Below are 107,292 nucleotides of genomic sequence, written 5' to 3' on the forward strand. Positions count from 1 at the left end.
AGGTCGAACGCGGCCTCCGACACCGCGCCGCCCGTGGTCTCCAGGACCACCCGCACGCTGCCGCCCGCCGCATCGCGTACGTGTCGGTCCCAGTCCGGCGCGGTGTAGTCGATCACTGTGTGTGCGCCGAGCCGCTTGGCCGCGGCCAGTTTCCTCTCACCCCGGGCGACGCCGATCACAGTGGCGCCGGCACGCCTGGCCAACTGCACCAGGAGGCTGCCGACGCCGCCCGCGGCGGCTTCGACCAGTACGGTGTCGCCCGCTCGCAGTGCGGCGGCCCGCACCACTCCGACCGCGGTCGAACCCTGACCCAGCAGGGCCAGAGCCTGGTGGTCGTCGAGGGCGTCGGGGCAGGGCAGGGCCGCGGCGGCGGACACCACCGCCATCTCGGCGTAACCGCCACCGGAAGTGGCGCTCACCACCCGCCTGCCGACCATCGCGGGATCGACGCCGGGCCCGACCTCCGCCACCGTGCCCGCCACCTCGAAGCCGGGCGAGAACGGCATCGGCAGGTCGGGAAGAGCGGTCTGCCGCATCAGCCCCGCCCGTATCTGGACATCGGCGAACCCGATGCCCGCGGCGGTGACCCGGACCAGCAGGTGCCCGGCACCCGCCCGCGGAACGGGTACGTCGTCGACGCGTAGTACGGCGGGTGATCCGTAGTCATGGAATCGGACAGCACGCATGTTTCCCTCGCATCAATGGTCCGGAGAGGCAGCGGACGATTGCGCCGCCGACGCGAAGGTAGGGCAGGACATAATCGTTACTTCAAAGGTATCTGGCTACCTCGGGGGTACTGGTGCGACCGCTCGATCCCGACATGTTCCATCCGGCCTGTCCGAGCAGAGCAATGCCGATCCGGGTCGGCGACAAATGGTCCGCCATGGTGATCCTGTGTCTGGAGCAGGGGCCACGACGCTTCTCCGAGCTGCGGGTCCCCCTGCGTGCCGCCACTCCGAAGGTGCTCACGCAGACCCTGCGAGCGCTGGAACGCGACGGGCTGCTCACCCGTACCGTCTACGCCGAGGTCCCCGCGCGAGTGGAGTACGAACTGACCGCGCTGGGCCGCACCCTGCTCGAAGTCATCGCGGCCGGCCGACGCTGGGCGGAGGACCACATGCCCGACCTGCTGGCAGCCCGCGAAGCGTACGAGAACCACCACTCCGGCACGGGCTGACAGAACTCGCGGGCCACGGCACGACGGCGGTGCGCCGGCCGACCGGCATCCGCTTCAGCTCATCGGCTCAGCGGTACGTCGAGGCGGGCGCGGCGGTGGCTGAACGTGGCGATCGAGTGCGGGCCGTGGTAGTTGCCCATGCCGCTCTCGCCGACGCCGCCGAACGGCAGCTCGGGCACGCGGAGATGGGCCATCGGGAGGCCGAAGCCGAGCCCGCCCGAGGAGGTCTCCGAGACGAGGCGCTGACGGGTGGTCTCGTTCTCGGTGAAGCCGTAGAGGGCCAGCGGCTTGTCACGGTCGTTGATGAAGGCGATGGCCTCGTCCAGGTCCGCGACCTCCACGATGGGCAGGACCGGGCCGAAGATCTCCTCCCGCATCACGGGGTCGTCGCCCTTGACCCCGGTCAGTACGGTCGGCGCGATGTACACGTCGTCGCGGTCGGTCTGCCCGCCGAACGCGGTGGTCCCGGAGTCGAGCAGTGCGGCGACGCGATCGAAGTGGCGCTGGTTCACCATGCGTCCGTACGCGGGCGAGGACTGCGGGTCCGGGCCGAACAGGTTCCGCACCGCCTCCGCGAGGGCGCTCGCCAGGGCGCGGGCGGTGGCCGGGTCGGTGAGGACGTAATCGGGCGCCACGCAGGTCTGCCCGGAGTTGCGGAACTTGGTGTCGGCGAGGCGGGCGGCCACCGCGGCGACGTCCGTGTCCCGGTCCACGAACACGGGCGACTTGCCGCCCAGTTCCAGCGTGACGGGCGTGAGGTGCTCGGCGGCGGCCCGCATCACGATGCGGCCGACCGTGCCGTTGCCGGTGTAGAAGATGTGGTCGAAGCGCTGGGCGAGCAGCTCGGTGGTGCGCGGCACGTCGCCCTCGACGACGGCGACCGCCTCCTGGTCGAGGTACTGCGGCAGAAGGCGGGCCATCAGCGCCGACGTGGCCGGGGCGACCTCGCTCGGCTTGAGGACGACGGCGTTGCCCGCCGCGAGCGCGCCCGCGACCGGCACGAGGGAGAGCTGGACGGGGTAGTTCCAGGGGGCGATGACCAGGACGGTGCCCAGCGGCTCGTACAGGGTGGCGGCCGTGGACCCCTCGGGCAGTCCGGCCAGCGCGGCCTTGTCCAGGGGCTGCGGCTCCAGCCACGTCTTGAGGTGGGCCAGCGTGTGGTCGATCTCCCGCACGGGGAAGTCGACCTCGGCGGCGGATGCCTCGGGGCGGGGCTTGCGCAGATCGCTGTAGAGCGCGTCCGTGACGGCGTCGCGGTTCTCGGTGAGCAGCGCGCGCAGCCGGGTGAGCTGCTCCTCGCGCCAGGCCAGCGGCCGGGTACGGCCGGTGGCGAACGTGGCGCGAAGTCGGGCGACGAGCCCCGGAATGTCCTCGGTGGGGTTGATGGGATTGGTGGTGACGGTGGTGCTCATCGGGCTGTTCCTTCGATGGTGGGGGGTGCGGGTGGGGCGGTGCGGCCGGTGCCGAGCAGACCCGCGGCGAGGGCGGTGGTGGCCGGGCGCAGCAGTGCGCGGGCGCCGGGCACGGACTCGAGGCCGACGACGAGTGCGACGCAGATGTCCGCGGCCTGCCGCGGCTCCACGCCCTCGACGGTGCCCTCCGCGGCGAACAGGGCCGTCAGAAGGTCTCGCAGGTCGGTGGTGAACGACGTACAGATGGTGCCGAAGAGGCGGGCTCTGGCGTCGAGGAGTTCGGCGGCGTGCGGGGAGTCCTGGCTGAGGCGCAGGACCAGGTCGAGCTTGGCGGCCAGGATGCCGTACAGCCGTACCTCGGCGGGTGCGTCGGCCTCGGCCGCCGCCCCGGCCCGGCGGAGCGCCTGCTCATGCAGGCGTCCGGCGAGCCGGCGGAACGCGTCGTCCTTGTTGCGGACGTACTGGTAGACCGCTGACCGGGACACGCCCATGGACGCGGCGATGTCGTCCATCGTGGTGCGCCGTACGCCGTACCGCCTCAGGCAGTCGTACGCGGCGTCGAGGACCTCGTCGAGCCGGTCGGTGGCCATCGCTCAGGCCAGCTTCTTCAGCAGCTCGGCGGCGAGCGGGGCGGAGGACGCGGGGTTCTGGCCGGTGACGAGGTTGCGGTCGACGACCACCTTCGGCGCCCAGGGCTCGCCCTCCTGGAAGTCGGCGCCGATCTCGACGAGGCGGTCCTGGAGCAGCCACTTGGCCTTGTCGGCGAGGCCCGCCTGCGTCTCCTCGGCGTTGGTGAAGCCGGTCAGGCGGTAGCCGGTGAAGGCGTTGGAGCCGTCGTCCTTGGTGGCGGCGAGCAGGGCGGCCGGGGCGTGGCAGACGACACCGAGCGGCATGCCGCTCTCCAGGGCCGTGGTGAGGAGCTTGCCGGAGTCGGCGTCGACGGCGAGGTCCTCCATGGGGCCGTGTCCGCCGGGGTAGAAGACGGCGACGTAGTCGGCGAGGTCCACCTCGGCGAGGTCGAGGGGGTGCTTGAGCTCGGTGAAGGCGTCGAGTGCGGCGGCCACCTCGTCGGCGGCTTCCTGCCCGCCGTTCGCCTCGGGGGCGAGCGAGCCGCGGTCGACGGTGGGCACCACGCCGCCGGGGGTGGCGACGACGATCTCGTGGCCCGCGGCCTTGAACGCCTTGTACGGGGCGACGGCCTCCTCGGCCCAGAAGCCGGTCGGGTGCTTGCTGCCGTCCGCCAGCGTCCACTGGTCGGCGCCGGTGACTACGAAAAGGATCTTCGACATGTGTGCTCTCCGATGAGACCGATAGGCGGAATGTGGGCGAGGGGGGTGATCCCTCGCCTTCTACTCCCCGGCTTTCTGACGTTCCGCGCACAGAATGTCAGTGCGGAGATATCACGAGTGTAGACCCATCGGACATAGGTATCCAATGGGGCCAGGGATGGGATACGGGTATCCATCGGCTGCGCCCAACTGATGACCCACGGGCCCCAGAGCAGGCCGAGAATCAGGGACGGCAACGCGACGGCGGCAACAAACGTCCCGGTGAAGCTGCGGCGCAGGGACTCATGCGGGGCGGGGAGTACCGCCTCGGGATCGGGCGCAGGGGGCCGCCTCGGCGCTTCCGACCCGCGCCAGGCCACGCACATCGAGGATCACCGGCGTGGTGACGCACAGCGCCACGCCGCCTCGACCACCGTTATCAGCCGATGGTGTACGTACCGGACCACGGCTTCCCCGTTCGCCCGGTGTGCGCGGAACCGTGACCTCAACCGACGTGGAGCAGGTGTGCCATCGAGGCTCCTACGACGGTAGGCGGCCGGGCGCCCGGCGCCGAGGTGCCGCAGCCAGGCATACCCACCCCAACACCGCCCCCACCCCGTACCAAAAGAGGTCGGGCGCGTTGAAGGTGGCCCCGAGGAGCGGTTGCAGCGTCCTCGGGATTCCCGCGATCTGGAGGAGTTCGACGGCCCAACTGAAAACCGACGCGATACCCGCGACGGCGACGGGCCGCAGCCGCGGGGCCATCACGGCGACGACAGCGCACACCAACACCGTGTAGAGGGCGTCCCCGGCGTACTTGGCGAAGGCGCCGTCGGACGACGACCGTATGCCGAGACCTGCCGCGACGGTCACCACCGCCATACCTGTAGCCCAGCCCCGTCCACTCATCACCGTCACCTTACGTGTGACCGATGCCGGGCTTCCGGGCCGCGGTTGTCCGTGAATCATCCCGGAATTGTCCGTGATCGGTAACGGACGCATCCCGTGGCGCATATGGCTCGTCAGTACGGGTGGTCGCGAGGTGACCGGGGATCGGCGAGCAACTGCGCGAATGGGGTGGACATGGCACGGCACAGCGGTGGGGCGGGCTGGTACGGCAAGGTCGTCGGGGCGGCGCTCGGGGTGACATTGCTCGCGACGGGTGCCTCGGTGTGGACTGCGCAGGCCGGAGCCGTGAACAGTTCGTCCCCCAAGGCCGGCGCGCCGACCGCGCACAACAGTGACGTCAAGCGGGTCGCGGCGACCATCGCCCACGCCTCGCAGGCAGGGGCACGCGGCATCAACCTCACCATCGACGACGGCCCGGACCCGGTGTGGACCCCCCAAGTGCTGGACGTTTTGCGGGAGTTCGGGGTGAAGGCCACGTTCTGCATGGTGGGGACGCAGGCGCAGGCACACTCGGACCTCGTGAAGAAGGTGGTCGCGGCCGGGCACCGGTTGTGCGACCACTCGGTGTCGCACGACACCGCCATGGACAAGGCCTCGGAGACCTACCAGTCGAAGCAGATACTCGACGCCGAACGCATGATCACCAAAGCGTCCGGCGGTGTGCGCCCGATGTACTACCGCGCGCCCGGCGGGGCCTTCACCCCCTACAGCCGCAACCTCGCCGCCTCCCGTGGGATGCGCCCGCTCGGCTGGAACGTGGACACCAAGGACTTCGAACGCCCCGGTACGGACGCCATCGTCACCACCGTCGAGCAGGAACTGCCCAACGGGCCGACGCTCTTGTTCCACGACGCGGGCGGGGACCGTACCCAGACCGTCGAGGCGTTGCGCCGGCTCCTTCCCCGGCTCAAGGAGCAGGGGTACACCTTCGGTTTCCCGGTGCGCTGAGCCGGGCCCCGCTCCGGTACGTCGCCCTCGGTCCTCCCCGCCTGACGGGGCGCCTCATGAGCGCTCCGCACCGCCCCTGGGGTGCTGGTTCAGTACGGCCGTGAACGCCGCCATCGCCGCTGCGGCCAGCGCGAAGCAGCCGCAGACGAAGCTCGCGGAGTCCACCCATGGGGTGGTCTCGCCGAACAGCGTGACCGAGAACCGGCACCCGGCGCCGAAGGCACCCGAGCCCGCGGCGAGCAGCCACGTACCCGGGGTGAAGGCCCTCCAGGCGGCGCCCTCGGCCACCGACCGCGCGATACGCAGGACGACACGCACGGCGAGCACCACACACACGACGGGAGAGACGACGGCCACGCCCAGCGCGAGCAGCACGGGCACGAGCCAGAGGCCGACGTCTTCAGAGGAAAGGATCATGGCGGCATGACTACTCGCGCCCGGAAAAGGTTGCCCGTGTCCGACCGGTGATCCGGGATGAGATCCCTCCAGCGGATACTCCGCACGCTCACTCTTCCCCCGCGATCGTGAACCGCCCCGGCGGCCGGCGCCTCGCACACCGTCAAGTCCGTGGTCGCGCCCACTGCCAGGCCCGACCCGCACAGCCGGTCGCCTTGTTGGCGCAGGTCGAGGGAGAAGTGCGTGGTGTCGCCCTCTTGTTTGAGGCGATCGGGGTCGTCGGCGGTGTCTCGCCCGGGGCCAGGCTCATCTTGTCCACCGGACGTCCGGTCGGCCGTCGGTTCGTCCTCAATACGAGGACGTGGCGGTGGCGGTGGCGTCGAGGCAGCGCTTCAACTGAACGTGCGTCGGTATGTCCGCGGGCTGACCCCGGTGGTGCGTTTGAAGCGGTCCCGGAAGGCGGTGGGTGAGCCGAAGCCGACCTGGCTGCCGATGCGTTCGACGGAGTGCCCCGTGGTTTCGAGGAGGTGCTGGGCCTGGCGGATGCGGGCTCGGTGGAGCCATTGGAGCGGGGTGGTGCCGGTCTGGTCGCTGAAGCGCCGGATCAGGGTTCGGGTGCTGGTCCCGGCCTGCTTCGCGATGTCGGCGAGGGTGAGGTCGCGGGCCAGGTTCTCCCGTAGCCAGTCGAGCAGCGTCTCCAGCTCACGGCCGTGCGGTGTGGGGGCATGGTCGTAGACGATGAACTGCGCCTGACCGCCCTCCCGTTCGAGGGGCATCACCGACAGGCGGGCGGCGTCGGCGGCGACGGCCGAGCCGTAGTCGCGGCGGATCATGTGGAGGCACAGGTCCAGGCCCGCGGCCGCACCGGCGGAGGTGAGGAACTGGCCGTTGTCGACGTAGAGGACATCCGGGTCGACGTCGATGTCTGGGTAGGTGGCGGCGAGCAGCCCGGCCGCGCTCCAGTGGGTCGTGGCGCGCAGTCCGTCGAGGAGTCTGGTTGCGGCCAGGGGGAAGGTGCCCGCGCAGATGGAGGCGATGCGGGTGCCGTCGGCAGCGGCCGACCGCAGGGCGCCACGCACGGCGGGAGGGAGCGGGGCGGTGACGTCGGCGACGCCCGGCACGATGATCGTGTCCGCGTCCGGCAGGCTCTCAAGCCCCCAGGGGGCGCGCAGGGTGAAGGCTCCGGCGTCGATCTCGTCGCGCTCGGCGCACACGCGGACCTGGTAGCCGGGCCGGCCGTCGGGCAGGCGGGTCCGGGAGAAGACCTCGATCGGGGTGGACAGGTCGAACGGGATCACCTGGTCCAGTGCGAGAACGGCGACGGTGTGCATGGCCAGAATCTACCTCTCCACCGCTCCGATGCTCAGCCCCGGGATTTCGTCCGGCGTGCTGTCGCCGCAGGCCCGAGGCTTCCGACGGGCCTTGGCGTTATCCCGTTGAAAGCTGGCACTAGTGCCACTGGGCGATCTTGGTGGGAGCCGGTTGACTGCGGAGTGTCCGTTGGAGAGCGCCCGCCCACGAAGGAACACCCATGCACATCCAGGTTGTCCTGTTCGACGGCTTCGACCCGCTCGATGCCGTCGCTCCTTATGAGGTCCTGTACGCCGGCGGCTCGGCGTCGGGCGGTGCGGTGAGCGTCGAGCTGGTCTCCGCGGAGGGCCCGCGCGACGTGCCCAGCGGGACCGGCGGAATGACACTGCGTGCCACCGGCGCTGTCGACCTGGAACGCGCCGACGTGCTTCTGCTCCCCGGCGCCTCCGGCCGCGTGGGCGGACCCGACGACGTTCCGGAGGAAGGGGTCGGTCCCGGCGCGGGGCAGCGGGACGAGTCCGTACCGGTGTTGCTGGGCCGCACACTGACCACCCGGCTCCCCGCACTCCTGGAACAGGCGATGAACGACCCGGGCATCACGGTCGCCACCGTCTGCGGGGGCTCGCTCGTCCTGGCCATGGCGGGCCTGCTGGAAGGACGCCACGCCACCACCCACCACCTGGGCCTCGCCATGCTGGACGCCACCGGCGCCCACGTGGTCCGCGCCCGCGTCGTGGACGACGGGGACCTGATCACGGGCGCCGCCGTCACCTCCGGACTGGACGTGGGCCTGTATCTGCTGGAACGCGAAGTGGGTCCCCGTGTCGCGCACGCCGTCGAGGAACTCTTCGCCCACGAGCGGCGCGGCACCGTCTGGCGCGCCCAAGGTCCGACGCCCACCGCCCTCTGAACCCGCGGCCCTTCGCGGGCCTGTGGCTCACCACCCCTCCTTGCACAGTCAGGAAATACATCAGCATGTCCGTCGAAGGCACCTGGAACCTGTCCGTCTCCACCCCCATCGGCACGACCGAGGCCGTGGTCGAACTCCGCGAGCGGCACGGCAATCTGACCGGCACCGCCCACGGGGCCGGTGAGGTCGTTCCCCTCAGCGACATCGTCCTCAACGGTGACCGGCTCACCTGGAAGCAGGCCATCACCAAGCCCGTACGGCTGAACCTGGCGTTCGACGTGACGGTCGACGGCGACACCCTCCGGGGCACCTCCAAGGCCGGCCGCCTTCCGGCCTCGAAGGTCACCGGCGAGCGCCGGGCCGCCGCGGAGCGCCGGGCATGACCAAGGTGCTTCTGTCCCTCCACGTCCTGGCCGCCATCATCGCCGTCGGCCCGGTCACCGTCGCCGCGAGCATGTTCCCCGCGACACTGCGCCGCGCCCTCGGTGCCGACCACAGCGACGGCGACGCCCGAACGACCCTGCGGACACTGCACCGCATCTGCCGGGTCTACGCGGGCGTCGGCATCGCCGTTCCCCTCTTCGGCCTCGCCACGGCCGGCAGCCTCGGCGTCCTCGGCGATACCTGGCTGATCCTCTCGATCCTGCTGACTGCGACCGCCGCCGGTGTCCTTGCCCTGCTGATCCTGCCCGCTCAGGACCGTGCGCTGACCGCGGCGGCGGGCCCCGTCGCGCCGTCGCCTGCGCCGTCTCCCCCACCGGGGCGTCTCGCCATGCTGACCGGCGTCTTCAACCTGCTGTGGGCCACGGTCACCGTCCTCATGATCATCCGTCCCGGCTCCACCACGGGGGTGTGACCGTGCGTCCACGACCGCCGCGCCTTCTGCGTACCGCCGCTCACGCCGAGCTGATCTCGCTGATCGTCCTGCTGGCCAACCTGTTCACCGTCCACCTCAAGCCCGTCTCCTCCCTGATGGGCCCGACCCACGGTTGTGCCTACCTGTTCGTCGTCGTCGCGACCTGGCGGCTTCAGGGGGCCACCGCCGTCGCCAAAGCCCTGTCCGTCGTCCCGGGAGCCGGCGGGCTGCTCGCGCTGCGGCGGCTCGACCCGGCTGCCGTAGTACGTTCAACGCCCGTCCGGAAGCAGGAAGGTGCGGCGCTCCTGGGCGGTGAGTTCCCGGAAGACTCCTCTGCGGGCGCGGCCGAGCAGGCTCTGGACGTCATGATCGGCCAGCGTCCACACGCGGACCGTCCGGTCGTGGGAGGCGGTGGCCAGGCGGGTGCCGTCCGGGTGCCAGGCCAGGCCGTTCACCCAGTCGGCGTGGAAGCCGAGTACGGCGGCCTGGACACCGGTGCCGGGGTCCCAGAGCCGCACCGTGTGGTCCCGGGAGACGGACGCGATCCTGGTCCCGTCGGGTGACCAGGCCAGGTTCTGGACCCGGTCCTCGTGACCGGTCAGGACAGCGAGTTCGGCGCCCTCCAACGGGTTCCACAGGCGGATCGTGCGGTCACGGGAGCAGGTGGCGAGGCGTCGGCCGTCGGGCGACCAGTGGACCTTCCACACATAGTCCAGGTGCCCGCGCAGAGTGGTGACGGCGGTGCCGTCGGTGGTGTCCCAGACGACGGCGGTGCGGTCGGTGCTGGATGTCGCGAGGTAGCGGCTCTCCGGTGACCAGGCCGTACCGGCGACCCAGTCCCGGTGCCCCCGCAGGAGGTGGACGGTCGCACCGGTGACGGCGTCCCAGACGCGGGCCGTGCCGTCGCGGGAGCCAGTGGCTATGCGTGTGCCGTCGGGGGACCACGAGACGTGGGACAGTTCCTCCGTGTGTCCCGTCAGGGCGAGGGTGTCGCCGCCGTCCGTCCGCCGCACCACCGCGGTCCCGTCGCGCAGGGCGATGACCAGGCGGTCGCCGTCAGGGGACCAGGCCACGTCGGTCACTCCGTCGGCGGGCCAACCGCCGGTCGTGCGGCCGGTGGTGACGTTCCGGATGCGCACGGAACCGTCCTCGGAGGCGGTCGCGACGTGCGTCCCGTCGGGCGACCAGACCACGCGGAGGACGGCGGCGTCGTGGACGGCGAGGACATGGGTGGGTTCGGTGACGTCCCAGACCGCGGCCGTGCGGTCGCGGGAGGCTGTGGCCACCTGCCGGCCGTCGGGGGACCAGGAGATGCTGTAGAGGGTGTCGACATGGCCGATGAGCCGGATCTCGCCCTCTGGTCTGGCTGACCCGCCTCCCGTGTCCGCCAGATTCCACACGTGGGCCGTGCGGTCCGCGTCGCCACCGGCGAGACGTGTGCTGTCCGGGGACCAGGCGAGGGAGTTGATGACCTCCGCACGGTGTTCCCAGACCGTCTCCCAGTTGCCGGTGTCCCGGACACGTAGAGTCCCGTCGTCGCAGGCCGAGGCGAGCCGATGACCGTCCGGGGACCACTGGACCGACTCGATGTTGCCCTGCTGGTCGGTGAGTTCGGCGACGACGGCTCCGGTGGCCACCGACCAGACCCGGACCACGCCGTCCTCACCGCCGGCGGCCACGTGTGACCCGTCGGGCGACCAGGTGACGCTCCAGACCATGCGCCGGTGCCCGCGCAGCACCGCGCACGCGGCGTAGGTGTCGGCGTCCCAGAGCCGCACGGCGCAGTCGCTGCCGGTGGACGCGAGGTGTCTGCCGTCGGGTGACCAGGCCACGGCGCCGACGCCTTCCTCGCGCCCGCCGGTCGCCGCATCGTGGCGAAGGACAGCCGACTCGGTCCAGGTGTCCGTGGACCGGACGCGGACCGTGCCGTCCCGGCAGGCAGCCGCCAGTTCGCGGCCGTCGGGCGACCAGGCCACGCCGTACATCTCCGCGCCGTCTCCGGTGAGCACGGTCGGCCGGTCGTCACGGTCCGGCCGCCACACGCGGACGGTGCCGTCGTCGCTCGACACCGCGAGTTGCCGCCCGTCCGGTGACCAGGCCACCCCTGAGGTCCCTCTTTCGAAGCCGCGCAGCACCGCTCGCAGGCGCACCGCCCCCAGGGCCGTGTGCAGAGCCTGGACCGCTCCGGAGGTGGCCGCGCACTCCTCGACCGCCGCCAGAACGGCGAGGACCGCGGCTTCCGGCTCCCTGTCGAGACGTTCGAGGGCCCGGACGGCGACCGCGTCCGCGACACGTCGCAGCGTGGTGCGGTCGGCCCGCAGCGAGCGGTCCACGAACGCGTCGATCAGGGGCGTCGTGCCGATCGTCCGGGCGGACTCCGCCCTCCACCGCCGGGCGACGGACAGCCGCTCACCGGCGAGGAGATACCCGTCCTGACGCCCCGCCCGGTCCCAGTCCTGAGCCCAGCGCTCCACCTCGGTACGGCGTCGCAACTCCTCGGCGCGGGCGACGACGGCTTGGCGCAGCGGAGCCCACTGGCGGAACAACGCTTCGTGGGCCACGTCCAGGATGTCGCCGTCGCTGGTGAGCAGGCGTCCGGCGACGAAGGCGTCGGCGATCTCCCGCTCCTGCGCGGTGAGGTCGCCGCGGTGGACCCGCCGGCGGGTGGCCTCGTTGTGCTCGACGGTGACGAACCGCAACAGTGTCTCGATCACGGGCGCCGACGCGAGCTCGGCGGTGATCCGGTCGGCTTGTTCGGTCAGGGCTCCGGCGACACCGCCGAGCGTGCGGTACGCCTCCTCGCTCACGGTCCCGCCGCTTCCTCCGGCGCGCCGGTACAGCTCTTGGAGGGTGTAGGCGAGCAGCGGCAACGCGTCGCCCCCGCCGCACTCGTCGACCATGCGGGCCACGACGCCCGGCGCGAAGGTCAGCCCGGCCTGCTCGGCGGGCCGTTCGATGACCTCGTGCAGCGCGTCCCGGCCGAGCGCGCCGACGAGGGTCGGCTCGCGCACCAACTCGGCGAACCCGGACTCCAGGAAGTCGGTGAGGAAGTCGGAGCGCAAGGTGGCCACCATCCACAGCCGCGGCTCGCGGCGCAGTGCGTCGCGTACGGCGTCCAGGAACGCCTCGCGCTCCTGGCGGCCGCACAGCGTGAACAGCTCCTCCAGTTGGTCGACCACCACCAGGGCCGGTCCTTCGCCGGGCAGGGCGGACAGCCGCTGCCCGAGGGTGCCGACCGGATCGGTGCCGGGCGAGAACGGCGCCGCGACCGTCCAGCGGCTCCGGCGCCGGGCCAGCGCCGGCAGCAGTCCGGCGCGTACCAGTGACGACTTGCCGCTGCCCGAGGGCCCGACCACGGTGACGAACCGCCGTGCCCGCCCCGGCACGGCCGGGTGGAGCCGCCCGACCAGCTCGGCGATCTCCTGGTCCCGGCCGAAGAAGACGGCCGCGTCGTCCTCCCCGAACGCTTCGAGCCCCGGGTAGGGCGGTTGGGCCCGGTTCCACTCGCGACGTACCGGAGTCGGCCGGTCGAGGAAGTGCAACGCGATCTGGCCTCCGACGAGCAGCACCAGGGCGACACCGACCAGCGGCACCGACCAGTCCCGCAACAGCCGCAGCACCAGCGGCGCGTGGTCCGTCCCGGTCGCGTAGTTGGTGGCAATACCCAGCAGGGCGCCGACAAGCATGAGTGATACGTCGGCCACGAGCTTCAGCGGGCGTCGATCCATGGATCGACAACCTATCCGGCGGAGTCGGCCGGCCCCACCCGGTTTCGTCACCAGGTCGACAAGGCCTGGAGCCCGGCATGTAGTGCGTGGGCACCAGGACTTCCACGCGGCTGGTCCGGGTGCACCAGCGGAAGACGGCTGCGGTGGACGATGCCCGGCGGGGCGCCGGGGGGAAGTGTGGGAGGTGCGCACATCGACCCCGCGCACGCATCCGTTCACGCAACATCCCCTCCCGCAACGGCGTCTGGAGTGATCAACAGGTGGCGACTCTCTACCGGATCAGATGGTGGGCGTTTCGGCGCCGTCGCCTCGCGTGCGGCCCGGGGCCGGGGGCCCTGGTGTCGGCCGTCACCGCTGCCGCTCTATGGCCGGGCGTCCTGGCGCTCCTCCACCGACGGGCCTGGTGGCTGCCCCGTATCCTGAACCGCGTGCTGCCGAAGGCCGAAGGTGGATATCGAGGGTGCGGCCCTGAACGGGCCTGCTCCGCCCTCCATGACCGCGCCGGACGCAGCGGCGCGACGCCTTCCCGCCGGACGGGATCGAGCCGGTCATGACGAACACGGGTACCGCCGACCTCCGGTCACGCCGCTGGTGGTGGCGTGAGGCAGCGATCACCGCGACGGCGTTCGCGCTCTGCCTGCTGGGCGGTGTGGTGCAGGTCGACGACACCTTCTCGCCGCCTCCCCCGGCCGCCTACGTCATCGCCGTGGTGTCCTGCGCCGTGCTGCCGGTGCGGCGCCGGACCCCCCTGGCCGCCCTGGTGGCCACGACCGCGAGCGGCGTACTGGTGCAGCCGGTAGGGCTCCTGCTCAGTCCACTCATCGTGGCCCCCGCCGTGATCGCCGCCTACTCCTGCTCCCGTGGCGCCCGTTCCGAACGGCTTGCGGCGGGCGCGGTGGCGGTCGCCTCCGCGGTGCTGCTGGTCGCCGCCGTCCCTACGTCCGGGGGGCTGTCGTGGCAGGACGCGAGCAGGATGGGAGCGGTGGCGGCGTTCCCGCTGATGGCGGGCGTGCTGGGGCACTCGGTGCGGAACCGGCGGGCCTACCTCGCGGCGGTGGAGGAGCGGGCCCGGCGGGCCGAGACCAGTCGGGACAGTGAGGCGCGGAGGAGGGTGGCGGAGGAACGGGTGCGTATCGCACGGGAGTTGCACGACCTGGTGGCCCACCAGATCACCCTGGCCAACGCACAGGCCACGGTCGCCGCGCATCTCTTCGACACCCGCCCGGAGCAGGCCCGCACGAGTCTGCGAGAGCTGGTCGAGACAACCGGTCACGCACTCGACGAACTGCGGGCCACGGTCGGCCTGTTGCGTCAGAGCGGCGACGCGGCCACGTCCGCGGAACCGGCACCCGGCCTCTCACGGCTTCCCGCGCTGCTCGACTCCTTCCACCGCGCGGGCCTGGATGTGACGATTCATCAGGAAGGCACGTCCCGGCCGCTGCCCCCGGGTGTCGACCTCACCGCCTACCGCATCGTCCAGGAGGCGTTGACCAACGTGACCAAGCACGCCGCTGCCGGAAGCGCCCTGGTGCGCCTCGTCTGGAACCGCGATCGCGTGACCATCACCGTCGCCGACGACGGAAGGGGCGACCGGACGGGAGTGGACGCTTCCCAGGCGCCGGGCAGGCCACCGGGATACGGACTGATCGGCATGCGTGAACGTGCCTCCGCCGTCGGGGGACGCCTCGACGCGGGCAACCGTCCGCAAGGCGGCTTCCAGGTCTCCGCGCAACTGCCCCTCCCACCGGCCAAGGAAAAGCCGCGAGGGGATGACGGCGCAGCAGGTGTCGAGGCCCGGACACCGGGCGGTACGCCGACGCGTGACACGGAAGGCGGGGATGCGCGGTGACGCTCCGGGTACTGCTCGCGGACGACCAAGCGCTGCTGCGCGGTGCCTTCCGCATGCTTCTCGAATCCGCCGACGACATCACCGTGGTCGGCGAGGCAGGCGACGGCAGGGAGGCGGTACGCCTCACCCGGGAGCTGCGCCCGGACGTGGTGATCATGGACATCCGGATGCCCGAGGTGGACGGCCTCACCGCCACGTCGGAGATCTGCGCGGACCCGGACCTGCGCGCCAGCCGCATCCTGATCCTCACCACGTACGAGACCGACGAGTACGTCGCCCAAGCGCTGCGCGCGGGGGCCGGGGGCTTCATCGGCAAGGGCATCGGGGCCGAGGAGCTGCTGGGCGCCGTGCGGACGATCGCCGACGGCGACACCCTGCTGTCCCCCGCCGCGACGCGTTCCCTGGTCGCCCGCTTCCTGGCCACACCGGATGTCGCCCCGCCGCACCACTCCGAACGGCTCGCGCTGCTCACCCCGCGCGAACGCGAGATGGTGGCGTTGGTCGCGACCGGCCTGTCCAACCAGGAGATCGCCGCGCACATGTTTCTCAGCCCCTTCACCGTCCGCGCCCATGTGCAGCGCGCCATGACGAAGCTGGAGGCCCGCGACCGGGCGCAACTCGTCGTCATCGCCTACCGGACGGGGCTCGCCCGAGCCGCCGCACCCGACAGCGGCACCGATCGTCCGTAGCGCGTTCCTCACTCACACCTGAACCGGCGGTCGACGCGCCCCTGTCACCGCGTCGGCCGAGCTGAGGCCCTTCGAGGTGCGCGACATCGAAGCGCGCGACCCACACCTGTGAACGAGCCACATCGCTGAAACACGTCCGCGCACGAACGTGTGACCAGAGACGACGTACCCAAAGACGAAAGGACGTCCATGTCCGCACCTGTAGTGTCCCCTGTCCGTATCGGGAGACTGTCGATCGGCGCCCTCGGCTTCCTGGCGCTCTCCCTCGGCACCCTCCAATCAGTGGTGGAGCCCGCATTACCTTTGCTGCAAAGCGAGTTGGGCGTCAGTCGCGGCGAGGGGGCGCTCATCGGCAATGCTCTCCTCGTCGCCGGTGCGGTCGTCGCACCCGTCGCGGGCACACTCGGCGACCGCTACGGCGGAAAGCGGGTGCTGGTCCGGCTGATGGCCCTGGTCGCGGCCGGCGGTCTGCTGGCCGCCCTGGCGCCGAACTTCCCCGTTCTGCTGCTCGGTCAGGTGGTCCAGGGCCTCATGGTGGGCGCGCTGCCCCTCTCCTTCATCCTGGTACGAAAGAACCTCCCGCCCAGGGAGTCACGGCTGGCGATAGGGCTGGTCATGGCGCTGTTCACGGGCGGCGGCATGGTGGGAACACTGTTCGCCGGGCCGATCGAGGAAGCACTGTCGTGGCGGTGGATGTTCGCGCTGCCGACCATCGTGATCATCGCGATGACGTCGGTCGTGACGCGGTTGCTGCCCCACGACCCGCCGATCCCGTCGGCCACGAGGATCGACTGGCCCGGCGCCCTTCTGCTGAGCGGCACACTGCTCGTGTTCATGCTCGGGCTCGTGCGGGTGACGGGCGCCGGCCTGCCGCCGTTCGCGATCGGTGCCCTCGTGACGGTCCTGGCCGTCCTCGTCGCCGGATGGGTCGCCGTCGAACGCCGGGCCGTCTCGCCGATGGTCGATCTGCGCATGCTGGCGAAGCCCGCGCTCTGGCACTCGTGCGTCCTCACCTTCGTCATCGTCACCAGCTTCGGGATGGTGGGCTTCCTGCTCCCGCAGATGTTCGCGATACCGGGCGCCGGACACGGCTTCGGACTCGACACCACCGACATCGGCCTGTTCCTGCTGCCGGGCGCCGTCGCGGGAGCCGCGAGCGATGCGGTCGGCGGCGTCGTGGCGCGGCGTCTCGGCCTGCGTGCCGTGCTCGTCGTGGGCGCCGTCGTCACCGTGACCACGATGATCGTCCTGGTGTCGCTGCACACCGCCGCATGGCAGCTCGCCCTCGCGAAGGTGCCGGCCGCGATCGCCGCGGGTGTCGCCGCGACGGCGCTGCTCACCCGCACCGCCGACGCCGTGGAGAGCGGCGACATCGGCATCGCCACCAGCCTGCTCGTGGTGACCCGCGTGATCGGCGTCGCCGTCGGCGCCCAAATCGCCGCCGCGATCCTCGACTCCGGAACCGACCCGGCGACGGGCCTGCCCAGCGAATCGGCCTTCGTCACGGGTTTCGCCGTCGCCGGTCTCGTCGCCGCCCTGTCCCTGCTCGTCGTCCGCTCCACGAAGAAGGGAATCCAGGCATGACACCTGTCGAACCGTTGAGGAACGTACGCACTCCCGAGAAGCGCAGGGTGCTGATCTCCGGAGCGGGCATCTCCGGTCCCGCGCTGGCGTATTGGCTGCATCGATCCGGATGGGCGGTCACTGTCGTGGAGAAGGCAGGCGCCCCGCGCGACGGCGGCTACCCGATCGACATCCGCGGCACCGCGGTCGAGGTGGTCCGGCGCATGGGAATCCTGCCGCGACTGCGGGAGGCGCACATCGACTCGCGTCGCTGCACGTTCCTCGACGCCGATGGCAGCGTCCTGGCCGCGGTCAGCCCGAGCGCTGTCGCCGGCAGCGTCGAGGGGCATGACCTGGAGGTGCGGCGCGGGGATCTGACCGCGTCCCTCTACGCGACGGTCCGCGACGACGTGGAATTCCTCTTCGACGACTGCGTCGACACCCTCGACCAGTCCGGACGAGGAGTCGACATCACGTTCCGCAGCGGCCGACAACGCACGTTCGACGTGGTGGTCGGCGCCGACGGCATGCACTCCGCCACCCGGGACCGGTCGTTCGGCCCCGAGAAGCAGTTCCACCGTCACCTCGGCTACTGCTTCGCCATCTTCACCATGCCCAACACCCTGGGGCTCTCCCGCGAACTCATGATGTGGAACACCCCGGGGAGGGCCGCGGCCCTCTACGCCGTCGGTGACACCGACGAGCTGCACGCCTTCCTGACCTTCCACCGGCCGACACCGCCGTTCGACACCCTGCGCACACCCGACGCCCAGCGGGATGTGGTCGCGACGACCTTCGCGGACGCGGGATGGGAGGTCCCCGGCATGATCGACGCCATGCACGACGCCGATGACCTGTTCTTCGACACCGCGGGTCAGATCCGCATGCCCCGCTGGTCCGACGGCCGCGTCGCGCTCGTCGGCGACGCCGCGTACGCACCCTCGTTCCTCACCGGGCAGGGATCGAGCCTGGCCCTCGTCGGCGGCTACATGCTCGCCCACGCCCTCGCCACGCACCGGGACCACACGACGGCCTTCACCGCCTACGAGCACGATGTCCGCCCATTCGTGTCCATGAACCAGGCACTGGTCGACAACGGTGCGGCCACGCTCTTCCCCGTCACGGCGCGAGCCCTGGAACAACGCGACACCATGCTGCGTACGTTGGTCACGATGCCCACCGCTCCGGCCCGGCCGGCGCACTCGGCACTCACCCTGCCCACCCCCGACCCGCTCCCATGACCGACGCCGAAGGAACCCCGGCCGCCGTACGGCCGGGGTTCCTCGACGCGGCAGGCCTCGGTCAGCAGACGCGAGCGTCTGTGCCGCGCATCGGCCGGGTCAGCGTTGCAGGGTCAGCAGACCCGGCCGCCACGGCAGTTTGTTGTAGTCGCCGCCCGCGTTGGGGTTCTTGCCCTGGTAGAGGAACTGGAGGTTGCAGGGGTCGATGGTCATGGTCTGGTCGGGGTTGTTGCGGACCAGGTCACCGTGGCTGATGTCGTTGGTCCAGGTGGCGCCGCTGTTGGCCTTGCCCGCGAAGGGGTTGCTCTCGCTGGTGGCCTGCGGGGTCCAGGTGCCGCTGAGGCTGGAGGCCGTGAAGGAGCGGAAGTAGCGCCCGCTCGCGCCCATCGCCTCGACGATCATGAGGTACTGGTTCTGGCCCTGCACCTTGTAGACCTGCACGGCCTCGAAGAGGTTGGCCTTCGTGTCGCTCATGACGGTCGTGTAGGACGAGCCGAAGTTGCCCGGGAAGTTCCCGATCGGCATGCTCGCGCGGTAGATCTTGCCGTTGTCACCCGCGAAGAACAGATACATGTTCTGGCCGTCGGCGATCAGGGTCTGGTCGATGGGACCGGTGTCCGAGCCGGAGATGCTTCCGGTGAACAGCGGCTGCGGAGAGGACCAGCCGTTGGGGTTGGTGGGGTCGCTCGACGTGCGGTAGACGAAGGGCGACGCACCCCACTGGTAGGCCAGCACCCAGATGTTCTTGGGCGCGAAGTAGAACAGCGTGGGCGCCACCGCGGCCTGACTCATCCCCGTCTGGCCGGTCGACGCCATGTCCGACCAGTTGGTGAAGGGACCGAACATCATCGAGCCGTACGACGATCCGGACACGTTCGACGCGTAGACCAGGTGTTTGCCGTTGTGGGTCACGGTGGTGAAGTCCTTCACGGCGGCCCACCCGTTCGCCGGCTGTGCCAGCACACCTGACGACGACCAGCGGTAGGTCGACGGGAGGGCACACGTGCCGCCCGTCGGCGGCGTCACGGAGAGGCCGGTCCACTTCTGGTTGCTGCCGCCGTTGCATGTCCAGAGTTGCACCGCTGTGCCGTTGGCCGTACCGGCTCCCGCGGCTTCCAGGCACAGCCCGGACTCGACACCGACGATCGTCCCGTCGGAGTTCAGCCGCCACTGCTGGTTCGCACCGCCGGAACAGGTCCAGATCTGCACCCGGGTGCCGGCCGTGGTGGCGTGGCCGGGAACATCCAGGCACTTGGTGCCGTACACGGTCAACTGGTTGCTGTCCGTCGCCGTCCACTGCTGATTGGTGCCGCCGCTCCAACAGTCGTGGAGCTGGAGGTACGTACCGTCGGCCTCACTGGCGCCGAGCACGTCGAGGCACCGGTTCGAACCGACACCGCGCAGGGGCCCGCTGCTGGCCGCCTGGGCCGGCTGGGCGACGAGCATCGCCGCCAGAGCGGCCAAGGCGGCGAGCGCGGCGACGAGCATCACAGACAGATGCCTGCGGCTGAAACTTTCCCTGTGGATGGGACTTCCACTGTGCATGGGTCTCCTTCGGGTGTGAGGGGACGGTTGCGGCCGACCTCACCGAGCGGGAATGACGGGTGCATGACAGAAGAAAGAATCGTTCGAAATAGCGAACAAAGGTCGGAGTATCGAGCAACTTGATGATAGGGACGCGGTGAACGGCGTCAATACTTCTCACAAGTCTCGCGCCCTACGCCGAAACTTTTCGCGGCGCCGCATCGCGAGACGGAAGCCGACGGGCCGTCAAAGGCCCAGCTCACAGCGCCCGTCGACGTCAGGTCAGGGCGCTTTCGCGTCCCTGCCGGTCCCCGCTCGTCCAGCTCTCCGGCGTCCAGGACGCACTGATCTTTCCGGTCGGCATCAGAAACTTCCGCCCTCTGCCGGGGTTTCAGGCCGTCCGGCGGGGCAGCCTGTGCAGTGCCACCTCGGTCAGCCGCCCGCCCTCCACGTCGGCCGTCATGTACGTGCAGTACGGCTGGCGGCGCCGGTCGGTCGGCGATCCCGGGTTCAGCAACCGCGGCCCGCCCGGAGCCGTCGTGTCCCAGGGAATGTGGCTGTGCCCGAACACCAGGACGTCGAGGTCCGGAAACCGTTCGGCGCAGCGGCGCTCCCGCCCCTGGGCCGCGCCCGTCTCGTGGACGACCCCGAGGCGCAGCCCGTCGAGCTCCGCCCGGGCCACTTCCGGCAGCCGCGCCCGCAGCTCGGGCCCGTCGTTGTTGCCGTGGACGCCGATCAGCCGCCGGGAGCGGGACTCCAGCAGATCCAGGGTGGCGGTGTCCACCCAGTCGCCCGCGTGCACGACCACATCGGCGAGCGGCAGCCGCTCCATCAGCTCCGCGGGCAGTTCCTTCGCGCGCTTCGGCAGATGGGTGTCCGAGATCAGCAGCAGACGCATGGGTTCCACTATCGCGCACCGCCTCGTCCCCCGTCGGCAGGATGCGACCTGGGTGTCCGTGATCGTTTTGGGGGGAATAGGCACACCCGTGCGTGAAGCAACTGATCCACTTCTCAGTCTCGTCAAGCGTGGCAAGGAACCGGCCGTGGTGCAGACGGTGCGCTCCACCGCCGCGGCCGTCATCTCCTACGTCGTCGCCCTCAGACTCAGCAGCGAGCCCGTCCCCCTGACGGCCCCGCTGACCGCCCTTCTCGTCGTCCAGGTCACCCTGTACGCGACCATCCGGACCGGCATCAGCCGGGTGAACGCCGTCGTGGCCGGCGTGCTCATCGCCATCGGCTTCAGTGCGCTGGTCGGGCTCACCTGGTGGAGCCTCGGTCTGATCATCCTGGCCGCGCTCACCATCGGACGGTTCGTCAAAGCGGGTGACTTTCTCGTCGAAGTCGCGATCAGCGCCATGCTCGTCCTCGGCGTCACCCAGGCGGCGGGGGCGGCCTGGGACAGAGTGCTGGAGACGCTGATCGGCGCGATCGTCGGTCTGCTCTTCAACACGTTGTTCGTGCCCCCGGTGTGGGTGTCGTCGGCGAGCGAGTCGCTGCTCGACCTGTCCACCCGGATGTGCCGCCTGACGGGCCGTATGCACGACCAGCTCCCCGAGCCCGTCTCGGTCGAGGAGGCCGCGACGAAACTGTACGAGGCACGCCGTCTCGACAACGACATCGCCGACGTCGACGCCGCGCTGCGGCAGGCAGAGGACAGCCTGCGGCTCAATCCCCGGGTCAAGGAGGGACTGCTCTCCCGGGTCGTGCTGCGCACCGGTCTCGACACGCTGGAGATCTGTTCCGTCGTACTGCGGGTGTCCTCCAGGACCCTCACCGACCTCGCCAAGGCGCGGGCGGGCGAACCGCTCTTCCCCGCGCACATCGCCTCCGCGCTCCAGGAGATGTACACGCACATCGGCGGTGCCTTCCAGGCGTTCGCCGTGCTGATCACCTCGCAGGTCAGCGCCAACGCGGAGGACGCCGAGTCCCGGCTCACCGAGGAGCTGGCCGCCGGACGCAAGAGCCGCGACCAGGTCGCCGCCATGCTGCTCGACCTGGTGCGGGACAACCCTGACCAGTGGCAACTGCACGGGGCGCTGCTCGCGGAGGCGGACCGGATCCTGGACGAGATGGACGTCGAGAAGCGGTCCGCGCGCCTGGTGGAGGAACTGGACCTGCGCTCCCGGGAGATGCAGGACAAGTATCCCCGGCTGACGGCGCTCAAGCGGTGGCTGCGAGGGGTGTCCCGGCGTCGGCGTCGCCGCTGAGCTGCGGCGTCGCGACTACACCGCCGAGAGCGGGAGTTCGCCGAGCCCGTCCGCCTCGACGCCGCCCGTGGACGCACCCGCTCCCGCCACCTCGACCCCCGCGGCGGACGGCTCGGGCCCGGCCACGTCCAGCGCCCCCGCCGCGCCCGCCACCACGTCGAACGTCCCGGCAGCCGACGGCGACCTGGCCCAGACGGGTGGTGGCAACGCGACCGCGATCGCCGGTGCTGCCGCCGCTCTGCCGGCCGTCGGCGGCGGCGTCCTGGTGGCGGTGCGCCGCCGCAACGCGAACAACCGCGTTTGACCGCTGACCCCGGCGCAGGAAGCGCCGCTCGCCCCGTCGAGGACCCCGCCCCCGCCCTCCGCGCGTCGGACCTCCCCGGGGCGGGCGAGCATCGACGGACTCACACAGCCGGCACGGCTGCTCGGGGCCCGCTGAACAGAGCTTCGTGCCGCTCCGGGTCATTCGGCGCCAGGTCGGCGCCTCTCCCACTGCTCCCCGGTGATCTCGTACCGCACGCCGCCGAGTTCCGAGCCCTCGACCATCCGCATGTCGTCGGGGACCGGGACGGACTGCCTGAGCGTCATGTCGAGCTTCTCCATGACGTGGCGCGAACTGCGGTTCACGGACATCGTCTCGGCCCACACCATCCGTAGCCCGAACTCCGTGAACGCCTTGGCGAGCAACGCCCGCGAGCCCTCGGTGGCGTAGCCCTTCCCCCAGGCCGCCTGCCGCAGGCGGTAACCGAGTTCGGCCTCGTCCAGCGGACCCTCCGACTCGGGGCGCAGGAGGAACCAGCCGATGAACGCGCCGCCGTTCCTCTCGTACGCGGCGAACACGCCGAGCCGGCCGCCCCACTTCTCGTAACCGGCGAGGATGCTCGGCAGATCGCGTTTGCGGACGTCCTCCGGCGCGGTCGGCTCGCCGCCGCTGAGGAAGCGCATGACCGCCGGATCGCTGTCCAGCTCGATCAACAGGTCCGCGTCGGCGGCGGTGAAGCGGCGCAGGACGAGACGCTCGGTCTCCAGGAAGGTGTCCACCGGTTGATCATGCCCGAGGCGGGTCCGACAGCCCAACGGTTTTCCTGGACGGTTCGCAGGCCGGGCCGGCGCTCTCGGCGCGTGGTCGCGCGGTCGGCTGGCGGGCCCCGCTGCACACCGCTCCCATGCCCGCGGTGGTGACCAACGCGGAGCCCAACGCCTGGACCCACGAGGGCTGTTCGGCCAGGAGGACGAAGCCGACGAGGGCCCCGACGGCGGGTTCGAGGCTCATCGGCGTGCCGAAGACGGGCGCGGGCAGATCGCGCAGGGCGACCATCTCGGCGGCGTACGGGAGGATCGGCAGGAGCAGGGCGGCCAGGCCCGACAGGGCGAGGGCCTGCGGGTCCGGGAGTCCGGGCGGTTGCGGTCGCGGAAGTCCCCGTGCTCGTACGCCAGGTGCTCGTTGCACATCGGGGCCGCGACCATGACGCCGGGCCCGTCCAGCGCTGCGACGTTCATGCGTGCTTGTGCGGCCATGACTGTGCTCCCGAGCGGCCGGGGGCGCGCAACACCTGGCATCCCGTTCCGCCATTGGGGTGCGTTTCACGACCCGGGAATGCAGATCGGATAATCCTTTTAAAACATCCCTTTTACTCCTCGCATGATGCGAAGAAGTGAAGCTCATGGGCCTTCGGTCAGTGGTCCTCGGCCTTCCCGACGGGCGGTCAGAACGTTGTCGGCGATGGCGCTGCTCGGCGCGGCAGCGCTGCCGCAGGCCGCCTCGGCCGCCGCGCCGTCCGCCCCTCAGACGGCCGGGACGCGGGCGGCCGGACCGTTGCAGTTGGAGAAGACGGTCTCCCCGGACCCGCTCACCGTGGGCGACACCGCCGTCTACACGCTCGTGGTGACCAACAACGGCGACGAGACCGCTCACGACGTGACGGTCACCGACAGACTGGACGCGCACCTCACTCTCGACGGCCGGGCACCGGACGGCTGCGCCGTCGACGGCGCGGCGCTCACCTGCGGCGGCAGCGGCACCGACCTCGCGCCCGGCGCATCGGCCACCTACCGCATCCCGGTACGCGTCCGGCCGGACACCTCGGACGGCACGAACATCGTCAACGATTCCACCGCCACCAGCAGCGACGCGCAAAGCGCGCAGGCCCGCACCATCACGATCGCCCAGACCCTCGCCAACGTCGTGCTGAAGAAGTCCGGCCCGGCCCGGGTCGACGCGGACGGCACCTACAAGTACACCTTCACCGTCACCAACGAAGGGCCCTCGGACGCGGTCGACGTCACGGTCGAGGACAACACCGACTCCCTCCACCTCGACATCGTGAAGCTCCCCTCGCAGTGCCCGCCCAGCGGTGCGACCCTCACCTGCCCCCTGCACACCCTGGCGCCCGGCGAGACACAGACCTTCACCGTGACGGTTCGCGCCCACGCCGATGTCCCGGACGGCACCGAGATCGAGAACTGTGCCGACGTGTACACCGGAAGCCGGGAGACGCAGACCGCGGACAACCATTCCTGCGTCACGACATCCGTCGTCCCAGACCCCACACCGACTCCCACACTGACAACGACACCGACACCGACGCCCACGCCCACACCCACGCCCACGCCCACGCCCACGCCCACCAGGTCGGGCACGCCGACACCGACCGGTTCGCCGACCCCCCTTCCCACCGGCGACGCCACTCCCTCGGCTTCGTCCTCCTCCGCCGCACCGGGCGACGGGGAGCTGGCGGACACGGGCACACCCCGCGCGGCGCTTCTGGGCGGCGTCGCCCTGCTGCTGGGCGCGGTGGGCGCATGGCTGTCGCGTCGCAGCCGAGTCACCGGCCGACGCAAGCACTGACCACGGGAGGAACGGGCCACTGCCGACCCGTACGGAGACGACCAGGGGACTGCACCCCCAGCACGCTTGTCTGATTCCGTACCGGCAGGTGCAGCCTGCGGCTCCGATTCCCGCCGTACCGCGTGATGCCTCGGTCCTGCGGCCAGGTTCTGCCAGGTCCACGCGGGTATCTTCCGCCTGTCGGTACCCGCTTCGGCAGTGAGGCGGGGCCTCAGGCGCAAGGGATCCGCCATGCCAGAATCCGCACCCCGCCTGCTGATCCGGCCGCATCAGCCGACCGGAGCGCATGTCTCCGTCGTCGCGCTCACCGGGGAACTCGACGCGCTCACCTCCGCCGAGTTACGCGAAGCGGTCGCCGGTCTGGCCGTGCGGCGCGAGCGGCCCGCGCACCTGCTGCTCGACCTCACCGGCGTCACCCACTGCGACAATGCCAGCCTCTACACCCTGCTCGGCATCTGCCAGGCATTGCACCTGGTCGGTATAACCGTCACGCTCACGAACGTCGGCGGACCCGTCCTCGAACGGATCCGCAGCAACTCCCTCGACCAGCGACTGCCCCTCGCCGCCCGCCTGAGGAACCGTTCGGCGCCGGCAGGTCCGGGCGACGGTACGTGATGCAGCCCAGCGACCGGTCAGCAGGTCGCGTCGGCGCCCAAGTCCAGGCTCAGGCTCAGGCTCAGGCGCCGACGGTTCCGTCGACGCCTTCGCGCAGGAAGTCGGCGTGCCCGTTGTGGCGGCCGTACTCCAGGAGCACGTGCATCATCACCATGCGCAGCGAGACCTCCTCGCCCCACCTCGGCTGATACCCGGCCTGATCCAGAGATGTGGCTTCCCGCTCGATGCGGCGCGAGGTCTCCACCTCGGCCTCCCAGGCCTTGAACGCCTCGTCCCGGGTCGACTCGCTCGCGTCGTAGGCCGCCTGGAAGTCGATCTCGTCGGACCAGACCATGGGTGCGTCGTTGTCCTCGAACACCCGGCGGAACCAGGCCCGTTCCACCTCCGCCATGTGCCGCACCAGGCCGAGCAGTGACAGCGTGGACGGTGGCATCGACTGCTGCCGCAGTTCCTCGTCGGTGAGCCCCTCGCACTTCATGGCGAGAGTCGCGCGGTGGTAGTCGAGGTAAGCCCGCAGCATGTCGCGTTCGCTGCCGAACTTGGGCGGCCCTGTGCGATGGTCGCTGGTCACTGTTCGAGCTCCTCATCCGTGGCTGCGTGAAGGGCTGCCAGTATCCACTGCGCGGGTTCGCCACGGACCGGGCCGACCGGGGTGCGTGATGTCCGGCCCGTTATCGCGCCGAGCTCACGGAAAGGGTGGCGGAGGCGGCCGAGCGCGGCGAGGTGGTCGGCGTGGTCGGCGCTACGTCGCCGCGGCGGTATGCGGCGTTGAGGCGTTGAGCCTCTTCGAGCTGGTCCTCAAGGACGATGATGCGGCAGGCGGCCTCGATGGGTGTGCCCTGGTCGACGAGTTCGCGGGCGCGGGCGGCGATACGCAACTGGTAGCGGGAGTAGCGGCGGTGGCCGCCGGCCGAACGCAGCGGCGTGATGAGGCGGTGCTCACCCAGGGCGCGCAGGAATCCTTGGGTGGTGCCCAGCAGGTCGGCGGCGCGGCCCATGGTGTAGGCGGGGTAGTCGTCATCGTCGAGACGCTCGAGTCTGTCGTCCGCGGTCATCACACCTCTCTGTCACACGTGTCGAGGGGCCCGGGTGCGATCTCTGCACCCGGGCCCCGAAGGAACTGTCACACCATCTGCCGACTTCGGTCCTGCGTCGGCCTGTTGTTTCCGCCGCCCCGGCCTGAACTGCGTCGGGGGTGCGGGGATCGCGGTTGCGTGACCGGAGACCACCTCACTATCGATGTCCTGCGGTACCCGGGCTCACCTTTCCCTGCCCGGGCGATCCTGATGGCGCCTGCTCCTCCGTTCTTTCCCTCTGGTTCTTGCGATCTGGTCTTGCGATCTGATCTTGCGATGCGGGAACTACGTACTGCTGACGGTGGCCCCTGATCACTGCGGGCCACCCAGTGCGGTGGTCAGTCCCGTCACCGTCCTGCGACAACCCTGGCTTCGGAACTCCACGACCGCACCGTTACGAGAGAAACCATAGCCACCGCACCACCCAATGTCTACTCCCGCCGACATAGATTTCTGATCGCTCGCCAGGGAGAAAATCGGTCGTAGGAAGTGCTGAAGCATGGGCCGTCAGGAGCGGGGCACACGGAAACGAACACAGCGCAACCTCAAAGTCGCGAGATCACGACACAACACGGCACAACACAACCGACGATAGGAAAGTCCATGATTGTCCTCGGTGTCATCCTGCTGGTCATCGGCCTACTCGCCGGCATCTCGCTGCTGACCACGATCGGCGGCATCCTCGCCGTCGTCGGCGTACTCCTGTGGGTCCTCGGCGCCACCGGTCGCAAGGTGGGTGGCCGCGCCCATTACTTCTAGGCCTCTCGCTTCCAGGCCCGGTGCTTCTGGCTCGTCACTTCCAGGACGAGATCGCCCGGCTTCGACTTCGGCCCTTCGCGGGACACCCTCGGTGATCCTCGACGCGGCCTGCCCCAGCGGCAGTTACCAGCCGCTGGGGCTGACGCGTATAGGCGTCCCATGGGCTGTCCGCGAGCCGTGACGGGCGGATGACGGGGGGACGAGCCCTCAGTTCTCGGGGGCTTCCGGCGGGCCCGGCAGGCGCAGGCCGTCGTGGACGACGGCGCGGGCGAGGTCCGCCAGGTCGGTGTTGCGGGTGTACGCGTGGGCGCGCAGCAGAGCCAGCGCCTGAGTGATGGTGAGGGCGTGACGGCTGCTGATCATCCCCGTGGCCTGGTGGACGACTGCGTCGAAGGGCAGGAGCCAGGTGTCGGTGGCATCCTCGTCGCCCGGGGCGGAGACCGTGAGAAGCAGGAGCTCCGCGGCGTCCACGTGAGCGCGGGCGGTGTCCAGGTCCTCCTTCGGCAGAGAACCGGACCGATCGCGGTAGACGGAGAGGACCACCCCTGGCTGCGGGCCCTCGCGTTGGGGACGGGCGGCGGGGAAGGCGAAGGCGGCCCGGATACCGGACCCGCGCGCCTGAGCGGCGTAGACCGGCCAGTTCGCGGTGGCGTCGGCGTCGTCGAGGTCCGGGACCAGTACCGAGGCGCGGCGGCTGAGCGCTTCGACGCAGGGGCCTTCGCCCAGGTTGACCTGGAGGGCTTCGCCGCGGCGGGCCAAGGGGCCGACGGCCGCCAGGGAGACCCGCTGGCCCAGCGCGGCGTCGACCGCCAGCGTCAGGCCCACGGAACAGTTCCGGCTCATAGCCGTTCGGCAGGCCACGACGAGGCTGTTCGAGGGATCGGGGCGGTCCAGGTGGAGCGCGGCCAGTTCCACCGCCAGCGCCCGGGGCGCCGTCACAGGAGGCCGACGAAGGGCGTGGGAGAAGAAGGTCCCTGGTGGGTGTCCATGACCGTGTTTCCGATCTGTGGCATTCACCGCCGATGCTGCCCTTGATCGGAAGCCAATGTCAGGATTGCCGTTCGCGACGGGCATCTGCATGCGCGGGCAGCCTGCCCTCTCAGCCTACGCCCTCGGCGCCGCCGACCGCGCCGACAGCAGCGCCCTGTCACCCGCCTCTCGGGCAGCAGGGGACGGCCGCGCGCGAGGAAGTTTCACCCGCCCTGGGTGAGGCGCCGAGCCGGGCGTCCCGGAACGCTGGCAGGGGCGGATCGCCGGCAGGTGCGGGCCGGTCCCGCGGCAGCGTGTCGGATCAGTCAGGGAGGCCTTGTGAACCGGTACCCGCCCATCGCGGAACACGGAGTGGTCGGCGATCTCCAGACCGCCGCCCTCATATCGTCCGGGGGAACCATCGACTGGTGGTGCACGCCCCGCTTCGACTCGCCCAGCCTCTTCGCCTCGCTCCTCGACAGCGAGCGCGGAGGTCATTGCCGTCTCGCCGCGGAGGTACCGGACGAGAAGGCCGAGGAGGACGGGGCGGGCGGAGAGGGCATGACGGTCCGCCAGCTCTACCTGTCCGACACCGCCGTTCTGGTCACCCGCTTCATGGCCCCCTCAGGAGTCGGTGAGGTCGCCGACTTCATGGTCCCCATCGACTCGACCGCGCCGGCGGCCGGACACACCCTGGTGCGGCTCGCCCGGGTCGTCCGGGGCCGTATGCCCTTCGTCTTCACCTGCCGGCCCCGCTTCGACTACGGCCGTGCCTCGCACACCCTCTCCGCGACGGACGACCACGCCGCGCTCTTTCACGGCCCCGGAAGGGACCTGCATCTGCGATCCACCACCGGCGTCGCGCTCCACCCGGACGGGGACGACATCACCGCCCGCTTCACCCTGTCCGCGGGGCAGGCGGCCGCGGTGATCCTGACCAGCACGGCCGCCGGTGACCCGGCCCCGCCGCGCCCCACGCTCGACGGGGCCGTCGACGCCCTGGAGACATGCCGCGCCTTCTGGCTGTCGTGGCTGCGCTCCTGCACGTACCGGGGCCGCTGGCAGGACGTCGTGAACCGTTCCGCGATCACGCTCAAACTGCTGACGTACGCGCCCACGGGGGCGCCCATCGCCGCGGCCACCATGGGTCTGCCCGAGCAGAGCGGCGGTGAACGCAACTGGGACTACCGCTACACCTGGGTCCGTGACGCGTCGCTGTCCGTCAGGGCGTTGATCGACCTCGGTTTCGAGGCGGAGGCGCACGCGTTCCGCCGCTGGCTGCGGGACCGCATCGACCCCGAGGGGTTCTCCTCGACAGGCCCGCTCCAGATCATGTACCGCGTCGACGGCGACCCCCACCTGGTCGAGGAACCCCTCGACCACCTGGAGGGCTACCAGGGCTCCCGTCCGGTGCGGGCGGGCAACGCGGCGTCCGACCAGTTGCAACTCGACATCTACGGTGAGGCGTCGGACGCCCTGATCGTGGGCGGTGACATCGGCGCGATCCGCGGCTGGAAGGCGCTGAGCGACGTCCTGAACTGGCTCGCCGACCACTGGGACCAGCCGGACGAAGGCATTTGGGAGACCCGCGGCGGTCGCCAGAACTTCACCTACAGCCGCCTGATGACGTGGGTCGCCTTCGACCGCGGCATCCGCGCGGCCCACGAGTTCTCCCGCCCCGCCGACGTCGCCCGCTGGACCGAGGTCCGGGACACGGTGTTCCGCCAGATCGTCGAGCGGGGCTGGCACCACAAGCGCCAGGCGTTCGTGCAGCACTACGACACCGACGTCCTGGACGCCTCCCTGCTGCTCATGCCCAAGGTCGGCTTCCTCTCGCCCCACGACCCCGACTGGATCAGCACCCTGGACGCCATGGAGGAGGAGCTGGTCAGCGACAGCCTGGTCTACCGCTACGACCCGAAGGCGTCCCCCGACGGCCTGCGCGGCTCGGAGGGCACCTTCAACCTGTGCAGCTTCTTCTACGTCGAGGCGCTCGCCCGCAGCGGCAGGCTCAACCAGGCCCGCCACGCCTTCGACAAGATGCTCACCTACGCCAACCACGTCGGCCTCTTCGCCGAGGAGATCGGCCCTTCCGGCGAGCAACTCGGCAACTTCCCGCAGGCGTTCACCCACCTCGCCCTGGTCACCGCGGCCATGGCGCTCGACGACGAGATACGGAAGGCGGAGACCGGTCCGCGACCCGGCGGTCCCGAGCACTCGACCATCCATGGCCTCACGACGCCCGCCGAGGAGACGGACGCCGACCGGGCGCACGGGTGAGTGGGACGGCCGGGGTGAGCCGCGGGTCATGACTCGTCGCGTGGCTCCGTGCGGTGATCGAGACAGGCCCAGGCGAAGATGCCGACGACCGCGACCAGGCCCACCGCAGTGGCCTGCACGGCCGTCGGCGTGCTCCGGGTGAGATGACCGGCCCCGCCCGCCGCCACCGCGCCCACCAGCATCACCATGCGGCCGGCGAAGCTCTGCCCCGGGCGGTGCCGTCACGCTGCGAGAAGAGCCCGCTCACGGCGGCCTTCGCGGGCCGCTCCGTGCCCGCACGCCGCTTCGTCCGCGGCTCGTCCAGGGATCGCTCTTGTGTGTCCGGCTTTTCCGCCTGCCCGCACTTCCGTACAACCATCCCGCTGCGTGGTGAGTCTTGAGATCGCCTACGCCGAGGAACGCCGTGGGTAGTACCCGGTGAATTCGGGCGAAGGCATCCCTATTGACTGCGGGCGTCGGCAGGACCGGCGTTCCCGCATCCCGCAGGAGAACCCCGCATGCGCTCCAGACACATACGTCTCATGCTCGCGACCGCTGTCGCGACCGCCGCCACCGGTGGCCTTCTCGGCGTCGCGGCCGGCCCGTCCGTCGCCGCCGACGCCGTCCTCCACCACGAGGCGGACTTCAACCACGACGGGGTCGGCGATGTCGCCTTCGCCGCGGGCTACGCCACGGTCTCCGGGCACGCTAACGCGGGCCAGATCGTCGTCCTGTACGGCGCCAGGAACGGCCTGGACAAGGCGCACCGGTCGACGTTCAGCCAGGACTCCCCCGGTGTGCCCGGCGGCGCGGAGGCCGGTGACGGCTTCGGCTGGAGCAGCGCCTACGGCGACTTCGATCACGACGGGTTCGACGACCTCGCCGTCGGCGCGGAGTACGAGGACGTGGACGGGGACAAGGACGGCGGTCTCGTCCAGATCCTGTGGGGCTCCGCCTCCGGCCTGTCCGGCGGCACCACCGTCACCGACCCGGCGCCCGGCGCGCACGACCTGTGGGGCAGGTCGCTGGCGGCGGGCGACTTCGACGGCGACGGCAAGGACGACCTCGCCGTGAGCTCCTCCGGCGCCTCGGCGTACGTCTTCAAGGGCGGCACCACCAAGTCCGCCACCTTGGGCGGGCGTTACAGCTTCAAGCCCCCGGTCCAGAGCACGAGCAGCGACCCGTACTCGAACGGTCTTCTCACGCTCATCGCGGGCGACGTCAACGGGGACGGCAGGTCCGACCTGGTCGTCGACGGCTTCGAGACCGAGACCGTCAACGCCTGGAACAAGAACTTCTACATTCCCGGTACGGCCTCCGGCCTCAACGGCGCGAACGCCGTCGGTCTCACCCCCGGTGTCATCACCGACATCGGCGACGTGAACCACGACGGCTTCGGCGACATCGTGACCGGCAACTACTGGGACAAGGCGAGCGGGGTGCCCGGCGCGACCGACGGTGGCAAGGTCGCCATCACCTACGGTTCGGCGAACGGCCCGGCCACCTCGTCCACCATCACCCAGAACTCGGGTTCCGTCCCCGGTGCCTCCGAGAAGGGGGACGCGTTCGGCGGCGAGCTGTCGCTCGGCGACATCAACGGCGACCTCTACCTGGACCTGGTCGTGGCCTCCGACGGCGAGGACATCGACGGCGTCGCCGACGCCGGTTCGGTCACCGTCCTCTACGGCTCGGCCCGAGGCATCGACACGACGTCGGGCATCCAGTACTTCTCGCAGAACACGGCCGGTGTCCCCGGCGCCGACGAGAAGGAGGACCGGTTCGGCAGTGAGGTCAAGCTGACCGACGTCACCGGTGACGGCCGGGCCGACCTCACCATCGGCTCGATGGGCGAGAACGCCTACGACGGCCAGCTCACGTACCTGCCCTCGTCGGGTACGAAGCTGACGACCAGCGGCAGCCGCTACTTCATGGCTCCTGACGTCGGCGTGTCGACGGCGGGCCAGCCCACGCTGGGCGGCAACGCGGCCAACTAGCGCCGATGCGGTCCGAGTGCGGCGGGGGGCGACCGCCGCCGCACGAACAAGAAGGGCAGAGGAACTGATTCCCCTGCCACTCTCAACATATAAGCCATAGGGGGGCTTGCGGCAAGGCCCGGGGGGTGGCGCACCATCGTCGGTCAAGGCCACAACCTGCGGATATAGGGGCACGACGTGTGTGTGTTGTCGATGGATGCGGAACGCGGTCGCGTCGATGCGGTGGCGGTGGCGAGCGTGGCCGTCCCGGAGGTGTCGCGATGACCGGGCCGTACGTGACGGAGCTGCGTGCGATCGACGAGACACAGGTCGCCGCCGTCGGAGGCAAGGCGGCCCACCTGGGCGCGTTGTCGCGGATCGAGGAGGTCCGCGTACCCGACGGCTTCTGCGTGACGACGGACGCCTTCCAACGGGTCATGGCGCAGGCGCCGTCCCTCACCGACCGGCTCGATCTGCTGTCGCGGGTGGACGCGGACGACCGTGAGGCGATCCGCACCCTCAGCGCGGAGATCCGCCGGACCGTCGAGGCGGTCGTCATTCCGGCCGAGCTCGCGGCGGAGATCACCGGGGCGCTCACCCGGCTCGGCGAGCAGGGCGCCTTCGCCGTCCGGTCCAGCGCGACGGCCGAGGACCTGCCGACGGCCTCCTTCGCCGGTCAGCAAGACACGTATCTGAACGTGGTGGGAGCGGAGGCGGTGCTGCGGCACGTCAGCCGGTGCTGGGCCTCGCTGTTCACCGAGCGGGCCGTGATCTACCGCAGGCGCAACGGCATCGAGCACCGTACGGTCCGCATGGCGGTGGTCGTGCAGCGGATGCTCCTCCCGCAGGCGGCGGGTGTCCTGTTCACGGCCGATCCCGTCACGGGCAACCGAAAGGTCGCCACCGTGGAGGCCGGGTTCGGTCTCGGGGAGGCGCTGGTCTCCGGCCTGGTCGACCCGGACGTCTTCCGGGTGCGGGACGGCGAGGTCCTCGCCCGTGCGATCGCCCCGAAACAACGTGCGGTCCGGGCTCTGCCGGGCGGTGGCACACAGGTCGTGGCTGTCGCTGCGGAGCGGCAGGAGGAGCCGACGCTGACGGACGCGCAGGTGGTGCGGCTCGTGCGGCTCGGCCGACGGATCGAAGCGCGCTTCGGCCGCCCGCAGGACATCGAATGGTGCCTTGTCGGCGACGACTTCCACATCGTGCAGAGCCGTCCGATCACGACACTGTTCCCCGTCCCGGTCCCGGCCTCGGAGGGGGACGGGGACGGGGACCTGGGGAACCGCGTGTACCTCTCCGTCGGCCATCAGCAGATGATGACCGACGCCATGAAGCCGCTGGGGCTCTCGGTGTGGCGGCTGACCGCCATGGCGCCGATGCAGGAGGCGGGCGGGCGGTTGTTCGTCGATGCCACCCGGCGCCTGACCTCGCCCGCGGGCCGCGCCGCCCTCCTGGACCTCGCGGGCAGATCCGACCCGCTGACCAGGGACGCGCTGGAGACCGTCCTCGACCGCGACTTCGTGCCGCTCATCCCCGAAGCACCGGGGGACAAGCCGCCGGTCCGGGGCGGGGCCACCGCGATCGAGACCGATCCGGCCGTCGTCACCGCGCTCGTCAAGCGCAGCGAGGAGTCCCTCGCCGCGCTGGAGCGCGACATCCGTACGAAGTCGGGGTCGGCGCTGTTCGACTTCCTGCTGGAAGCGTTCGAGCAGCACAAGCGGGGACTGACGGATCCGCTGAGCCTTCAGGCGATCATGGCGGGGATGGAGGCCACATGGTGGCTCAACGACAAGCTCCAGGAATGGCTCGGCGAGAAGAACCCGGCCGACACGTTGACACTGTCCGCCCCCGGCAACATCACCTCGGAGATGGGCCTGGCACTGCTCGATGTCGCGGACGTCATCCGTCCGCGTCCTGAGGTGGTGTCCTTCCTCGCGGACGTCGAGGACGACGACTTCCTGGAGCAGTTGGCGGAGTTCCCGGGCGGGGCCGAGGCGCGCGCCGCCATCGAGTCCTACCTCGACCGGTACGGCATGCGCTGCGTCGGCGAGATCGACATCACGAGGCCTCGCTGGCGCGAGCGCCCCGCAACGCTCCTGCCCGTCCTCCTCGACCACGTCAGGAACGTCGAACCGGGCGCCGCCGAGCGGCGCTTCGAGCAGGGACGGCTCAAGGCGCGGGCGAAGGAACAGGAAGTGCTGGCACGTCTGCGGGCCCTGCCGGACGGTGACCGGAAGGCCGACGAGACCCGACGGATGATCGACCGGCTCCGCACCTTCGTCGGTTACCGGGAGTACCCCAAGTACGCCGTCGTCAGCCGCTACTTCGTCTACAAGAAGGCTCTGATGGCGGAGGCCGAACGCCTCGTCCGGGCGGGTGTGCTGCCGCAGGTGGAGGACGTCTTCTACCTGACGTTCCAGGAACTCCGCGACGTCGTGCGCACGCAGCGGGCGGACGACCGGCTCGTCCAGCGGCGCAAGGACGCGTTCCGCTCGTACCAGGCGCTCACCCCGCCACGGGTCCTCACGTCGGAGGGCGAGTGCGTCACCGGGGCGTACCGGCGCGACAACGTGCCCGCCGGTGCGCTGACCGGCCTGCCCGTCTCCGCCGGGACCGTCGAGGGCAGGGCCCGCGTCATCCTCGACCTCGCTGAGGCGGACCTCGCAGCGGGCGACATCCTGGTGACGACCTTCACGGACCCGAGCTGGTCACCGCTGTTCGTCGGTATCGCGGGCCTTGTGACGGAGGTGGGCGGCCTGATGACCCATGGCGCGGTCATCGCCAGGGAGTACGGGTTGCCCGCCGTCGTGGGCGTGGAGGGGGCCACGCGGCTGGTGCGCGACGGACAGCGGATCCGCGTGCACGGAACCGACGGGTACATCGAACTCCTGCCCTGAGCCCGGGGCGAGGCGGAGGCGTGCGGCCCACCGTCACCCGGGGACCGGTCCCACGGCCCCGGGTGCGCTCGGCACCAGGCGGTACGCCGCTCCCTCCCGCCGCACGCGACCGGCGGTGGGGGACGGGAAGTGGCTGCCGAACAGCAGGGTCGGGCTGTCGGCCAGGGAGTCGAGCAGGCGGCGCCGGGTCCGCGCGGCGAGTTCGGGCGCCACGTCGACGCAACTGCACAGCTCCGGGTGTCCCATCTGGACGGGGTGGTGGATGCTGTCGCCGGTGACGAGCGCGGTCTCGCCCTGGCTGTGCAGTTCCACCGTCACCTGGCCCGGAGTATGTCCCGGGGCGGGCAGCAGGCGGACGCCCGGCGCGAGATCCGTGCCCTCGTCCGCGACGTCGACCAGATCGAGGAGGCCCGCGTCGCGGACGGGATGCACCGAGTCCCGGAACATCTGTCGCCGCGCCTCCTCCATCTCGGCGCCGGCCCAGTGGTTCCATTCGGTGCGCGAGGTGACGTAGCGGGCGTGAGGGAAGGTGGGTACCCAACTGCCGCCCTCCGCGCGGGTGTTCCAGCCCACGTGGTCGGTGTGGAGGTGGGTCAGGATGACGATGTCCACGGTCTCCGGCGCGAAGCCCGCCGCCGTCAGCCGCGCCTCGTAGTCGCTGTCGAGGCGGTGCCAGGCGGGGTTGGCGCGCTCCTTGCCGTTCCCGATGCCGGTGTCGACCAGGATCCGCAGCCCGGCCGCCTCGACAGCGAAGCTGTGACTCGCCAGCCGCAGGACACCCTCCTCGTCGGCGAAGTCGGGGCGCAGCCAGGGGGTGCGGGCCACGACGTCCGGTGTCGCTCCGGGCAGCAGCCAGGGGCCGGTCGCGGCAGGGAAGGCTGTTTCGTCGATACGTCGCACGGTGTGGTCGCCCACGGTCCATACGGGGGCCCGGGGCGTGGCGGAGGCGGCGGGCTCTGTGGTCACGGACACGGTGATCTCCCCTTCGAGCGCTAAACGCAATCTGTTTGCTTTAAGCGACGGTAGGCCCTACCGTCACCTAACGCAAACGATTCGCTTTAGCGCGTCGCGGGCCGGTCTCCGGTCTCCGGTCTCCGGTCTCCGGTCTCCGGTCTCCGGTCTCCGGTCTCCGGGGACGCGCACCGTGCGCCGCGGGAAGGACACACGTATGACCAGCGAACTCACCCCCCGGCAGGCAGCCGAGGGCGCGCTGCGGGCAGGGCTCGTGCTCAGGGACGACCGCCATGAAGGGGTCGCCGCCACCGCCAACCACATCCACTCCGTCATCACGACGCTGCGGGAACTCGACTTCGCGGACACACCCCCCGCGGCCTCCTACCGAGCCGGGCGGGAGGACGTCGATGCAGCCCTTTGAGCTGTCCCTCACAGAGGCTTCCCGCGCGATCGAGGCGCGGGAACTGTCCCCGCTCGAACTCACCGAGTCCGTCCTGGCCCGCATCGACGCGGTCGACGGACGGCTGGGTGCCTACGTCACCGTCACGGCGGAGGCCGCCCTGAGCGCGGCGGCACACGCCGAACGGGAGATCGCGGCGACCGGCCCGCGCAGCCCGCTGCACGGGATACCCATGGGCCTCAAGGACCTGATCGACGTCGCGGGCCTGCCCACCACGGCGAGTTCCCGCGTCCGGGCCAGGCACGTCGCGGCCCGCGACAGCCACGTGGCCGCGCGCCTGAGAGCCGCGGGCGCCGTCCTCCTGGGCAAGACGCACACCCACGAGTTCGCCTACGGGCTGACCACGCCGCAGACCCGCAACGCCTGGGACCAGGACCGTGTCGCCGGAGGGTCGAGCGGCGGCTCGGCCGTGGCGGTGGCCGCGGGTGCGGCGACCTTCGCCCTGGGCACCGACACGGGAGGCTCCGTCCGGGTCCCCGCCGCGCTCAACGGCGTGGTGGGCCTCAAGCCGACCTACGGCCTCGTCCCCCGCTCCGGTGTGACCTCGCTGTCCTGGTCCCTGGACCACGTCGGCCCGCTCACCCGCACCGCGCGGGACGCCGCCCTGGTGCTGGCCGCGACCGCCGGTCACGACCCGCGCGACCCGGCGAGTGTGCCCGCTCCCCCGCCGGACCCCACCGTCGGCGGCGACCTCTCGGGGCTCCGGGTCGGCGTGCCCCGCAACCACTACTTCGACAGGGTCTCGTCCGAGGTCGAGGACGCCGTACGCCGGGCCGTCGAACGGCTGGCGGAGCTCGGCGCCCGGCTCGTCGACGTGGAGATCCCGATGGCGCGCCATGTCCAGGCGATCCAGTGGGGGTTGATGGTTCCCGAGGCGTCGGCCTACCACGAGCGGTCCCTGCGGACCACCCCCGACCTGTACACCCCGGAGGTACGCGTCCTGCTGGAGGCCGGTGAACTCACCTCGGCAGGTGACTACCTGCGCGCCCAGCGGGCCCGCACCATGATGCGCGACGCCTGGGCCCGCATGTTCGACGGGATCGACGTCCTCGCCGCGCCGACCGTGCCGATGACCGCCGCGACGTCGGGCCAGGACACGGTCGAGTGGGCCGACGGCACCGTGGAGACGGTCTCCGACAGCTACGTCCGCCTCTCCGCCCCTGCCGACATCACCGGCGTCCCGGCCCTCACCCTGCCGGTCGGGCACGACCGCGCCGGACTGCCGATCGGCATGCAACTGATGGCGCGCGCCTTCCAGGACGCGACGGTGCTGCGCGTCGGCCAGGTGTACGAGGAGGCGTCCGTCGACGTGGGGAGGGTACGGCGGGGGCGGTCCGGGGAGCGTCTAGAAGCAACGAATTCGCATTAAGGTGGAGGGCATGAGCCCGAAGCCCATGGCACGCCCCGGCGGGCGCAGCGCCCGTGTGCAGGAGTCCGTGCATGCCGCCGTCCGCGAACTCGTCGGTGAGACGGGCCGCGAGGCGCTGACCGTTCCCCTGGTGGCGGCCCGGGCCGGAGTCACGCCGTCCACGATCTACCGCCGCTGGGGCGACCTCCAGGAACTCCTGTCGGATGTCGCGGTCGAACGGTTGCGCCCGGAGACCGACCCCGCCGACCTCGGCACTCTGCGCGCCGACCTCGACGCGTGGGCGGAGCAGTTCCTCGACGAGATGGCCTCTCCGCCCGGGCGCGCGTACATCAGGGACGCGCTCCTCGGCGACCCGGACGGCAGCAACGCCGGTCAGTGCTCCGCCTACGCCGCGGAACAGATCGACACCGTCCTGCACCGTGCGGCACGGCGCGGCGAGGCGGTGCCCGACACGGAACGGGTGATCGACCGGGTCGTGGCGCCGATCATGTACCGCATCCTCTTCCGCCCATCCCCTCTGGACGCGGCCTACGCCCGCGCACTCGTCTCCAACGCGCTCGATCAGTCATGACTGTCTGGCTGACCGGCTGTGCACGGTGTCAGCGGTGTCAGCGGTGTCAGCGGTGCCGATGATGTCGGTGGTGTTGTCCTCCATCGCGGCGTCGAACCGGCCGATCCACGCCACCTCGTAGGCGCTGTGGTGCGTCCGGCCGGCGTGTTCCAGGCACCACTGCTGCGCCGCGCCCGCCGACACGGCGTCGGACGAGTGCGCGGCGCAGATGAGGCAGTGGGCGCGGTAGCGGGTCGGGGTCGGTGACTCACGTAGCCGCCACAGCGCGAACCCGAGTCGTCGGCGCGTCACCGGCCCGGCTCCGGGTGGCGCCGCCACTGGGTGTCCGGCGGGTCCTCGGGCATCAGGCGGGCGCCGCGGCTGTCCGCCACCCGCAGCGTGTCCCCCAGGACCTGGGTCACGGCGGCCAGGGCGCGTCGCAGCGTCTGCTCGTCCGCGGCCGGGTCGTCCAGGACGGCGCGGGCACCTTCCATGACGACCGCGGCGTCCGTGAGTTGTCTGTCCTCGACCTGGTCGGCGAGGCGTGTCACGACGCTTCGGCCGTGCCCCGCGTCGTCGGCGTCGGTGGACAGGAAACAGGTGCGCCCCGTGTCGCTCTGCCAGGGCAGCATGCGCAGTCCTGAGGCGAGGAGCGGGTCCTCGTGGGTGCGGTCGTAGCTCACGGCGTCGGCACCGCCGTATCGACGACGACACCGCGGCGGGCGGTGCGGGACCGTCCTGGTCGGGTCCGTTCGGGCAGGGGACGCTCGGCGTGCGGCATGGCGTCGGCCCCTCACTGGTTGTCGGCCGTGCCCCGGGGCTCCTCGCGGTTGCCGGGGCCTTCTCGGCTGGTCTTCCGCGCCCCGGCCGGTTCCGGATGCGGGGAGGCGGCCCGGGATGCCGAGTGGGGGCGCATTCGAGCCCCGGGCGCCGGTGCGGCCGACACGTCACCTCGGAGGGCTACTTCGCGATCTCCCAGATGTGGCCGCCGGGGTCCTTGAAGCCGGCGGTCCTGATCCCCCAGGGCCGGTCCGTCGGACCGTTCAGCAGGGTCACGCCGCGCGCCTCCAACTCCTTGCACATGGCGTCCACGTCGTCCACGGGAAGGGTGAGCTGGAGGCGGGATCCGTGCTCCGGCGCCGCGACGGGCGCGGGGGCGACGAGATCGTGTGCCGCCGCGGTCTCCAGCAGGTTGATGAGGGTGTTGCCGAACTCGAACACGGCCGAGTTGGCGTCCTCGTAGTGCACCGGCAGCCCGAAGACCTCTTCGTAGAACTGCTTCGTGGCCCTCAGGTCCTCCACGAACAGGGTGATCGCGCTGATGCCGGTGGGCCATGCGGAGGCGTTCGCCTTTGCTGTCATGGCCGAAGGATCTACGAACGGGCCGGCCCTGCATAGAGGGGGGCCGTCGCGGCAGCGGTCACGCCCGTGCTCGTGGTGGTCGGCGTGTTCCGGGGCTGTTCATGTGCGGCCGGATGAAGGTGGCTGACTCGCGGGGCGCGCGCCGGGGACGACGTCCTGGTCCGACGCGGCGGCGACGTACCCCGACGGTCTTCGCCCGTTCCTGTCAGGTGAGGCGACGTGCCGGGACCTGACCGGGAACGGGCGACGTCCTACGGGCGGATCAGCGCAGTCCGGCGAAGAGATCGTTCTCGGGGACGGCGGCGCCGGTGGAGTCCTTGACGCGTACGAAGGTCTCCACGCCCATCAGTTCGCCGAACCGCTCCTTGCCCATCTTCAGGAAGAAGATGTTCTCGCCCTGACTGGCGTGCGCGGCCAGCGCGTCGTACTTCTGGCCGCTGAAGGCGGTGGTGTCCACCCATGTGGTGATCTCGTCGTCGGGCAGGCCGATCTCGACCGGCGCGGCGGCCTCCTCGGGATCGGGCTCCGGCATGTCCTCACCGAACTCGCTCATGACCTCACCGAACCGCCGCATCATCGAGCGGGGCACCGTCGTCCAGTACACCTTCGGCGTCAGGTCGGTCATCTCCAGCGCCGCCATCGTGATGCGGTGGGCCTGGATGTGGTCGGGGTGTCCGTAGAAGCCGTTCTCGTCGTACGTGACGACCACATCGGGCCGATAGTGCCGCATCAGCTCCGCGAGCCGGGCCGCGCCCTCCTCCACCGGGGTCTGCCAGAAGGAGTTCGGGGCGTCGTTGCTGGGCCAGCCCATCATTCCGGAGTCGGCGTAGTCCAGCGTCTCCAGATCGCTGATCTTCAGCACGTCGCGGCTCGCCTCCAGTTCCTCCCGCCGCATCCGGGTGACGGCCGCCGGATCGTGCCCGGGATCGCCCGGCTTGACGCCTCCCGGACCGTCACCGCAGCCGCCGTCGGTACAGGTAACCAGAACGGTGCGGATGCCTTCCGCCGCATATCGCGCAAGGACCCCTCCCGTCCCGGTGGCCTCGTCATCGGGGTGGGCGTGCACTGCCATGAGCGTCAAGGGCCGGTCGGTCATGGAGCTGTCCTCCTACAAGAACGGAAATGTCTCAGGTCAAGGGCACGTGCTGCGCCGGTCCCTCGATCGGTGCAACAGCTCCGGACGGACCGCCTGTTCCCGCACGGCCGACGGCGAGGCAATCGGCCGGCCCGCGGGCGAAGTCCGTCACCATCCGGTGAGCAGCAGATGGTTCAGGAGCAGGGCCGGCGCCGCCTGGGCCGCGAGCCAGGCGCGGGGGCGCGGGAGGAACGCGCCGGCCGCGAGGAGCCACATCGCGAAGGGGAGCCAGATCCGTTCCGTCTCCGCCTTGCTCATGCCGGAGAGGTCGGCGGCCAGCAGGGCGCACAGGGCGGCGCCCACGAGCAGGGCAAGGCGGGCAGGCCCGCCGTCGGCGTCGCCGGGACGCGCGAGCGCGGCGCGGGGGCGCCGGGCCAGGAGCGCGCTCGTCCTTCGCAGCCCGGCCACGGTCGCCGGGCCCACGACCAGCACGGTGCAGGCGAGGTTGGCCCAGACCCAGTAGCCGTAGGGGCGGATGCCGCCCGCGCCCTGGTAGTAGCGGGTGACCAGCAGGTGGTACGCCTCCCACCAGTCGAACCCGGCGAGGGTGAACGCCGCCGGGACCACGGCGAGCCCGGCCGCGAACAAGGCGAGCAGCACCGGCCGTTCCCGTACCCGCTTCCGCCCGAGGAACAGGACCGCCGCGCCGATGAGCGCGGAGAGGGTGAGCCCGTAGGACAGATAGCAGGTGAGGCCGAACAGCAGCCCGGAGCCCGCCGCCCAGCCGATGCTCCGCCCGGTGACGGCGAGGGCGAGGAGGGCCACCGCCCAGGCGGCGACAGCCGCGAAGTACGCGTCGGCCGACGCCCCCATCCACACCGCGGCGGGCGCCAGGACGAGGAACGGCGCCGCCCGCCGCGCCGCGTCCTCCCCCGCGAGGGCCCGGACGGCGACGAGAACTCCCAGGCACGCGGTGGCGCCGACGACGACGCACCACATCCCGGCCCAGGCGCCGCCCCCGAGCCCGACGCGGTCGAGCAGGACGAAGGTGAGCGGGGCCGCGGGCGGGTGCCCGGCCGTGTGGGCGGGCCAGTGGTCGGGCGCGTCGATGAGGATGTGGCGGGTGTAGGTGCGCAGGGTGGCCGGGATGTCGTGGAAGCGGTCGATGACCTGGAGGTATTCGTACCGGGTGGTGAGCCGCGCGGCGATCCCGCGATGGGGGCCGTCGATCAGGGCGAGGGAGAGGATCCAGGCGGTGGCGGTGGCCCACGCCGAGGCGAGCAGGGCGCGCCACGGCAGCCGCGCCGCGAGGGAGGGCCCGTACGCGACGGTCGCCGCCGCGAGGACCAGGGCGGCCGGGGTGCCCGGGCCGAGGTGCGGGAGCCAGTCGGCGTACAACGGCGGCCAGCCGACGTGCAGGACCCCGTACGTGTCCTGCAGGTGCCGGCCGACGAGCACGGCGGTCGCCACGAGGAGGATCGCCGCCCCGACGGCGTACAGGTCGTGTCTGCGGGCGGAGCGTTCGGTGCGGGTCACATCGCCACGCTAGGCGGGGGGATCACTGGCGGACCCTCGTCCCGGCTCGACGTCAGCGTTTCGTCATGGGTCGGGCGCCTCGTCTCCCTCGGCCGCTGGTCGCTGAGCACGGCGCCGCTGTCCGCGGCGCGGGTCCGCAGGGCGGCGAAGCAGCGGCCGTCGACGGTCCACTGGGCGACGGCGCGCAGGCCCGCCCCGTCCGCGTACCGGAGCAGGGCGGGGGTGCCGAGCCGCGCCCAGGGGAAAGGGTGACCGGCGGCCTGTCCGGGTGAGTCGGTGACCTGCACGTGGGCGCGTTCGTCCACGTCCACCGAAGCGGTCTCGGCGATCAACAGGCCTCCGGGGAGCAGGAGTTGGGCGACGCGGGCGAGCAGCCCGTGCGGTTCGCCGCCGATGCCGATGTTGCCGTCCATGAGCAGGACGGTGCCCCAGCGTCCCTCGCCGGGCAGCGGTTCGAAGACGGAGCGGCGCAGTGCCTGGCCGCCGAGGCGCACGGTGTGGTCGACGGCGGCGGCGCTGACGTCGACGCCGAGGACCGTGCGGCCCCGGGCGGCGAGTTCCGCCACCAGCCGCCCCGGGCCGCAGCCGACGTCGAGGACGGCGCCCTCGCAGCGGTTGAGGACCGCCCGGTCGACCGGGTCGGCCCGGGCGCACCAGCGCTCCACGTCGAGCGGCAGCAGCCAGCCGTCGGCGCGGCGCAGGAAGAGCGGGCCGCGGCCGGTGCGCAGGGCGGTGGAGTACGGGTCGGCCGTGGCCCACGGCGCGGGCGGCGCGCTCACCGGGCCGCCGCCGCGCGGCGGGCGAGGCGCGCGGCGAACCGGCCGCGCGGCGCCTCGGCGGCGACGGCCACCGCGTCGTCCGCGGTGTCCACGTCGCGCAGCGCGGGCAGGTCGCGCACCCGCAGTCCGGCGGCGACGAGGCGCGCGCGTTGCAGGGCGCCGGTCCGGGGCGTGGACATGGGCACGCCGCGCAGCAGTTCCGGGTCGGGGTCGGCGAGGCCGAGCGCCCAGAAGCCGCCGTCGAGGGCGGGACCGAACCAGGCGTCGCAGCCGTCCGGTCCGTCGAAGGCGACCGTGAGCAGGCCGGGTGTCACCTGCGGGGTGTCCATGCCGATGAGGAGTGCGGGCCCCGTACAGGACGCGAAGGCCGCGGCGAGCCGTTCGTCGAGGCCGCCCGCGCACTGCGGGACGACGTCGAAACCGGGCGGCAGCCAGGGCCCGGGTGTTCCGTCGAGGACGAGGGTGCGCCGGGCGGCCGGGGTCTGGGCGACCGCGTCCAGGGTGTCGGCGAGCGCGGCCTCGGCGAGGCCCGCCGCGTCCTCGGGCGTGAACGGCGGCGTGAGGCGGGTCTTGACCCGGCCCGGGCGCGGTTCCTTGGCGATGACGAGGAGTTCGGCGAGCGCGGTCACCGTGCGCCCCCTTCGCACGGCCGGGCCTCGGCCAGCACGCGGCTCATGTCGCGGACCGCGTGCCAGGTGCCGCGCCAGGTCCCGGTCACCTTCGACGCACCCGTGCGTGGCAGGTACGGCACGTCGTGCTCGGTGATCCGCCAGCCGGAGTCGGCCGCCCGCACGACCATCTGGAGGGGGTAGCCGCTGCGCCGGTCGGTGAGGCCGAGGCCGAGGAGGGCTTCGCGGCGGGCGGCGCGCAGCGGGCCGAGGTCGTGCAGGCGAAGACCCGTGCGGCGGCGCAGCATGCGGGCGAGGGCGAGGTTCCCGGCGCGGGCGTGGGCGGGCCAGGCGCCCCGGCCGCTCGGGCGGCGGCGGCCGAGCACCAGGTCGGCCGCGCCGCGGTCGATCTCCCGCACGAACGGGACGAGGCGTCCGGGGTCGAGCGAGGCGTCGCAGTCGCAGAAGCAGACGATGTCGGCGTCGGAGGCGCGCAGGCCCGCGTGGCAGGCGGCGCCGAAGCCGCGCCGCTCCTCGTGGACGACGGTGGCGCCCAGGGCGCGGGCGGTCGCCGCGGAGCCGTCGGTGGAGCCGTTGTCGACGACGAGGGCGCGCCAGCCCGGAGGGATCCGTTCGAGCACCCAGGGAAGGGCCTCGGCCTCGTTCAGGCAGGGCAGGACCACGTCGACTGCCGGGGGTCTGGTCGTCACGGCTCTCACCCTACGAATCCGGAACGGGCATATCGGACCCTCGTTCCTTACGAAACGCGGACGTCGGCGGCCCTGCGCCGTGCGGACGCCGCGCCCGTCGGCGGGCGGTGCGAGTCTTGGGGCATGCAGCAGCCATACGAGCCCGCCGGGGCGAAGTCCCCGAGGGCGCACGCCGGGAGCGCGGCGGCCAGGGTCCTGGTCGTCGACGACGATCCGACCGTCGCCGAGGTCGTCGCCGGGTACCTGGACCGGGCCGGTTACGCCGTCGACCGCGCCGACGACGGCCCGGCGGCCCTCGCGCGCGCCGCCGCCCACCGCCCGGACCTGGTGGTGCTCGATCTGATGCTGCCCGGCATGGACGGCCTGGAGGTGTGCCGACGGCTGCGCGCACGCGGCCCGGTCCCGGTCATCATGCTCACCGCGCGCGGCGACGAGGACGACCGCATCCTGGGCCTGGAGGTCGGCGCCGACGACTACGTCACCAAGCCCTTCAGCCCGCGCGAACTGGTCCTGCGCGTGGAGTCGGTGCTGCGCCGCGCCCACCCCGACACGGCCAGGCAGCCGCTGTACGCGGCGGGTCTCGCCGTCGATCCCGCCGCCCGCCGGGTCACCCGCGACGGCGCCGAACTCGCCCTGACCCTGCGCGAGTTCGACCTGCTCGCGTTCTTCCTGCGGCATCCCGGACGGGCGTACAGCAGGGAGGACCTGATGCGGGAGGTGTGGGGCTGGGAGTTCGGCGACCTGTCGACCGTCACCGTCCACATCCGCCGCCTTCGCGGCAAGGTCGAGGACGATCCGGCGCGCCCGCGGCTGATCCAGACCGTGTGGGGTGTCGGCTACCGCTTCGAGGCGGCCGGCGAAGAGGCGGTCTGACCGTGCGCGACATGCTTCTCATCGCCCTGTACGCCTTCGCGGGCGCCGCCGCCACGGGCCTCGCCGGAGCCGCGGCGCTGCGCCTCGTCCGGCGCCGTTCGCTCACCGCGTCGCTCGCCGTGGTCGCGGCCGTCGGGGTGGTCGCGATGCTGGCGGGCACGCTCGCCGTCGCGTGGGCGATGTTCCTCTCCCCGCACGACCTCACCGTGGTGACGACCGTGGTGGCCATGGCGGCCGTCGTCTCCCTCGCGACGGCACTCGTACTCGGCCGCTGGGTCGTCGCCCGCAGCCGCGAACTGGCCGTGGCCGCCCGCTCGTTCGGCGACGACGGAGGCGCGTTCACGGCGCCCCACGCGCCCGCCACCGCCGAACTGGAGTCGCTGGCCGAGGAGTTGGCGGCCACCAGCGCCAAACTGGCGGCGTCCAGGGAGCGCGAGCGCACCCTGGAGACGTCGCGGCGCGAGCTGGTCGCCTGGATCTCGCACGATCTGCGGACCCCGCTCGCCGGGCTGCGCGCCATGGCGGAGGCCCTGGAGGACGGGGTCGCCGCCGAGCCCGACCGCTATCTGCGGCAGATCCGCACCGAGGTCGAGCGGCTCGACGGCATGGTCGGCGACCTGTTCGAGCTGTCCCGCATCCACGCGGGGGCCCTGCCGCTCGCCCCGGCCCGTATGTCGCTGTACGACCTGGTGGGCGACGCCCTCGCCGGAGCGGATCCGCTCGCCCGTGAGCACGGGGTACGGCTCGTCGGGGATCAGGTCGAGCCGGTGCCGGTCGAGGTGGACGGCAAGGAGATGAGCCGCGTCCTCGGCAACCTGCTGGTCAACGCGATTCGCCGGACGCCCGCGGACGGCACGGTCGCCGTCGCCGCGCGGCGCGCCCCCGGCGGCGTGGTCGTGTCGGTGACGGACGGCTGCGGCGGCATCCCCGAGGAGGACCTGCCGCGCGTCTTCGACACCGGCTGGCGCGGCAGCCACGCCCGCACTCCCCCGGCGGGCGCGGGTCTCGGCCTCGCCATCGTGCGCGGCATCGTGGAGGCGCACCAGGGCCGGGCCACCGTACGCAACATCCCCGGCGGCTGCCGCTTCGAGGTGACCTTGCCGACGGCGGCGTGACGGGCTCTCAGAGCCCGCGCAGTCCGGCGCGCGCGAATTCCCGCATGCCCGCCGCGAAGCCGGTCGTCGCCTTCCAGCCGAGTTCGGCGCGCAGGCGCGAGGAGTCGGCGGTGATGTGCCGGACGTCGCCGAGCCGGTACTCGCCGGTGACGACGGGGTCGGGGCCGCCGCTCGCCGCGGCGAGGGCCCGGGCCATCTCGCCGACGGTGCGCGATTCGCCGCTGCCGGTGTTGTAGGCGCCGAGCGCGCCGGGCGCCGCCTCGGCCTCCAGAGCCAGGGCGTTGGCCTCGGCGACGTCCCGTACGTGCACGAAGTCCCGGCGCTGGCGCCCGTCCTCGAAGACGCGGGGTGCCTCACCGCGGGCGAGCGCCGAGCGGAAGAAGGAGGCGACGCCCGCGTACGGGGTGTCGCGCGGCATCCGGGGCCCGTACACGTTGTGGTAGCGCAGCGACAGCGCGGTCCCGCCGGTGGCGCGGGCCCAGGCCGCGGCCAGGTGTTCCTGGGCGAGCTTGGTCGTGGCGTACACGTTGCGCGGGTCGGCGGGCGCGTCCTCGCCGACCAGCCCTGGCGCGAGGGCGGCGCCGCAGCGCGGGCACCTGGGCTCGAACCGTCCCGCCTCCAGATCGGCGACGTCCCGCGGCCCGGGCCGGACGTCCCCGTGGCGCGGGCAGGCGTAGCGCCCCTCGCCGTAGACGACCATCGACCCGGCGAGGACGAGGCGCCGCACGCCCGCCTCCGCCATGGCGGCGAGCAGCACGGCCGTGCCGAGGTCGTTGCGCGAGACGTACTGCGCCGCGTCGGCGACGCCGTCGCCGAGGCCGACCATCGCCGCCTGGTGGCAGACGGCGTCGACCCCGTCGAGGGCCCGGGCGACCGCCTCCGGGTCGCGCACGTCGGCGCCCGGATCGTCCCGCACGTCGTACACGAGCGGTTCGTGCCCGCGGGCGGCCAGCGCCTCCACGACATGGGACCCGATGAACCCGGCGCCGCCGGTGACCAGTACACGCATGGGGCCACGCTAGGGCGGCGCGGCGGACGCCCCCACCGACCGCGCCGGCACGTCATGACTCCGTAAGACCCGTGCGCCCTGCGCGGCTGGAGAGAGCCCTTCGTCACGCGACGACGAGTTGACCGGATGCTGCCTCCGTTTTACTCTCGAACCAATACGGATGCAGCATCCGTTTCATCTGCGCCACCGGCAACACCGAAGGGAAGCACGCATGGGCATCGACGGCCGGCACGAACGCAAGCCGCGCGCGGACGTCATGCGCAACCGGGCCGCGCTCCTGGAGGCGGCGCAGCGCCACTTCCTCAGACACGGGGTGGGCACGTCGCTGGAGGCGGTGGCCAAGGAGGCCGGGGTCGGGCCCGCGACGCTGTACCGGCACTTCCCGACCCGGGAGGCGCTGCTGGCGGCGGTGCTTCAGACACGCTCCGACGAGCTGGTGGCCCGGCAGGCGCGGATCGCCCGGCTCGACGACGCCGCCGAGCGGTTGCGGCAGTGGCTGCGGGCCCTGGAGGAGTACTTCAGCGCCTTCAGCGGTCTGCCGGAACCGCTGATGGCCGCGACCAAGGCGCAGGAGCCGGACAATCCCCTGACGCTGCCCTGCGACACCCTCATCGCCACCACGGGCGAGTACCTGGAGGCCGCCCAGCGCGCGGGAGAGGCCCGCCCCACGGTCACCGCCCGCGATCTCTTCCACGCCGCCTGTTCCGTCGCCTGGCTGATGGGCACCGGCGACACCGACGAGGAGTCGCTCGGCCGCCTGCGCGAGCTCATCGAGAGCGGATACCGCCGACCCGGCGCCACCGCCTAGCCGCCGCACCGGGCCACACCCCCGCGGGCCGCCGACACGTGCGGCGGGCCGTTCCCTCATCCCCCTTACCCCTGTCGTCACCCCTGCCCCTCAGGCAAGACGACCCCCAGAAGGACAAATCATGAAACTTGGCATTATCGGGACAGGTCCGATCGGCACCTTCCTGGCACGCACATTCAGCGCGAGTGGGCACGACGTCGAGGTGGCGAACTCCCGGGGACCGGAGACCGTCGACGCCGCGGTGCTGGAGTTCGGGGCGCGCGCGGTGCCCGCGGAGGACGCCGTGCGGGACCGGGACGTGATCATTCTGGCCGTCCCGTTCGCGCGCATCCCGGACGTGGCGGGGCTGTTCGCCTCCGTCCCCACCGAGACCGTGGTGATCGACACCTCCAACTACTTCCCGCATCTGGGCGGGCCCGTCGACGCGGTCGAAGGCGGCCAGGTGGAGAGCGTCTGGGTGGCCGAGCAGGTGGGGCGGCCCGTGGTGAAGGCGTGGAACGCGGCCCTCGCAGGCACCCTCCAGCACAAGGGCGTACCGGCGGGGACCCCGGGCCGCATCGCGCTCCCGGTCGCCGCCGACTCGGACGCGGCACGGCGCATCGGCATGCGCCTGGTGGACGAGAGCGGCTTCGACCCCTACGACGCCGGTGTGCTGGCCGACTCCTGGCGTCAACAGCCGATGACGCCCGCCTACTGCACGGAGCTGAACCTGCGGGACCTCCGAGCGGCCCTCGCCGCCGCCGACCGCGACGAGGCGCCGCGCAACCGGGACCGCCAGATGAGCCGCTTCGCCACGCTCACCTCCCCGCCCGCGACGGACGAGATCGTGGAGCTCAACCGCTCCCTCCACCGCTGACCGCCACGACCACCGAAGCGCCGCGGCCCGGACTGACCGCGGCGCCGACCACGCCACCGGAGGACAGTCCCTTGCCCACGACCGCCTCGCTCTTCACCGACCTCGCCCGCACCAGGCACTCGCCCCGGCAGTTCCTGCCGACACCGCTGTCCCCGGCGGACATCCGCGCCGTGCTGGAGGACGCGCAGACCGCCCCGTCGAACAGCAACACCCAGCCGTGGAACGTCCACGTCGTGTCCGGCGCCGCCCGGGACGCCCTGAGCGAAGCGCTGCTCAAGGCGCACGAGGCAGACCGGGTCTCCCTCGACTTCACCGCCGACTACGGCGACAGCGTCCACCGGGACCGCTCGCACGAGCACGCGGCCATCGTCTACGGCAAGCGGGGCGTGGGGCGCTCGGACCACGAGGGCAGGAGGGAGGTCATCCGCGAGAACCTGCGGTTCTACGGAGCACCGCACGTCGCCCTCCTCTTCATGCCGGTGCTCGGCGACGGGGTGCGGGCAGCCGGTGACCTCGGCATGTACGCCCAGAACTTCCTGCTCTCGCTCACCGCCCGGGGGCACCGGGGCATACCCCAGGCCATCCTCGGCGTCTACGCCGACACCGTCCGCGAGACCCTCGGCATCTCCGGGGACCTCAAGCTGCTGTTCGGCATCGCCTTCGGCACCGGGGACCGGACCTCACCGATGTACGACATCGGCATGGGCCGCGTCCCGCTCCAGCAGAGCGTCGTCCTGCACGACACCCCGGGCGTCCTCGACCCGTCCTCGTCCTGACCGGCGAACGGGCGGCGCCCACTCACCCGTCGGCGGCGACCTCCCGGATCAGCGGCTCGAACTCGCGCCGCACATAGGTGTCGAACGGTGCCGTCAACGCGCCGTCGATCACCCGCCGCACCCCGTGTTCCGCCGCGCGTTCCTTCATCGCCGCACGGGCGACCGGCTCCACCCCGCCGCCGATGATCAGCACCCCGAACTCGCCGGTCTCCAACAGCTTTTGAGCCTCCTCGGCGGTGCTCGCCCCCTCCGCCTCGAAGCCGTCCGCGCGCAGCGTGCCCAGCACGTCGGCCAGCCTCGCGGGTGTCCTGCCAAGGACCAGAGTCTTCGTGGCCGCTCTCCTCGGATACGTAATCGTGTGCGGATGCGTGATCGTTCGCGGGTACGTGGTTGTCCGCCCGCCCGAACGTAGAACCTCGACCCGACTTGAGGTCAACGCCTTCGGTCCCGTCACCCTCACGGGCGCCGCCCCTCCTGCCGCACCCGCGTCAGCTTCTCCGGATTGGTCACCAGGTAGATGTCGGAGACCCGGTCACCCTCGGGGGTCAGGTCCATGACCATGACGGCGTACGGGGAGTCGTCGGCGAAGACGACCGCGGAGGGGTCGCCGTTGACGTGCCGGTACTGGATCTCCAGGTTCTCGGGCGCACGCCGCCGGCCGAAGGAGGCGATCATCCGGCTGACCTGTTCGCGGCCGTGCACCGGGCGCAGCGCCGCCGGGCGGACCTTGCCGCCGCCGTCGGTCCACAGGGTGACGTCCGGCGCGAGGATCTCCATCAGCGCGCCCACGTCGCCGCCGAGCGCGGCCTCGACGAAGCGCCGCGTCGCCTCCCGGCGCACCCGGGGGTGGGCGGCGAACCGCGGGCGGCGGGCCTGGACGTGGGCGCGGGCCCGGTGCGCGAGCTGGCGTACGGCGGCGGGGCTGCGGTCGAGGACCTCGGCGATCTCGGTGTGCGCGTAGCCGAACACCTCGTGGAGGACGAAGACGGCGCGCTCCAGCGGGCTGAGCGATTCGAGGACGACGAGCAGCGCCAGCGAGACGGACTCCGAGCGCAGCGACGCGTCGGCGGCGTCCCCCGCGTCCGGTCCCGGCTGACCGGGTGCCGCGGCGACCAGCGGCTCGGGCAGCCACGGGCCGACGTACGTCTCGCGGCGGCGGCTGATCGCGGACTGCCGGGCGAGCGCGTGGTTCACCGCGATGCGTACGAGGTAGGCGCGCGGGTTGTCGATCTCCTCCAGCGGGGCCCGGCTCAGTCGCCCGGCCAGTGACAGCCAGGTCTCCTGCAACACGTCCTCGGTGTCGGCGACGCTCCCCAGCATGTTGTAGACGACGGAGAACAGTAGTTCGCGGTGGCCGGTGTAGAGCCGGGTCGCCGTCTCCTCGGCCTCGGTGGCCGGTCCCGCGGTACTCTCGGACATGTCAGGTGCCTCCCCTGGGCGTTCGCACCTGAGACGGTGACGGCCACGCCGTCCGTGACATCCCGGCCCCGCCGTGTGGCGCATGTCACTTCCCCGCCCGCGATGTCACACCTCGTGTCCTCCGCGCTCTCTCGGGAGCAGAAGCACAAGCGGAAGGACACGACACAGTGCTGAAGAAGTGGCACGGCAACCCCTGGGCAATCCTGATCACGCTCTCCCTCGGGTTCTTCATGACGCTGCTCGACCTGACGATCGTGAACATCGCGATCCCCGACCTGGTGAGGGACTTGGACGCGTCCCTCGACCAGATCCTCTGGGTGGTCAACGCCTACACCCTCGCCCTCGCCGTCCTCCTGATCACCGCGGGCCGCCTCGGCGACCTGCGCGGGAAACGGAACCTGTTCGTCATCGGCGTGGCCCTGTTCACGCTCGCCAGCCTCGCCTGCGGTCTCGCCCGTGACCCGGCGCAACTCATCGCGTTCCGCGCGGTCCAGGGCCTGGGAGCGGCGCTTCTGATGCCGCAGACCCTGTCCATCGTGGCCGATGTGTTCCCGGCCGACCGGCGTGGTGTCGCCATGGGCATCTGGGGCGCCGTCGCGGGCGTCTCGGGGGCGCTCGGGCCGATCATCGGCGGCGTACTGATCACCGATCTCGCCTGGCGGTGGATCTTCTACGTGAACCTGCCGCTGGGCGCACTCGTCCTCTTCCTGGCCCTGACGCTCATCCCTGCGGCGACCGGGCGCACGGTCCGCCACCGCCTCGACAACGTCGGCGTCGCACTGGCGTCGGCGGCCCTGTTCTGCCTGGCCTTCGGTCTCACCGAGGGGCAGCGGTACGAGTGGAACGGCTCGATCCGGACCCTGTTCGCCGCGTCGGCGGCGCTCTTCGCCGCGTTTCTGCTGCAGCAGCGCGGCCGTCAGGACAGGGAACCGCTGGTCCCCTTCTCGCTGTTCGGGGACCGCGACTTCGCCGTCCTCAACTTCGTCGGGATCGCGGTGTCGTTCGGCATCGTCGGCCTCTTCCTGCCGCTGACGATCTACCTCCAGTCGGTGCTGGGGTTCAGCGCGCTCAAGTCCGGGCTCGTCCTGCTGCCGCTCGCGCTCGGCTCGATCCTGACGGCGGGGCCCGCGGGCGTCCTCGCGGACCGGATCGGCGGCAAGTTCGTCCTGATGGGCGGGTTGTGCGCCTATGCGGGCGGCCTCGTCTGGATCGTCGCCACCGCCGACGTGGGCCGCGCCTGGACCAGCGTCGCGGGCCCGCTCCTGCTCACCGGGCTCGGCGCGGGCTGCACGTTCGCGCCGATGGCCACCGAGGTCATGCGCAATGTCCCGGCACACCTCTCGGGCGCCGCGTCCGGAGTCAACAACGCGCTGCGGCAGGTCGGTTCGGTGCTCGCCGCGGCGGTGATCGGCGCCGTTCTCCAGGGGCAGCTCGGCGTCGAGGTGGGCGGATCCGGTACGGGTGCCGCAGGACGGGCCGCGTTCGGGCACCGGTTCGTCGACGCGATGGCTCCGGCGATGCTCGTCCCGGCCGGGGTGCTCCTGGTCGCGGCGACCGCGTGTCTCACCCTCCGGCGCCACCACGGGGCTCCGCCGAACGCCCACGGACCGGCGCCGACAGCCGACCGGGAAGCGGCGACACCCGCCCCCACGGCCCTCTGACCTCTCACGACCTGAAGACAGGAAGGGTGACCCACCATGGCCGCACCTCGGCCGCACCAGCAGAACCCCACGCGGAAACAGTCCGCGCCGATCGACTTCCTCATGATGTACGTGACCCACGGCGCGTTCCGGCGCGACCTCGACCGACTCCTGAAGGCGGCCGACACCGGCACGGCCCACACCCCCGAAGTCCTCGCCGGCTGGGCCAACTTCAAGCATCAATTGCACCTCCATCACACGGTCGAGGACAGCCACCTGTGGCCCCGGCTGCGGACCGAGGTGGCGGACCGTCCGCACGCGCTCGCCCTGCTCGACGCCATGGAGGCGGAGCACGCCCGTATCGACCCGCTCCTCGACGCGGTCGACGCGGCGCTCGCGGATCGCTCGCCGGCCATCGGCGCCAAGGTCCGGGCCCTTCGTGACGACCTCGTCCAGCATCTCGACCACGAGGAGCAGAGCGCGCTCCCGCTGATCCAGGAGGTCCTGGAACCCGCCGACTGGAAGATGTTCGCGGGTGGCATGCGCGCGGCGCAGGGGTTGAAGGGGGCGGCGGTGTACGTTCCGTGGATCCTCGACGACGTATCGGAGGGGGAACGCGACCGCTTCCTCGGATCGATGCCCGCGCCCGTCAAAGTCCTCAACGGGCTCGCGTGGGAGCGGAGTTACCGCAGGCGGAACCTGTGGGGCGCCCGCTGAGGTGAACGCGGGTGGCTCCTGCATCTCTGACGCGGATGCGGATGGGCGCCGCCTGAACGAGCGCGCCGCGGCGTTCGGGCGCCGCCGCTTTTGGCCGTGGCCCGAGGAACGGCGGCGCTGAGTCCCACCCCGCAAAGGCACGGTACGGCGCAGAACCTGTCCGCGTGTCCGTGTGGCAGGCGGGCCCCGGTGATCGGGGCCCGCACACTGACGGCATGGACACACCCTTCACCTTCTCCTGGCGTGTCAGCGGCGAGGACGACCGGCGGCGTGCCGACGACGTCACGGAGATCGCGCTCGCCGCTCCGGACGGCAGCGAGGTCCAACTGACCCTCGACGACCTGCGTGGGTTCGTCCTGCGGATGGACAGTGATCCCGACGGCGACCACTTCCACGAGTTCGAGATCCGTCCCGGGGCCGCGAACCTCTTCTTCGTCAAGGCGCACCGGCACGAGCGCCGGGTCCCGGCGGAAGCCGACGAAGCCGACGGGGCGGCGCGTCACCCGTAGAGCGAGGAAGGGAAAAGGGGTGGTCCCGCTCCTGTCCCGTCGGCTACCTTGACCGGCGATGACTACCGGGACGGCCTTGCGCCACACACGGATCGGTGACCCGGCGCTCCCCTGAGCGCCGTACGGGTCGGTTCGGACCCGTTGCCGGATCGGGGAACCGGCGCCGCCGCGCGAGCCCCGCCTCCTGTCGTGCTGACCACTCGCAGCCCGACACGTCACCACGGCAGGAGAACCCATGCCCGGCAAGATCGTGCACATCTCCACCGCGGACGGCCGCGCCGACGCCTTCGCCGCCTTTCCCGACGGGGGCGGGCGGTACCCAGGGGTGCTGATGTACCCGGACGGTTTCGGCATCCGGCCCGCGCTGTGCGAGATGGCGACCGAACTGGCCCGCCACGGCTACTACGTGCTCGTCCCCAACGTCTTCTACCGGCACGGACCGGCACCCGTGATCGAACTGCCCGAGCACATCGGGGCTGACGCCCGACCGGCGGTCTTCTCCCGGCTGATGCCCCTGATCGAGGCGCACACCGCGGAGCGTGCCCTGCGCGACGCCGACGCCTGTCTCGCCTTCCTCTCCTCCCGGCCGGAGACCGGCGACGGGCCGGTCGCGGCGACCGGCTACTGCTTCGGCGGCCTCCTGGCGGTCCGTACCGCAGCGGCCCGTCCCGATCAGGTCGCCGCCGTCGCCGCGTTCCACGCGCCGGTGGGCGCCGACGGACCGGAGAGTCTGCGCCGACTCACCGGAGAGGTCTACTTCGGCCACGCCGAGAGCGACATGACCCCCGAAGCCCTCCGCGCCCTCGACACGTCCCTGGACGCCGCGGGCGTCACGTACACGTCGGAGATCTGTCCCGGCACCGAGCACGGCTTCACGATGCCGGACACGGACGCCTTCGACGCCGCCGGGTCGCGGCGCCACTGGGAACGCCTGCTGCCTCTCCTGGACCGCACGCTGACCACCGTCTGAGGCACCGGCCCACCACCGTGCCCGCACGCCCCGCCCCGCCCGGCCGCGCGGCTCAGGACCACTCCCCCGCCCGCTTGGCCCGGGTCCACTCCAGCACCCTGTCCGCGGACCAGGTCGTGACCACGCGCTCGGGCGGCACCCCGCACTCCTCCGCCCGGGCGCAGCCGATCACCTGCCAGGACAACTGGCCCGGCGCATGCGCGTCGGTGTCCACCGAGAACAGGGTGCCCGCCGCCACGGCCCGGCGCAGCAGACGGCGGGGCGGATCGAGGCGTTCGGGGCGGCTGTTGATCTCCACTGCGGTGCCCGCGGCGGCGCAGGCCTCGAACACCGCGTCGGCGTCGAACTGCGACTCGGGCCTGCCGCGTCCGGTGACCAGCCGGCCGGTGCAGTGGCCGAGGACGTCGGCGCGCGGGTTGCTGACCGCGGCGATCATGCGGCGGGTCATCGCGTCGGCGTCCATGCGCAGTTTGGAGTGGACGGAGACGACCACGACGTCGAGTTGGTCGAGCAGTTCGGGTTCCTGGTCGAGGGAGCCGTCATCGAGGATGTCGCACTCGATGCCGGTGAGCAGCCGGAACGGCGCCCAGCGGGCGTTCAGCCCGGCCACTACCTCCAGTTGCTCCCGCAGCCGCTCGGGGGAGAGTCCGCGGGCCACCGTCAGGCGCGGGGAGTGGTCCGTGAGGACGGCCCATTCATGTCCGACGTCCTGGGCGGCCCGGCCCATCTCCTCGATCGGGCTGCCGCCGTCCGACCAGTCGGAGTGCAGATGGCAGTCGCCGCGCAGCAGCGCCCGCAGCGCGGCGCCCGCCTCGTCCGCCACCAGGGGCGTCGTGCGGGCCTCCGCCTCCAGACGTTCCAGGTACGCGGGGACGTCGCCGGCCCACGCCTCACGGATGACGGCGGCGGTCTTCGGGCCGATCCCCTTGAGCGATTCCAGGGACCCGTTGGCGACGCGCTCGTCGATCTCGGTGTCGGTGAGTCCGGCGAGCACCGCGGCGGCCGTCCGGAAGGCGCGTACCCGGTAGGTCGGCGCGCGATCGCGCTCCAGGAGGAACGCGATCCGCTCCAACGCCCGCACCGGCTCCCGCACCGGCTCGTCGTGCGCTCCGCTCGCCGTCATCGGGCCTTCTCCTACGGGTCACCCCGCGGCGGCGGCTGCGCCAGCGGGTCGGTTCGACGCGCCGCACGTGAACGGCTCGTCCCCCACAGGATGAGCGGAGCGGCGACGTTCAGCACCCGGGGCACGGCGGAAGATACCGGCCAGGCGTCCGGTTCGTGGGAGACGGGAGGTGTGCGTGGGGCGGAGCGGGGCAGTCGGGGTCTCGTATCGCCCACCGTGCACGAAGGAGTCCACCTCATGCTGATGGCTCACCCGGCGGTCCTCAACGACCTCGTCCAGCAGTACGAGACGCTGCGCGCCCTCAACGCCTCCGAGGGCTCGGCCGAGGTGCAGCAGCGCATGGACGACGTGGCCTACACCCTGTGCATCGCGACCGGCACCGCTGACATCGACGCCGCGCTGATCGCCGCGCGCCATCAACTCCCGGGGGCCCGCCCCGAGGACGACTCGCTCCTGGCCGCCTGACCGTCGGCAGCGTCACCGGGCGGCCCCGCACAGGTGCGGGGCCGCCCGGCTTCTTCACCCGGGGAGGTCGGGCGGGCCGGCCTGTGAGTGGTCCCGTCGCAGGCGCAGTTGGCGGTGGAGTTCGCTGCGGACCTCGGCGGGAAGCTCGCCGTTGAGGCCCCACTGCGTCAGCAGCACGGCCACATGCCGCAGTTTGATGTTGGTGCGCTGCGAGATCTGCCGTACGACCTCCCATGCCTCGGGCGGCGGCAGGTGGCCGACGGCCACGATGATGCCGATCGCCCGGCCGACCTCCTCGTGCGCGGCGACCGCCTCCTTGAGCTGGACGATCTCCTCCTCCAGCGCGGCCACCTTCGCGGCGGCGTCCGGACGTCGCGGGTCGGCGTTCTGTTCGGGTGCGTCGGATGTCAACATGTGCCTCCGGGGTCCAGGGGGGCAGCGGTGTAGGTGTGCCGTACACCTCAACCGTCCCCCCTCCCCCGGGCGATCTGCAATACCTCGTTCCGCCATACCCGCCACCGTGTCGTGTCCGGCGGCGGGTCCCGTGGCTCGACGGCCGACTCGGGCGGTCGGCCGTCGAGGTGGCGCATGAGGACTGGTTCGCGTGTCAGCGGGTGGCGCAGGTCCTGCCGTCGAGGGTGAAGCCGGTCGGTACGGCGTTGGTGCCCGCGGTGGAGGAGCCGCTGAGGCCGAAACCCACCGAGCCTCCGGCAGGGACGGACCGGGTCCAGGACTCGGGTGTGACGTGCACCTTCGTGCCGCTCTGGGTCGCCTTGGCGTTCCAGATCGCGTTGATCCGCTGCTGGGCGGGGAAGGCGAAGTCCAGCGCCCAGCCGTCGAGTGCGTGCGTGGAGTCGTTGCGGACCGTGACGTCGGCGTTGAAGGAGCCGCCCCAGTCGCTGAGCCGGTAGGTGACGGTGCACGCGCCGCTCTCGCCGCCCGGGTCGGTGCCGCCCCCGCTGAAGACGCTCGCCTCCTTGGCGGTGGCCTTGATGCCGTCCACGCCGTCGAAGAGGCGCTTGCCCCAGGCGGAGAGCTGGTTCGGGTCGAAGCCGCGGGCCAGGTCGAGGTATTCGACGCCGCCGCCGTTGCCGCTCCAGGACCAGCCGAGGTATCCGATGCCCAGGCTCTGGGCGGTGGCCATGATGGCGTCCTCGTCGGGGTTCCCGTCCGAGTGCATGTCCCCGAACTCACCGACCATGACGGGGAGTCGGGCCGAGACGAACCGGTTGAGGTAGTCCTTGACCTCCGCCGCGGTGTCGTAGACGCCGTACATGTGGATGTCGAAGACGGTGTTGCGGTCCGGGTCGGCGGCGAAGACGCCCGCCGCGTTGTCCCGCATGGTGAACGACCAGTCCTGGCCCCAGTTGGGCGCGTCGACGACCAGGGTGTGGTCGAGACCGGCGTTCCGCAGCCGGCCGATGGCGGTCTTGGTGGCGTCGGTCCACGCGGTGTAACCGGTGTTGCCCCACGGCTCGTTCCCTATGTTGACCAGGACGTACTTCTCCTGGCCGACGAGGGCGCTCTTGACGCCCAGCCAGTAGTCCACGGCCTTGGCGAGCGGGACCGCCCCGGCCGACTCGCCGTACCCGGTGGTGTCGTGGGCCTCCAGGACGCAGACGAGCCGGTTGCGCTTGCACTGGTCGATGACGTGGGCGACGTCGGCGGTGTCGTTCCTGGTCCACTGATCCCCGGTGGCGAGCACCACGCGCACGGAGTTGGCGCCCTTGGCCTTGATGTCCTTGAGCGCCTGGTCGGTCCTGTCGGGGTACCAGGTGTGGGCGTGATTGACACCGCGCAGGACGAAGTCCTGGTCGGTGGCGTCCAGCAGCCGCCCGTCCTTGACGTGGAACCCGGCCGTCCCGGCGGCTTGGGCGGAGGGGGCGGCGGTGAGGAGGGAGGCGCAGACGGCGAGCAGGAGGCCCGTCGCGGCGGCGGCTCGTCTTCTTTTCATCTACTGCTCCTGGCTCGATCGGGGCGCGCCGAGGCCCGGCGGGGGCGGTACGGCCGAAACAACGACACGCCATCGGTGGCTCTGCAAGGGCATGCGGGCACGACACTCGCCCGGGTGCGCGAACACGATGGTCCTGTACCGGTCTCGCACCTCGTGCCCGGTGTCGGCGACGCGCGGGAACGAGACGCGACGAGAGGACCGACACGCCGTCCTGCCTGCGCAGACATGGTCACGACGAGCGCGGCCCCCGGCGCTTCCGCCCGGCGACGGCCACGACATTAGGGGTCGGGACAGCGGAAGACAATGGCCGTAACGGAACCGGTTAAGCATCTCTCCGGTCGCGACGCACAAGGACGGTCCCCTCGTGCCCTAGTCCGCGCGGCCCGTGACGGCGACGGCGGAGCCCAGTCCGATCATGGCCAACCCTCCGGTGCCGCCGATCAGCGCCATCCGCCGGGGCGAACGGCCGAGCCAGGCGCGCGCGGCGGAAGCCGTCAGACCCCAGAGGCCGTCGGAGATCAGGGCCAGCACGGCACCGGCCAGCCCGAGCAGGAGCATCTGGAGGCTGACGTGGCCCGCGTCCCGGTCGACGAACTGCGGCAGCATCGCCGTGAGGAAGACGATGCTCTTCGGGTTCGTCACGCCGACCATGAACCCGGCCCGGACAGAGCCCTTCCCGTTCGCGGGCGCCGCGGTGAAGCGCACCGCTTCCGTGCGGTCCCTCCAGCTCGCCCGCAGCGCCTTGACGCCCAGGAGGACGAGATAGGCGGCTCCGGCGAATCTGATCGCGTCGAACACCACGACCGACCTCTGGACCACCGCGCCGACCCCGAGGGCGACCGCGACGACCAGGGCGTAGCCGCCGAGGGCGTTGCCCAGCACGGAGGCCAGTGCGGTCCTGCGCCCGTGGGCCAGGGCCCGGCCGACGACGAAGAGCACGCTCGGCCCCGGGATCGCGGACAGGAGCAGGGACATCGAGCAGAAGGCAAGGAGCTGGTGAAGGCTGATCATGCGCGAGATCCTCACCCGTCCCCACCCACAGCGCCAGAGCGACTTTGGACCTAGGTCATGTCGCGAAAGCCCCTCCGCCCCACCCGGTCACCGGATTTTCCGGGCCTGTGGTGCGCCTGTTCTCGTGGGTCATCCCCGTGTCCGCTCGCCTCCGCCCGGCCGATCGGCTAACTTCCCTCCCAGTAGTCGTGGTTCGGACGTCCTCGCGCCCGCGGTACCCGCCGCGGGCGCCGTGACGTGCAGGCAACACCCTGGGACCAGGGCGATCACCTCACCCAGGGGAACTGACAAGCACGTTCCCCCCGACCCTGGACAAGGGGATTCTTATGGCCACCGGAACAGTCAAGTGGTTCAACGCCGAGAAGGGCTTCGGTTTCATCCAGCAGGACGGCGGCGGTCCGGACGTGTTCGTCCACTACTCCGCCATCAACGCCTCCGGCTTCCGCGAGCTCCAGGAGAACCAGCAGGTCACCTACGACGTCACGCAGGGCCCCAAGGGCCCGCAGGCCGAGAACGTCGTCCCGTCCTGATCTGACATGCCGACAGTGCGCCGCACCTCTGGTGCGGCGCACTGTCGCGTGCTCGCGGCGGACCTTCTCGTTCAGGCCGCCTGCACGATCTCGTCCGCACGTACGCTGCGGGAGGCCACGGTGAGATCGGCCTGGCCGAACAACAGGGCGTACCCACTGGGCAGTTGCGCCAGGATCCGGCGGAGCACCTGCTTGTCCAGGGTGCGGGCGAGGGTGCCGAGGACGGACCCCACGTGCCAGCGCGTGATGGCGTACGGCGCGTCGGTGGCCTCGGCGAGGGCCTTGACGAAGGCGTGGGCGGTCAGGGGCCGTTGCCCCGGCACGGCCTGGGCGAAGTGCCGGGCGGCCTGCGGCGGCAGTCGGCGCGCGAGGTCGACGCGTTCGTCGCCGACGATCTGCTGCCCGAGTGCGTTCAGCACGGTGGCGGTGACACGTTCCGCCTGTTCCACGGTGGCGTAGGCGCCTTGGTAGCGGATCTGCTCCAGCAGGGCGGCGTAGGCGTCGGAGCGGGTCGGGCTCGGGGTGTGCATCGAAGCGGTGGCCTTTCACACATCGCACAGGCCGGCGCAGGGGGCGACGCGCGCGGGCCGTCGCGAGCGGGCCCCCTGCGGTCAGCGGGGTGGGCGGGGATCAGGAAGAGAGCTGCTTGGGCTCGTCGGAGGCGGTACGGCCATTGATGCTGATCTTGCGCGGCTTGGCGCGTTCGGCGATCGGGATGCGCAGGCTCAGCACGCCGCTCTCGAAGGTGGCGTCGATGCGCTCGGTGTCGAGCGTGTCGGCCAGGACGAGCTGGCGGGAGAAGACGCCCATGGGACGCTCGGCGAGCTCCATCTGGACGCCTTCGCCGGCCGCCGCGGGGCGCCGCTCCGCCTTGACGGTCAGCATGTTGCGTTCCACGTCGATGTCGATGGCGTCCGGCTCGACGCCGGGCAGGTCGAGGGCGATGACGTAGGCGTCACCGTCGCGGTAGGCGTCCATCGGCATCTGCGAGGGCTTCGACCACGTCCCGGAGGGCCCGTTGAAGAACTGCTGGGCGAGGCGGTCGATCTCGCGGAAGGGGTCAGTGCGCATCAGCATCGCGCTACACCTCCAAGGTCTCAGGGCATTTCGTGCCATGCGCTGCACCTGCCTTCGTTGTAGCATGTCGTCGTAACGATGACAAGTGTGAGCGTCAACGCGCCGATGACGCGAGGAGGAGAACCGTGCCCCAGCCCCCTCAGCCGGAGCCCCAGGCCCCCGATTCCTTCCACGCCGCCTACGCGGCGCTCCAGGACATGACGCGCTCCGCCCAGGCCGCGCACGACGGTCACGCCGCCGTCCCCGCCCCCGAGGTCGACGCGGCCCTGGACGCGCTGATACTGCTGCGCGAGCTGCGCGGCCAGATCGCCGGCTGGGAGGCCTCCCTGATCGAGACGGCCCGCGCGGCCGGCGCGAGCTGGGCCAGCCTCGCGCAGCCCATGGGCGTCAACAGTCGCCAGGCCGCGGAGCGCCGCTACCTGCGCCTGCGCCCCGGCGCCCCCGGCACCACCGGCGACCAGCGCGCGCAGGCGGTCCGCGACGAGCGCGCCGCGGAACGCAACGTCACCTCCTGGGCCCGGGCCCACGCCGGTGAACTGCGTCAGCTCGCCGGACAGATCGCCGCTCTCGCCGACCTCCCGGGCTCCGCCAAGACCCCGCTCGACCGGGTCCGCCGGGCGCTGGACGACAGCGACGCGGCCCAGCTCCTTCGCCCCCTCGCGGACCTGCGGACCCACCTGTCCGCGCACCCCGCCCTCGCCCGGCAGGTCCACCACACGCTGGAGAACGCGGACGCCCAGCGCGCTTCGGCCACCGCGCAGCGCCAGGCCGACCGGTAGCGCCCGGCGCGCGTCGCGGCCGAAAACCCTGTGCCTCGCCCGCGCGGGACGGGCAGACTCCTCGTATGGCGGACATGAGGGCGTTCCAGGAAGCGGTCGCCCTGTGGGCCGCGGGTGGACCGGAGAAGCCGGCGCGCGAGCTGGCGGAGAGTCTGGGCGTGCGGACCGCGGTGCTGCTGGAAGGGCTGAGCGACCTCGCGGCCGTCGAGGCGCTGGCCGCGCGGCGCGGCCGGGACCTGGCCGCCGAGGGTGTCTGCGTCGTGTCGATGGGCGGGGCGATGAGCGTCGGCCGCTACGCCGGTCTCCTCGGCCCGCCCGGCCTCGGGCTGCGCCTCGCGGGGCTCTGCGACGTGGGTGAGAAGGGCTTCTTCGAGCGCGGCCTCACGCGGGCCCGGGCGCCGCTGGACGATCTGCACGTATGCGCCGCGGATCTGGAGGACGAGTTGGTGCGCGCGCTCGGCATGGCGGAGATGGAGGACGTCCTGCGCGCCGCGGGCGATCTGCGTGCCTGGCAGACCTTCCAGCGCCAGCCCGCGCAGCACGGCCGGGCGTCGCATCAGCAGGTGCGGCGCTTCCTCGGGACGAAGAAGGGCCGAAAGATCCGCTACGGCCGCCTCCTCGTCGAGGCGCTCGCCGCGGACCGGACGCCGCCCCCGCTCGACGGGCTGCTCGCCGCGCTGTGATCTCGCCGTCGCGCACCTTCACGGCCTCTTCCCGCCGCGTCGATCCGCCGGTATTCTCCCGCCCAAGACCGACCAGTCGGTATGCAGGGCGGGACCGGGTACGCGAAAGGGCGGGCACCGGACCGACAATGCCGGAGGTGCCATGACCGAGCAGGACACGTCCGAGGTCCACGGATACTGCGACCCGCGTTTCGAGGAGGTCCGCGGCGCCTTCGTGGAGAACTTCCGGGAGCGCGGCGAGCTGGGAGCCGCCGTCACCGTCCTGTTCCACGGGGAGCCGGTCGTCGACCTGTGGGCAGGCTGGACCGACCCGGCGCGCAGCCGCCCCTGGGAGAGGGACACCCTCGTCAACGTGTGGTCGACGACCAAGGGGGCCACGGCGCTGTGCGCGCACCTGCTGGCCGACCGGGGCCTGCTCGACCTCGACGCCCCGGTCGCGGCCTACTGGCCCGAGTTCGCCGCGGCGGGCAAGGCGGACATCCCCGTGCGTCATCTGCTCTCGCACCGCGCGGGCCTGGCCGGCCTGCGCGAGCCGCACACGCTGGCGGACCTCTACGACTGGGAGAAGACCACCGCGCGTCTCGCCGCCACCGAACCCTGGTGGGAGCCCGGCACCCGTTCCGGCTATCACGCCCTGACCTACGGGTTCCTGGTCGGCGAGGTCGTACGGCGCATCACCGGACAGCTCCCGTCCGCGTTCCTGGCCGAGGAGGTCACCGGGCCGCTCGGGATCGACTTCTTCATCGGCCTGCCGGAGAAGGAGGCCGAGCGGGCCGCCGAGCTGGTGCATCCGGCGCCCGCGCCCGACAGTGAACAGGGCGCCGCGCTACGGCGGTTGCCCCCGCTCGCGCTCGCCGCCCTGGCCAATCCGCCCACGGGGGCCGCCGAGGCGAACACCCCCGAGTGGCGCGCTGCCGAGATCCCCGCCGCGGGCGGCCACGGGACGGCCCGGGGAGTCGCCGCACTGTACGGGATCTTCGCCGGCCGGGGGCGGCTGAACGGGCGGCAGGTCCTGTCGGCGCGGGCGGCGGAGCGCGTGCGCGAGGGCCAGGGAAGCTGCCGCGACCTGATTCTGGGCGCCGGTTTCGACCACGACACCGAGCTCGGGCTCGGGCTCTGGCTGAGCGGCGCGAACGGCTCGTACGGACCCAACCCGCGCGCCTTCGGCCACGACGGTTTCGGCGGGTCGTTCGGTCTGGCCGACCCCGAGGCGGAGCTGAGTATCGGCTACGTCATGAACCGGATGGGCACGCACATCGCGGACGACCCCCGCAAGACGGCCCTGATCGACGCCGTGTACAGGTCGGGCGTGCCGTCCGCGTGAGAGCCGCGAGACCGGGGCCGTGACAGCCCTGTTCACGGACGGTTTCCTGTCGTGGCGACCGACGGCGGTCGCGCGCAGGCGCCTGCTCACCGGTGTCGCCCGGGCCACGGGTCAGCTCCCGGCCCGCCCGGGCAGGGGCTCGCCGATGCCGCCCCCGTCCCCCTCGGGCAGCGGGGCGCGGGCGTGCCTGCGCTGGTGCGTCAGCAGTCCGAGGAAACCGGCGAGGAACCCGCTGATCAGCCCGGACACGGCATGGTTGGCGGCGTTCGCACCGGCGTCCGCGGGGACGCCGACCACGAGGTAGTTGGCCAGCGCGCTCATCCCGGCGCCGATGACACCCCCGATCGCGCCGCTGATGAGGGACGCGCGGAGCGCGGACGGCGGCACGGTGGCGGCAGTGGCACGGCGGGGCTCAGGGCCGGGCTCGATGCCCAGAACGCGGTCGAGCGCGAGCGGCCCTGGCCCCGCCAGCAGGACGACGAGGAACGCCGCCGCCATCATCAGCGGGAACTCCACCCCCGCCCCGCTCGCCGCACCCTGCTGGGGTGTCATGAACCCGGTGTCCGTGTTGACCAGCGCGCTCGCCACACACAGATGGGCGATCAGCAGCAGCGCCGCCCACCGCGACAGCAACCCGACGACGAGCAGCAGCCCGCCGAGGGTCTCCCCGAGCGCCACGGCCCACGCCGTGAAGGTCGGCGCGGGGACGCTCATGCCGTCGAGGAACGCCGCGAACCCGGCGGGCCCGTCGAGGAGCTTGTCGACGCCGTGGACCGCCATGACGGCTCCGCCGGCCACGCGGACGACCGTCGGGGCCAGGGACGGGAAGCGGTGGGCCGGAGCGACGCCGAGAGCGCGCCGCAAGGTGTCTGACCGGGGTCCGGGCATGGAGGGTCCTCTCGCGGGTGACAGGGTGGACGCCGTCGCCCGGTCGGGTGCCGCGAGGCACGGCGGTGCCCTGGCGGACACGGCTGCGTGCCATCACGGCCCACCGGCCGATGACGTACGCGCCACTGTGCGGGCGAATCGGCCCCGGCGGAATCCCCCGGCTCATCGCGAGTACGGATGCCGCCGATCCATGGCGCGGATACCGCGCTCGGCAGCGATCGGGCGCCGCTCCCGCTCCCGGGTGCTCCATGGCGACACGGTGGGACGTTCTGCTGCGCGCGGGTGCGTTCAGGCCTCCGGCCGGGCGCGAGGTGGTACTCCTGGAAGGAGGCAGCAGGCCACGCCGTGCCGGGGAACGCCCCGCATCAGGCAGTGGCCACACCGGAGGCGGTCCCCGGACGTGGAACTCCGTCGCCCCGGTGGCGCGACAAGATGCCGTCCGAGAGGTCGCGGACCTCGTGCGAAGGAACCCCTGATGAGCGCCGACCAGACGTACGACAGCAGCCACATCACCCAGTGGCTGCTGGAGACCGACTCACTAGAGGACTTCCTCCAGACGCTGGCCGACGCCGCGCTGGAGATGTCCCACGCCCATGGTGCGGGACTGACGCTGGAGCGGGACGGCCGGCCGCTGACCGTGGTCAGCTCCGGGACCTCGGCGTCGAAGCTGGACGAGAAGCAGTACGGCCAGAACGACGGTCCCTGCCTCCAGTCCCTGCGCAGCGGCGAGGAGCTGAGCGTCAGCGACATGCTCGCGGAGTCGCGGTGGGGCGACTACCCGGCCTATGCCGCCGCCTGCGGCATCCGCTCCTCCTACTCCCTGCCGATCGCCGCCCACACCGACACGGCCGGCGCCCTCAACCTGTACGGCGTGCCGCCCGACGCGTTCGCGCGGGCCGATCTCACCGCCCTGCGCTCCTTGGCCGCCCAGGCCACCGGCGCCATCGCCCTGGCCAAGCGCTTGAGCGACACCCAGGACTTCGCCGACCAGCTCCAGGAGGCCATGCGGTACCGCAGCGTCATCGACCAGGCCCTGGGCGTCATCATGGGCCAGCGCCGCTGCACCGCCGACGAGGCCTTCGATGTCCTGCGCTCCGCCTCCCAGCACCGCAACATCAAACTCCGCGACCTGTGCACCGAGCTGCTCACCGGGCTCACCGGTCAGACACCCAGCGCGCCCGCGCTGCGGCCCCGGCCCTGACGCTGTGGCCGGGATCACAGGGCGGTCCGTTCCCGGCCCCGGAATGCCCCGGCGGGTGCGGCGGTTGCCGCAGGTGAATTACTTGCCTGTGCACATACCGACTGGTACCTCCTAGGAGCATTCAGTGACTGACGCCGTGTCGCCCGTTTCCCGGGCCGCCGAGATTCTTTCCCGACCGGTCACCCTGCACGGCCTCACCGTGCCGAACCGCATCGCGATGGCGCCCATGACGCGCATGTTCTCGCCGGGCGGCGTCCCGGGCGAGGACGTCCGCTCCTACTACTCCCGCCGCGCCGCCGCGGGCGTGGGCCTGATCGTCACCGAGGGGACGTACGTCGGGCACGCGTCGGCGGGCGACAGCGACCGGGTGCCGCGTTTCCACGGGGAGGAGCAGCTCGCCGGATGGGCGAAGGTCGCAGAGGACGTACACGCCGCGGGCGGCACGATCGTGCCGCAACTGTGGCACATCGGCATGGTCCGCAAGCCGGGTCGGCCGCCCTTCGCCGACGCCCCGCCCGTCGGCCCCTCCGGACTCCGCGTCGACGGCACCGAGGGCACGGGCAAGGCCATGACCCGTACCGACCTGGACGAGGTCATCGGCGCTTTCGCGCAGGCCGCCAAGGACGCCGAGCGCATCGGCTTCGACGGCGTCGAGGTGCACGGCGCCCACGGCTACCTGCTCGACCAGTTCCTCTGGGCCGGCACGAACCGGCGCACCGACGCCTACGGCGGTGACCCCGTGGCGCGCGCGAAGTTCGCCGCCGAGGTCGTCGCGGCGATCCGCGCGAACGTCTCCCCCGGCTTCCCGGTGATCTTCCGCTACTCGCAGTGGAAGCAGGAGGCCTACGACGCGCGCCTCGCCGAGACCCCCGAGGAGCTGGAGGCGATCCTGAACCCGCTCGCCGCGGCCGGTGTCGACGCCTTCCACGCCTCCACCCGCCGCTACTGGAACGCGGAGTTCGACGGCTCGGACCTCAACCTGGCGGGCTGGACCAAGAAGCTCACCGGCAAGCCCACCATCACGGTCGGCTCCGTCGGTCTCGACGGTGACTTCATCCGCGCGTTCGCGGGCGAGGGCTCGCAGACCAAGGGCATCGACGACCTGCTCGACCGCCTGGAGCGCGACGAGTTCGACATGATCGCCGTCGGTCGCGCCCTGCTCCAGGACCCGCAGTGGGCGGTGAAGGTGCTCCAGGGCCGCTTCGACGAACTGAAGCCGTACGACCCCTCGGCGCTCAAGACCCTCAGCTAGCCCCGGTGACCGTGCCGGTGGGCGAGGTGTGTCGCCCACCGGCCGGCCCGCCGCACGACGTCAGAAGCGCATCGCGTACGAGAGGCGCCGCCGCAGGGACTTGGCCCGCTGTGCCTCGTGGAAGCGTTCGTCCTGCTCCAGGACCTCGGTGGCCCGGACCACCTTCGCGCCGGCCCGCTCGATCGCCTCGTCGAGCGGCATGACCAGGGGCAGGTCGAAGATCTCGACGATCCGCTCCACGCGTTCGCGGACGCTGCCGCCGACCACGTGGTACGGGATCTCCAGCTCCTCCAGGGTCTCGATCAGCAACTCGTCGGACATCCGGCGGAACGGCTCGGACACCGGCCGGTGGCCGTCGGCCTTCATCTCGAACTCGACCGGCAGATGCACGTAGGCGTCGTAGATCCGCTTGGCGCGGGCCTTGGCGACGGCGCCGTACGCGTCCATGTACTGGCGGTAGAAGCGCTTCACCGGCAGCCCGGCGACGTTCTTCATCGTCCGCAGAAGCAGGTTGGCCCCCGGGTTGATGCCGACCCGCATGCGGGCCTCACCGTAGATCCATTCGTGGATGACGGAGCCGTCCGAGACGAACGGTCCCTCGCCGGACTCGTTGTGGATCCGCTCCTCGAGCCGGCGCAGCCCGAGCATCGTCAGCTCCATGGCGCTGAGTTCCTGGACCTGCTTGCCCGGGACGAGGTCCAGCAAGATCTCCCGGGACGTCATCGCGTGGGTGCGGGGAATGCCCGTCGCCATCGACAGCGTCTCCGTCGTGGTGCTCTTGCCGCTGGAGTACGTGCCCGAGATCGCCAGGTGCAGACCGCGCTGCGGGGTGGGGGTGCTCGTGTTCCCCATGGTGGGTTCTCTTCCCGTCGTGGATGGCCCGGCCGCGGCCGGGGTGTGAGGTGGTGCGGTCAGCCGCCCAGGCCGAGGCCGCCGCTGACCGGGAGGACGGCCCCGGTGACGAAGCGGCCCGATTCGCCGGTCAGATAGCGCACCGCGGCGGCGACGTCGGCCGCCTCGCCGACGCGTCCCAACGGCGTGATGGACAGCAGGTGTTCGCGTCGGCGGTCGGTGATCTCACGGCTCATGGCGGTGTCGATCAGGCCCGGCGCGACGACGTTGACCGTGATGTTGCGGGGGCCGAGCTCCCAGGCGAGGGAGCGGGCCATGCCGAGCATCCCGGCTTTGGCCGCCGCGTAGTTGACCTGGCCGGGCGCCCCGTACGCGTAGGTCATCGAGGAGATCAGCACGATCCGTCCCCAGCGGGCCCGCACCATGCCGCGCACCGCGCGCCGCACGGCGCGGAAGGCGCCGTGCAGGTTGACGTCGACGACATCGGTGAAGTCCTGCTCCTCCATGCGCATGAGCAGGGTGTCCCGGGTGATGCCCGCGTTGACGACGAGCACCTCGACCGGGCCGTGTGCGGCCTCCGCCTTCTCGAAGGCCGCGTCGATGCTCGCCGGATCGGTCATCTCGGCGCGTACGCCGAACAGTCCGTCGGGCGGGGCACAGTCGCGGTGGGTGACGGCGACGCGGTCGCCGTCGGCCGCGAGGCTGGTGGCGATGGCGAGGCCGATGCCCCGGTTGCCTCCGGTGACCATGACCGAGCGTCCCATCAACGGCTCCTGGGTGCGGTGGTGCCGGGCGTGCTCGGGCGTCGGCCGGTGCGGGCGAGGTTGCGCGCGGCGGTCTCGGCGAGGAGTCGGCCGATCTCGCGCTGGCTGAGGAAGAGTCCGCCCGGGTCGTCGTGGTGCGGGGTCCGCTTCATCGGCTCGCCTCGCAGACCGTCGCAGCCGCCGCGCACGGGCGCGGGGCGTCGGCGAACAGATGGCGGACGGCCGCCTCGAACCGGTCCGCCGTCAGCGCGTGCGGCAGCAGTCGGCGGGCGAAGCGCGGGCCCGGTGCCGCTCCGTGCCGCGGTTCCTCGGCGAGCAGCGGCGGCAGCAGCGCCATCGGCGTGCGGGACAGCGCGGCGTCGCTCTCCGCCAGGAACTGTGCGGCGCGTTCGCGGTGCGCGTCCGGCAGCCAGTCCAGGAACGGCAGCCGGACCTCGACGAGTTCGTCGGTGTCCCCGGGAACGTCTCCGCGCCGGACGCCCACCAGTTGGCGTACCAGGCGATGGGGCGCGGCCTGCCACTCCTCGCGCAGCAGGGGTACGTGGCGGCGGGCGTCGTCCAGCAGGACGAGCAGCGGGCGCCCGTTGTCCAGATGCTCCCGCACGAGAGCGCGTTGTGTCTCGTCCGGCCACAGTCCCGCCGGTGTCCACCTCCGCCTTCCGGGTTCGGCGGCGGGCTCTTTCCAGAGCATGCGCGCCGGCCCTTCGAGTATGACGAGCACGTCTCCTAACCGGAGCGTGGGTGTAAAACGCATGACGTAATTCCCCCGTTTGTTTCTCACACGTGAATTGGGCGTGCAGACGCACCGCTCCGCGCATTCCGTACCAGTGAATGAATTCGACCAGGGAGATTCCCGATCCGGAATGCGCGGTGTGTGTCTACGCGGCGGCGGGCAGGCGGTGGGCCAGCCAGCAGCGACCGCCGATGCCCGCGAAGTCGTCGACCGCCAGTTCCGCGGTGCGCCAGCGCGCCTCGCCCATGGTCAGCACCCTGCTGCTCGCGGTGCTCACGGTCGGCACGAAGCTCTGCCCGAGGGGCCGCACCGGGGTGCGCGCGCTGATGACGAAGCGCCGCATCCAGAGCGTGTCGGTGTCGCCTCGGGACAGACCGTCCTGCGCGTAGAGCAGGATCTGCGCCATCTGGGCCACGCCCACGAGCGCGTCGACCAGCGAGACCGAGGGGCCGTAGGCGGCTTCGGCGCCGCGGGTGAGCGGGTCCTCGCCGGCCGCGACGACGCGCTGGAGCACGCGGACCTCCTGGCGCGCCAGATCGACGCGGACCTGCTCGGCGTGCTGCTCGTGCCGCTTGTAACCCGTGCCGTAGTGCCGCGCCCCGGCCGGCCCGAGGGCCTGCCCCTCGTCCGCGTAGGTGGCGGGCTTCCCCGCCCGGCCACCGTGTTCGTGCACGAGCGTGCAGCGCACCTTCAGGCTGCCGACGCGGACCTCGAAGGTGCTGGCCAGCGCGGAGTCGTCCTCGGCCGGTCCGTCGACGGCGAGCAGCCTGCCCCGTACGGGAAAGTCGGCGAGCTCCTCGTGCGGACTGCTCCCGGCACGTACGTCGGCGTGGCGCAGCCAGACCCGGCGCCGCTGCGCCGGACCGAGGCCGAACGCGTGGGCGAGGTGCACCTCCGCCAGGTTGGCGGCGAGGACCAGTGCGTCGATGCTGCTCAGGTGCGGCCGCAGGTCCCCGGCGCCCGACTTGCGGGACCAGTCCTGCGGGTACGCGAGCGTGCCGCGCGCGGTGACGAGCGCGCCCGGCCGGTCACCACCGTCGGTGGTGATGTCCTTGAGCGTCTGCGTGACGCGCTTGTACCCGCTGCCGAAGAAGCGGGAGCTGCCGGGTCCCAGGCAGCTTTCCATCGATCCGTAGAATAGAGCTTTGCCGTTCTTTTCACTCTCTTTGCAGTTCATTCCCCGTTTAACCTTCCCCCGTGTCCGGATCGCACGACCCGGACAGAAAAAAGACTAACACGGCATCTTGCTCGGAAAGCGCTTCGAAAGGCAGGTGTGATGCCCTCCACAGATCCGCTCAAAGGCTTTTCCATAAAGGGATTCAGCAATTCCAGTTCGGTTCGCTGATTTACTCGCAGGCGATCACGCGTGGCCAGCGGTCGGCGAGCAGTTCGCCGAGGAGCGCCCGCAGCCGGTCACGGTCCTCCGCGGGTACGGCCGCGAGGAAGTCCCGCTCGACGGCGTCGACCGCGCTGCCCGCGCGGGCGAGCGCCGCCCGGCCGTCGTCGGTGAGCCGCAGGATGTACCGACGCCGGTCCGACGGGTTGCGCCGCCGCTCCACGTGGCCGGCCCGCTCCATCTCGTCGATGAGGGCCACCATGGTCGTGGGGTCGAGGTGGAGCAGTCTGCTGAGGTCCTGCTGGGACAGGCTCAGGTCGCTCTCCAGCGCGGCGAGCACGTAGAAGTAGCGCAGGCGCATGCCCTGTTCGGCGAGCGCGCGCTCCGCGTCCTCCATCAGGATCGAGCCGGCCTTGTTCAGCAGGTAGCCGGTCCTGCGGACGAGGGGGAAGTCGAGGCCGGCGGGGTGCGCCGGGGTGGGCGTCGCCTGTGTCATGCGGGCCGTTCCCCCTTGTCGCTCGGTGCTGCGGACAGTGCTCGTGCTGCCGGCGATGCTCGGTGTCGCCGAACGTCTCCCGCGCAGATCGTAGGTGGTTCAAAGCGTACTGGCGGTGGCACCGGCCTCCAAGGCCGGTGCCACCGCCAGTGCATGGCGTCCCCTCGCCTACCGTTCGCCTCCCGCGCGCACGGGCTCCACGAGGGGCAGCACTTCGGCGCTCTCGCCGCCCGCGGGCCCGTGCGCCGCGTCCACGCTCGCCGCGCCCTCGCCCCTGGCGCTCTCGTGCAGGTCGCGGGTGCGGATGAAGAGGAATCCCACGAGTGAACCGACCGCGGCGACGGCCGCGCAGACGAGCATCACGTCGGTCAGACCGTCCACGAAGGCGGTGCGGGCCGCCGCCTCCAGCGCGGGGGCGAGCCCCGAGGGAGCCCGACCGGCCGCCTCCGCTCCGCCGCCCGCGGCCACCGCCTCGCCGAACTCATGGGCGGAGGAGCCGAGTTGGCGCCCCGCCCCGGACTGTGCGAAGAGGTCGGTCACCCGGCTCTGGAAGGCCGCGCCGAACCCGGCGATGCCGATGGCGACACCGACCTGCTGGAACGTCTCGTTGATCCCCGAGGCCATGCCCGCCTTGGACGGTTCCACGACGGCGATGGAGAGCGAGGCGCGCGGCGGGTTGAAGAGACCCATGCCGAGGCCGATCCCGAACATGCTCGGCAGCAGCGCCGTCCACGAGGTGTCCGGGCCGGTCAGGGCGACGAGGGTGAGGCCGCCCGCGATGAGCGCGAGGGACGAGCCCATCAGGAGCCGCTGCGGCACCCGCGTGGTCAGCGATCCCGCGACGGCGGCCGCGACGAACAGGGTGCCGGTCAGCGGCAGGAACCGCAGGCCGGTCTCCCAGGGCGAGTACGCCAGGACGTTCTGCACGTACGACACCAGGAGGAAGATCGCCGACATGGTCGCGGCGGCGCACAGCAGCGTCACCACCGACACCCCGTTGAACGTCACGTTCCGGAACAACGAGAGCTGGAACATGGCCTGTTCGCCGCGGTGCCGCTCCACGAGGGCGAATCCGACCAGGAGCAGGGCGGCGGCCACGAACATGCCGACGATGGGCGCACTCCCCCAGCCCTCGGCCTCGCCCCGCAGGAGCCCGAGGACGAGCAGCGTCAGCGCGCCGGTGAAGAGCACCATGCCCCACCAGTCGACGCCGGGCGCCGAGGTGTCACGCGACTCGCGCATCCGCAGCCCGCTGACGACCATGGCGACCAGGCCGACCGGTACGTTCACCAGGAAGATCCAGCGCCAGCTCAGCCCGTCGGTGAGGGCTCCCCCGATGAGCGGTCCGAAGGCGATGGACAGCCCGACCACACCACCGAAGATGCCGAAGGCCTTGCCGCGGTCCTTGCCCTGGAACTCCTGCCCGATCAGCGCGGGACCGACGGCGAACAGCACGGCTCCGCCGAGGCCCTGGATGCCCCGGGACACGGACAGCACGGCGACGTCGTTCGCGAGGCCGCAGGCGAGCGACGCGAGGACGAACACGACGAACCCCACGTTGAAGACCCGTTTGCGTCCCAGGCGGTCCGCCAGCGACCCCGCCGTCAGCAGGACCGCGGCGAGCCCCAGGGCGTACGCGTCGAGCACCCACTGGAGCGAGGTGAAGCTCGCGTCGAACGCGTCCCTGATGTCCGGCAGCGCCACATTCACCACGGTGAGGTCGAGCAGCAGCATGAACGTGGCCACGCACACCACGGCCAGGGTCCACCCCCGCCCGCCGGTCGGCGTCGTTCGTCCTGACATCGTTCCCCCGAAATCTAAATGATCTAGAAGCTAAATCATCGGAATCACCGATGATTTGAGAAGCTATGAAGTCACCGGGGGCCTGTCAATGGAAGGCGCGCGTCTCGGCCATGATCCGGCCGGAAACCGCCCGAACCGGCCGAGACGCGTGCGATGCGCGGGTCAGCGGTGCTTGATCTCCGCCTGGGCGCCGGGGGCGAGCGTCGGTTCGGTGACCGGGACGTCGCCGAGGGCCTGGTCGACGGCGCGCAGCAGGTCGTCGGAGAGTTCCGCACCGGAGGCGGCGGCGTTGGCGTGGACCTGCTCGGGACGGGAGGCGCCGGTGATCGCGGAGGCGACCTCGCCGCGGCGCAGGACCCAGGCCAGCGCCAGGGTGGGCATGCTCATCCCGGCTTCCTCGGCGATCGGCACAAGGCGCTGGACCGCCTCCAGGATGGCGTCGCTGTAGACGAGGTCCTGGGAGACGGCCATCGACTCACTGGCGAACCGGCTGCCCTCCGGGACGGGCTGTCCGGGCTTGTACTTGCCGGTGAGGACGCCCTGGGCGAGCGGCGACCAGACGATCTGCGAGATGCCGTTGGCGGCACACAGTCCGAAGACCTCCGCCTCCGGCGCCTGCCACAGCATGGAGTACTGCGGCTGGGAGGAGACGAACAGGTCGGGTCCCGCGACGTCGATCGCCGCCTGGATCTGTTCGGGGGTCCATTCGCTGAAGCCGAGGTAGCGGGCCTTGCCCTGCTCGACGACCTTCTGGAACGCCTCGACGGTGTCCTCGATCGGCACGGACGGGTCGAAGCGGTGCGCCTGGTACAGGTCCACGTAGTCGGTCTTCAACCGGGTGAGGGAGGCGTCGATCTGCCGGGCGATCTGCGTCGGCGAAAGACCGCGGTCGGCCGGGTCGTCCGACATCGGGAAGAAGACCTTCGTGGCCAGGATGTACGAGTCACGGGGGCGGGTCGAGAGGATCTCGCCCCAGGCGGTCTCGGCGGCCCCCTGCCCGTAGACGTTGGCGGTGTCGAAGAAGTTGATGCCCGCCTCGAAGGCGGCCTCGGTGCAGGCGCGGGTCTTGTCCGCCTCCACGCCGCCGGAGTAGGTGAGCCAGGATCCCAGCGAGATCTCCGAGACCTGGAGGTCCGAGCTGCCGAGGGTGCGGTATCGCATGAGTGCTCCTTGTTCGCGTCCGGGTTCTGCGCCCGGGTCGGTGGTCCGCCGGGGAGTGCCGAGGAAATGGGTACCCCTCGGCGCGGCGGTGCCACAGGAGGCACGGTGGGTTGCTCCGCTCAGCCGGATCCGACCGTGAGCCGCTTCTCGAACCAGTGATGGGCGTACGGCTCGTCGTCGAAGGCGGACACCTCGCGGTAGCCGCTGCTGCGGTAGAGCCGCGTGGCCGCTTCGAGCGCCTTGTCGGTGACGTGCCGTACCCGGTCGCTGCCGCTGCGGGCCGCCCGCGCTTCGAGCTCTGCCGGCAGGCGACGGGCGAGTCCGAGCCCCCGGGCCCCTGGCGCGACCCGCAGCCGCTTGATCTCGGCCGGCGCGCCGGGCGGGAGCTTGCGTCCGGTGCAGCCGACCGGTTTGCCGTGCAGCCGGGCGACGAGGAACAGGCCCCGGGGTGCGCGCGGCTCGCCCGGGTCGGGCAACCGGCTGTTCGCGGGGTCGAAGCCGCCTTCGAAGAGGTCGTCCATCCCGGCGGCGTAGGAGCGCAGACAGCGGACGGCGTCCGCGTGGTCGGGGTCGAGCGCTTCCAGACAGACCACCGAGGCGGTCAGCAGGCGCTCCACCTCCGCCATGGCCGCGGTCAGCCGGTCGCGCTGCCGGTTGTCGAGGTGCGCGCGCTCCCGCCGCCCGGCCCCGGTCAGGCGGGCCGTGCGGACCCGCCGGTCGCGCGGGTGGGTCTCGACGGTGACGAGCCCGTCGCGTTCGAGGGCCCGCAGCAGCCGGCTCACGTAGCCGGAGTCGAGGCCCAGGCGGTCCCGCACGCTGCGCACGTCGTGCGCGCCCTCGCCGCCGAGCCCCCGGAGCAGCCGGGCCAGCCCGTAGGGGTGCGTACCGCCGAGATACGTGTCGTGCAGCACGCCCACGCGCTCCGCGACCGTCCGGTTGCAGCGCCGGACCTGCTCCGCCTGCCGCGTGTTCCCCCTTCTCTGACTTCAGTCGGAGAAGGGGACCCTGTCGGTGCCCTCGCCACCGTCGCCGCTGCCGTCCCCGGCCGCCGGGTGGTGTCCGGGCACGTCGCGCGGCGTCTCCCCCGCGGTGAGGTGGTCGAGGACCTCCGCGAGTTCGTCGCAGGCCTGCTGGACCGAGCGGCGCGTGGCCCGTTGCTCGGTGACCAGGGAGGACAGCAGTAGGGCGGTCAGGGCGGCGGCTCCGTTGAAGGCCTGGAGTTTGGCCATGGTCTCGACGCTGCTCATGTCCAGGAAGGCACCACCGCCGGTGTTCGCCTCGAACGTGGTCAGGACGGACGCGAACAGCGCGCACACCATGCTGCCGAGCAGTTGGAAACGCAGCGCCGCCCAGATCAGCAGGGGGAAGACGAGAAAGAGCAGGCTCAGGGAGCTGAGCGCGGCCAGCGGAACGAGGACGGCGGCCGTCAGGAGCAGGCAGAGGCCCTCCTTCCACCGGCGGACTCGGAGCGGGCCCGCGGCGCCCACGAGCACGAGGAGCAGCGGCGTGACGAGCAGGACGCCCATCGCGTCGCCCACCCACCAGGCGAGCCACAGGGACCAGAAGTCCGCCGGGGCCAGGGATCCGGTCGACACCTGCACCCCGGCGCCGATCGTGGAGCTGATCAGCATGGCGCAGAGTCCGCCCAGGAAGACCAGGGCGAGGCCGTCGCGCAGACGGGAGATGTCGAGCCGGAATCCGACCCGGCGCAGCAACACGAAGGCGCAGAGGGGGGCGAGGGTGTTGCCCGCCACGTTGATCAGCGTGATGGGTTGTGGGGTGGTCAGGGAGGCGATCACGAGGACGGAGCCGACCGCGATGCCCGGCCAGATCCGTGCGCCGTACACCAGCAGGGCGGCCACGGCCACGCCGGTCGGCGGCCAGACGGGTGTCACGACGACGCCCTCGATGTCGAGCCGGCCCAGCAGGCCGAGGCGACCGGCCACGTAATAGAGCGCGGCCACGGTCAGCGTCTCCACGGCCGCCTTCGCGAGCCGCCGCAACCCTCCACCGTCCACCACAGCAGCTATGAGACACCGGTACGGCCGGGTCGGCCATACGAAGACCCCTGGCCGGGGCGGTCCAGCCGCCGGCGTGTCCACCGCCGGCGCCTCAGCCGTCCGGCAGGAGCCGCCCGCGCGTGCCGCCGTCGTGGCCGACGACGAGGACGGCCGCGTCGTCCTCATGGCCCACCGTGTCCGCCATCCTCATGACCGCGGCGGCCAGCGCGTCGATGCCGAGACCGGCGACGATGGCGACCTCGGCGAGCCGCGCCACCTGGGCGAGGCCGTCGTCCAGATCGAGCGACGGGCCCTCCACCACGCCGTCGGTCAGCAGGACGAAGACGCCTCCGACGGTGAGCTGATGCCGCGCGACGGGGTACTCCGCGCCTTCCAGCACGCCGAGCGGGGGGCCGCCTTCCCCGTCGTCGATGCCGGACCGGCCGTCGGCGGTCGCCCAGATGTGCGGGACATGACCGGCCCGCGCGCTCTCCAGGATGCCGGTGACCGGATCGAGCCGCAGGAAGGTGCAGGTGGCGAAGAGGTCCGCGCCCAGGGAGGCGAGGAGGTCGTTGGTCCGGCCGAGCAGTTCCCCGGGGTCCGCGGTGACGGAGGCCAGGGCGCGCAGGCCGACGCGGACCTGCCCCATGAAGGCGGCGGCCTTGATGTTGTGCCCCTGGACGTCGCCGATGGACATGCCGATACGGCCGTCGGGCAGGGTGAAGGCGTCGTACCAGTCGCCGCCGACGTTCAGCCCGTGCGTGGCGGGCGTGTAGCCGACGGCCACACGGACGCCGGGCGGATGCGGGAGGTCGTCGGGAAGCATGCCGCGCTGGAGTTCGACGGCGAGCTCGACGCGGGAACGCTGGGCCTCCGCCAGTTCACGGGCCCGGGCCGTCATCGCCCCGAGCCTGTCGAGCAGCTCCTCGCCGTCGCCGACCGCGCCGCCACGGACCATTGATCACTCCGGTTCAGCGAGAGCGCGCGGCCCTCGCACGTGTTCTCCCCGTCTCGGCCCCGCGACCCTGCCGACCATGGGCCGTACGGGACTGCTTTCCCTCTCACCCTGCCCGGGGCGGGCGCCGATCGCACCAGGAGCGGGCCCCGCCGACGCCGGCGGGGCCCGCTTCGTCCTGTGTCGCGGCCGTCCTCAGATGCCGCAGGACGACGCCGACCAGTACCGCGTGCTCTGGCTGCCGAGGTGAGCGTGGGTGCTGTGGCCGGGATAGCCCGGGCCGAGGATCTCGTTGAAGCCGTGGTTGCGGGCCTGCTTGACGATCTCGCAGTAGGACGGTGTGCCGACGAGGTCGATGCCGCGGCCGTAGAGGTGGTTGCTGTTCGCGGCGCCGCCGACCGCGTTGTTGCAGGCGGTGGAGCGGAAGCCGCTGCTGGTGGTCAGCGCCCGGTCGCCGAGGGCATGGCGCAGGGCCTCCAGTTTCCACATCTGCTGGAGCGCGTTCGCCTTCGCTGCGGCGGCGGAGACGGCGCCGCCCGACCAGTCGGAGTTGCAGCGGTTCATCTCGGCGTAGGTGAAGTGGGCCGGGGTGCAGTCCGCGGCCTGGAGGGCGTAGAGCTTGGTGAAGGTCTGGGTGCCCGCGATGCCGTCCGCCGACAGGCCGTACGCCTGCTGGAAGCGGGTGACGGCTGCTTTGGTCGCCGGGCCGAACTCGCCGTCCACACCGAGGACGCTTCCGGAACCGGGGTATCCGGCGACCCGGATCTGCAACTGCCTGACGTCCTCACCACTGGCGCCCTGGCTGAGGGTCCGGTTCCAGGTGTAGCAGTCGTCGGCGTGCGCGGTGCCCGCGGTGACCGCGGTTCCGAGCATCGTGAGAGACGCGAGCATGACAAGTGAGAGCAGGGCGCGAAGGTGCCGTCCGAGCACAGTGCCTCCCGAGGCCAGGGGGAAGGGAATCAAGGAACCCCGACCCTGCCCGGATCCGGCTACGCGCGTCAATAGGGCCCGCACGAGGCCGACTTGGGACGACGTGGAGGCGCCCGGCGGGAAGGGGACGGCCACCCGGGACCCGTCCCGGCTCACGTCATGCGCGGCGGGCCGACACCGCCGCCCGCGCCATGATCGACGCCGCGGCCTCGCTGGTCGTGTCCGGAGGGACGACGAGCAGGTCCCGGCGTCCGTGGCCGGACGCGACGAGCACGACGGTGTACAGGGCCGTGGCGGCCGAACTGCCGCGCAGGCGGACGACCTGACCGGCGACGAACATCCGGCCCGGGGTCGGCGACCACAGCGCGTCGTTGTACACGACGCTCGTGATGTGGCTCCAGGCCCGGGGCAACCCGCCCAGCAACGCGGGGAGTTCGGTCAGCAGGTCGTACGAGCGCGGCCACCACGCCCCGTCGATGGCCCGGGCGGCGCCGCGGTGGGGGGCAAGGCTCAGGCGCAGGGCGGGTTCCGAGGGAAGCGGGGGGTGCGGTGCGAGGGACATGACGGGCGGCTCCTGCCGACTGCTGCGCGTCGCCTGCTGCATGGCGTGGCGTCAGGTGAGGTGAAAGGTGTCACCGGCGGGCTCGGGGCCGGTCGTCGGGCACCGGCGTACGCGGGCCCTCGTCCTCCTCACCGTACTCCTGCCGACGCGGAACGGGCGGGACGTACGCTGGGAGTGCCGGGTGCTCCTCGCACGCCGACTTGGCTCGACGTCGCTTCCGGCGCACCACGACTCCGGGCCCGCTGTCACGGCGGTCCCGGGAAGGACGTGCGTCATGAACGCACCGAAGTCACCGAGCCCCCACCGCGGTTCGAGCGCGTCCGAGCGGCCCGGCCCGTACGCCCACGCCCGCCTCGCCCTGCGTCCGCCGACCTTCCCGCCGGGCCCGCTGAACGGGGCGTGGTGGCCCCGCAGCGACGACCTGGCCGCCGAACTGACCGCGCTCACCGAGGTGTTCGACGCCTCGCGCGGACGCGTGACGCGCATCGCGTGCCACCGCGGAAGCTGGCCGACCCAGCCGCAGGCCCTCTCCGTGAAGGGCCACTCGGTCACCATCACCTGGCTCGCCTCCGGTCTCGACCCCCACACGATCCGCCTCTTCTCCTACGGCGCCGGACGCTGGGACCTGCTGGTGATCCCTCCGCACAGTGCGGCCGCCGTGGCAGCCCGGCTGATGTCCGCCGCCTCCGACCCGGCCCTGCGCCTGGACGGCAGCGCCCTGATGGCGGCCGAAAGCCCACCCGGCACGTGAGCCGGGCGGCAGGACACGTCACCGATCGGGCTCCCGGGAGTAGCATGAGAGCACCCAGGGCCCTTCGAATTCCGGCATCCGCGCAGGTCTCGTCCTCGGTGAGTCATGGCATCGGGGACGACCGTCATGTCGCTCCGAAGACAGGTTCGCATCATGACCGCGACCACCACACCCGTCCACGAGGGCCCCGTCGCGCGGGTCGCGCTGAAATCCCCGACGGGACAGGGTCTGCTGGACGGCGCCTGGTGGCCCCGTTCGCGCGATCTGGCCGTCGAACTCCCCGCCCTGGCGGACGTACTCGATCCGCTGTGGGGCCGCGTCATCCGCGTGGCCGTCAATCCGATGCTCTGGCCCGTGGTCCCGCGCAAGGTGACCGTCCACGAGCGGGTGCTCAAGATCGGCTGGTTCACGCCCGAACTCGACCCGCACACCCTCCTGTTGCTGTCCTACCGATCCGCCCGGTGGGACCTGTTCGTGATACCGCCCGAGACGGATGCCGCGAGCGCCGCCCGCCTCATGACCGCGGCCTGCGACCCCGCCGGGCCGCCGCTGACGGCCACCGGTCTCATGGCGGCCGAGACCGCACGCCGTCCCGACGCGACCGGGGAGGGCGGCGAGGACTCGGCCGCCGCCACGGGGTCGGACCGGTGAAGGCGCTGGACGCCGTGCCGGGCCACCGGGACCCGGCCGAACCGGGCGACATCGGTACGCTCCCTCGACAGCCCGCCCCCGCGCCTGCCACCGTCGTTCGGCACGACCACCGCGGCGCGGGCCGCGGCCGGCTCGCGTCGCGCCACCGCCGTGCCCGCGGCGGGCACACGAGGGCCCGCCGGGCCGGGCCGCTTCGAAAGGACCGCGAAGGGAGGCCGGATGGCCGAGGTGTATCTGCGCCGACTCACCCGGTGGCAGGCCGAGCAGCAGCGTGAGGCCGTCGCCGATCTGTACGTCATGGCGTACCGTGCCGCCGCCGGGGCCGAGTACCGGGACCGGACGGGGTTCCTGCGCCGTTTCGAGCAGGACGTGCGGCACGAGGGTTTCGACATGGTGGTCGCCGACGCCCCCGGCCTCGCCGGTTGCGCGTACGGACACCGGGTGGACCGCGACGGGGCGTGGTGGGCCGACTATCCCGTGGAGGTGACACCGGAGACGGAGGAACTCACCGCGTCCGGCCGGGTGTTCGTCCTCACGGAACTCATGGTGCTGCCGACGCACCGGCGCCGCCGGGTCGCGACCCGGCTCGGGGAACTGCTGCTCTCCCGCCTCTCCCAGGACCTGGTGGTGACCGGCGTCGACCGGGACAGAGCGGCGGCCGGGGTCAGGGAGTTGCTGCGCACCTGGGGCTGGAAGGAACTGCCCTCCTCGGGGCCGGGCGCGGAGGAGTCGGGGCGCGAGGTGTGGGGGCGCAGGCCGGTCCGGTGACCGTGCACGGCGAACCGGGCGAGGGGTTCAGGAGTGCGCGTCGCCGTTGTCGTCGAGGTACAGGCGGTGGCCGAGCACGTCGCGGGCGATCTCGACGAGGGGCTTGTCCTCGCCGAAGGCATGAGCGCGCAGGCGGACGAGGGCCTGGCCGCAGGGGATGCCGAGTTGCGCGGCGAGCATCCCGGTGGCCTGGTGGACCTCGGCGAAGTGGAGCCCGGGATCGTCCACGAGCGGGGCCCGGGCCGGATCGGCGTGCGCGGCGGTGGCGATGGCGAGCTGGGCGAGGGTGTCGGCCAGACCCACCGCGTCGGCCAGTGCGTCGCTGGACATCGGTCCGGGCCTGACGCGGTGCCCGGTGAGCACGCCGAGGCCGATGACCCCGATGCGCAGCGGGAAGGCGAACACGGCGTGCACACCGAGGTCCTGGACGGCGGCGAGCAGGCCGGGCCACCGCTCGCCGGTGAACGCGGAGACGTCCGGCAGGAGCAGCAGCGTCCCCTGGTGGGCGGCGTCCAGGCTGGGGCCCTGTCCGTGCACCTGCTGAAGGTCCTCCAGGGCGACCGTGTGCTCGCCGCAGGACTGGACGAGTTCGGCCGGGCCGTCGCTCGGGGACAGCAGCAGACCCAGCCCGTCCAGGCCCAGCACGCGGGCGAAGGCCGCCAGGGGCAGGGGCGCCGTGCCCGGCCCGGTGTGCGAACTGAGGGCGCGCAGATAGGCGGCCATGACCGGATGCGTCACCGTGGCCGCTCCCTTCCGGAGGGGTCGCGGAGCCGGCCGGGCGTCCGCCCGCCCCCGTCGACGCGGGGACACCTCACCGATGGTGCCGGCGCAGCAGTGCGGGATCGGTGGTGCCGAGCAGGACGTGGCGGGCGAGTTCGGTGAGCCGCAGGTGATGGCTGCGCGCGTGGCCGCGCAGGACGGTGAAGGCCTCCTCGACGCCGATGCCGAGCCGGTGGGCGACGTAGCCCTTGGCCTGCTCGATGATGATGCGGGAGTCCAGGGCCGTCTGGAGTTGCGCGTTCACCGTCATCTGCTCGCTCACCGCCCGCTGGTGCAGGACGCCGATGGTGGCGGTGTCGGCCAGCGCCTGCCCCAGGCGCAGTTCGGAGGAGCCCAGCGGTCCCGGCCGGTCCCGGAAGAGGTTCAGGGCTCCGATCACCTGGTCGTGCAGGCGCAGCGGGCAGGCCACGACCGAGGTGTAGCCGAGCGCGGTGGCCCGCGGCGCGAACCGTGGCCACCTCATCCGTGCGGCCTGCGAGTCCAACGCGATGTCAGGAACCTGCTTCTTGCTGCGGTAGCAGTCCCGGCACGGGCCCTCGTCCCATTCGATACTGGCCGCTTCCAGCGTGCGGGTGCGCTCGTCGGACGCGGCCGCGTCCAGCAGGCGGCCGCCGGGCGTGGCGAGCAGGACACCGGCGGCCCGCACGCCCAGCAGGCGCACGCAGTGCTCGGCCAGCGTGTGCAGGAAGTTGATGACGTCGAAGTCCTGTACGAGCGTGTCGGCGAGGTCGACGAAGGCCGCCGCCAACTGTTCCTCATGGGGCAGTTCGGCCATGGGTCAATCCACCTCCAAGGTGCCCGCCCACCCTCCCACAGAACGGTGACACGAAGTGACGTGGTCGTCTTCCCCCGGGAGCTCTCCGGTGCGCACCAGCCCCGGGACGGCGGCGTCCCGAGGTCCGGCCGGCGTGGGCCGGGGCGCTGGCTGGAGGCTTCGTGCCGGGTGTCGTCGCCCGCGCGCACGGGCGACGGGCGGGCGGGCCCGGACGCGTAGGCCAGTGGTGGTGCGACGGCACCAGCGCGCGCACCCGGGCGAGGGCCGTCTCGTCGTCGCCGCGGACCGGTACGGCCGGCCGTCGCCCGCCGAAGGCAGGCGGGCACATCCGCCACCCGTCCTCGTGGCAGAGGTTGAAAGCCTTGACCACGTGGGCTCGTGGTGCCGCCGCGGCCACCCGACGGGCGGCCGGGGCCCGAGGAGGAGGGGGAGGCCGCCGACGCGGTCGGCATCGCCCTCCTCGTCGTCCTCGACACGCTCACCCCGGGCGAACGGCTCGCGTTCGTCCTGCACGATCTGTTCCCGCTCCCGTTCGACGAGATCGCGGCGATCCTGGAGCGCAGCCCCGCCTCCGCCCGTCAGCTCGCCAGCCGTGCCCGGCGCCGGGTCCGCGGGACCGCCCCGGTCGCGCCGGACGCGTCCCGCAGGCGCCGGGCGGTGGAGGCGTTCCTCGCGGCGACCCGCGCCGGCGACTTCGCATCGCTGGTCGCCCTGCTCCACCCGGACGTGGTCCTGGGCGGGCACACGGTCGCCAAGGGCGCGATGGTGGCCACCGGACGCGACCGGTTCACGGGCCTCGCGCTCCTCGACGGAGCCATCGGTCTGGTCATGGCCCCAGGGGCGCCCTCGCCTGGTCCTCGCGTTCACCGTCGACCCGGAGGGCGGCCCGATCACCGCCGTCGACGTGATCGCCGAACCCGAACGGCTCGCGGTCCTGGAGCTGACGGTCGCCTGAGCGCCGCGCGGGTCCGCACGAGCGACCGGCGCGTATGTGCTTGCCTGGGGTCCGGGCGAGATCACATCGCGCCGCCCATCGCGCCACCATGCGGTTCCGCAGAAGGAGAGCACCCGTGAAGATCCACTTGACCAGTGTGTTCGTCGACGACCAGGCGAAGGCGTTGCACTTCTACACCGAGGTCCTCGGCTTCGTGAAGAAGCACGATGTGCCGGTCGGCGAGACGGACCGGTGGCTGACCGTCGTCTCGCCCGAGGAGCCCGGCGGCACCGAACTCCTCCTGGAGCCCGCCGCCCATCCGGCCGCCCGGACCTACCGCGACACCCTGGTCGCGGACGGCATCCCGCTCGCCCAGTTCGCGGTCGACGACGTGCGCGCCGAGTACGCACGACTGCGCGCACTCGGCGTCCACTTCACTCAGGAACCCGTGGAGACGGGCCCCGTCACCACCGCCGTCCTCGACGACACCTGCGGCAACCTGATCGCGATCGCGACCGAACCCCGGTAGCCCGCCGGGTCACTCCTCCGAGACGCGAATGAGGATCTTGCCGTGCACATGCCCCGTCTGGCTGAGCTCGAAGGCGTCCGCGAGGCGCTCCAGCGGGAAGGTCTCGGCCACCGGCACCTGCAACTGTCCCTTGTCCGCGAGGTCCGCCAGGGCGCGCAGGCCCGCCGCGTCCGGGCGCGCCCACATCCACTGGCCGCCCGCCCCCATCACGTCGGGGTCGGCGACCGAGGCGTGCCTGCCGCCCTCGCGCAGCACGGCCCGCGTCACGTCGAGCACGCCCCCGACGTAGTCGGCGACCACGTCCACACCCTCGGGCGCGAGCGCCCTGACCCGGTCGACCACGCCGTCCCCGTACGCGACCGGTTCCGCGCCCAGCTCCCGCAGCCGGTCATGGTTCTTCTCGGAGGCCGTGGCGATGACCCGGGCGCCCAGCGCCTTGGCGATCTGCACCCCGAAGGTGCCGACGCCGCCCGCGCCCCCGTGGATCAGGACCGTGTCGCCGCTGCCGGTGTCCAGGCGGGTCAGGGTCTGGTACGCCGTCAGTCCCGCCAGCGGCACCCCGGCCGCCTCGCCCCAGCTCAGGGAGCGCGGCTTGGCCACCACGGCACGCACCGGGATCGTCACGAACTCCGCGAACGTCCCGCCGTGCACATAGTCCTTGCGGGCGTAGGAGAAGACCTCGTCCCCGGCCGTGAACTCGGGTGCGTCGATGCCGGCGCGCTCCACGACCCCGGAGACGTCCCAGCCGGGGACCACCGGGAAGACGGTGTCCATCATCCCGTCCAGGCCGCCGGACATCACCTTCCAGTCGACCGGGTTCACCGCGGCGTACCGCACCCGTACGAGAACCTCGCCCGGGCCCACCTTCGGCACGGGCTGGTCGGTCAGCGCGAGGACTCCGTTGTCCCCGTACGTGTCGTAGGTCATGGCCTTCATCGTGGCCGTCTCGTTCTGGTCGTTGCCCATGCTTCACTCCGGCCGGACGCGTGGTGTGGGTCAGGAAATCAATTGATCAGCAGGTTCCCCGGTACCCATGTTTGCCGCAGGCAGTCGACCCGGCCACCCGGCCGCCGGGTCACACGGACGCCTGGTCGGTGTCCCGGTGGGCGCCCCAGCCGTGCCAGCGGTCGATCTCGATGAGCGCGCTGACCCGTGGCCGTACGCGGTCCGGGTAGGGCTCGCCGGTGTAGTGGGTGGAGAGGCGGTCGATGTCGGCCCGGCCCTCGTCGTCGTGGATCTCGACGACCCGGCCGATGAGGGTGACGTGCGTGTACCAGTCGTCGCCGTCGAGGACGGTCAGGGTGACGCGCGGGTCCCGCTGGATGTGCTTCAGGCGGACTCGGCCCTCGTCCAGGTTGATCAGGACGCGGCCGTCCTGCCAGAGGTACCAGGTGGGGGTGGACACAGGTGTGCCGTCGGAGCGCAGTGTGGCCATGACGGCGGGGTTGGGGCGGCGCAACAGCTCGACGGCCTCAGGTGTCAGCGGGGGCTTGGACATATGTGCGCTCCTCGGTTTCTCGGTGGGTGACATGTGTGGTCGGCTTCGAGCTTGCCAGAGGCGGTCCGCCCCGGCCCGCCCGGCCCTCGTGGCGGCCCTCATATCCGCGGACGGCTTCTCGCGCAAGTGTGACGCTCCGGCAAATGCGCCCAGGTGTCTCCACATGCGTACGGGTGTGAGAGCCGCCGTGCCCCGGTGGGGCGACCGGCGCGGGGGCTCCCGCGTCCCTGGAGGTGTTCCGCGCATCGGCCGTATGGAACACACGGACGAGTGGGCTTCACCGTGGGCCGCATACCGCGCGGACAAACCGGTTAAGGCTTGGTTTGCATTTTCCACCCACGAAGCAAAGGACTGCCTCATGCGCTTGCGTACAGCGTTCACCGCCACGGTTCTGGCCGCCGTCACCGTCCTCGGCGGCGCGGGACTCGCCTCCGCCAACGGCGTCACCGACGGATGGGACGACAACGACGTCCACGTCATCGACGACACCACGATGGTGACGCAGTTCGGCGACATGGTGCTCGACTGAGCAGCACGATAGACAGCGTCCCTCTCCGGAGCCGCGCCATCCGCCCCGCGGGTGCGACCGGCTCCGGGGAGGCCGCGGCGCCGGTCGTGCCCTCCTTCCCACGCTCCCCACATCGGCCGACGTGCGGGTAACGTCTAGGGGATGAGCCGGTGGCACGTTCAGGCGCCGGCCAGTGGGCGAGAACAGCGGGGGCCTAGCATGCCGGAAGAGACCGACTCGGGCGCGGGCGCCGATACGACCGACGCGGCGCCGCTCCAGATGGCCGTCGCCCTGGACGGGGACAGTTCCTGCATAGCCCAGGCCCGCAGGGCCGCCGCCCGTTTCCTCGCCGAGGCGCGCGAGCGGCACCGGATCGAGGTGGCTCCCCGGACGGTGGAGGACACCCAGGTGATAGTCAGCGAGCTGGTCACCAACGTCGTCAAGTACGCCCCGGGACCCGCCCTGCTGCAGTTGCGGGTCAGCGGTGACTCCGTACACGTGGAGGTGTGGGACAGCGACCCGACGCTGCCGTCGGCGCGCTCCCCCGACCCGCAGCGGATCGGCCAGCACGGCCTGGAGATCGTCAACATCCTGGCCCGGTCGCTGGCCATGCGGCCCACCGTCGTCGGCAAGTGCATCACCGCCGCCCTCGACCTCGTCCCCGCGGGGAACGGCTCGGCCTGACGGGCGACCGGCCCTGCTCAGCCGCCAGCGCGGCCGCGACTCACCGCTGCGACGGTGCCCGCAGCCGCTCCAGCGCCTCGGACCGGGTGGCCGCGAGCGGCAGCACGGTATCGGTTCCGGTGATCTCGAGGAGTCGGCCCAGGGTCGGGGTCAGAGGCCCGCCCAGGGCGAGCGGCCGGCGCTTCAAGCCGTGCCCCGAGTAGGTGACCAGGAGCTGGTTGAGGAAAGCGCTGTCGGCGAAGGTCACCCCGGAGAGATCGATCAGGGTCGCGTCGGTCGACGCGTCGGAGAGCGCCTGCGTGAACGCGTCGACCACCTCCGCGACATCGTTGAGGTCCAGGGCGCCGCACACGGTGACCACCGCCACGCCTTCGTGCCGGTCGACCCGTATTTTTCTGCTGTCAGACGCCATGAGGGGCACCCTCGCACACGTCCTGCTCCTCGTACACTCCGCTGTCGCCGTTCCGCCCGCCGGTTCCGCCCGGGTCCGTCCGCCGGTCTCAGTCGCTGGTCATCAGGCCCGCACGGAGCGTCTTGACGACACGGGTGATCAGTCGGGAGACGTGCATCTGCGAGCAGCCGAGCTCCTCGCCGATCTCCTGCTGGGTGCGCTCCTCGACGAAGCGGAGGTGGATCAGGCGGCGGTCACGCTCGTCGAGGCCGGCGATGAGCGGGGCCAGGGAGTGGAAGTTCTCCACGAGCTCGAAGCGGTCCTCGTCGATGCCGATGAAGTCGGCGAGCATCGTGTCGGACTCGTCGTCCTTGCCGTTGACGGCCGCGTCCAGAGAGACGCTGTTGTACCCGTTGGAGGCTCGCTGCGCCTCGGCGACCTCGGCCGGGTCGAGCTGCATCAGCTCGGCCAGCTCGGCGGTCGACGGGGAGCGGCCCAGACGGGTACGGAGTTCTTCGGTGGCCTTGGACAGTTCGATCCGGGCTTCCTGGAGGCGGCGCGGCACGTGCACGGCCCAGGAGGTGTCACGGAAGAAGCGCTTGATCTCGCCCGTGATGTAGGGGACGGCGAAGGAGGTGAACTCCACCTCGCGCGTCAGCTCGAACCGGTCGATCGCCTTGATCAGGCCGATGGTGCCGACCTGGACGATGTCCTCCATTTCCTGCGGGCCGCGGTGCTTGAAGCGGGACGCGGCGTACTGCACGAGAGACAGATTCATCTCGATCAGCACATTGCGCACGTAGCTGTACTCGGGCGTGCCCTCCTCCAACTGCGTCAGCCGGTCGAAGAAGTGCCGGCCCACCTCACGGGCGTCCTTCGGCGCGATCGAGGCCGGATCCGTGTAAGCACGCTGGATCAGACTCTCCTCGGCCCCGGTGGCCGTGTTCCGGGTCTGCTCGCGGACTGCCACGCTGTTCATGAATCCCGCCCTCATCTGTGTCCGTTCGACCTGGTCTCCCCGTGGGCGTGCCAGTACCCCGCCCTCGCCAACGTATACATGTCAGACGGGTGACTTTCTTCCGGTGGTGTCAGGGCAGGGCCAGCGCGGCGGTGATCGTCTTGCCTCCGGGCCCGACCTCGATGCCCAGACGCGAGCACAGGCGCTGCACCACCATCCAGCCGTATCCGCCGGGCCGCCCGCGAACGGTGGGCTTCTGGCCCGGCACCTCGCTGCTGCGGTCGCTGACGCGCAATTCCAGTGCGTCGCCACGCAGACTGGCGCTGAAGTGGGTCACCCCGCCGCCGTGCAGGAGGGCGTTGGACGTCAGCTCGCTCGCCACCAGAAGGGCATCGTCACGCAGTCGCCGCGCCGCGGCCAGTGGCAGCGCGCCGCACGCGTCCGTCAGCACCGAGCGGACCACGGACCGTGCCCCGGCGCAACTGACGCCTTCCACCTCGAGTGTCTCGGGAACGCTCATCACGGCGTGATCCTCTCTCTGCGCGCGTGCAAATCCTGCTGCTGCGTCGGCCCCTGTCATGTCGCGTGCCCAACGGTCCGGTCCCCACACTCCCCCGCCCCGTGCCGTCCCGATATTTCTCCGACAGCGTTCACAGCCGCGAAAACCGGTCCGGACCTGCTGCTTCGCGGACATCCGTGGAGGGAGCCGCCTGCCGCCCGAGGGGCGGGGTGTGGGAGGGTCGCAGGATGGTTCCCGACAGCCAGAGCATCGAACTCACTCATCAAGGCAGATTGGCCGTCGTCTCGTTCCGCGACACCATCGAACTGGAGGAGCAGGACGAGGCCACGTCCGTCCTCGCCCATGCGCGGACGGACACGAGCACCGCGGCCACGCTGCTCGACCTCGCCGAGCTCACGTTCGCCGACAGCACGCTGCTCAACGTGATCCTGCGGGCGCACACCGAGCACCAGCGGGCGGCGCGCCCCTTCGTCCTGACCGGTCCCTACCACAGCGGCGTGCAGCGGCTCTTCGAGATCACCGGCGTCACCGGTGTCCTGGAGCTGGCCGCAACCCGCGACGACGGTGTGCGCCGCGTCCAGGACCTGCTCGACGCCGGCCCCACGGGCCCCGATGGACCCGCGTCCTGATCCGCCGTCCGGCCCGGTCGCCCGCCCGGCCGACGACGACGTCGTCGTGGCGGAGGTCCGGGGCGGACCTCCGACCGACATGCGGCTCTCGCCGCTCTGCTACTTCTTCCTGCGGCGCAGCAGGAGGTAGGCGGTCACCAGGGCCGCGCCCGCGGCGACCAGCGCGGCACGGTTGTCCCGCACCGGCTCGGGCGCCTTGTCCTGCCAGACGCGCTGCGCCTGCGCCGCCTTGGCCTTCACCTGTTCCGCGGTGAGGGCCGCCTTGTCCTTGGCCTCGTCGGGCACCTGCTCCTGGAGCGCGTGGACCGCCTCGGACGCCTTCGCCTTGGCCTGCGCGGTCAGCTCCGAGGCCTTCGTCGCCGTCTGCTCCTTGAGCGCGGCGGCCTTGGCCTGCGTACGGGCCTTCACGTCCGTCTTGTCGGCCAGCGCCTGCACCGTGTCGCCCAGCTCGTGCCGGGTCTGCTCGACCTGCTCGCGCAGTTCCTCGGGGCTGGTGGCGGTGGGCTCGTCGTGGGGCGGCTGCGTCATCGCTTGGCACTCTCCTTGATCTCGGCCACATCGGCCTTCACGCTGTCGATGGTCTGCTCAGGGGTGGGCGGCGCGGCCTGGCTGACCTCCTTCTTCCCGGTCAGCGCCAGTACCGCCGCGATCACGGCCAGCACGGCTGTCACGATCAGCGCCGCGGCCCATACCGGCAGCGGCACCGCCAGAGCGGCGATCGCGGTGGCGACAAGCGCCTGGAGCGCCAGGAAGCCGACCAGGCCGGCCCCGCCGAAGAGGCCGCCGCCCTTGCCGTACCGCTTGCCCTTCTCCTTCATCTCCGCCTGCGCAAGCCGCATCTCGCCGCGTACCAGCTCGGTGAGCTGCTGCGAGGCACGCTGGACCAGCTCGCCGACCGGTTCCTCGGCCCCGCCGGGGCGGCCGGGCGTGTGGACGGTCGATCGCGTGGTTGTCTCATCCATGCTTGGCCCTCCTTTCCGTGGCGACCGCGTACCCCCGAATACGCGGAAATGACACTTCTGCCAGGTCCCTCTTCACAGGATCACCTGCGAAAGCCGCGCGGGCAGCCTGTCGGTGAAGGGGCGGTGTGCCTCGATGGTCTTCCTGCGGGGGCGGCGGAGGAGGCGGCCTGGCTTGACCCGGATGGAACGGGGTACGCACTGTGGTCTCAATGCAGCAGCGTCGAAGTCATCAACGAGGACACGCATGGACGTCGCCGACAACGGCACGGGTGGGTCACCCGAGGACAGCTACCAGAGAGACTTCGGCGCTCTGCGGGGCAGCTTCATGGAGGACCTTGCGGCGGCCGCCCTCGTCATCGATGACGACGGCCTGATCGTCGCCGCGAACGACGCCGTCCAGATCCTCCTGGGCAGCACCCGCGACGAGCTGGTGGGTGAGGACGCCCACGACCTGCTGCACCGGGACGACCACGGGCAGGCCATGCCGCGCACCCGCTGCCGTCTGCGCAAGGCGCTGCTCACCGGAAGCACCGACCACGGCGACGCGGAGTCGTTCGCCCGCAAGGACGGCACCGTCCTCCAGTCGTCCTGGCTGGTCACACCGTTCACCTACGGCGTGGAGAAGGCCGGGGCGCTGGTGGTGCTGTACGGACCGGAACAGGAACACCACCACCACAAGGGTGGCAAGAACGGTGACCGCGTCCCGGGGCCGCTGACGGAGCTGGACCGTCTCGCCCTGCTGGCGGAGACGACCACCCAGCTCACCTCCACCCTGGACGTGGGCGAGGCGCTGCACCGGCTGGCCGCCCTGACCGTGCCCCGCCTCGCGGACTGGGCGGTGATCGACCTGGTCACCGATCAGGGCGAGGTGCGACGCGCCCTGGTGATGGAGCGTACGGACAACGGGCTGGAGGAACGCGACGAGCTGCAAGGCCCCATGCCGCCCGTGTTCGAGTCGTCCCCCATGCCCCTGTCGCGGGCCCTGCGCGGAGCCGCCTCGTCCCTGGCCACCCCCGCCACCTACCAGGGCCCGCCCGACTCCGGCATCGCGGTCGAGCAGCGCCGCCTGTTCCTGACGACCGGCATGCACAGCGCCGCCATCGCGCCCATCCGGGGTCTGCGCGACACGCTCGGCGCCCTGACCCTGGGCCGCTCGCGGCGCCCCGACGCCTTCACCGTCGCCGACCTGCCGCTGCTGGAGGACATCACCCGCCGGGCCGGGCTCGCGCTGGACAACGCCCGCCTCTACGAGCGTCAGCGCAAGGTCGCCGAGACGATGCAGCGCCACCTGCTGCCCCAGTTGCCGACCGTGCCCGGCGTGGAGATGAGGGCGCGTTACGTGCCCGCTCCCGACGCCTCCGCCGTGGGCGGCGACTGGTACGACGCGTTCACCCTGGCCGACGGGGCCCATGCCCTGGCCGTCGGCGACGTCGTGGGCCACGATCTCGACGCGGCGGCCGGAATGGCGCAGGTCCGCAACATGTTGCGGGCCTTCGCGTGGTCCCAGGCCGAGGCCGCTCCCAGCTCCGTCGTCACGCAGCTCGACGAGGCGATCAGGCACATCGTCGAGGCGTCCATGGCGACGATGGTCCTGGGCAGGCTCGTACGCGGCGACGACACCGTGTGGCGGCTGCACTGGACGAACGCCGGCCATCCGCCCCCGCTGCTCGTCCACCGCGACGGGCAGGCCCACTTCCTCAACGACGCGCACGGCCTGCTGCTCGGTACCGGCGTCACGCGGGTCCGTCCCGACGCCGTCACCGTCCTGCCGCCGGAGTCGACGCTCCTGCTCTACACCGACGGCCTGGTCGAGAGCCCGCACCGGACCATCGACCACGGCCTCGACCGGTTGCGCCGGTACGCGGCCTCCCTGGCCCGCCGCCCGCTGGACTCCTTCTGCGACTCCCTGCTGCAACAGGTACGCCCCGGCGACAACGACGACGACGTGGCCATGCTCGCGCTGCGCACGCCCGCGGCCGACGCCTGAGACCCGGCGCCGGCCGACTGGGGCGCCGCTCTCCCACGGAGGAGCGGCGGTCCACTCCTAGGGAGCGAGCGGCAGTTCGGCGAGGAGTTGCCAGCCGGTGGCGGTGAGCACCACCGCGTGCAGCGCGCTGATCTCGGCGGTGATCGGCAGGTGGGCGGCGGCGCGGCGCGCGATCTCCTCGGCGTGCTCGGGGTCGGCGTCCAGGGCCACGGTGACGTGCACCGGGGGGTCCTGGCCGAACCGGCCTCCGTACGGGATCTGCGCGGGGAACGCGGCCCGGGCGGCCGAGGCCGGGGCAGCCAGTTCGGGGACAGGGACGGAGACGAAGCCGCCGGTCCGCTCGACGTCGGTCAGCCGGATCGCGACCGGGCCGACCGGCAGTGCGGCGCGCAGGCGCTTCAGCTCGGGCGCGCCGAGCCGGTCCGCGGGCAGCCACGGGTAGAGCAGCGTGGCGTGCGCGGGCACCCTCGGCCGTACCGCCCGCGCGTCCACCTCGGCCGCCAGCTCCAGCAGCGGCTCGGCGGCGGGCACCACCGCGAGCAGCGCCGTCGTCCCTTGTTGCGCCATCGGCCCTCCTTCCGGCGGCAGCATGCCATGCGCCGCGTCACGTGCGCGGGCTCGGGGCCCTTCCGGTTGCCGCTGTGCACCGCTTGAGCGAGTTTGTTAGGGATCGAGGGGGTTCACAAGGGTGCCACCCCCACACTCCCGGTGTTCGCTTCTCAGGAGGAACCATGACCAACCCCGAGCAGGACTCGAACGAGCACGAGGGTCCGGCGGACGGCGGCGCGGCCGGTACGCCGGGCGTCCACGACGGCGGCGCGGACGGCGGAGCCGAAGGCCCCGCGGACGGCGGCGCGGCCGGAACCCCGGGCGTCCACGACGGCGGCGCGGACGGCGGAGCCGAAGGCCCCGCGGACGGCGGCGCGGCCGGAACCCCCGGCGTCCACGACGGCGGCGCGGACGGCGGCGCCGACGAGTCCGGCAGCGGCCGTTGAGCGCGTCCCCCTCCGCCCTCCAGGACACCGGCCCCCGGACCGGGGCCGGTGTCCTGGAGACGCGCCTGATCGGCATGGACCGGGAGGAGTTCGCCCGTGACGTGTGGGCGCGGGCACCGCTGCTCACGCGCGGGGCCGGTGACTTCTCCGATCTGTTCTCCCCGGCCGCCGTGGACGAGCTGATCTCGCGGCGCGGACTGCGGACGCCGTTCCTGCGCGTCGCCAAGGACGGCTCCACGCTCCCCGAGTCGTCGTACACCTCGTCCGGCGGAGTCGGCGCGACCGTCCGCGACCAGCTCGACGACACGGCTCTGTGGCGCAACTTCGCCGACGGCGCCACGCTGGTCCTGCAAGCCCTTCAGCGCACCTGGGAGCCGATCGCGGAGTTCACCTCGCGGCTGGGCACGGAGCTGGGGCACCCGGTACAGGCCAACGCGTACGTCACTCCCCCGCAGAACCGCGGCTTCGACGACCACTACGACGTCCATGACGTGTTCGTCCTCCAGATCTCCGGCGCCAAGCGCTGGACCGTCCATGAGCCTGTCCACCCCGACCCGCTGCGCGACCAGCCCTGGACCGGGCACCGTGCGGCGGTGGCGGAGGCCGCCGGGGACAGGGCCCACCTCGACACCGTGCTCGAACCGGGTGACGTCCTCTACCTGCCGCGGGGCTGGCTGCACGCCGCCCAGGCGCAGGGAGCCGTCTCGGTCCATCTGACACTCGGGGTCCACGTCTGGACGCGTCACGCGCTGGCGGAGCAGCTCACCCGCGCCGCGCTCGCGCTGCTGCGTGACGATCCGTACATGCGCGGCTCGCTCCCGCTGGGCATCGACGGGCCGGGCGCGGAGCTCGACGTCGTCCGGGAACGTCTTGTCGCCGCGCTCACGGAGGCCGATCCCGCACCGCTGTTCCACCGCGCCCGGCGGTGCCAGGCCCGTCCGGCGCCGCTCGGACCGCTGGCCCAGCTCGCGGCCGTCGACGCCCTCGCCCCCGACTCGCCGGTGCGGTTGCGGGAGGCGCTGGAGGCACGGCTGGAGGACGGGAGCCTGTCCACGCGGGTGGGCCGGTTCGACGTCGCGGAGAGCGAACTGCCGTCCGTGGCCCGGCTGCTCGACGGACGGATCCACACCGCTGACAGCCTGGGCCTCGACCTGGCCGACAGGCTCCTGCGCGCGGGCGTACTGGTTCCCGCCGACCGATGACGTGGCCCCGGTGACCGCGGCGGCACGCTTCTTCTGCGCCGACTCCGCCCGGGCGCGGGGCGACGCGCTCGCGGGCACCGCGCCGTACGGCACCGTCTGGGTCCTCATCGAGTACCGGGGCGGCTGGCCGTCCAACGGGTTCGACGGCCTCCCCCTGGAACCGGGGATCAAGGAGCTCGTCTTCGAGGCGGCTCGTGCGGTGCGGGCCCGCGTGCTGCTGATCAGGCGTCACGGCCGCCGTGTTTCCGACGGCCCCGGGCGCTGGGCCGTACTGCACCACGAGGCAGACGGCGCTCACCGGCAGAGGTGGGGCACCTGGAGACGCCCCGAGGACCTGGCCCAGGTCGCCGAGGCCCTCGGCGCCCCCGGGGAGCCGGGGCATCCGCCCGTCGTCCTCGTCTGCGCCCACGGTCTGCACGACGCCTGCTGCGCCGTGCGCGGCCGACCCGTGGGACGTGCCTTGAGCGAGCGCTGGCCGGGGCTGGTGTGGGAGTGCACACATGTGGGCGGTGACCGGTTCGCCGCCAACGTGGTGGTCGTGCCCGACGGCGTCTACTACGGCAATCTCGACGCCCCGTCGTCCGTCACCGTGGTCGAGGAGCACTTGGCCGATCGCGTCCACGCGGACCACCTGCGCGGCTACACCGATCTCTTCCCGCCCCAGCAGGCGGCCGTCGCCGCGGTCCTGCGGCGTTTCGGTCCGGCCGGGCGGCACGCGTACACCATCGAGGCGACGTCGCGCTCCGCGGACCGCTGGCGGATCCGGGTCGCGGGCCGGCCGTCCGGAGCGCCGGCGTTCGACGTCGACGTTCGGTCTCACCGCACGCCGCTGCTCCAACTGACCTGCCGCGGCCGGGCGCGGAGTTCGGCAGCCGTCTACGAGGTGGAGCGCACCCTGCGGCGCCCCTGACCTCCGGGGGCCCTCGTGAAAGGGCTCAACGCCGCATACGGGGGGATGCGGCGTTGAGCCTGGGAATACCGTAGCCGTGGTCGGCCCCGCTTTCGTCGCAACTCCCGCACAGACGGCGGGAAATAATCGCTGGGGACGGGAGGGCGGCGGCCCGGGGCACCGCCCTCCTCCGCACCGTCCGCTCGCGGGTCTCATGCCTCGTCGGCGGGGTGCGCGCTGTGATCGGGGTGTCCTTTCGTCCGGCGCGCTTCCTTCATCTCCGCCTCGTACAGGTGCTCCCGCCCCCGGACGAGGTCGTCGCGCATCTGTCGCTCCAGGCTCCGGTATGGCTCATAAAAGGCGGCGTTGTACTCCTCCACGACCTGGAACGTCCACCGGCCCTCCAGTACGTTGCGGCCGACGAGCTCACGGTCGACCCGCTCCGCCCACTCCTTGTGGCCCGCGGCGCGCAGCAGCTCGACGGCGCGGCCCAGTTCGAGGTCGGCGGTGCCGGTGAGCTGGTGGAAGGAGTAGAGGTGGCCGCGCGCCCGTTCCACCGTCTCCAGCGCCTTCGACACCGATCCGAGCGCCTCGACCGTCGTGTCGTCGACGCCTTCGGGCCGCTGGTGCGCGCGGGTCTGCCCGTCATGGTTCTCGCTCATGGTTCCGGAGTCCCCCCTGATCTTCACCGCATACCGCCGCGAGGACCAGATCACACCGAATGTGTGAGGTCGCCGTCGCGGCAGCGGTCCCGGAACTCGGGAAGGCGCCGGAACCCGGCCGACGCGTAGGTGGCGACGGCGGCGGCGTTGTCGCTCGGGGTGCAGACGAGGGCGCTCGACGAGCCCAGTGCGCGGAGTGCGGCAGCGGCGGCGACGGTGATCGCCCTGCCGTAGCCGTGGCCGCGGTGTTCCGGGTGCACGCCCATCGGTTCGAGCAGCCCGGGCCTGCCCCGCCCTGCGGACCACACCGTCACCGCCGCCACCGCCGCGCCCCGGGCGTCGTACGCCAGCAGGCAACGGGCGTCGGCGTACGGCGACCCCGCCGCCATCGCGTTCCGGCGTTCGTCCGTGAACGTCGGCCTGGCGAACGCGGCCCGGTGCACGGCGGCGCGTACGGGCCCCTGCCGCGGCCCGGCCACCTCGATCCGCACCCCCGGGTCCTCCACCGGCTCCGCGAGGTCGCGGCGCAGCGGCGTCCACAGCTCGCCGAGCTCCCATCCGGCCTCCGCCAGCAGCCCCTGGACCAGCGCGCCGTCCGGCGCGTCGACGGACACCGTCCCCGCGGGCAGAACGCCGCGCTCAGGACGGGTGACGTCCTCGACCAGCCGCCGCGCCAGTTCCTCGTCCCGCTCGGCGCCCGGGGCGAACGCCAGGCGCAACAGCTCGGGCCCGTCCAGCAGCCCGACGGCGAGCGTCCGTCCGGCCCGGCTCCACGTCCGGACCGCCGCGGCTGTCGCCTCCGCGCCGAACCGCCAGTACCAGCCCAGGTCCCCCGGGTGCAGTTGCCTCGGCGCCGCGTCGTCCTGCCACGTGCGCAGCGCGCCCACGATCCCGTCCAGCTCGTCCACCCGCGCCACGTCCAGCATCGTCGTCATGGCAGGGATCACACACCATCGCGGCCGCGAGCGGTACCGCATTATGTCTCTCCTTGTGGACAGCGGCACCGGTCCGCGGCGCGGGCGGTCTACGGTGGTGGTCTTGTTACCCGATCGGGCCGGACCTCCGGCTGGAAGGTGTCTGACAGTGACGACCGTCGCTTATCAGGGCGAATTCGGCTCCAACTCGGCGGCCGCCACCCAACATCTGTTCCCCGGAAGTGCCGAACTGCCCTGCTCCAACTTCGAGCAGGCGCTGGACGCCGTGACGCTCGGCGCCGCCGACCTGGCGGTCATCCCGGTGGACAACTCCGCGGCCGGAAGGGTCGCCGACGTCCATCACCTCCTGCCCGAGTCGGGCTTGTTCGTCATCGGCGAGTACTTCCTCGCCATCCACTTCGACCTGGTGGGCGTCCCCGGGACGACCCTGGAGCAGGTGGAGTGCGTACGCAGCCATGTGCACGCCCTCGGCCAGTGCCGCAAAGTCCTGCGCGAGGGCGGCTGGCGCACGCTCGTCAGCGACGACACCGCCGGCGCCGCCCGCGAGGTGGCCGAGCTGGGCGACCCGCGGCACGCCGCTCTCGCCCCGCCGGCCGCGGCCTCCCACTACGGTCTCGACGTGCTGCGCGCCGGAGTCGAGGACGACCCGGACAACACCACGCGGTTCGTGGTCCTGTCGCGGGAGGCCGCGTTCGCGCCGCTCGACGCGGGGCCCACGATGACGAGCCTCTTCTTCGCCGTGCGGAACATCCCGAGCGCGCTCTACAAGGCGCTCGGCGGCTTCGCCAGCAGCGCGGTGAACCTCACGAAGATCGAGAGCTACCAGATGGGCGCCGGACTCAACCCGAGCTGCTTCTACGTCGAGATCGAGGGCCACCCCGACGAGCCGCGCGTCGCGCTCGCGCTTCAGGAGCTGCGCTTCTTCTCCTCCGAGGTACGCGTCCTCGGCGTCTACCCGGCCCACGAGCACCGCTCGACGGGGCGGCCCGTGTGAGGTGACGCCCCGCGCGGCGCGTCATCGCACCCGGGCGACCGTCACGGTGGTGTGCCGCGCCGTCCCGGCCACGACCTCCACCACCAGCCCCTCCCCGGTGGTGATGTACACCTCGCCGCCGTCCGTACGCGCCCGTCGGCCCGGCCCCGCCTCCGTGAGGTGCCGGGCCATCTCCGCGGCGACCGGGGCGATCATCGTCTGCGACAGCAGGTGCCGCCCGTCCGGCAGCCGCACCGCGACCCGCTGCGGCTGGACCGCGGGCCCCACGTAGCCGACGACCTCGGCGTGCACGGTCTCGCTGTGCCTGGCTGTCCGCCAGACCCGGTCCGGCCGGTACGGCGACGTGGCGCCTTTCGCGACGACGCCGTGGATCCCCTGCGCCTGGAGCTGTTCGAACCAGACCCGGGCCACCTCCGCGTCCTCCGTCGCCGGAACCGGCCGAATGGGTGGCCCCGCGTCGGCGAGGACGTCGAGGAGGGCCGCGCGCCGTTCGACGTAGGGCCGCTCGCGCAGGTCCACACCGTCGACGGCGAGGCAGTCCCACACGGCGTAGTACGCGGGGTACTCCGCCGCGAGCGCGGACGCCCGGCGGGGGGTGCAGTTCCCGCGGGCCTCCGCCGCCGCGAGATCGAGACGGCCGTCCACCCAGACGACGGCCTCGCCGTCGAGGACCGTGCCGGGGCGCAGCGCGGTCTGCGCGGCGACGGCGAGGTCCTTCCAGGTGCCGGTGACCGTGCGGCCCGAGCGGGCCTGGCACTTCACCGTCTCCTCGGTTCGGAACATGACGAGCCGGTGTCCGTCGAACTTGGGCTCGTACCACCAGCCGGGGCCGGTGGGCAGCGCGGACACGGACTCGGCGAGCGCGACAGCGACGGGAAACTCCACGTCCTAAGGCTTGCCGAGTACGGCGGAACCCGCAGACCCTGCTAGGCCGTTCGTCCGGATCGGCCGTCTCCGGGTTTCCGGCAGGAGTCACACCCTGCGTTGTTCAACTTTCACGCATCGGCTACGCTCATCCGCACGCTTGAAACTTCAAGTTACTCCGTCGGAAGGACCCGTGCCCATGACCACCGGACTGACCAGCCCGGCCGCCACCACGTCCCCCACCCGTGCCGACGCGTCACCCCACGCCTACGACGTCGGGCTGCTGATCCTCCGGCTCGCGCTCGGGCTGACGATCGCCGCGCACGGCACGCAGAAGCTGTTCGGCTGGTTCGGGGGCGGCGGCATCGAGGGCACCGGCCAGTTCTTCGCGCAGAGCGGATACCCCTCCGGGAAGACCATGGCGGTCATCGCCGGTCTCAGCGAGACCTTCGGCGGACTGGGGCTCGTGCTCGGCCTGCTGACGCCGCTCGCCGGGGCCGCCGTCCTCGGCACGATGATCAACGCCCTGGCCGTCAAGTGGGGCGGCGGCTTCTTCGCCCCGGCCGGTGTCGAGTACGAACTGCTGCTTCTCGCGGGCGCCGCCGGACTCGCCCTCACCGGCCCCGGCCGGATCGCCGTGGACCGCTTCCTGCCCGGCCTGCGCGCCCACCGCCTCCGCTACGGCGTCGCCGCCGTGGTGCTCGCCGTCGTCATCGCCGCGCTCGTCCTGCTCATCCGCGACTGACGCGGGCGAAAGCGCCCCGCACACGTCCCGCACCGTGCGCCCCCTCCCCCGCCGAAGCGCCCTGGTGGGGAGGGACCGGCGCGGGAACAATGCGGGGTGTCGCCCTCGCGGGCGACGGTCGGCTCCGCTGACTCGTATCCCCGTGACCGGCGGAGCCGACCGACTCGTCTCAGCGGCGGGCCCGCCTGCCGAGCCAGGCCGTCGCCGTGGCCGCGCCGAGCACCGCAGCCGACAGGGCCGCCGCCGGGTGGCGGGCCAGCGCGGCCTCGAAGGACCGGCCGTGCGACGCCTCGTCGAAGATGCCGTGAGCGCCGTGCACGCCCTCCTCGGTCCGGTCGACCGGTTCGAAGAGGTTGCTCTTGCCGCTCGGTGGCCGCTGGTCGGTCTGCTGCGAGTCGACACCGGTGCGGGCCAGATAGCGGTCGAGCAGCGCCGGGACCAGCCGGTTGGCCCAGAGGGTCGCGACCGTGGTGGCGCCCACGTAGTACTGCTTGCGGCGCGGGTGGTCCGCGGCGTGCGCGATGCCCCGGGCCGCGACCTCCGGCTGGTAGATGGGTGGGACGGGCTGCGGGTGCCTGCTCAGCCGGGACGTCACCCAGGAGAACTGCGGGGTGTTGACGGCCGGCATCTGGGCGATGGTGACGTGCACGTTGCTGCCCCGGTGCAGCAGTTCGGTGCGCAGGGCGGAGGTGAAGCCGTTGATGGCGTGCTTGGCCCCGCAGTACACCGATTGCAGCGGCACGGACCGCTCCCCCAGCGCCGAGCCGACCTGCACGATCGTGCCGCGGTCCCGGGGCAGCATCCGCTTCAGGGCGCTGCGGGTGCCGTTGACGAAACCGAGGTAGGTCACCTGGGTGGCCCGCTCGTACTCCTCGGCGGTGATCTCGTCGAACGGCGCGAAGACACTGCTGAACGCACAGTTGATCCACACGTCGATGGGCCCGAAGGCCTGCTCGGCGGCCTCGGCGGCTGCCTCGACCTCGTCCGCCCGCGCGGTGTCGGCGACCTGGACGAGGGGGTGTCCGCCCAGGGACTCGACGTCCTCGGCCGCGGCCTCCAGTCCGGCGCGGCCCCGGGCGATCAGGACGACATTGGCCCCTCGGCCGCCGTACAGGCGGGCGGTGGCACGGCCGATTCCGGCACTGGCGCCGGTGATGACGACGGTCTGGGACATGGCGGGGTCAACTCCTTGCTCGGCGGCGTGCGCCGTGTCGCGGGGGGTCTTGGGCGAGGCGGGAGGCGGTCTCCAGCAGCAGGGCGTGGACGAAGGCCTGCGGGATGTTGCCGCGCTGCTGGCGCTGGGCGAGGTCGAACTCCTCCGCGTACAGGCCCGACGCGCCGCATGCGGCGCGGTTGCGTTCGAACCAGCGGTAGGCCTCGACCTCGTCGCCCTGCTGGTGCTCGGCCAGCGCCATGAAGAAGCCGCACAGGAGGAAGGCGCCCTCGGCCTCTTCGAGGGGCCGCTCGTCATGGCGGAACCGGTAGATGAAGTGGTCCTGGGCGAGCCGGTCGCGGCAGGCGGCGAGCGTGGCTCCGGTACGTGGGTCGTCGGCGGGCAGCGCGCCGCGCACGGGCGGCAGGAGCAGGGCCGCGTCGACGGCGGGGTCGTCCGCGGCCCGCTGCCAGTGGCCGTCGGCGTGCAGGCCGGTGGCTGTCGTGGCGGCGAGGATCGTCTCGGCGAGGCCGGTGCAGGTGGCGGCGAGCGGGTGGCCCGGCGCGGCGTCGGCGAGGGCGCGGAGCCCGGCGACGCAGGCCAGTCGGCTGTGGGTCCAGGGCCGGGCGTCCAGCTCCCAGATCCCCGCGTCGGGCTCCCGCCACCGGTCGGCGACGGCCCGCACCGCGATCTCGGCCGCCTTCCACCCGTCCGGGTCGAGGCGGTCGTGGCGCTGGGCGGCGGCGAACAGCAGCAGCGCCTCGCCGAAGCAGTCGAGCTGGAACTGTCGGCGTACGTGGTTGCCGACGTAGCTGTGGCCGCCCGGGTAGCCGGCCAGATCGAGTTCACGCCGGCTCGGGACGGGGTCGCCGTGCACCGTGTAGGCCGGGGTGAGGTGCGGGCCGTCGGCGAGCAGCCGCGCGCCGGTGAAGCGGACGGCGGCGTCGAGCAGATCGTGGGCACCGGCGCTCGCCGCGGCCTGTCCCGCGTAGCTCTGGTCGCGGATCCACACGTACCGGTAGTCGTAGTTGCGTCCGGCCTCCGCGCGTTCGGGCAGGCCGGTGGTGGCCGCGGCGACCATGCCGCCGTCGCGGGTGGTCAGGCCGCGCAGCAGGGCACAGGCGCGGCGGGCGTCCGACGTGGCGACGGTGCCGGTGAGCGGGGGCACCGCCGCGCGCCAGGCCTGCTCGGTCGCGACCCAGGCCCGTTCGGCGCTCGGCGGTTCGGCGGGCAGGGGTTGGTCGGAGCACTCCAGGACCAGGTCGCGGCGTTCGCCGGGTCGCAGCACGAGGTCGGTGGTCAGGCCCTCGGCACCGACGGCCGCCGCCGGGGCGCCCTGCCAGCGCAGCCGGTGGCGTCCGGTGCGCAGGTGCCACACGCCCTGGTCGTCGCGGTGGGTGGAGGCGAGCGAGGCGCGGCCGTAGTCGGCGCGCGGGTCCAGTACGACGCGGAGCCGGGCGGTCCCTTCCACGGCGTACACCTGGCGGAGCAGGACCAGGCGGTGGGCCTCGCCGGGGAAGGCGAGGGCGTCGCGGCACTCGGCGACGCCGTCGTGGGTGGTCCATCGGCTGCGCCAGATCAGGGTGCCGGGTTCGTAGTGGCCACCGGGCACCCACCGGCCGCTCGGCGTCACCGCGTAGACCCCCGCACCGTCGATGAGGGAGGCGAAGACGGCGTCGTCGTGCCAGCTCGGGGCGCACATCCAGTTCAGGGCGCCGTCGGGTCCGATCAGCGCGCCGCGCTCGCCGTCGGCGAGGAGGGCGTAGTCGTGCAGGGCGTGGGCCGGGAAGGAAGAGGTGGTGCTCACGGGTGCGGTCTCCTGCGGTCAGGCCACGCGACGGGGCTGTGCGCGCTCGGTGGTGCGGGTGGAACGGATCGCGGCCGGTCGGGGCAAGGGGTCGGGGGCCTCCCGCGGTGGGGTGTGCTGGATCTGGAGGGACCTTTCCCGTGCTCGGAAGGGGGCGGCGGCTACGGGCGGCGTCATGGCCGCAGCGCTCCCCGGGCCGCGGTGGCCGTGGCGGTCGCGGCGAGGGCCGCGACGCCCGCGGTAGGCGCCCGGCGGGCGGCACGGGACGGGTTCGCCGGCCGGTGGTTCGAGCCGCCCGTGACGCGGGCACCTCGGCTGCCCGCGTCGAACCGGACCTCCCCGAGGCGCGGTACGTCCACCGGCGGGGCGGGCGGGGAGGTGCGAGCCATGTGAGGGACCGCCTTCCTGAACGCTCGTCGTGCGGGTCGCGGACCGCGAGCGGCGCTCCGCCCGTGATCCGCGACGCGAGTACCCAGCCTCGCATCGCACATGAGCGCTGTCGCGGCGCGCGTTTCCGGCGCCGCGACCGGGAGGGCGCCGACGCACGCGATCGGCGGTGCCCCAGGACGTGCGGAGCGCCTTCCGTGCCCGCCCGGTCAGCCCCTGTTCCGGCGGCGCCAGGCCAGACCGGCCGCGCCGAAGGCCACCACCACGAGCAGCACCTGCACCCATACGGGCACGAAGTCGGGGGCTCGGCCGCCCACCGCCATCAACGCCTGTTCCGTCCCACCCATCCCCTGCACCTCCCGGGCCGCGCCGGTGTCCGCCGCGCGTCCGCGACGGACACCGCATGCCCGCGAAGGGCGGTCGTAAGGCGCGGGCGGGCTACTTGGACTCCACGCGCCCCACCGGGGCGGGGTCGGCGGCCAGCGCTTCGCACGCGGCTCGCCAGGCGTCGTCGCCGGGCCGCAGCCGCGTGCGCAGGTAGGCCGCGCTGAGCTGTGCGAGCGCGGCGACCCGCGCCGGGTTCTCGTCGGTGGTCTCGGCGGCGTCGTGTCCGGCGATCCCGCCGAGGCCGTGCTCGGCATCGAAGAGGGTCAGCAGCGTCTTGGGCGCGGGGGCGAGGGTGTACGGGTCCGCGTGCCACTGCGGGCCCATGTCCGTGAAGTGCCGGGAGTCGTCCTTGTCACCGGCGACGACCAGCGCGGGCGTGGTCATGGACGAGAAGTCGATGGACCGGAAGGCCGGCAACTGGTCGGCCATGGGCCCGTTGAGGACGTCGCCCCTGCCGGGTGCGGCAAGGAGCACGCCTGCCGCGATACGGGGCTCGGCGAGGTGTGCGACCTCCCCTGTGTCGGGGTCGGTGAACTCGGCGCCCAGCAGGAGGCTCGCGGTGAATCCGCCGAGCGAGTGCCCGGCGACGGCGACGCGGGTGCGGTCGACGCGCCCGGCGAGCTGCGGCACGGCGCTCTCGACGGCGTCGAACCGGTCGAGGATGTGGGTCATGTCCTGGGCGCGGGAGGTGAGGAAGAAGGGCCCGCCCGGGGCGTCGGCGACCAGGTCGGTCAGGGTCCTGGAGGACAGGTGGGTGGGCTGGACGACGACGAAGCCGCGGGAGGCCCAGTGGTGGGCGAGCGGTGCGTAGCCGTGGAGGGAGGAGAGGTGGTGGGAGGGGCCGTGGCCGTGGGAGAGAAGGACGACGGGAAGGTCGGTGCCGGTCGCGGGCGCGGAGACCCGTATCCGGAGGTCCACCGGTCGGCCCGGAACGGGCAGCACCACCGGGGTGTACGACAGCACGGGAGCGGGTGAGCCGAAGGCGTGGTCGGCGAGGCCGGCGGAGGCGGTCATGAGATGGGGGTCCCCTTCTGCGGTCCCTGGCGCACGCCGGTTCGGTCGTACTGGCGTGCGGGGTCGGGAGATCAAGGGCGTCCCGCTTCGGCTAACCTGAAGCGGAACGCTGCTCCGCCTACTATCCGGAACACCGCTCCGCTTTGTCAAGCGGTTCAGGAGGGAACGCCATGTCCGCCGAAGGGCCCACGGGGAGCACGCCGCCCCGCAGCAAGCGGGTCGACGCCCAGCGCAACCGGGAAACGGTGCTCACGGCCGCCGCCGAGGTGTTCGTGACCTCGGGCGTGGACGCGCCCATCCGCCAGATCGCGACCCGCGCGGGCGTCGGCATGGGCACGATCTACCGCCACTTCCCGACCCGCGCGGATCTCGTCACGGCGGTCTACCGGCACCAGATCGAGGCATGCGCCGAGGCCGGTCCACGTCTGCTCGCCGACGCCGACTCCCCGCTCGACGCGCTGCGCCGATGGGTCGACCTCTTCGTCGACTTCCTGGTCACCAAGCACGGACTCGCCGACGCCCTGCAATCCGACAGCGACCGCTTCGCCGCGCTGCACACCTACTTCCTCGACCGCCTGCTGCCGGTCTGCGCCCGCCTGCTCGACGCCGCGGTCGAGGCAGGCGAGATCAGCCCCGGCACGCAGCCGTACGAGCTGATGCGCGGCATCGGCAACCTCTGCATCGGACGCGACAACGACCCCCGCTACGACCCCCGTCGCCTGATCGCCCTGCTCCTCAAGGGCCTCCAGCGGCCCAGGCCCGAGGCACCGCTCCCGTAGCTCGGACCGGACCCCCGATTGCGCGGCGCATTCGGGGGCAGTGGTGTGCGCGGAACGCACACGGGTGCGTTCCCTGCTGACGTAGGAGGGCGCGTAGATGGGGACGGCGACCAAGGTCCCCGAGACCCGGGACATGCGGGGCGACGAACTCTCCGGCGACGAGGCTTTCGAGGCGCTGCGCCGCTACGGGGGCCGCAAGCTGCTGCACGACTCCTTCGTCCGCTTCCGTTACGCGGACGGGTTCAGCCACGCCCGGGCCCTGGCGCTCCAGACCGTGCTGGCGCTGATCCCTCTCGCCATCGTCTTCGTGGGCCTGTCGACGACCTTCCACACGGAGAGCATCGGACGGTTCGCGGAGGTGGCCATCCACCGGATCGCCCGGGGCCCGAGCGCCTCGGTGGTGGACGACGCGCTCGCCAGGAGCCGCCGGACCGCGGACGGGGGCACCCAGATCGCGCTCTGGTTCGCGCTGGTGTTCTCGCTGTCCAACATCACCACCGCCATGTGCCAGGTCGAGCGCGGCGCCAACCGCATCTACGGCAACGAGCGCGACCGCCCCTTCCTCAAGAAGTACGCGCGGGGGCTCGTGATGGCCGTCAGTGCCGGGCTTCCGCTCGGCCTCGGCTTCGTCATGATGGTCGCCGGACGCGATCTGGGAGCGGCGGCGGTCTCCGTCTACCATCTCGGTGACGGGGCCGACGCCGTCTGGGACGTCCTGCGCTGGCCGCTCGGGCTGACGCTGGCCCTGATCTCGGCGAGCACCGTCTTCCGGCGCTCACCGCGCCGCCGCCAGCCCGGCTACACGTGGCTGGCGTTCGGGGCGGCCCTGTATCTGGTGCTGTGGTCGCTGCTGACCTGGGGGCTGAGTCTGTACCTCTCGGTCAGCGGGTCCTTCGACACCGTCTACGGGCCGCTCAGCGCCTTCATGTCCCTGCTCCTGTGGGCGTACCTCACCTCCATCGCCCTGTTCCTCGGACTGTCGTTCGCGGCCCAGCTCGAAGCCGCGCGAGCACTGCGCCCCGGCCCCGCCGAGCCCGATCCGGGCGTGTGAACCGGGTCCGGGCCGCCGCTCACCTCACCGCTTCTCCAGCGCCTCGCGGAAGGGCAGCGGGCTGTGCAGCGCCTGCTCGATGGTCTCCAGGCTCCTGCCCTTGGTCTCCGGGACCTTGAGGACGACGAAGACGATGCAGGCGACGTTCATCAGCGCGTAGAACAGGAAGGTGCCCGAGCGGCCGATGGCATTGATCGCCGTGAGGGCGGTCATGGCGATCAGCAGGTCGAAGCCCCACACGGAGACCGTGGCCAGACTGGTGGCAGGGCCGCGCACGCCGAGCGGCAGCACCTCGGGGCCGATCAGCCAGACGACGGCCTGCATCCCCACACCGTTGAACAGGATGTACGCGAACAGCGACACGATCACGGTCCAGCGCTGCGCGGCGGAGTCCGTGGAGGTCGCGAAGGCGAGCGCGAGCACCCCCATGGCGAGCGCGGAGCCGGGCAGGAACCACAGCATCGTGCGGCGCCGTCCCGCCTTGTCGACCGCGATCGCGCCCACCACGCCCGCGACGACCAGCATCGCGCCGATGCCGATGCCGGTGAGCAGCGCCACCGAGTCGCCGAAGCCCGCGTCGTCGAGGATCGTCGGCGCGTAGTAGACGATGGCGTTGATCCCGGTGAGTTGCGAGAAGGCGGCGATGCCCACGGCGATCACCAGGGCGGGGCGCAGCCACCGTTGTCGGAGCTGTCCCCAACTGCCGCCTGGGGCGGGGGCGTCGGCCGTCACCGCGGTGATCTCG

General features: G+C 72.0%; 119 protein-coding genes and 1 pseudogene (2 of these 120 cut by a window edge). 52 read left to right on the plus strand and 68 right to left on the minus strand.

Annotated features, from left to right (window positions below):
- Nucleotides 1–686, minus strand: partial view of a zinc-binding alcohol dehydrogenase family protein gene (locus ACIRF8_RS09845; protein WP_404212823.1) — the 5' portion only. The gene continues 289 nt to the left of window position 1, outside the view; the window shows 686 of its 975 coding nt (coding positions 1–686); it begins with the start codon at nt 684–686; its stop codon lies beyond the left edge, outside the window.
- A 164-nt stretch (nt 687–850) separates the two neighbouring features.
- On the opposite strand from ACIRF8_RS09845, the gene ACIRF8_RS09850 reads away from it, so the two are divergent.
- The gene (locus ACIRF8_RS09850; protein WP_404212825.1) at nt 851–1,177 is read left to right on the plus strand and encodes a winged helix-turn-helix transcriptional regulator; all 327 of its coding nucleotides are present in this window, start codon (nt 851–853) and stop codon (nt 1,175–1,177) included.
- A 59-nt stretch (nt 1,178–1,236) separates the two neighbouring features.
- Here ACIRF8_RS09850 and ACIRF8_RS09855 read toward each other — a convergent pair whose 3' ends face one another.
- The 4 genes from ACIRF8_RS09855 to ACIRF8_RS09870 form a co-directional block, all read right to left on the minus strand.
- Nucleotides 1,237–2,589: an aldehyde dehydrogenase family protein gene (locus tag ACIRF8_RS09855; protein ID WP_404212827.1), complete on the minus strand. Its 1,353-nt coding sequence runs from the start codon at nt 2,587–2,589 to the stop codon at nt 1,237–1,239.
- Nucleotides 2,586–3,179 carry a TetR/AcrR family transcriptional regulator gene (locus ACIRF8_RS09860; RefSeq protein WP_404212829.1) on the minus strand — a complete coding sequence of 198 codons (594 nt, stop codon included), beginning with the start codon at nt 3,177–3,179 and terminating at the stop codon, nt 2,586–2,588. The genes ACIRF8_RS09855 and ACIRF8_RS09860 overlap by 4 nt, the downstream gene beginning before the upstream one ends.
- A 3-nt stretch (nt 3,180–3,182) precedes the next feature.
- A complete protein-coding gene (locus ACIRF8_RS09865; RefSeq protein WP_404212831.1) occupies nt 3,183–3,878 on the minus strand; it encodes a type 1 glutamine amidotransferase domain-containing protein in 696 nt (231 codons plus the stop codon).
- A gap of 519 nt (nt 3,879–4,397) precedes the next feature.
- Nucleotides 4,398–4,739, minus strand: a complete 342-nt coding sequence (locus ACIRF8_RS09870; protein ID WP_404212833.1) for a DUF2809 domain-containing protein — start codon at nt 4,737–4,739, stop codon at nt 4,398–4,400.
- A gap of 201 nt (nt 4,740–4,940) precedes the next feature.
- On the opposite strand from ACIRF8_RS09870, the gene ACIRF8_RS09875 reads away from it, so the two are divergent.
- Complete coding sequence (locus ACIRF8_RS09875; protein WP_404212835.1) at nt 4,941–5,714, plus strand: polysaccharide deacetylase family protein; 774 nt, start codon at nt 4,941–4,943, stop codon at nt 5,712–5,714.
- Nucleotides 5,715–5,768: 54 nt separating this feature from the next.
- Here the strand turns inward: ACIRF8_RS09875 and ACIRF8_RS09880 are convergent, their stop codons facing one another.
- On the minus strand, nt 5,769–6,131 hold the full coding sequence (locus ACIRF8_RS09880; RefSeq protein ID WP_404212837.1) for a hypothetical protein: 363 nt from the start codon (nt 6,129–6,131) through the stop codon (nt 5,769–5,771).
- 371 nt (nt 6,132–6,502) lie between these two features.
- Nucleotides 6,503–7,441 carry a GlxA family transcriptional regulator gene (locus ACIRF8_RS09885; RefSeq protein ID WP_404212839.1) on the minus strand — a complete coding sequence of 313 codons (939 nt, stop codon included), beginning with the start codon at nt 7,439–7,441 and terminating at the stop codon, nt 6,503–6,505.
- 200 nt (nt 7,442–7,641) lie between these two features.
- On the opposite strand from ACIRF8_RS09885, the gene ACIRF8_RS09890 reads away from it, so the two are divergent.
- From ACIRF8_RS09890 to ACIRF8_RS09900, 3 genes are all read left to right on the plus strand, one after another.
- Entirely contained in the window at nt 7,642–8,331 is a 690-nt protein-coding gene (locus ACIRF8_RS09890) for a DJ-1/PfpI family protein (protein WP_404212841.1), read from the plus strand.
- A gap of 65 nt (nt 8,332–8,396) precedes the next feature.
- The gene (locus ACIRF8_RS09895; protein WP_404212843.1) at nt 8,397–8,714 is read left to right on the plus strand and encodes a hypothetical protein; all 318 of its coding nucleotides are present in this window, start codon (nt 8,397–8,399) and stop codon (nt 8,712–8,714) included.
- The gene (locus ACIRF8_RS09900; protein ID WP_404212845.1) at nt 8,711–9,187 is read left to right on the plus strand and encodes a hypothetical protein; all 477 of its coding nucleotides are present in this window, start codon (nt 8,711–8,713) and stop codon (nt 9,185–9,187) included. The genes ACIRF8_RS09895 and ACIRF8_RS09900 overlap by 4 nt, the downstream gene beginning before the upstream one ends.
- Before the next feature lie 269 nt (nt 9,188–9,456).
- Here ACIRF8_RS09900 and ACIRF8_RS09905 read toward each other — a convergent pair whose 3' ends face one another.
- Nucleotides 9,457–12,891, minus strand: coding sequence for an NACHT and WD repeat domain-containing protein (locus ACIRF8_RS09905; protein ID WP_404212847.1), 3,435 nt, complete (start codon nt 12,889–12,891; stop codon nt 9,457–9,459).
- Nucleotides 12,892–13,465: 574 nt separating this feature from the next.
- On the opposite strand from ACIRF8_RS09905, the gene ACIRF8_RS09910 reads away from it, so the two are divergent.
- The 4 genes from ACIRF8_RS09910 (at nt 13,466) to ACIRF8_RS09925 (ending at nt 18,257) form a co-directional block, all read left to right on the plus strand.
- Nucleotides 13,466–14,764 (plus strand): sensor histidine kinase, encoded by a 1,299-nt coding sequence (locus ACIRF8_RS09910; protein WP_404212849.1) that lies wholly within the window; start codon nt 13,466–13,468, stop codon nt 14,762–14,764.
- Nucleotides 14,761–15,453, plus strand: coding sequence for a response regulator (locus tag ACIRF8_RS09915; protein WP_404212851.1), 693 nt, complete (start codon nt 14,761–14,763; stop codon nt 15,451–15,453). The genes ACIRF8_RS09910 and ACIRF8_RS09915 overlap by 4 nt, the downstream gene beginning before the upstream one ends.
- Before the next feature lie 189 nt (nt 15,454–15,642).
- Nucleotides 15,643–17,037, plus strand: a complete 1,395-nt coding sequence (locus ACIRF8_RS09920; RefSeq protein WP_404212852.1) for an MFS transporter — start codon at nt 15,643–15,645, stop codon at nt 17,035–17,037.
- Nucleotides 17,034–18,257, plus strand: a complete 1,224-nt coding sequence (locus ACIRF8_RS09925) for an FAD-dependent monooxygenase (protein WP_404212854.1) — start codon at nt 17,034–17,036, stop codon at nt 18,255–18,257. Before ACIRF8_RS09920 ends, ACIRF8_RS09925 begins: the two co-directional genes overlap by 4 nt.
- A 99-nt stretch (nt 18,258–18,356) precedes the next feature.
- On the opposite strand, the gene ACIRF8_RS09930 is transcribed toward ACIRF8_RS09925, so the two are convergent.
- Both ACIRF8_RS09930 and ACIRF8_RS09935 read right to left on the minus strand, forming a co-directional pair.
- The gene (locus tag ACIRF8_RS09930; protein WP_404214242.1) at nt 18,357–19,784 is read right to left on the minus strand and encodes a non-reducing end alpha-L-arabinofuranosidase family hydrolase; all 1,428 of its coding nucleotides are present in this window, start codon (nt 19,782–19,784) and stop codon (nt 18,357–18,359) included.
- A 388-nt stretch (nt 19,785–20,172) separates the two neighbouring features.
- On the minus strand, nt 20,173–20,679 hold the full coding sequence (locus ACIRF8_RS09935) for a metallophosphoesterase family protein (RefSeq protein ID WP_404212856.1): 507 nt from the start codon (nt 20,677–20,679) through the stop codon (nt 20,173–20,175).
- A gap of 88 nt (nt 20,680–20,767) precedes the next feature.
- Here ACIRF8_RS09935 and ACIRF8_RS09940 point away from each other — a divergent pair, with 88 nt between their 5' ends.
- Both ACIRF8_RS09940 and ACIRF8_RS09945 read left to right on the plus strand, forming a co-directional pair.
- On the plus strand, nt 20,768–21,988 hold the full coding sequence (locus ACIRF8_RS09940; protein WP_404212858.1) for an aromatic acid exporter family protein: 1,221 nt from the start codon (nt 20,768–20,770) through the stop codon (nt 21,986–21,988).
- Nucleotides 21,989–22,055: 67 nt separating this feature from the next.
- Nucleotides 22,056–22,292 carry an LAETG motif-containing sortase-dependent surface protein gene (locus ACIRF8_RS09945; RefSeq protein WP_404212860.1) on the plus strand — a complete coding sequence of 79 codons (237 nt, stop codon included), beginning with the start codon at nt 22,056–22,058 and terminating at the stop codon, nt 22,290–22,292.
- 158 nt (nt 22,293–22,450) lie between these two features.
- Here the strand turns inward: ACIRF8_RS09945 and ACIRF8_RS09950 are convergent, their stop codons facing one another.
- The gene (locus ACIRF8_RS09950; protein ID WP_404212862.1) at nt 22,451–23,029 is read right to left on the minus strand and encodes a GNAT family N-acetyltransferase; all 579 of its coding nucleotides are present in this window, start codon (nt 23,027–23,029) and stop codon (nt 22,451–22,453) included.
- 7 nt (nt 23,030–23,036) lie between these two features.
- Complete coding sequence (locus ACIRF8_RS09955) at nt 23,037–23,438, minus strand: EamA family transporter (RefSeq protein WP_404212864.1); 402 nt, start codon at nt 23,436–23,438, stop codon at nt 23,037–23,039.
- Between the two features lie 273 nt (nt 23,439–23,711).
- On the opposite strand from ACIRF8_RS09955, the gene ACIRF8_RS09960 reads away from it, so the two are divergent.
- Nucleotides 23,712–24,836 (plus strand): hypothetical protein, encoded by a 1,125-nt coding sequence (locus tag ACIRF8_RS09960; protein WP_404212866.1) that lies wholly within the window; start codon nt 23,712–23,714, stop codon nt 24,834–24,836.
- 231 nt (nt 24,837–25,067) lie between these two features.
- A complete protein-coding gene (locus ACIRF8_RS09965) occupies nt 25,068–25,451 on the plus strand; it encodes an STAS domain-containing protein (protein WP_404212867.1) in 384 nt (127 codons plus the stop codon).
- A gap of 61 nt (nt 25,452–25,512) precedes the next feature.
- Here ACIRF8_RS09965 and ACIRF8_RS09970 read toward each other — a convergent pair whose 3' ends face one another.
- Together ACIRF8_RS09970 and ACIRF8_RS09975 are read right to left on the minus strand one after the other, a co-directional pair.
- Complete coding sequence (locus ACIRF8_RS09970; RefSeq protein WP_404212869.1) at nt 25,513–26,022, minus strand: DinB family protein; 510 nt, start codon at nt 26,020–26,022, stop codon at nt 25,513–25,515.
- A 100-nt stretch (nt 26,023–26,122) separates the two neighbouring features.
- Complete coding sequence (locus tag ACIRF8_RS09975; protein WP_404212871.1) at nt 26,123–26,506, minus strand: MerR family transcriptional regulator; 384 nt, start codon at nt 26,504–26,506, stop codon at nt 26,123–26,125.
- A gap of 624 nt (nt 26,507–27,130) precedes the next feature.
- On the opposite strand from ACIRF8_RS09975, the gene ACIRF8_RS09980 reads away from it, so the two are divergent.
- The gene (locus ACIRF8_RS09980) at nt 27,131–27,286 is read left to right on the plus strand and encodes a hypothetical protein (protein WP_404212872.1); all 156 of its coding nucleotides are present in this window, start codon (nt 27,131–27,133) and stop codon (nt 27,284–27,286) included.
- Nucleotides 27,287–27,493: 207 nt separating this feature from the next.
- On the opposite strand, the gene ACIRF8_RS09985 is transcribed toward ACIRF8_RS09980, so the two are convergent.
- On the minus strand, nt 27,494–28,225 hold the full coding sequence (locus ACIRF8_RS09985; RefSeq protein WP_404212874.1) for an ANTAR domain-containing protein: 732 nt from the start codon (nt 28,223–28,225) through the stop codon (nt 27,494–27,496).
- A 369-nt stretch (nt 28,226–28,594) separates the two neighbouring features.
- Between ACIRF8_RS09985 and ACIRF8_RS09990 the strand changes: the two genes are divergently transcribed.
- Nucleotides 28,595–30,535, plus strand: a complete 1,941-nt coding sequence (locus tag ACIRF8_RS09990) for a glycoside hydrolase family 15 protein (protein WP_404212876.1) — start codon at nt 28,595–28,597, stop codon at nt 30,533–30,535.
- Between the two features lie 26 nt (nt 30,536–30,561).
- Here ACIRF8_RS09990 and ACIRF8_RS09995 read toward each other — a convergent pair whose 3' ends face one another.
- Entirely contained in the window at nt 30,562–30,723 is a 162-nt protein-coding gene (locus tag ACIRF8_RS09995; protein WP_404212878.1) for a hypothetical protein, read from the minus strand.
- A gap of 309 nt (nt 30,724–31,032) precedes the next feature.
- On the opposite strand from ACIRF8_RS09995, the gene ACIRF8_RS10000 reads away from it, so the two are divergent.
- Nucleotides 31,033–32,508: a hypothetical protein gene (locus tag ACIRF8_RS10000; protein WP_404212880.1), complete on the plus strand. Its 1,476-nt coding sequence runs from the start codon at nt 31,033–31,035 to the stop codon at nt 32,506–32,508.
- Between the two features lie 260 nt (nt 32,509–32,768).
- Nucleotides 32,769–35,384, plus strand: a complete 2,616-nt coding sequence (gene rph, locus ACIRF8_RS10005) for a rifamycin-inactivating phosphotransferase (RefSeq protein ID WP_404212882.1) — start codon at nt 32,769–32,771, stop codon at nt 35,382–35,384.
- 33 nt (nt 35,385–35,417) lie between these two features.
- Here the strand turns inward: rph and ACIRF8_RS10010 are convergent, their stop codons facing one another.
- The gene (locus ACIRF8_RS10010) at nt 35,418–36,356 is read right to left on the minus strand and encodes an MBL fold metallo-hydrolase (protein ID WP_404212884.1); all 939 of its coding nucleotides are present in this window, start codon (nt 36,354–36,356) and stop codon (nt 35,418–35,420) included.
- Between the two features lie 196 nt (nt 36,357–36,552).
- Between ACIRF8_RS10010 and ACIRF8_RS10015 the strand changes: the two genes are divergently transcribed.
- The 3 genes from ACIRF8_RS10015 to ACIRF8_RS10025 are packed head-to-tail and all read left to right on the plus strand — an operon-like array spanning nt 36,553 to nt 38,738.
- Complete coding sequence (locus ACIRF8_RS10015; RefSeq protein ID WP_404212886.1) at nt 36,553–36,759, plus strand: hypothetical protein; 207 nt, start codon at nt 36,553–36,555, stop codon at nt 36,757–36,759.
- The gene (locus ACIRF8_RS10020; RefSeq protein ID WP_404212888.1) at nt 36,746–38,167 is read left to right on the plus strand and encodes an amidase; all 1,422 of its coding nucleotides are present in this window, start codon (nt 36,746–36,748) and stop codon (nt 38,165–38,167) included. Before ACIRF8_RS10015 ends, ACIRF8_RS10020 begins: the two co-directional genes overlap by 14 nt.
- Nucleotides 38,168–38,177: 10 nt before the next feature.
- Nucleotides 38,178–38,738 (plus strand): TetR/AcrR family transcriptional regulator, encoded by a 561-nt coding sequence (locus ACIRF8_RS10025; protein ID WP_404212890.1) that lies wholly within the window; start codon nt 38,178–38,180, stop codon nt 38,736–38,738.
- Here the strand turns inward: ACIRF8_RS10025 and ACIRF8_RS10030 are convergent.
- The 8 genes from ACIRF8_RS10030 to ACIRF8_RS10065 form a co-directional block, all read right to left on the minus strand.
- Nucleotides 38,733–39,029 (minus strand): hypothetical protein, encoded by a 297-nt coding sequence (locus tag ACIRF8_RS10030; RefSeq protein ID WP_404212892.1) that lies wholly within the window; start codon nt 39,027–39,029, stop codon nt 38,733–38,735. The genes ACIRF8_RS10025 and ACIRF8_RS10030 overlap by 6 nt on opposite strands.
- A complete protein-coding gene (locus ACIRF8_RS10035; RefSeq protein ID WP_404212894.1) occupies nt 39,026–39,400 on the minus strand; it encodes a hypothetical protein in 375 nt (124 codons plus the stop codon). Before ACIRF8_RS10035 ends, ACIRF8_RS10030 begins: the two co-directional genes overlap by 4 nt.
- 277 nt (nt 39,401–39,677) lie before the next feature.
- Nucleotides 39,678–40,079 carry a VOC family protein gene (locus ACIRF8_RS10040; RefSeq protein ID WP_404212896.1) on the minus strand — a complete coding sequence of 134 codons (402 nt, stop codon included), beginning with the start codon at nt 40,077–40,079 and terminating at the stop codon, nt 39,678–39,680.
- Nucleotides 40,080–40,341: 262 nt separating this feature from the next.
- The gene (locus ACIRF8_RS10045) at nt 40,342–41,175 is read right to left on the minus strand and encodes a PIG-L family deacetylase (protein ID WP_404212898.1); all 834 of its coding nucleotides are present in this window, start codon (nt 41,173–41,175) and stop codon (nt 40,342–40,344) included.
- Nucleotides 41,176–41,322: 147 nt separating this feature from the next.
- A complete protein-coding gene (locus ACIRF8_RS10050) occupies nt 41,323–42,690 on the minus strand; it encodes a hypothetical protein (RefSeq protein WP_404212900.1) in 1,368 nt (455 codons plus the stop codon).
- Nucleotides 42,687–43,469: a class I SAM-dependent methyltransferase gene (locus ACIRF8_RS10055; RefSeq protein ID WP_404212902.1), complete on the minus strand. Its 783-nt coding sequence runs from the start codon at nt 43,467–43,469 to the stop codon at nt 42,687–42,689. Before ACIRF8_RS10055 ends, ACIRF8_RS10050 begins: the two co-directional genes overlap by 4 nt.
- Nucleotides 43,466–44,098, minus strand: coding sequence for a DUF2064 domain-containing protein (locus tag ACIRF8_RS10060; protein WP_404212904.1), 633 nt, complete (start codon nt 44,096–44,098; stop codon nt 43,466–43,468). The genes ACIRF8_RS10055 and ACIRF8_RS10060 overlap by 4 nt, the downstream gene beginning before the upstream one ends.
- On the minus strand, nt 44,095–44,796 hold the full coding sequence (locus ACIRF8_RS10065; protein ID WP_404212906.1) for a glycosyltransferase family 2 protein: 702 nt from the start codon (nt 44,794–44,796) through the stop codon (nt 44,095–44,097). The genes ACIRF8_RS10060 and ACIRF8_RS10065 overlap by 4 nt, the downstream gene beginning before the upstream one ends.
- 114 nt (nt 44,797–44,910) lie before the next feature.
- Between ACIRF8_RS10065 and ACIRF8_RS10070 the strand changes: the two genes are divergently transcribed.
- Nucleotides 44,911–45,660 carry a response regulator transcription factor gene (locus ACIRF8_RS10070; protein ID WP_404212908.1) on the plus strand — a complete coding sequence of 250 codons (750 nt, stop codon included), beginning with the start codon at nt 44,911–44,913 and terminating at the stop codon, nt 45,658–45,660.
- A gap of 2 nt (nt 45,661–45,662) precedes the next feature.
- Complete coding sequence (locus ACIRF8_RS10075) at nt 45,663–46,775, plus strand: sensor histidine kinase (protein ID WP_404212910.1); 1,113 nt, start codon at nt 45,663–45,665, stop codon at nt 46,773–46,775.
- Nucleotides 46,776–46,782: 7 nt separating this feature from the next.
- Here ACIRF8_RS10075 and ACIRF8_RS10080 read toward each other — a convergent pair whose 3' ends face one another.
- A complete protein-coding gene (locus tag ACIRF8_RS10080; protein WP_404212912.1) occupies nt 46,783–47,784 on the minus strand; it encodes an NAD-dependent epimerase/dehydratase family protein in 1,002 nt (333 codons plus the stop codon).
- A gap of 211 nt (nt 47,785–47,995) precedes the next feature.
- Between ACIRF8_RS10080 and ACIRF8_RS10085 the strand changes: the two genes are divergently transcribed.
- The 3 genes from ACIRF8_RS10085 to ACIRF8_RS10095 all read left to right on the plus strand — a co-directional run bounded on the left by ACIRF8_RS10085 (nt 47,996) and on the right by ACIRF8_RS10095 (nt 50,224).
- On the plus strand, nt 47,996–48,592 hold the full coding sequence (locus tag ACIRF8_RS10085; RefSeq protein ID WP_404212913.1) for a TetR/AcrR family transcriptional regulator: 597 nt from the start codon (nt 47,996–47,998) through the stop codon (nt 48,590–48,592).
- Between the two features lie 121 nt (nt 48,593–48,713).
- A complete protein-coding gene (locus tag ACIRF8_RS10090) occupies nt 48,714–49,448 on the plus strand; it encodes an NADPH-dependent F420 reductase (RefSeq protein ID WP_404212915.1) in 735 nt (244 codons plus the stop codon).
- Nucleotides 49,449–49,519: 71 nt separating this feature from the next.
- Nucleotides 49,520–50,224, plus strand: coding sequence for a nitroreductase (locus ACIRF8_RS10095; protein WP_404212917.1), 705 nt, complete (start codon nt 49,520–49,522; stop codon nt 50,222–50,224).
- 22 nt (nt 50,225–50,246) lie between these two features.
- Here ACIRF8_RS10095 and ACIRF8_RS10100 read toward each other — a convergent pair whose 3' ends face one another.
- Together ACIRF8_RS10100 and sigJ are read right to left on the minus strand one after the other, a co-directional pair.
- Nucleotides 50,247–50,510, minus strand: coding sequence for a hypothetical protein (locus ACIRF8_RS10100; protein ID WP_404212919.1), 264 nt, complete (start codon nt 50,508–50,510; stop codon nt 50,247–50,249).
- A 170-nt stretch (nt 50,511–50,680) separates the two neighbouring features.
- On the minus strand, nt 50,681–51,643 hold the full coding sequence (gene sigJ / locus ACIRF8_RS10105) for an RNA polymerase sigma factor SigJ (RefSeq protein WP_404212921.1): 963 nt from the start codon (nt 51,641–51,643) through the stop codon (nt 50,681–50,683).
- Between the two features lie 167 nt (nt 51,644–51,810).
- Here sigJ and ACIRF8_RS10110 point away from each other — a divergent pair, with 167 nt between their 5' ends.
- The 4 genes from ACIRF8_RS10110 (at nt 51,811) to ACIRF8_RS10125 (ending at nt 55,479) form a co-directional block, all read left to right on the plus strand.
- Nucleotides 51,811–53,304, plus strand: a complete 1,494-nt coding sequence (locus ACIRF8_RS10110; RefSeq protein WP_404212923.1) for an MFS transporter — start codon at nt 51,811–51,813, stop codon at nt 53,302–53,304.
- Between the two features lie 36 nt (nt 53,305–53,340).
- Complete coding sequence (locus tag ACIRF8_RS10115) at nt 53,341–54,000, plus strand: hemerythrin domain-containing protein (RefSeq protein WP_404212925.1); 660 nt, start codon at nt 53,341–53,343, stop codon at nt 53,998–54,000.
- Between the two features lie 215 nt (nt 54,001–54,215).
- Nucleotides 54,216–54,509, plus strand: a complete 294-nt coding sequence (locus ACIRF8_RS10120; protein ID WP_404212927.1) for a hypothetical protein — start codon at nt 54,216–54,218, stop codon at nt 54,507–54,509.
- Nucleotides 54,510–54,744: 235 nt separating this feature from the next.
- Nucleotides 54,745–55,479 (plus strand): dienelactone hydrolase family protein, encoded by a 735-nt coding sequence (locus tag ACIRF8_RS10125; RefSeq protein WP_404212929.1) that lies wholly within the window; start codon nt 54,745–54,747, stop codon nt 55,477–55,479.
- A gap of 52 nt (nt 55,480–55,531) precedes the next feature.
- Here the strand turns inward: ACIRF8_RS10125 and ACIRF8_RS10130 are convergent, their stop codons facing one another.
- Nucleotides 55,532–56,602: a PHP domain-containing protein gene (locus ACIRF8_RS10130; RefSeq protein WP_404212931.1), complete on the minus strand. Its 1,071-nt coding sequence runs from the start codon at nt 56,600–56,602 to the stop codon at nt 55,532–55,534.
- A gap of 237 nt (nt 56,603–56,839) precedes the next feature.
- Between ACIRF8_RS10130 and ACIRF8_RS10135 the strand changes: the two genes are divergently transcribed.
- A complete protein-coding gene (locus ACIRF8_RS10135; protein ID WP_404212933.1) occupies nt 56,840–57,067 on the plus strand; it encodes a DUF5133 domain-containing protein in 228 nt (75 codons plus the stop codon).
- Nucleotides 57,068–57,121: 54 nt separating this feature from the next.
- Here the strand turns inward: ACIRF8_RS10135 and ACIRF8_RS10140 are convergent, their stop codons facing one another.
- The 3 genes from ACIRF8_RS10140 to ACIRF8_RS10150 all read right to left on the minus strand — a co-directional run bounded on the left by ACIRF8_RS10140 (nt 57,122) and on the right by ACIRF8_RS10150 (nt 60,032).
- Entirely contained in the window at nt 57,122–57,481 is a 360-nt protein-coding gene (locus tag ACIRF8_RS10140; protein WP_404212935.1) for an ANTAR domain-containing protein, read from the minus strand.
- Between the two features lie 193 nt (nt 57,482–57,674).
- A complete protein-coding gene (locus tag ACIRF8_RS10145; RefSeq protein ID WP_404212937.1) occupies nt 57,675–59,021 on the minus strand; it encodes a cellulase family glycosylhydrolase in 1,347 nt (448 codons plus the stop codon).
- A gap of 369 nt (nt 59,022–59,390) precedes the next feature.
- Nucleotides 59,391–60,032 (minus strand): LysE family translocator, encoded by a 642-nt coding sequence (locus ACIRF8_RS10150; RefSeq protein ID WP_404212939.1) that lies wholly within the window; start codon nt 60,030–60,032, stop codon nt 59,391–59,393.
- Nucleotides 60,033–60,358: 326 nt separating this feature from the next.
- On the opposite strand from ACIRF8_RS10150, the gene ACIRF8_RS10155 reads away from it, so the two are divergent.
- Nucleotides 60,359–60,562, plus strand: coding sequence for a cold-shock protein (locus ACIRF8_RS10155; RefSeq protein WP_404212941.1), 204 nt, complete (start codon nt 60,359–60,361; stop codon nt 60,560–60,562).
- A gap of 71 nt (nt 60,563–60,633) precedes the next feature.
- Here ACIRF8_RS10155 and ACIRF8_RS10160 read toward each other — a convergent pair whose 3' ends face one another.
- Nucleotides 60,634–61,092: a DUF2267 domain-containing protein gene (locus ACIRF8_RS10160; protein WP_404212943.1), complete on the minus strand. Its 459-nt coding sequence runs from the start codon at nt 61,090–61,092 to the stop codon at nt 60,634–60,636.
- 100 nt (nt 61,093–61,192) lie between these two features.
- Nucleotides 61,193–61,639 (minus strand): Hsp20/alpha crystallin family protein, encoded by a 447-nt coding sequence (locus tag ACIRF8_RS10165; RefSeq protein WP_404212945.1) that lies wholly within the window; start codon nt 61,637–61,639, stop codon nt 61,193–61,195.
- 125 nt (nt 61,640–61,764) lie between these two features.
- On the opposite strand from ACIRF8_RS10165, the gene ACIRF8_RS10170 reads away from it, so the two are divergent.
- From ACIRF8_RS10170 to ACIRF8_RS10180, 3 genes are all read left to right on the plus strand, one after another.
- Nucleotides 61,765–62,418, plus strand: a complete 654-nt coding sequence (locus ACIRF8_RS10170; RefSeq protein ID WP_404212947.1) for a type III effector protein — start codon at nt 61,765–61,767, stop codon at nt 62,416–62,418.
- Nucleotides 62,419–62,483: 65 nt separating this feature from the next.
- A complete protein-coding gene (locus ACIRF8_RS10175; protein ID WP_404212949.1) occupies nt 62,484–63,101 on the plus strand; it encodes a TOPRIM nucleotidyl transferase/hydrolase domain-containing protein in 618 nt (205 codons plus the stop codon).
- Between the two features lie 142 nt (nt 63,102–63,243).
- Complete coding sequence (locus tag ACIRF8_RS10180; RefSeq protein ID WP_404212951.1) at nt 63,244–64,425, plus strand: serine hydrolase domain-containing protein; 1,182 nt, start codon at nt 63,244–63,246, stop codon at nt 64,423–64,425.
- Between the two features lie 111 nt (nt 64,426–64,536).
- Here ACIRF8_RS10180 and ACIRF8_RS10185 read toward each other — a convergent pair whose 3' ends face one another.
- Entirely contained in the window at nt 64,537–65,313 is a 777-nt protein-coding gene (locus ACIRF8_RS10185; protein WP_404212953.1) for a DoxX family protein, read from the minus strand.
- 475 nt (nt 65,314–65,788) lie between these two features.
- On the opposite strand from ACIRF8_RS10185, the gene ACIRF8_RS10190 reads away from it, so the two are divergent.
- The gene (locus tag ACIRF8_RS10190; protein ID WP_404212955.1) at nt 65,789–66,514 is read left to right on the plus strand and encodes a GAF and ANTAR domain-containing protein; all 726 of its coding nucleotides are present in this window, start codon (nt 65,789–65,791) and stop codon (nt 66,512–66,514) included.
- A gap of 124 nt (nt 66,515–66,638) precedes the next feature.
- Nucleotides 66,639–67,766 carry an NADH:flavin oxidoreductase gene (locus tag ACIRF8_RS10195; RefSeq protein WP_404212957.1) on the plus strand — a complete coding sequence of 376 codons (1,128 nt, stop codon included), beginning with the start codon at nt 66,639–66,641 and terminating at the stop codon, nt 67,764–67,766.
- Between the two features lie 60 nt (nt 67,767–67,826).
- Here the strand turns inward: ACIRF8_RS10195 and ACIRF8_RS10200 are convergent, their stop codons facing one another.
- From ACIRF8_RS10200 to ACIRF8_RS10260, 13 genes are all read right to left on the minus strand, one after another.
- Nucleotides 67,827–68,618, minus strand: coding sequence for an AAA family ATPase (locus tag ACIRF8_RS10200; protein WP_404212959.1), 792 nt, complete (start codon nt 68,616–68,618; stop codon nt 67,827–67,829).
- Between the two features lie 59 nt (nt 68,619–68,677).
- Nucleotides 68,678–69,382 carry a 3-oxoacyl-ACP reductase FabG gene (fabG, locus tag ACIRF8_RS10205; RefSeq protein ID WP_404212961.1) on the minus strand — a complete coding sequence of 235 codons (705 nt, stop codon included), beginning with the start codon at nt 69,380–69,382 and terminating at the stop codon, nt 68,678–68,680.
- Nucleotides 69,382–69,534: a hypothetical protein gene (locus ACIRF8_RS10210; RefSeq protein WP_404212963.1), complete on the minus strand. Its 153-nt coding sequence runs from the start codon at nt 69,532–69,534 to the stop codon at nt 69,382–69,384. The genes fabG and ACIRF8_RS10210 overlap by 1 nt, the downstream gene beginning before the upstream one ends.
- Nucleotides 69,531–69,986 (minus strand): hypothetical protein, encoded by a 456-nt coding sequence (locus ACIRF8_RS10215; protein WP_404212965.1) that lies wholly within the window; start codon nt 69,984–69,986, stop codon nt 69,531–69,533. The genes ACIRF8_RS10210 and ACIRF8_RS10215 overlap by 4 nt, the downstream gene beginning before the upstream one ends.
- A 274-nt stretch (nt 69,987–70,260) precedes the next feature.
- Nucleotides 70,261–71,241, minus strand: coding sequence for an AvrD family protein (locus ACIRF8_RS10220; RefSeq protein ID WP_404212967.1), 981 nt, complete (start codon nt 71,239–71,241; stop codon nt 70,261–70,263).
- 220 nt (nt 71,242–71,461) lie between these two features.
- Nucleotides 71,462–71,947, minus strand: a complete 486-nt coding sequence (locus tag ACIRF8_RS10225) for a MarR family winged helix-turn-helix transcriptional regulator (RefSeq protein ID WP_404212969.1) — start codon at nt 71,945–71,947, stop codon at nt 71,462–71,464.
- Nucleotides 71,948–72,115: 168 nt separating this feature from the next.
- A complete protein-coding gene (locus ACIRF8_RS10230; protein ID WP_404212971.1) occupies nt 72,116–73,750 on the minus strand; it encodes an MFS transporter in 1,635 nt (544 codons plus the stop codon).
- Nucleotides 73,751–73,912: 162 nt separating this feature from the next.
- Nucleotides 73,913–74,911 carry an aldo/keto reductase family protein gene (locus ACIRF8_RS10235; RefSeq protein ID WP_404212973.1) on the minus strand — a complete coding sequence of 333 codons (999 nt, stop codon included), beginning with the start codon at nt 74,909–74,911 and terminating at the stop codon, nt 73,913–73,915.
- Nucleotides 74,912–75,030: 119 nt separating this feature from the next.
- On the minus strand, nt 75,031–75,828 hold the full coding sequence (locus ACIRF8_RS10240; protein ID WP_404212975.1) for a GNAT family N-acetyltransferase: 798 nt from the start codon (nt 75,826–75,828) through the stop codon (nt 75,031–75,033).
- Between the two features lie 69 nt (nt 75,829–75,897).
- Nucleotides 75,898–76,932: an MASE1 domain-containing protein gene (locus tag ACIRF8_RS10245; protein ID WP_404212977.1), complete on the minus strand. Its 1,035-nt coding sequence runs from the start codon at nt 76,930–76,932 to the stop codon at nt 75,898–75,900.
- A 91-nt stretch (nt 76,933–77,023) separates the two neighbouring features.
- Nucleotides 77,024–77,869 (minus strand): PP2C family protein-serine/threonine phosphatase, encoded by an 846-nt coding sequence (locus ACIRF8_RS10250; protein WP_404212979.1) that lies wholly within the window; start codon nt 77,867–77,869, stop codon nt 77,024–77,026.
- A gap of 192 nt (nt 77,870–78,061) precedes the next feature.
- Nucleotides 78,062–78,796, minus strand: a complete 735-nt coding sequence (locus ACIRF8_RS10255) for a D-Ala-D-Ala carboxypeptidase family metallohydrolase (protein WP_404212981.1) — start codon at nt 78,794–78,796, stop codon at nt 78,062–78,064.
- A gap of 157 nt (nt 78,797–78,953) precedes the next feature.
- Nucleotides 78,954–79,358, minus strand: coding sequence for a DUF5994 family protein (locus tag ACIRF8_RS10260; RefSeq protein ID WP_404212983.1), 405 nt, complete (start codon nt 79,356–79,358; stop codon nt 78,954–78,956).
- A 274-nt stretch (nt 79,359–79,632) separates the two neighbouring features.
- On the opposite strand from ACIRF8_RS10260, the gene ACIRF8_RS10265 reads away from it, so the two are divergent.
- From ACIRF8_RS10265 to ACIRF8_RS10275, 3 genes are all read left to right on the plus strand, one after another.
- On the plus strand, nt 79,633–80,109 hold the full coding sequence (locus ACIRF8_RS10265) for a DUF5994 family protein (RefSeq protein WP_404212985.1): 477 nt from the start codon (nt 79,633–79,635) through the stop codon (nt 80,107–80,109).
- 153 nt (nt 80,110–80,262) lie between these two features.
- Entirely contained in the window at nt 80,263–80,760 is a 498-nt protein-coding gene (locus ACIRF8_RS10270; protein ID WP_404212987.1) for a DUF5994 family protein, read from the plus strand.
- A gap of 219 nt (nt 80,761–80,979) precedes the next feature.
- Entirely contained in the window at nt 80,980–81,528 is a 549-nt protein-coding gene (locus ACIRF8_RS10275; RefSeq protein ID WP_404212989.1) for a hypothetical protein, read from the plus strand.
- 27 nt (nt 81,529–81,555) lie between these two features.
- On the opposite strand, the gene ACIRF8_RS10280 is transcribed toward ACIRF8_RS10275, so the two are convergent.
- From ACIRF8_RS10280 to ACIRF8_RS10290, 3 genes and pseudogenes are all read right to left on the minus strand, one after another.
- Nucleotides 81,556–82,266, minus strand: a complete 711-nt coding sequence (locus ACIRF8_RS10280; protein WP_404212991.1) for a hypothetical protein — start codon at nt 82,264–82,266, stop codon at nt 81,556–81,558.
- Between the two features lie 73 nt (nt 82,267–82,339).
- Nucleotides 82,340–83,083 (minus strand): GAF and ANTAR domain-containing protein, encoded by a 744-nt coding sequence (locus ACIRF8_RS10285; RefSeq protein WP_404212993.1) that lies wholly within the window; start codon nt 83,081–83,083, stop codon nt 82,340–82,342.
- Nucleotides 83,084–83,320: 237 nt separating this feature from the next.
- Nucleotides 83,321–83,492 (minus strand): annotated as a pseudogene (locus ACIRF8_RS10290) (NADP oxidoreductase); the annotation flags it as partial.
- On the opposite strand from ACIRF8_RS10290, the gene ACIRF8_RS10295 reads away from it, so the two are divergent.
- A complete protein-coding gene (locus tag ACIRF8_RS10295; protein WP_404214244.1) occupies nt 83,465–84,157 on the plus strand; it encodes a sigma factor-like helix-turn-helix DNA-binding protein in 693 nt (230 codons plus the stop codon). The pseudogene ACIRF8_RS10290 and the gene ACIRF8_RS10295 sit on opposite strands and share 28 nt — an antisense overlap.
- Nucleotides 84,154–84,546: a VOC family protein gene (locus ACIRF8_RS10300; RefSeq protein WP_404212995.1), complete on the plus strand. Its 393-nt coding sequence runs from the start codon at nt 84,154–84,156 to the stop codon at nt 84,544–84,546. Before ACIRF8_RS10295 ends, ACIRF8_RS10300 begins: the two co-directional genes overlap by 4 nt.
- Before the next feature lie 9 nt (nt 84,547–84,555).
- On the opposite strand, the gene ACIRF8_RS10305 is transcribed toward ACIRF8_RS10300, so the two are convergent.
- Together ACIRF8_RS10305 and ACIRF8_RS10310 are read right to left on the minus strand one after the other, a co-directional pair.
- The gene (locus ACIRF8_RS10305) at nt 84,556–85,482 is read right to left on the minus strand and encodes an NADP-dependent oxidoreductase (RefSeq protein WP_404214246.1); all 927 of its coding nucleotides are present in this window, start codon (nt 85,480–85,482) and stop codon (nt 84,556–84,558) included.
- A 139-nt stretch (nt 85,483–85,621) separates the two neighbouring features.
- A complete protein-coding gene (locus ACIRF8_RS10310; RefSeq protein WP_404212997.1) occupies nt 85,622–86,044 on the minus strand; it encodes a PPOX class F420-dependent oxidoreductase in 423 nt (140 codons plus the stop codon).
- 358 nt (nt 86,045–86,402) lie between these two features.
- On the opposite strand from ACIRF8_RS10310, the gene ACIRF8_RS10315 reads away from it, so the two are divergent.
- Together ACIRF8_RS10315 and ACIRF8_RS10320 are read left to right on the plus strand one after the other, a co-directional pair.
- Nucleotides 86,403–86,573: a hypothetical protein gene (locus ACIRF8_RS10315; RefSeq protein WP_404212999.1), complete on the plus strand. Its 171-nt coding sequence runs from the start codon at nt 86,403–86,405 to the stop codon at nt 86,571–86,573.
- A gap of 198 nt (nt 86,574–86,771) precedes the next feature.
- On the plus strand, nt 86,772–87,236 hold the full coding sequence (locus ACIRF8_RS10320; RefSeq protein WP_404213001.1) for an ATP-binding protein: 465 nt from the start codon (nt 86,772–86,774) through the stop codon (nt 87,234–87,236).
- 40 nt (nt 87,237–87,276) lie between these two features.
- Here the strand turns inward: ACIRF8_RS10320 and ACIRF8_RS10325 are convergent, their stop codons facing one another.
- The 3 genes from ACIRF8_RS10325 to ACIRF8_RS10335 all read right to left on the minus strand — a co-directional run bounded on the left by ACIRF8_RS10325 (nt 87,277) and on the right by ACIRF8_RS10335 (nt 89,105).
- Nucleotides 87,277–87,648: an STAS domain-containing protein gene (locus ACIRF8_RS10325; RefSeq protein WP_404213003.1), complete on the minus strand. Its 372-nt coding sequence runs from the start codon at nt 87,646–87,648 to the stop codon at nt 87,277–87,279.
- Nucleotides 87,649–87,736: 88 nt separating this feature from the next.
- Nucleotides 87,737–88,606: a SigB/SigF/SigG family RNA polymerase sigma factor gene (locus ACIRF8_RS10330; protein ID WP_404213005.1), complete on the minus strand. Its 870-nt coding sequence runs from the start codon at nt 88,604–88,606 to the stop codon at nt 87,737–87,739.
- Nucleotides 88,607–88,715: 109 nt separating this feature from the next.
- A complete protein-coding gene (locus ACIRF8_RS10335; RefSeq protein WP_404213007.1) occupies nt 88,716–89,105 on the minus strand; it encodes an ATP-binding protein in 390 nt (129 codons plus the stop codon).
- Nucleotides 89,106–89,332: 227 nt separating this feature from the next.
- On the opposite strand from ACIRF8_RS10335, the gene ACIRF8_RS10340 reads away from it, so the two are divergent.
- Nucleotides 89,333–89,734: an STAS domain-containing protein gene (locus tag ACIRF8_RS10340; protein WP_404213009.1), complete on the plus strand. Its 402-nt coding sequence runs from the start codon at nt 89,333–89,335 to the stop codon at nt 89,732–89,734.
- A 99-nt stretch (nt 89,735–89,833) separates the two neighbouring features.
- Here the strand turns inward: ACIRF8_RS10340 and ACIRF8_RS10345 are convergent, their stop codons facing one another.
- On the minus strand, nt 89,834–90,262 hold the full coding sequence (locus ACIRF8_RS10345; RefSeq protein ID WP_404213011.1) for a DUF3618 domain-containing protein: 429 nt from the start codon (nt 90,260–90,262) through the stop codon (nt 89,834–89,836).
- Nucleotides 90,259–90,696, minus strand: coding sequence for a phage holin family protein (locus tag ACIRF8_RS10350; protein WP_404213012.1), 438 nt, complete (start codon nt 90,694–90,696; stop codon nt 90,259–90,261). The genes ACIRF8_RS10345 and ACIRF8_RS10350 overlap by 4 nt, the downstream gene beginning before the upstream one ends.
- 244 nt (nt 90,697–90,940) lie before the next feature.
- On the opposite strand from ACIRF8_RS10350, the gene ACIRF8_RS10355 reads away from it, so the two are divergent.
- On the plus strand, nt 90,941–92,683 hold the full coding sequence (locus tag ACIRF8_RS10355) for a SpoIIE family protein phosphatase (protein ID WP_404213014.1): 1,743 nt from the start codon (nt 90,941–90,943) through the stop codon (nt 92,681–92,683).
- Nucleotides 92,684–92,740: 57 nt separating this feature from the next.
- Here the strand turns inward: ACIRF8_RS10355 and ACIRF8_RS10360 are convergent, their stop codons facing one another.
- The gene (locus tag ACIRF8_RS10360; RefSeq protein ID WP_404213016.1) at nt 92,741–93,250 is read right to left on the minus strand and encodes a 2'-5' RNA ligase family protein; all 510 of its coding nucleotides are present in this window, start codon (nt 93,248–93,250) and stop codon (nt 92,741–92,743) included.
- A gap of 164 nt (nt 93,251–93,414) precedes the next feature.
- Here ACIRF8_RS10360 and ACIRF8_RS10365 point away from each other — a divergent pair, with 164 nt between their 5' ends.
- The 3 genes from ACIRF8_RS10365 to ACIRF8_RS10375 are packed head-to-tail and all read left to right on the plus strand — an operon-like array spanning nt 93,415 to nt 95,790.
- The gene (locus ACIRF8_RS10365; RefSeq protein WP_404213018.1) at nt 93,415–93,678 is read left to right on the plus strand and encodes a BatC protein; all 264 of its coding nucleotides are present in this window, start codon (nt 93,415–93,417) and stop codon (nt 93,676–93,678) included.
- Nucleotides 93,675–94,880 carry a cupin domain-containing protein gene (locus ACIRF8_RS10370; RefSeq protein WP_404213020.1) on the plus strand — a complete coding sequence of 402 codons (1,206 nt, stop codon included), beginning with the start codon at nt 93,675–93,677 and terminating at the stop codon, nt 94,878–94,880. Before ACIRF8_RS10365 ends, ACIRF8_RS10370 begins: the two co-directional genes overlap by 4 nt.
- Before the next feature lie 10 nt (nt 94,881–94,890).
- Nucleotides 94,891–95,790 carry a sucrase ferredoxin gene (locus ACIRF8_RS10375; protein ID WP_404213022.1) on the plus strand — a complete coding sequence of 300 codons (900 nt, stop codon included), beginning with the start codon at nt 94,891–94,893 and terminating at the stop codon, nt 95,788–95,790.
- A 191-nt stretch (nt 95,791–95,981) separates the two neighbouring features.
- Here the strand turns inward: ACIRF8_RS10375 and ACIRF8_RS10380 are convergent, their stop codons facing one another.
- Complete coding sequence (locus ACIRF8_RS10380; RefSeq protein WP_404213024.1) at nt 95,982–96,431, minus strand: hypothetical protein; 450 nt, start codon at nt 96,429–96,431, stop codon at nt 95,982–95,984.
- A gap of 50 nt (nt 96,432–96,481) precedes the next feature.
- Complete coding sequence (locus ACIRF8_RS10385; protein ID WP_404213026.1) at nt 96,482–97,366, minus strand: GNAT family N-acetyltransferase; 885 nt, start codon at nt 97,364–97,366, stop codon at nt 96,482–96,484.
- 148 nt (nt 97,367–97,514) lie between these two features.
- Here ACIRF8_RS10385 and ACIRF8_RS10390 point away from each other — a divergent pair, with 148 nt between their 5' ends.
- A complete protein-coding gene (locus ACIRF8_RS10390) occupies nt 97,515–98,360 on the plus strand; it encodes a prephenate dehydratase (RefSeq protein WP_404213028.1) in 846 nt (281 codons plus the stop codon).
- A 21-nt stretch (nt 98,361–98,381) separates the two neighbouring features.
- On the opposite strand, the gene ACIRF8_RS10395 is transcribed toward ACIRF8_RS10390, so the two are convergent.
- Nucleotides 98,382–99,245 (minus strand): DNA ligase, encoded by an 864-nt coding sequence (locus tag ACIRF8_RS10395; protein ID WP_404213030.1) that lies wholly within the window; start codon nt 99,243–99,245, stop codon nt 98,382–98,384.
- A gap of 178 nt (nt 99,246–99,423) precedes the next feature.
- On the opposite strand from ACIRF8_RS10395, the gene ACIRF8_RS10400 reads away from it, so the two are divergent.
- Nucleotides 99,424–99,969: a DoxX family protein gene (locus tag ACIRF8_RS10400; protein ID WP_404213032.1), complete on the plus strand. Its 546-nt coding sequence runs from the start codon at nt 99,424–99,426 to the stop codon at nt 99,967–99,969.
- A gap of 169 nt (nt 99,970–100,138) precedes the next feature.
- On the opposite strand, the gene ACIRF8_RS10405 is transcribed toward ACIRF8_RS10400, so the two are convergent.
- From ACIRF8_RS10405 to ACIRF8_RS10425, 5 genes are all read right to left on the minus strand, one after another.
- The gene (locus ACIRF8_RS10405) at nt 100,139–101,143 is read right to left on the minus strand and encodes an SDR family oxidoreductase (protein ID WP_404213034.1); all 1,005 of its coding nucleotides are present in this window, start codon (nt 101,141–101,143) and stop codon (nt 100,139–100,141) included.
- Between the two features lie 7 nt (nt 101,144–101,150).
- Nucleotides 101,151–102,929, minus strand: coding sequence for a glycoside hydrolase family 15 protein (locus ACIRF8_RS10410; RefSeq protein WP_404213036.1), 1,779 nt, complete (start codon nt 102,927–102,929; stop codon nt 101,151–101,153).
- Between the two features lie 173 nt (nt 102,930–103,102).
- The gene (locus ACIRF8_RS10415) at nt 103,103–103,318 is read right to left on the minus strand and encodes a hypothetical protein (protein ID WP_404213038.1); all 216 of its coding nucleotides are present in this window, start codon (nt 103,316–103,318) and stop codon (nt 103,103–103,105) included.
- 207 nt (nt 103,319–103,525) lie between these two features.
- Entirely contained in the window at nt 103,526–103,663 is a 138-nt protein-coding gene (locus tag ACIRF8_RS10420) for a hypothetical protein (protein WP_404213040.1), read from the minus strand.
- A gap of 91 nt (nt 103,664–103,754) precedes the next feature.
- Nucleotides 103,755–104,717, minus strand: a complete 963-nt coding sequence (locus ACIRF8_RS10425; protein WP_404213042.1) for an alpha/beta hydrolase family protein — start codon at nt 104,715–104,717, stop codon at nt 103,755–103,757.
- A 170-nt stretch (nt 104,718–104,887) separates the two neighbouring features.
- On the opposite strand from ACIRF8_RS10425, the gene ACIRF8_RS10430 reads away from it, so the two are divergent.
- Nucleotides 104,888–105,496: a TetR/AcrR family transcriptional regulator gene (locus ACIRF8_RS10430; protein ID WP_404213044.1), complete on the plus strand. Its 609-nt coding sequence runs from the start codon at nt 104,888–104,890 to the stop codon at nt 105,494–105,496.
- Between the two features lie 97 nt (nt 105,497–105,593).
- Nucleotides 105,594–106,547: a YihY/virulence factor BrkB family protein gene (locus ACIRF8_RS10435; protein WP_404213046.1), complete on the plus strand. Its 954-nt coding sequence runs from the start codon at nt 105,594–105,596 to the stop codon at nt 106,545–106,547.
- Nucleotides 106,548–106,571: 24 nt separating this feature from the next.
- Here ACIRF8_RS10435 and ACIRF8_RS10440 read toward each other — a convergent pair whose 3' ends face one another.
- A protein-coding gene (locus tag ACIRF8_RS10440) for a sugar porter family MFS transporter (RefSeq protein WP_404213048.1) crosses the window boundary here: on the minus strand, nt 106,572–107,292 show its 3' portion. 707 nt of this gene lie beyond the right edge of the window; the window shows 721 of its 1,428 coding nt (coding positions 708–1,428); the start codon falls outside the window, past its right edge; its stop codon occupies nt 106,572–106,574.

Source organism: Streptomyces sp. NPDC102406 (genome assembly GCF_044765725.1).
Classification (GTDB): Bacteria; Actinomycetota; Actinomycetes; order Streptomycetales; family Streptomycetaceae; genus Streptomyces.

Coding starts and splice junctions, on each gene's coding strand:
- ACIRF8_RS09850 (WP_404212825.1), top strand. CDS start 851: ATGCCGATCCGGGTCGGCGACAAATGGTCCGCCATGGTGATCCTGTGT.
- ACIRF8_RS09855 (WP_404212827.1), bottom strand. CDS start 2,589: ATGAGCACCACCGTCACCACCAATCCCATCAACCCCACCGAGGACATT.
- ACIRF8_RS09860 (WP_404212829.1), bottom strand. CDS start 3,179: ATGGCCACCGACCGGCTCGACGAGGTCCTCGACGCCGCGTACGACTGC.
- ACIRF8_RS09865 (WP_404212831.1), bottom strand. CDS start 3,878: ATGTCGAAGATCCTTTTCGTAGTCACCGGCGCCGACCAGTGGACGCTG.
- ACIRF8_RS09870 (WP_404212833.1), bottom strand. CDS start 4,739: ATGGCGGTGGTGACCGTCGCGGCAGGTCTCGGCATACGGTCGTCGTCC.
- ACIRF8_RS09875 (WP_404212835.1), top strand. CDS start 4,941: ATGGCACGGCACAGCGGTGGGGCGGGCTGGTACGGCAAGGTCGTCGGG.
- ACIRF8_RS09880 (WP_404212837.1), bottom strand. CDS start 6,131: ATGATCCTTTCCTCTGAAGACGTCGGCCTCTGGCTCGTGCCCGTGCTG.
- ACIRF8_RS09885 (WP_404212839.1), bottom strand. CDS start 7,441: ATGCACACCGTCGCCGTTCTCGCACTGGACCAGGTGATCCCGTTCGAC.
- ACIRF8_RS09890 (WP_404212841.1), top strand. CDS start 7,642: ATGCACATCCAGGTTGTCCTGTTCGACGGCTTCGACCCGCTCGATGCC.
- ACIRF8_RS09895 (WP_404212843.1), top strand. CDS start 8,397: ATGTCCGTCGAAGGCACCTGGAACCTGTCCGTCTCCACCCCCATCGGC.
- ACIRF8_RS09900 (WP_404212845.1), top strand. CDS start 8,711: ATGACCAAGGTGCTTCTGTCCCTCCACGTCCTGGCCGCCATCATCGCC.
- ACIRF8_RS09910 (WP_404212849.1), top strand. CDS start 13,466: ATGACGAACACGGGTACCGCCGACCTCCGGTCACGCCGCTGGTGGTGG.
- ACIRF8_RS09920 (WP_404212852.1), top strand. CDS start 15,643: ATGTCCGCACCTGTAGTGTCCCCTGTCCGTATCGGGAGACTGTCGATC.
- ACIRF8_RS09925 (WP_404212854.1), top strand. CDS start 17,034: ATGACACCTGTCGAACCGTTGAGGAACGTACGCACTCCCGAGAAGCGC.
- ACIRF8_RS09935 (WP_404212856.1), bottom strand. CDS start 20,679: ATGCGTCTGCTGCTGATCTCGGACACCCATCTGCCGAAGCGCGCGAAG.
- ACIRF8_RS09960 (WP_404212866.1), top strand. CDS start 23,712: ATGGCGCTGCTCGGCGCGGCAGCGCTGCCGCAGGCCGCCTCGGCCGCC.
- ACIRF8_RS09965 (WP_404212867.1), top strand. CDS start 25,068: ATGCCAGAATCCGCACCCCGCCTGCTGATCCGGCCGCATCAGCCGACC.
- ACIRF8_RS09975 (WP_404212871.1), bottom strand. CDS start 26,506: ATGACCGCGGACGACAGACTCGAGCGTCTCGACGATGACGACTACCCC.
- ACIRF8_RS09980 (WP_404212872.1), top strand. CDS start 27,131: ATGATTGTCCTCGGTGTCATCCTGCTGGTCATCGGCCTACTCGCCGGC.
- ACIRF8_RS09995 (WP_404212878.1), bottom strand. CDS start 30,723: ATGGTGATGCTGGTGGGCGCGGTGGCGGCGGGCGGGGCCGGTCATCTC.
- ACIRF8_RS10000 (WP_404212880.1), top strand. CDS start 31,033: ATGCGCTCCAGACACATACGTCTCATGCTCGCGACCGCTGTCGCGACC.
- rph (WP_404212882.1), top strand. CDS start 32,769: ATGACCGGGCCGTACGTGACGGAGCTGCGTGCGATCGACGAGACACAG.
- ACIRF8_RS10015 (WP_404212886.1), top strand. CDS start 36,553: ATGACCAGCGAACTCACCCCCCGGCAGGCAGCCGAGGGCGCGCTGCGG.
- ACIRF8_RS10020 (WP_404212888.1), top strand. CDS start 36,746: ATGCAGCCCTTTGAGCTGTCCCTCACAGAGGCTTCCCGCGCGATCGAG.
- ACIRF8_RS10025 (WP_404212890.1), top strand. CDS start 38,178: ATGAGCCCGAAGCCCATGGCACGCCCCGGCGGGCGCAGCGCCCGTGTG.
- ACIRF8_RS10040 (WP_404212896.1), bottom strand. CDS start 40,079: ATGACAGCAAAGGCGAACGCCTCCGCATGGCCCACCGGCATCAGCGCG.
- ACIRF8_RS10045 (WP_404212898.1), bottom strand. CDS start 41,175: ATGACCGACCGGCCCTTGACGCTCATGGCAGTGCACGCCCACCCCGAT.
- ACIRF8_RS10070 (WP_404212908.1), top strand. CDS start 44,911: ATGCAGCAGCCATACGAGCCCGCCGGGGCGAAGTCCCCGAGGGCGCAC.
- ACIRF8_RS10080 (WP_404212912.1), bottom strand. CDS start 47,784: ATGCGTGTACTGGTCACCGGCGGCGCCGGGTTCATCGGGTCCCATGTC.
- ACIRF8_RS10085 (WP_404212913.1), top strand. CDS start 47,996: ATGGGCATCGACGGCCGGCACGAACGCAAGCCGCGCGCGGACGTCATG.
- ACIRF8_RS10090 (WP_404212915.1), top strand. CDS start 48,714: ATGAAACTTGGCATTATCGGGACAGGTCCGATCGGCACCTTCCTGGCA.
- sigJ (WP_404212921.1), bottom strand. CDS start 51,643: ATGTCCGAGAGTACCGCGGGACCGGCCACCGAGGCCGAGGAGACGGCG.
- ACIRF8_RS10115 (WP_404212925.1), top strand. CDS start 53,341: ATGGCCGCACCTCGGCCGCACCAGCAGAACCCCACGCGGAAACAGTCC.
- ACIRF8_RS10120 (WP_404212927.1), top strand. CDS start 54,216: ATGGACACACCCTTCACCTTCTCCTGGCGTGTCAGCGGCGAGGACGAC.
- ACIRF8_RS10125 (WP_404212929.1), top strand. CDS start 54,745: ATGCCCGGCAAGATCGTGCACATCTCCACCGCGGACGGCCGCGCCGAC.
- ACIRF8_RS10130 (WP_404212931.1), bottom strand. CDS start 56,602: ATGACGGCGAGCGGAGCGCACGACGAGCCGGTGCGGGAGCCGGTGCGG.
- ACIRF8_RS10135 (WP_404212933.1), top strand. CDS start 56,840: ATGCTGATGGCTCACCCGGCGGTCCTCAACGACCTCGTCCAGCAGTAC.
- ACIRF8_RS10140 (WP_404212935.1), bottom strand. CDS start 57,481: ATGTTGACATCCGACGCACCCGAACAGAACGCCGACCCGCGACGTCCG.
- ACIRF8_RS10145 (WP_404212937.1), bottom strand. CDS start 59,021: ATGAAAAGAAGACGAGCCGCCGCCGCGACGGGCCTCCTGCTCGCCGTC.
- ACIRF8_RS10150 (WP_404212939.1), bottom strand. CDS start 60,032: ATGATCAGCCTTCACCAGCTCCTTGCCTTCTGCTCGATGTCCCTGCTC.
- ACIRF8_RS10155 (WP_404212941.1), top strand. CDS start 60,359: ATGGCCACCGGAACAGTCAAGTGGTTCAACGCCGAGAAGGGCTTCGGT.
- ACIRF8_RS10160 (WP_404212943.1), bottom strand. CDS start 61,092: ATGCACACCCCGAGCCCGACCCGCTCCGACGCCTACGCCGCCCTGCTG.
- ACIRF8_RS10165 (WP_404212945.1), bottom strand. CDS start 61,639: ATGCTGATGCGCACTGACCCCTTCCGCGAGATCGACCGCCTCGCCCAG.
- ACIRF8_RS10175 (WP_404212949.1), top strand. CDS start 62,484: ATGGCGGACATGAGGGCGTTCCAGGAAGCGGTCGCCCTGTGGGCCGCG.
- ACIRF8_RS10180 (WP_404212951.1), top strand. CDS start 63,244: ATGACCGAGCAGGACACGTCCGAGGTCCACGGATACTGCGACCCGCGT.
- ACIRF8_RS10185 (WP_404212953.1), bottom strand. CDS start 65,313: ATGCCCGGACCCCGGTCAGACACCTTGCGGCGCGCTCTCGGCGTCGCT.
- ACIRF8_RS10190 (WP_404212955.1), top strand. CDS start 65,789: ATGAGCGCCGACCAGACGTACGACAGCAGCCACATCACCCAGTGGCTG.
- ACIRF8_RS10200 (WP_404212959.1), bottom strand. CDS start 68,618: ATGGGGAACACGAGCACCCCCACCCCGCAGCGCGGTCTGCACCTGGCG.
- fabG (WP_404212961.1), bottom strand. CDS start 69,382: ATGGGACGCTCGGTCATGGTCACCGGAGGCAACCGGGGCATCGGCCTC.
- ACIRF8_RS10210 (WP_404212963.1), bottom strand. CDS start 69,534: ATGAAGCGGACCCCGCACCACGACGACCCGGGCGGACTCTTCCTCAGC.
- ACIRF8_RS10220 (WP_404212967.1), bottom strand. CDS start 71,241: ATGGAAAGCTGCCTGGGACCCGGCAGCTCCCGCTTCTTCGGCAGCGGG.
- ACIRF8_RS10225 (WP_404212969.1), bottom strand. CDS start 71,947: ATGACACAGGCGACGCCCACCCCGGCGCACCCCGCCGGCCTCGACTTC.
- ACIRF8_RS10230 (WP_404212971.1), bottom strand. CDS start 73,750: ATGTCAGGACGAACGACGCCGACCGGCGGGCGGGGGTGGACCCTGGCC.
- ACIRF8_RS10235 (WP_404212973.1), bottom strand. CDS start 74,911: ATGCGATACCGCACCCTCGGCAGCTCGGACCTCCAGGTCTCGGAGATC.
- ACIRF8_RS10250 (WP_404212979.1), bottom strand. CDS start 77,869: ATGGTCCGTGGCGGCGCGGTCGGCGACGGCGAGGAGCTGCTCGACAGG.
- ACIRF8_RS10260 (WP_404212983.1), bottom strand. CDS start 79,358: ATGTCCCTCGCACCGCACCCCCCGCTTCCCTCGGAACCCGCCCTGCGC.
- ACIRF8_RS10265 (WP_404212985.1), top strand. CDS start 79,633: ATGAACGCACCGAAGTCACCGAGCCCCCACCGCGGTTCGAGCGCGTCC.
- ACIRF8_RS10270 (WP_404212987.1), top strand. CDS start 80,263: ATGACCGCGACCACCACACCCGTCCACGAGGGCCCCGTCGCGCGGGTC.
- ACIRF8_RS10275 (WP_404212989.1), top strand. CDS start 80,980: ATGGCCGAGGTGTATCTGCGCCGACTCACCCGGTGGCAGGCCGAGCAG.
- ACIRF8_RS10285 (WP_404212993.1), bottom strand. CDS start 83,083: ATGGCCGAACTGCCCCATGAGGAACAGTTGGCGGCGGCCTTCGTCGAC.
- ACIRF8_RS10305 (WP_404214246.1), bottom strand. CDS start 85,482: ATGAAGGCCATGACCTACGACACGTACGGGGACAACGGAGTCCTCGCG.
- ACIRF8_RS10310 (WP_404212997.1), bottom strand. CDS start 86,044: ATGTCCAAGCCCCCGCTGACACCTGAGGCCGTCGAGCTGTTGCGCCGC.
- ACIRF8_RS10315 (WP_404212999.1), top strand. CDS start 86,403: ATGCGCTTGCGTACAGCGTTCACCGCCACGGTTCTGGCCGCCGTCACC.
- ACIRF8_RS10320 (WP_404213001.1), top strand. CDS start 86,772: ATGCCGGAAGAGACCGACTCGGGCGCGGGCGCCGATACGACCGACGCG.
- ACIRF8_RS10325 (WP_404213003.1), bottom strand. CDS start 87,648: ATGGCGTCTGACAGCAGAAAAATACGGGTCGACCGGCACGAAGGCGTG.
- ACIRF8_RS10330 (WP_404213005.1), bottom strand. CDS start 88,606: ATGAACAGCGTGGCAGTCCGCGAGCAGACCCGGAACACGGCCACCGGG.
- ACIRF8_RS10335 (WP_404213007.1), bottom strand. CDS start 89,105: ATGAGCGTTCCCGAGACACTCGAGGTGGAAGGCGTCAGTTGCGCCGGG.
- ACIRF8_RS10340 (WP_404213009.1), top strand. CDS start 89,333: ATGGTTCCCGACAGCCAGAGCATCGAACTCACTCATCAAGGCAGATTG.
- ACIRF8_RS10345 (WP_404213011.1), bottom strand. CDS start 90,262: ATGACGCAGCCGCCCCACGACGAGCCCACCGCCACCAGCCCCGAGGAA.
- ACIRF8_RS10350 (WP_404213012.1), bottom strand. CDS start 90,696: ATGGATGAGACAACCACGCGATCGACCGTCCACACGCCCGGCCGCCCC.
- ACIRF8_RS10355 (WP_404213014.1), top strand. CDS start 90,941: ATGGACGTCGCCGACAACGGCACGGGTGGGTCACCCGAGGACAGCTAC.
- ACIRF8_RS10360 (WP_404213016.1), bottom strand. CDS start 93,250: ATGGCGCAACAAGGGACGACGGCGCTGCTCGCGGTGGTGCCCGCCGCC.
- ACIRF8_RS10365 (WP_404213018.1), top strand. CDS start 93,415: ATGACCAACCCCGAGCAGGACTCGAACGAGCACGAGGGTCCGGCGGAC.
- ACIRF8_RS10380 (WP_404213024.1), bottom strand. CDS start 96,431: ATGAGCGAGAACCATGACGGGCAGACCCGCGCGCACCAGCGGCCCGAA.
- ACIRF8_RS10385 (WP_404213026.1), bottom strand. CDS start 97,366: ATGACGACGATGCTGGACGTGGCGCGGGTGGACGAGCTGGACGGGATC.
- ACIRF8_RS10400 (WP_404213032.1), top strand. CDS start 99,424: ATGACCACCGGACTGACCAGCCCGGCCGCCACCACGTCCCCCACCCGT.
- ACIRF8_RS10405 (WP_404213034.1), bottom strand. CDS start 101,143: ATGTCCCAGACCGTCGTCATCACCGGCGCCAGTGCCGGAATCGGCCGT.
- ACIRF8_RS10415 (WP_404213038.1), bottom strand. CDS start 103,318: ATGGCTCGCACCTCCCCGCCCGCCCCGCCGGTGGACGTACCGCGCCTC.
- ACIRF8_RS10420 (WP_404213040.1), bottom strand. CDS start 103,663: ATGGGTGGGACGGAACAGGCGTTGATGGCGGTGGGCGGCCGAGCCCCC.
- ACIRF8_RS10425 (WP_404213042.1), bottom strand. CDS start 104,717: ATGACCGCCTCCGCCGGCCTCGCCGACCACGCCTTCGGCTCACCCGCT.
- ACIRF8_RS10430 (WP_404213044.1), top strand. CDS start 104,888: ATGTCCGCCGAAGGGCCCACGGGGAGCACGCCGCCCCGCAGCAAGCGG.
- ACIRF8_RS10435 (WP_404213046.1), top strand. CDS start 105,594: ATGGGGACGGCGACCAAGGTCCCCGAGACCCGGGACATGCGGGGCGAC.